This is a genomic window from Paenibacillus soyae (genome assembly GCF_024623455.1).
Lineage (GTDB): Bacteria > Bacillota > Bacilli > Paenibacillales > Paenibacillaceae > Pristimantibacillus > Pristimantibacillus soyae.
In genome coordinates, this window is sequence record NZ_JANIPJ010000007.1 from 1 (window position 1) to 115,343 (window position 115,343).

A 115,343-nucleotide genomic window follows, 5' to 3' on the forward strand; every position below is an offset into this window, starting at 1 on the left:
CCAAAGCATGTCGCGCAAAGGAAATTGTTACGATAACGCGGTAATGGAAAACTTCTTTGGCATTATGAAGTCGGAGTTTCTTTATCTTAATGAGTTTGAAAGTGTAGATCACTTTAAGCAAGAACTAGAACGATACATCGATTACTACAATTACAAACGCATCAAGTCAAAATTAAAAGGCATGAGCCCGGTACAGTACCGAGCTCATGCCCAACAGGTTGCATAAAAATATTTGTCTAACTTTAAGGGGTCACTTCATTCAAGGCTGCCGTTGGTTTTTTCCGTCGTAAGCATCAGTAATTACGGTAAACGTAAGGGTCCTCCGGCTGAGGAATCGGCTCCCAGGAGGTCACTCTAAGCACTGGAATCGTCTGTTTGAACGGCTGGTAAAGCTGCGACGTCAGTACGCCCGACACTTGTACCCAATCATCGTCCGCCAGCTCCGTTCCTTGGGGAAACTCGACAAGCATGCCGAATATCCCGGAATCCGCGACGCAGTGGATGAACCCGAAGCGGAAGACGAAATAATGGGTGTCGTCGACTTGCTCTCCTTTGTAGGCGAAGCCGGTAAAGGTAAGAGTCTTACCCATAAAAGAGCCGGGGAAATTATAGATCACTTCCATGCCCTTCATGTAATTGCTGTCGTCAAGAGTGACGGCGTCAGAACCCGCGAATTCCTGCAGCTCCTTGTTCTTCAGCTTCTCATAGCCTTCCTTGCCATAGAAAACGCTGGAATCCGGCTTCAAAAATTGATGTTCTCCCGGCAACCCGTCAGACATTCCCTCCAGCTCAGCCGGAAAGGAGAAGCCCTTAGCCTTCACGAAGCTTGAATCCAGCGTCTGTACAGGCAAGAAGATGCCGGTGATGATCGGGACGAAAAGAATCAGATAACCGAGGCTTCGTTTCCACCTGGACTTCGGTTCATGCGAGTGCCCGAACTCGTCCTCGTGATCGTGTGCATGATCATGATCATGATCGTCATGCGAGCAGGTTTTTGCGTGATCGCCAGCATTAGCGGTGACTTGCTTGACTTCGGCTTCTTCCTTGCGCTTTTTAGCTTTATCCTTAAGCTGAACGCGGACAAATTCGACGATGCATAGAATCAGCAGGAGGACGATCGCGCTGATGGACAAATAAGCGTATTTGGTATTAATGTATTTGTTCAGCTCGCCCTCTTGGTGAATAATGGCGAACAGAAGCGCAAAGCCGACCAATATGACGAATCGAATCATCCGATCAACCTCCCTACGATCAAGGACCCGGCGAAAGTGCTGGCGCCCACGATGGCGATCAGCACGAAAACGAATTTGGAGCGGAATGTGCCGAGCAGCATGAGCGTGTTTTTGATATCAATCATCGGACCGAAAACCAGGAAAGCGGAAATCGAGCCAAGCGAGAAGGTGCTCCGGAACGAAGAGGCGATAAAAGCATCCGCTTCCGAGCAGAGAGACATGACAAAGGCCAATGTCATCATGACGAGGGAGGCCGTGACCGGATTATTCCCAATATGCAGGAGCGACGAAGTGGGGATGAAGGTTTGCATGCTGGCCGCGATGAACGCGCCGAGTACCAAATATTTGCCCACCGAAAAAAATTCGTCCACCGCATGAGTAAGAACGGAGCCCATCCGAGGGATGAACCGTTTGGATGGCTTGACCGGCGTGACCGAATCGGAGGCGGCAGCGACTTGCCGGACACTCATGTTTTCCCTAAGCGGCAGAACAGGGAAGAAATACGCGACGCTCACCGACGCGATAAGAGCAACTGCAAATGCCAGGCCGGCCCTAATGGCGACAACCCTCCAATCGTTGCCGAAGGCGACGAACGTCGAGAAGAGCACGATCGGATTAACGATCGGCCCTGTCAGCATGAAGGCGATGCCGGCGTTCAGCGGCACGCCCTTGTTCAGCAATCGGCGGGTAATCGGCACAATCCCGCATTCGCAAGAGGGAAACAAAAGACCGACGCTGCACCCGAACAACGAACTCAGAAATCGATTTTTGGGCATGATTCGGGAAATCCATTGCTCCGTTATGAAGGACTGGATGAAGCCAGAGATAATGACCCCGACGAGCACGAAAGGAATGGCTTCCATCAGCATGCTGAGAAAAATCGTATTTAATTGTAGAAAGGTATTCATAAGTTCACCTGCCGCATGAAGAGATAAGGACTTGTCTTCTCAACTATAGCACAGGTTGGGGAACGGCTATACAGCAACAACAAAAAAGAAGCCTCCCGCCAATGGCAAGGAGGCTTCTTTGAACTTCATTACTTAACGGCAGCTTCGTAGCGCTTGCCGACTTCTTCCCAGTTCACAACGTTCCAGAACGCCGCGATGTAGTCAGGGCGTTTGTTCTGGTAGTTCAGGTAGTAAGCATGCTCCCAAACGTCCAGGCCGAGGATCGGCGTTTCGCCTTCCATGATCGGGCTGTCTTGGTTAGGCAGGCTGTATACTTTCAGCTTGCCGCCAGCTACAGCCAGGAACGCCCAGCCGCTGCCGAAACGGGTTGCCGCCGCTTTCGCGAAGTCGGCTTTGAACGCTTCGAAGCCGCCCAGCTCGCTTTCGATCGCCGCTGCAAGTGCGCCGGTAGGAGCGCCGCCTGCGTTCGGGCCGATTGTCTCCCAGAACAGGCTATGGTTAGCATGGCCGCCGCCGTTGTTGCGAACAGCCGTGCGGATCGCTTCAGGCACGCTTGCCAGATCGCCGATCAGTTCCTCAATAGATTTGCTTTGAAGCTCAGGAGCGGACTCAAGAGCCGCGTTCAGGTTCGTCACGTAAGCGTTGTGGTGACGACCATGGTGGATTTCCATTGTCAATGCGTCGATATGAGGTTCAAGCGCATTGTGTGCGTAAGGCAAAGCAGGTAGTTGATGAGCCATTATTCATTACCTCCCGAAATTATGTAGGTTAATCACCAATATTATCCCTTATCAGAACGAATAAATCAACATTGTTGTTGAAAAAGTCGGATTCAAGGAATGGCCCCAATTTCGGAGGCCCCGCACTAATTTGGCACGAAAGGAAGTTTTTTATGCGTAATAGAAAAAGACCGCATAATGATAATAATCGCATATAAAATCATGTAAGCGCTTAAAATAAAGCGTTTTCAGGAGAAAAACGGCGATTTGTCTAAATTTTTAAGGTTTTTTAAAGAAAAAAGAAGGAATAACCAACATTGCGTCGTATTATATACGAGTACGAGACTATGATATGGTAGAAGGTGTTTATTGAATGAACGTACGTTCCTTCCAGTTGTCCGATTACAAACCGCTTACGGAACTGCTAGAGGAAGTTCTGACAACGGAATGCTATGAGCAAACGATGGAAGCATTCGCCAGGCAATTGTCATGGGATAGCGAGCTCGTTCTAGTCGCCGTCAAACAATCAGAAATCGTAGGTATGATCATTGGCACGATCGATAATAACAAAGGTTACTATTATCGGATTGCTGTATCTCCGGAGCACCAGCGCGTAGGCGTGGGCAAGGCGCTCGTGACGGCGCTGCGCCAGCGCTTCGTACAGAGGAACGTTACGAAGATTCTGATAACAGCGGATGAGCATAATGAGCCCGTATTGCCGCTTTATGAATCGATGGGTTTCGCGGCGTCGGACTTTTTCCGTTCCTTTCAGAAGCTGAGCATCGTAACGGGTTAATAGAGAGAATTGGAGCAATTCGTGTTTTTGTTTGGGCATATCTGCATCGCCGTTGCATTTGGCGCTCAGATATGCTTTTCTTATTACTATAAGGAAATCGAGGAGCACGAGCAGCATGGAAACATACGAGCAATGCATCATTAAGAGCTTCAAGCATAATGGGCATCTCCATAGGCTTTGGCAGCAGAATTGGCTTGTTCCGAATCGGCAGCTGAGGCAAGAGCATCAGCAGGAATCGATGATCGTGCTCATCAATCGACAGACGCCGATTCAGGAGTCCGACGGGAAGCAGTGGATCAGCCGCGTACCGGCTGTTTCTTATTTTATCCCAGGGCAATGGTTTAACGTCGTCGCGCTGCTGGAGCCTGCAGGAGTACGGTATTATTGCAATATTGCGTCGCCTCCTTATTTGCAAGGCGGGGTGCTCACGTATATCGATTACGATCTGGACGTCATACGCACGGCGGACGGCAGCCGGTATATCGTGGACCAAGACGAATACGAGCAGCATAAGAAGCTTTACCATTACCCGCATGCCGTGCAGGAGAAGGTGTACGACGGGCTGAACGCGCTGCTGGGAAGGATCGAGCATGGGGGAACCCCGTTCTCGGACGACTCCGCGAACGCGTATTATCAGGGCTGGCTGGAGCATACGGGCGGAGCGGAGGAATGAAGCCTCATTCCTTGCTCCTCGATTGGGTCAAGACGTCGGCGGCGGCGGTCGTCGTCGCTCTGCTGGCTTATCATTTTCTATTCACGGTATCGCCGGTTCAGGGTCATTCGATGGAGCCTACGCTTACGGAGAAGGAATGGGTATTCGTGAACAAAGCGTTATACCATTTATCGCATCCGAGGAACGGAGAAGTCGTTGTCTTGGAAGCCCGGGCGGATGGCGGGGGAACGAAGGAATTATTGGTGAAGCGGATTGTGGGAGCGCCCGGCGATCGTATCGAGATATCAGGCGGAAGATTGTATCGCAACGGCAGGCAAGTGGACGAGCCCTATGTGAGCGGGCAGACCGAGGAATCCAGCTATGGACCGGTTGTCGTGGCGGAAGATAGTTACTTTGTTCTAGGCGATAATCGGAAGATGAATGCAAGCTTGGACAGCCGGACGATCGGGACGGTGCCCGAGAACCGGATAATAGGAAGGGTCGATTGGATCCTATGGCCCCTTCGAAAGGCCGGCGATATATAAGCAATACGCAAAAACGGAGGTGCGGTTAATGAAGGAAGTGATGATCTATACGGACGGGGCCTGCTCCGGCAACCCGGGTCCGGGCGGCTGGGGAGCCGTGTTGTTCTACGGCGGCCATCGGAAGGAAATATCGGGCGGCGAGAAGGCGACGACGAACAACAGGATGGAAATCCAGGCGGTAATCGAGGGTCTAAGCCTTCTCAAAGAGCCCTGTACGGTAAAGGTATACAGCGACTCCGCTTACGTCGTGAATTGCTTCCAGAAGGGATGGATTCACGGCTGGCTGCGTAACGGGTGGAAGAACAGCAAGAAGGATCCCGTCGAGAATCAAGATCTATGGAAGCAGCTGTGGGAGCTCATGAAGCAGCATTCCGTCGAATACGTGAAAGTGAAGGGGCACAGCGACAACGAGTGGAATAACCGCTGCGACGAGCTGGCCCGCGAAGCGATAAGAAGGCTCTAACGATGGATTGGGATAAACTGAAGCAAGAAATGAAGGATGCGGCGTGGGACCTTGGCATCGATGCGATTGGCGTTGCGAGCCCGGATCCGTTCACGACGCTCAAGGAGAGGCTGATCCGGCATCGAGTGCTAGGAAGGGAATCCGGCTTCGAGGAGCCGGACTTGGACAAGCGGACGGACCCGTCGCAGCTGTTCGACCAGCCAAAGAGCATTATCGCGATCGCGGTCGCATATCCATCCAAGCTGAAGGACCCGCCGAAGTCGGAGCCCGGAGCAAGACGAGGCATCATGTCGAGATCGGCTTGGGGCGAGGATTACCATAAAGTGTTGCGGAACCGTCTGGCTAGGCTGGAGGAGTGGTTGAAAGAAAGGGTGCCTAGTTTGCGCGCGGAAAGCATGGTCGACACAGGCGAGCTGTCCGATCGCGCCGTCGCGGAGAGGGCGGGCATCGGCTGGAGCGCAAAAAACTGTTCGATCATTTCGCCGGAGCTCGGGTCTTGGGTTTACCTAGGCGAGATGATCACCAATCTGCCGCTTCCTCCTGACGAGCCGGTTACGGAGGGCTGCGGAACGTGTACGAAGTGCATAGACGCCTGCCCCACGAACGCTCTTGTCGGCCCCGGCGAGCTGGACGCCAAGAAGTGCATTTCGTTTATTACCCAGACGAAGGGCATGGTAGAAGACGAATACATGCGGAAGATCGGCAACCGGCTCTATGGCTGCGATACGTGCCAGATCGTCTGCCCGGAGAACCGGGGCAAAAACTGGACCCGTCATCCGGAGCTGCAGCCGGATAACGAGCTGGCTAAGCCGCTTCTGCTGCCGCTGCTGACGATCGGCAACCGCGAGTTCCAGGAGCGATACGGAGCAACGTCATCGGCATGGCGGGGCAAGAAGCCGATTCAGCGCAACGCGATCATTGCGCTCGGGAACTTCAAGGAGGCTAGCGCCGTACCGGACCTGATCGGGGTGCTGACGAAGGATCCGAGGCCCGTACTGCGCGGGACGGCCGCATGGTCGCTTGGCAGGATCGGAGGGGCGGAAGCGCAGCGGGCCTTGTCGGAAGCAAGAGGCAGCGAGAAGGACGAGGAAGCGCTGGCCGCCATTGGTTTTGCGTTAGACATGATGAAGCATGAGACGAAGGATGAGGGAGCCGCTGATTGACGTCCATAGGGGAAACAACTGCGAGGCCGGTTCGCTGACTGTCATGGCCGCAGATTCGCGCCAATAGAATCATGCGGTATCCAATTGCTCTGTTTTCATTGCGGAAGATGCGCGGACATGCTATGATACAGGGTGCTAAGTGCGTAAAAGATATATTTAATGAGAGGGTCAGGTGACATAGATGGAGTGGTATCATATCGTAATTCCGATCATGACGCTAATCGTCGGGGCAGTCGGCGGCTTTATCGCGGGCGTGTTCTATCTGCGCAAGCAGCTTGAGAAGATGCAGAACGATCCGGAAATGATTCAGAAGATGGCGAAGCAAATGGGCTACAATTTAAATAAACAACAGATGGCGCGCGCCCAAAACATGATGAAAAATCAAAAACTCCCTCGCAAGTAAGCAAAGCTGCGAAGGGGCAGGTTCGGGAAGGAGCGGGTACGAATGGCGGGCAAGAAGGATTACGTCAATTCGAAGGTATCGGGCAACCGCGAGCAAATCGAATATCACGTGAAGGAAATATTGAAGCTGATCGGAGAAGACGTCGAACGCGAGGGCTTGCTGGAGACGCCTGCCCGCGTGACGCGCATGTACGAGGAAATTTTCGCAGGGTACGAGGTGGACCCGAGAGAAGTGTTGGGCGTGACATTCGATGAACAGCACGAAGAGCTAGTCATCGTGCGGGATATCGTCTATTACAGCCAGTGTGAGCATCATATGGCGCCGTTCTTCGGCAAGGCCCATATCGGTTATCTTCCCAGCGGCAAAATTGCGGGATTAAGCAAGCTTGCCCGGCTAGTCGAAGCCGTAACGCGCCGCTTGCAGGTGCAGGAGCGGATTACGTCCCAAATCGCGGACATCCTCGACGAAGAACTGGCTCCTCACGGCGTTATGGTCGTCGTTGAAGGCGAGCATCTATGCATGTGCGCTCGAGGCGTCAAGAAGCCCGGCTCCAAGACGGTTACTTCGGCCGTAAGAGGAGAGTTCCGCACGAGCGCGCCGCTCCGTTCGGAATTTCTGGCGCTGCTTAAACAATAACCGCAATGAAAAAGAGCATGATCTTTATCCTCCTGGGAAGGGGGAACGATCATGCTCTTTTTTGTGCTTGGATCATAGGGGTCATGCTTCGCGTTTCGCTTGAATTTCTCCGTCCACTTGACTGAGGAACAATGCGGTCCTCTGAATGTATTCCCTCGGATGGCTGCGGAACAACAGCTCATGCTGGCCGTTCTCGACAATCCAAGAGCGAGACAGCGCATTATGCTGATTGGCAGCGATCATCTCCGCGACTCCATGCGGCGCTTTCGCGTCCTCCGTGCCGTGAATGACGTAGATCGGCATCTCATAGGAATTCGCGATCACTTCTTCGGCTGGAATCGATCCGAAGCTGCTGCCCGTCCAGAGCGGAATCATCGACTCGATGAGCGGAAGCGAAGGAAACTTCGGCAATGGCACGAATTGATTCAAATTATCGAAGAGTGCTTCGGAGCTTGGGACAAACAGGCTGTCCAAAATCATGGCGTCGATCTCGTCGGTCTGAAGAGCGGCCTGCAAGGCCGTGCCGGCGCCCATCGAGAAGCCCCAGACGACGATATCCTCGGCGCCCCGCGACTTCGCGTAATCAATCGCGGCAAGCAGCTGCTGGGATTCTTCGCGTCCGCCCGTGGCGGGCGCTTTGTATTGTTCGGATGCATAACCGTAATCGAAAAGGAGCACATTGTAATTCAATCCGTGCAGCAGCTTGGTCAGCTCGTACATCGGAACCCAATCCTCTTCCCGGTTCGCTCCGTACCCATGGGAGAACACGACGGTTCTCATCGTATCGGACGCGTATGCGGGAGCGGCGGGCACATACCATCCGCTGACGGTCGTCTCGCCGCTGCGGCTGGCGAATATGACGTCCTCGTATGCGGCGCCGATCGCCTCCTGCGGGTTGGAGGAGAGGGGAGCGACGTATGGATAAGCCAGAAGCCATGCGACATAGCCATGAAAAATAATAACGGCGATCATGCACATAGCGGCGAGCGAGGCGATCAAGGCGAGAAGCAGATGCTTGCGCTTCTTCGGAGGCCTTGCGTTCGGAACATAGATGCCAGGCAGCAAAGCTTGCATGGCAGGATGAGGAGTCATCGTCTCCAGCGTAATGGTTGTCGTCATCGTGTTGTTCATCCTATATCCCTCCTAAGCCCCAAATCAAAATGGAAGCGCTCTCGAGATGCTGTTACTTTAATGGTAGTAGAGACCTACCTGCCTGTCAATTCATGTCGCGGGAATGTTAAGCGCTTGTAATCGTTCTGTAATCTAGCGGGTAAGCTTTACGTTAAGCGAACAGATGAGGTATACTAAATGAGAATGGATTTCAATCAATATGAAAAAGGGTTTCAATCGGTGAAACTCGAATAAGTATATAGAAAGTAAGAGAATAGATGTTGGACGCAGGAGGCGTTAAGCAATGGATGAGGGAAAATCTACGGTACGCGCCGTCGATCGGGCGCTTGATATATTATTATGTTTTACGACCAAGACCGATTGGGCGATGACGGAGATTGCCGAGCATGTCGGCCTACACAAGAGCACGGTGCACCGCATGCTGGCGACGCTCGAGGAGAAGGGCTTCATCGAACGCGACCGTTCGACGGACCGTTATCATCTGGGATTGAAGGTATGGGAGCTGTCCGCCAATCTCTCGAGAACGGACGATCAAGCGACGATCTGGCTGCCGGAGATGGTTCGGCTCCGCGATCTGCTTGGCGAGACGGTCAGTATTTATGTCAGAGACGGCGCGGAGAGGATTCGCATGCAAGCCGTGCAGAGCAATCAGCCCGTTCGCCGGGTCGCGCCGGTCGGCGTCCGGCTACCGCTCTATGCTGGCGCATCGAGCAAGGTGCTGATCGCCTACGCGGACCCTGCCGTACAGGAGAGTATTCTGCAGTCGATCGCTTGGCCGCCAATGGTTGATCTGGATCAATATCGTCTCCAGCTGCAAGAGGTTCTGACGCAGGGCTATGCGACAAGCTTTGAAGAGAGGGAGGAGGGAGCAGCCGCGCTATCTTCTCCGATATTCGACCGGAGCGGGACGCTGGCGGCGGCTCTATCCGTGTCCGGACCGGCCAGCAGGCTGACGATGCAGACGATGCGCGATTACGCGCCCGTCATGATCGAAGCGGCGCGAAGAATGGGTACGATGATCCGATAAGAAGAAAGCGCAAAAAAAGAACCCTCCATAAGCCCGTATCCCGGGAATATGGAGGGTTTCTTGCTGCTTCTTACATATTCGCGATCATTTGGCGAAGCACGGTTTGCAGGATGCCGCCGTTACGGTAGTAGTCCACGTCAACGAGGGAGTCCAGACGAACGATCGCCGGGAATTCGAATGTCGTGCCGTCCGTACGAGTCGCCGTGACGGTAACCGTCTGGCCAGGCTGCACGTCGTTGGAAAGACCGGAAATGTCGAAGGTTTCCGTGCCGGTGATGCCCAGCGTCTTCCAGCTTTGACCTTCTTGGAACTGCAGCGGCAGTACGCCCATGCCAACCAGGTTGGAACGGTGAATACGCTCGAAGCTTTCCGCGATGACGGCTTTAACGCCCAGCAAATAAGTGCCTTTGGCCGCCCAATCGCGAGAGCTTCCTGTGCCGTATTCTTTGCCGGCGATAACAACCAGGTTTTTGCCTTCGGCTTGGTATTTCATCGAAGCGTCGTAGATCGACATCACTTCGCCGGTTGGCAGGTAAGTCGTTACGCCGCCTTCCGTGCCCGGAGCCACTTGGTTGCGGATACGGATGTTCGCGAACGTACCGCGCATCATGACCTCGTGGTTACCGCGGCGGGAACCGTACGAGTTAAAGTCTTTGCGCTCAACGCCGTTCTCGATCAAATATTTGCCGCCCGGGCTGTTAACCGTAATGTTGCCCGCAGGGGAGATATGGTCCGTCGTAACGGAATCGCCCATAAGCGCAAGCACGCTTGCCGCAGGGATGTCCGCGATGTCGGCAACGTCGGAGCCAAGGCTCTCGAAGAACGGAGGGTTCTGGATATAAGTGGATTTTGCATCCCACTCGTAGCTTTCGCCTTCCGGTACGTCGATCGCGTTCCAACGATCGTTCTGCGTGAACACATTTTCGTACTTGGCATTGAACATTTCCGGATTCAGCGACTGAGCAACCGCTTCTTTGATCTCGGCGTTCGTCGGCCAGATGTCTTTCAGGTATACCGGCTGACCGTCTTGGTCATGACCAATCGGATCGTTAGCCAGATCGATGTTGACCGTGCCCGCAAGCGCGTAAGCGACAACGAGCGGAGGAGAAGCCAGGTAGTTCGCCTTCACTTGAGCATGCACGCGGCCTTCGAAGTTACGGTTACCGGACAGAACTGCCGCAACCGTCATATCGTTGTCCGCGATCGCTTTGCTTACTTCATCCGGAAGCGGACCGGAGTTGCCGATACATGTCGCGCAGCCGTAGCCTGCAACGTGGAAGCCGAGCGCTTCGAGCGACTCCAGCAGGTTCGCTTTCTTCAGATACTCGGTAACAACCAGGGAGCCTGGAGTAAGCGAGCTCTTCACGTATGCCGGCTTCGTCAGGCCGCGCTCGACGGCTTTCTTGGCCACGAGGCCAGCGCCCAGCATAACGGATGGGTTGGATGTATTCGTACAGGACGTGATGGCCGCGATAACGACTGCGCCCGTACCCATTTTGGATTGAACGCCTTCCGCATGCTGAACCGGTACGACTTGCTCGATTTTCTCTTCGGACAGGCCATAGCCGCCTTTGTCGATTGGCGTGCGGATGATGCTGTTGAACGATTCTTTCATCGCCGTCAGCTCGACGCGGTCTTGCGGACGTTTCGGTCCGGCAAGGGATGGCACGATTGTGGACAAGTCCAGCTCGATCACGTCGGAGAATACCGGATCCGGCGTCTCGTCGGTGCGGAACATGTCTTGCGCCTTGTAGTAAGCTTCTACGAGCTGAATTTGCTCTTCCTTACGGCCCGTTTGACGCATGAAATCGAGCGTCTCTCTGTCAACCGGGAAGAAGCCGATCGTCGCGCCGTACTCCGGAGCCATGTTGGCAACCGTCGCGCGGTCCGCGAGGCTGATGTTGGACAAGCCGGGACCGAAGAACTCGACGAACTTGCCGACAACGCCTTTCTTACGAAGGATTTGAGTGACGGTCAGGGCAAGGTCAGTCGCCGTGGAGCCTTCCGCCAAGCTTCCAGTCAGCTTGAAGCCGATAACTTCAGGCATAACGAAGTACAGCGGTTGACCCAGCATGCCGGCTTCCGCCTCGATGCCGCCAACGCCCCAGCCGACAACGCCAAGACCGTTGATCATCGTCGTATGGGAGTCGGTACCTACGAGGGAGTCCGGATACACGACCGTCTCGCCGTCCGTCGTTTTGGTAGCGGCAACGGATGCCAGGTACTCGAGGTTAACTTGGTGAACGATACCCGTTCCAGGAGGAACGGCGCGGAAGTTATCGAACGCCGTTTGCGCCCAGCGGAGGAAACGGTAACGTTCTTCGTTGCGCTCGAATTCGACTTTCGTGTTATATTCCAGAGCTTCCGGGCTTCCGAAAGCATCAACCATGACGGAGTGGTCGATAACAAGGTCTACAGGAACGAGAGGGTTGATTTTCTTCGGATCTCCGCCTGCTTTCTTCACGGTATCGCGCATAGCCGCAAGGTCAACAACGACCGGAACGCCCGTAAAGTCTTGAAGGACGATGCGCGCAGGGATGAACGGAATTTCTTTGTCTTCGCGTCCATTGGCCCAGTTAGCCAGCTGCTTCACATGCTCGCCGGTAATGGCGCGGCCGTCGAACTGGCGAACGGCTGCTTCAAGCAGCACTTTGATGGAGAAAGGAAGCTTGGAAATATCTCCAAGGCCTTGCTCTTCGAGTCCGCCAAGGCGGTAGTAGGCATAGGACTTGCCGCCCGATTCCAGCGTTGTGCGAACGGAATACTCATTTTGTTTTGACATCGCTATTCTCCTCTTCAACAGTCATTAGAATTTGTTGTTTCATTAGATGAAACACAATTTCAAAATCCTATACCTCTAGTATAGCTTTAATAAGGGCATTCCGTAAAGACCATTTCTACCCGTTCGGCAGAAAGATGACATGATCGCCGCCAGCGGCCCATATAATGAAGCAGGCTGTCTTTGCCATGATGAAAAACCAACCATAATAGTCCGGATCGGGAGGGAACAAGATGTCCAAAGCAGGTAACCGCTCGCCCGCAAGCGGGCGAGAGAAACGCGGCGATAAGAAAGCAAAGAAGTCCCATTCTGCGCTGTCTTCGTCTTCGGGGCGCCTCAAGAAGACAAGTTCGCCTGCCGATGTCCGTATCGATCATAACCAGGCGGATAACGTCAAGCAGCCCAGACTAAGCTCGCTAATCCAGTCGTCGGAGCCGTCCGGGCCGCGCGCGGCCGGTCAGAGCGGGAACTGGAAAGGATCCGTCCAGGAATACGTGAAGCTTTACAATCAAGCCGAGACCGATCAGCATTCTCGCGTGCTTACCGATTTTCTGGCCGACCCCGTGCATGGAGACCGCCTGAGGCAACGCCTCGAACGGCTGCGCGACCGGGATCTATATAGAGGGGCGATCCCCGCCGGCAGCGAAACGAAAGCCGAATTGGTAAGAGTGAATGAATCCGCAAGCGAAGTGTCCGTCTTGATCAAGCTGCACATCAAAAGAAGGATGGAGCAAGGCGGGCGCTTCTATATCGAAGAGCGATATGAATACGAGCGATTGTGGCTTGCGGTCTCCGGCCAGCGCTGGGACGTGCTGCAGGTTGAACCGGTGATCGCGGAACGCAGGCCTCGCTACGGCGTGTCGGTGCACCAGCTTGCTTCGGAGCCGGACCGGTCGCCGCAGGAAGAGGTCTATGTCATGCCGTCATTGCCTTACTTAAATTATGACCTAATGCCTCCGCTGCAAAACCGCGTGAAAGGCATTCGGTACAGGAGAGATTTGGCTGCGGCCTACGCCGACCGTTGGTGGAACGAAGGCAATCCCGCATACGAGCTATTTGAGGTCAATTGTACGAATTACGTATCCCAATGCATCTTTGCAGGCAATGCTCCTATGAACTATACTGGTAAAAGGGGAAGCGGCTGGTGGTACAAGGGAAGATCGGGCGGCCAGGAATGGTGGAGCTACAGCTGGGCCGTATCGCATGCTCTGACCCAATATTTGGCCGCAGCCCGCAAATCGGGTCTGCATGCCGTAGAGACGCAGACGGCCGATGAGCTGCAGCTTGGCGACGTCATTACATATGATTGGAACGGCGACGGCCGATTCCAGCACAGCACGATCGTCACGGCCTTCGACTCGGCGGGACAGCCGCTCGTCAACGCCAACACTGTTCCTAGCAGGCATCGTTATTGGGATTATCGGGATTCTTACGCTTGGTCCAAAGGAACCCGCTATCGTTTTTTTCATATACCCGATACGCTGTAGATGCATAAAGCCCGGGCTCGGGCAACATGAATGACATCATAATCATACCGGAGGATCAATTATGGGGAGCAAAGTAAGAGTAGGGCTTGTGTACGGAGGTAAATCCGGCGAGCATGAGGTATCGCTGCAGACCGCGTACGCCGTCATGCGGGAATTCGATTATGGCGCCTACGAGATCAAGCCTTTTTATATTACCAAACAGGGCGAATGGAAAAGCGGGGAGCTGCTGCTTGCGCCGCCTGACAGCGTGGAGGCCCTTCGTTTCGGACCCGATTCGGCCGGATCGTCTTCGCTTTCGCTGGCGCCGTTATTCAGCGCCCTAGACGCGGCCGCTTTGGCGCCCGCAAGCCAGACGGGAGAGGCGACGATCAGCGGAGTGCCGGCAGCGGTGACGGAGCAAGCCGCCGAGAACGCCATCGACGTCATGTTCCCGCTGCTGCACGGCACATTCGGCGAGGACGGCACGATCCAGGGCTTGTTCGAGCTGGCGAACATCCCTTACGTGGGAGCTGGCGTTCTGGCATCGGCCGTAGGCATGGACAAGATCATGATGAAGAAGATTTTCGCTCAGGAAGGCTTGCCGCAATGCGTTTTCCGTTATTTTAACCGGACGCAATGGGAGAAAGACGCTTCCTATTTCATCATGGAATGCGAAGTATCGCTCGGCTATCCCTGCTTCATCAAACCCGCGAATCTGGGCTCGAGCGTGGGCGTATCCAAAGCGAAAAACCGCGAGGAGCTCATAGCGGCCGTCGACTACGCGTTCCGCTTCGACCGCAAAGTCATCGTGGAAGAATTCATCGACGCGCGGGAGATTGAAGTCGCCGTGCTCGGCAACGATGAGCCGAAAGCTTCCGTCGTGGGCGAAATCGCGCCTTCTAATGAATTTTACGACTACAAGGCAAAATACATCGACGGCAAATCGACGATGATCATTCCGGCCGATATCCCGGCCGATATTGCGGAAGCCGTCCGCGAGATGGCCGTCCGCGCCTTCCAGGCAATCGACGGTTCAGGTCTGTCCCGGGTCGATTTTTTCCTTCGGAAGCAGGATAACCAAATTATGATTAACGAAGTGAATACACTTCCCGGCTTCACGCCGTTCAGCATGTATCCGCTGCTTTGGCGCGAGACCGGCGTTCCGTACAAGGAATTGCTGGACAGCTTGATCGGTCTTGCCATCGACAGGCATAAGGACAAGCAGCGCATCGATTATACGGGAGAGAGCCTGTAGACAAGATTCGGGATGACAGATTAGATGCGCCGCGCGGCGCTTCCCATTGCGGAAGGGCTGCGCGGCTTATCCTATTAGAGCGTGAAAGGGTGGATATGGAATGGGATTCCAAACGGAATTTAATTCGGTATGCAAGTTTAAATCCGAGCAGGAGCTTTATGAATTGTTGGAATACGGCAAGGGCAAAATGGTGAAGAGCGGCTTCCGCGTGTACCCGACCGGACAGAAGGTTATTGCGTATACGCCGAACAACGAAGCGATCGCCATCGTGCGGATCCTGGCATCCATCGCGGAAATCAACTTCCAAGGAGAAGAAGTGACGCAGGTGGAGATGGAGCTCGTGAGGAAGCTGAACGACGAGGAAGCGAGGGTGCAGACCGCGCTTGCCTACGAAATGTTTTTCGGGGAGAGATCATAATTACATGATTGTCAGATTCGGCTTCGTGGCCATGAGCCTGCTGCTGGAGAACGCGTCCCCGTCCCGAACGATGACGTATGCGAACTTCTCCAAGCTGGACGATCGCGAGGCTGCCATTCGCAAGCTAGAACGAATCGCGGAGGAGAATCTTGTAAGCTCGCTGCGTATTCTGAAGCATGCCAAGGCGCATGACATCCGTATGTACCGGTTTTCGTCCAAGCTGATTCCGCTTGCGACCCACGAAGCGCTTGATGATTGGGACCCGTATGAAAATTTGGCCGGTCCGTTCCGCGACATCGGCGACTTCGTCAAAAGAAACGGGATCCGTACATCGTTCCACCCCGACCACTTCTGCGTGTTCAGCACGCCGCGTCCCGATGTGCTCGAGAAGTCGGCGAAGGATCTGGAGCATCATATCCGGATGCTGGAGATGATGGAGTTGGACGAGACGAGCAAAAACAATATTCATATGGGCGGGGCTTACGGCAACAAAGAAGAGGCGGGGGAAAGGTTCATCGAGCAGTTCGGGGCTCTGCCGGACCGTTTCAAGCACCGCGTGACGCTGGAGAACGACGATAAAACGTTTAACGTCAAAGAAACGTTGGGGGCCGCGGAGCTGGTCGGCGTGCCGATGGTGCTTGATATCCATCACCATGCCGTCAATCCGGGCGATACGGGAGAGGACGAGCTCATCGATGGCTTGTGGCCCCGCATTGCGGAAACGTGGTCCAAGGAACGATCGCGCCTTGGCTTGCAGGAATCGGCGCAGCTTCCGCCGAAGATTCATTCATCGAGCCCGAAGAGCTTGACCGATCCGAGAGGGCACGCGGACAATGTCGAGGCGGAGCCTTTGCTGCGGTTTTTGCGAGGGGCGGCGGCGCATTCCGATTGTCTGGACTGCATGCTCGAAGCCAAAAACAAGGATGCCGCTCTCCTGCAACTAATGGAGGCTATGAAGGAACTCGAATCGCGAGGAGAAGGCGTGAAGGTTATCGACGGCGCAAGCGTCGAGATCGCGCCTTATTGATCTGAAGGAGACGGGATGATCGATTCTTGCTAGGCTCGGCGTCGCTATGGCGAGGTTTGGCAGCATCGTAGGTTTGGGCGGGGGTGATTAATATCGTCCCCGCTTTGCTGCCAGTCGATCGTGTTCCAGCTTGCTTCAGCTTTTTCATTTTATTCTGGCGTATTGTTCGGCATTATATGAAACCGTTTACGATAGTAGGTGCCGATCCGTTATTAGAGACGGGCTGTGCGAGAGGCAGGGTGCGCTTACGTCTGGAACTGGGTGGAACGCGAAGGATGTTTCATTCGTATGGAAGTAGGGTATTTATATTGGTTGATCTTCATTTCATTTATAATCCATCATCTGGATACATAAGGGGTGTGTAATAAAGTGAACGATTCGAATAACGCTTCCGTTATTGGAGGGAAAAGCTTCACGGCGGTCGCGATTAACTGCGCCGCGAAGGCGGGAGAATGGATTACGACGAAACTAGGCAATTACAGCAGCTTGGAGCTTAAGCATTCGGCTCATGATTTGGTGACGGAGGTCGACAAAGGCTCGGAACGGCTCATCCGCAATCTGGTTGCCACTCACTTCCCTGACCATTCCTTCTTGGGCGAAGAGGGTGTCGAGCCCGGACCGGAGGCGTCGGCACAAGCGCTGGAGGAGGCGAAGGATGCCGAGTACTTATGGATCGTTGACCCGATCGACGGAACGACGAATTTCGTGCATAGCTTCCCGTTCTTCTGCGTTTCGATCGCGCTCGCTTATCGAGGCGAAGTGATCGTAGGCGTCGTCTACGATCCGGTTAGGGACGAATTATTCGTCGCGGAGAAGGGGAAAGGCGCGTACGTGCACGGCAAAAGAATGAAGGTCTCGGGAGAGGCAACGCTTAGAGAAAGCTTGATCGCGACGGGGCTTCCTGCAGATCATCACTACGCTCTGCCTCTCAACCTGAAGGGCGTGACCGCGATCGCGCCTCAAGTACGCAATCTTCGCATTGCCGGCTCCGCGGCTCTTCACATGGCCTATGTGGCGGCCGGGCGATTAAGCGGCTTCTGGGAAATCGGGCTGAACAGCTGGGATCTGGCGGCTGGCGCGCTGCTTATTCAAGAATCCGGCGGCGTCGTCACCGATACCAAAGGCGAACCGTATACGCTTGCCGTACGTAACGTGGCCGCAAGCAACGGGCATCTGCACAACGAATTGGTGCAGGCGCTCGAGCATGCGGGAGCGCAAGCCTAATGAGCCGTCCGGTTAAGCTGACGATTGCTTGGCTTCTGCTCGCTGCCGTCGCTTCGGCGTGCAACGATGGCGGGAACGGGAGCGGTTCCGCCGTCTCGTCCAATGCGGCCGCAACGCCGACGCCTAGCGCGCTGGCGAATAACGGCTCAGAGGAGACGCCGAAGCCGAGCGAGGCAGCGGGGCAATCAGCCGGGCCGTATGAAGTGATCGGGACGGAGCTTCGTATCCCTTGGTCTATTGCGTTCAACGGCAGCACGATCTATATGAGCGAGCGAGAAGGAAATATCGTCAAGGTCGAAGGCGGCAAGACGACCCGGGAAGCGGTTCGATTAACGAAAGCCGTTAACCATGAAGGTGAAGGCGGGTTTCTAGGTCTGCTGCTGGCGCCGGACTTCTCCGAATCCGGGCTGGCCTATGCTTATCATACGTACCGGGAGCAAGGGAAGACGCTTAACCGGATCGTTCTGCTGAAAAAAGAAGGAGCCGAATGGGCCGAGCAGCGCGCCGTTTTGGAAGGCATTCCCGGCGACCTCTACCATAACGGCGGACGTCTCGCCTTCGGTCCGGACGGGATGCTGTACGCGACGACGGGAGACGCGGAGGAGCGGGCGCTGTCACAGGACAAGAGCAGTCTAGCCGGCAAAATATTGCGATTGACGACCGATGGCGGCGTTCCATCCGATAACCCCTTTCCGGACTCGTACGTTTATTCCTACGGCCACCGTAATCCGCAAGGGCTCGCTTGGACGAAGGATGGCGTCATGTACAGCACCGAGCATGGACCTTCGGGCAATCCGGGAGGTCATGACGAAGTGAACCGAATCGTGCCGGGCCGTAATTACGGTTGGCCGACGATCATCGGGGACGCGGGTCACGAAGGGATGGAAAAACCGCTTTATCATACCGGAGAGGAAGCGATTGCCCCATCCGGCACGATTACGGACGCACAGGGAAGACTCATCATCGCCGCGCTGCGGGGAGAGGCGATCTATCGCTATACGCCGGAATCAGGCCAGATGGAAGTGCTACATAAGGGCGATGGCCGGATACGGGACGTGCAGCTCCGGGATGGAAGGCTTTATTTCATAACGAACAACACGGACGGACGCGGGACGCCTTCGGAGTCGGATGACCGATTGGTCTCGATGGACTATAATTGACTTCTTTCTTGTAGAATAGCGGCTCAAGGCGCTTAAGGCAGCGCTTTGAGCCGCTATTTATGTTCTGTGCGTGATGGGGGGGAAGAAGAGAGTAATTTTACTACCCGTTGGAAAAGTTATGAATATCAATTCGTGACTTCAAGGGGACTTAGTATGTCTACAACAGCGACAGGAATCCGAACGTTTCCCATGTATTGCATCATAATGCTGGCTTTGGGGCTCATGAATCACGTGATCGTGATTCCGCCGCTACTCCAATCGGCGAAGAGGGACGCTTGGATCAGCGTGATTGCCGTGTTGATTCCATACCTGATCTGGATCGTCATCTTGCGTTATATCATGAAGCAAACAGATCAGAAGCCTATTCTCGAATGGGTTCGTCAGCAACGGTTTGGACGGGCCATCAGCGGAGGGCTCCGCGTCATATTGATCGGATATTTATTTATGATCGGCGTTGTAACGGTTAAGGAAACGATTAACTGGACCCATGGCTCCTACTTGCCTCGGACTCCCGATTTGATTCTCAGTATCACATTAATGCTTCTATGCTTTTGCGCCGCGTGGGCTGGCATGCGCGCGATCGCCATCGTTTCCGGGATTCTTCTGCCCTTTGTCATCCTCTTCGGCGATTTTGTAATGAGCGCAAATCTCCCGCGGAAAAGCTATATTCTGCTGACTCCGATGCTAGAGCACGGATTGAAGCCCGTGCTTGAAGGCTGCCTATATGTCGGCGGAGGGCTTGCGGAGCTGTTTGTCCTTCTATTAGTCCAGCATCATCTGAAGTCAAAGATGAGACTCTGGTCGCTCAGCTTACTGGGCATCTTCCTAGTCATTCTTATTATTGGGCCTGTTATGGGGGCGATTGCGGAGTTCGGGCCGTATGAAGCGGCGGATCTCCGATACCCCGCTTACGAGGAATGGCGGCTAGTCAGGCTTGGCCGGTACATTCAGCATGTCGACTTCTTGTCGATTTACCAATGGCTTTCGGGAGCCTTCGCCCGGATTTCCATATCGCTGCTGCTCATGACCGAGCTCGCGGCTGGCGGGCCGAACGGGAAGCAGGGAACCATCTGGCTCATCTCGTTTAGCATGCTGTTTGTCATCTTAGTGGCGCTTCCGGTCAGCGATATTCAGTTTTTTTCATTTTTGAAGCTGGTATATCTGCCCGCATCGCTGTACACCGCAACAGGTATGCTTGTTGTGTTATTCGTGATGGCTTTGATTCATGCAAAGCGTACGAGGGGGAAGAAGCATGGCGGAGTCCGGCAAAATGAAGCCTGAAGCAGTCCGCGAATTGTTCCGGGGCAATGACGATATTCAGATGAAACGATACGAGCTTGACGGCTCTGGCGGTCAGCAAGCGGTGTATCTGGCCTATTGCGAAGGGATGGTGCATGCGAACCAGATCAATCGTTTTATTCTCCCGGGCTTGAGCGAGCTGCTTCCGATTACCAATGGCGGACTCGAGCTGGACAAGAAGTGGGACTTGCAAAAAATCGAGCAGCTGGAAGAGATCGTTTATTTGTTGTTTTCGGGGCAGCTCATCATCGTCATTGAAGGAGTGGACGCTGCCTTCGCGATGGATATTGCCAGCATCCCTCAGCGCCAGCCGCAGGAGTCCAGCGCGGAGATGTCCATCAAAGGTCCGAGAGACGCCTTCACCGAGGAACTCGCCACGAACGTTGCGTTGGTACGCAAGCGGCTCCGCAGCAATTCGCTGCGTTGCGAACGGTTTGTGATCGGAGAGCGCAGCAAAACGGATGTGGCGCTGCTCTTCATTGAGGATATCGCGAAGCCCGAGATGATTGAAGAAGCAAGAAGGCGTCTGAAAACCATTAAAACAGATGTTCTGCTGGGCGCCAGTCCGCTGGAGGAGCTGTTATCCGACAACAAGTACTCGTTGTTCCCGCTGCTCAGCTACACGACGCGTCCTGACTTCGTAGCGGATTCGTTGATTCGCGGCAGGTTTGCGGTGATCGCCCAAGGAGCGCCGACAGCAGTGCTCGCGCCCGGCAATTTGTTTTATATGCTTCGATCGCCGGAGGATTCCTATTTCTCTTATCTGCCGTCAACGTTCGGACTCTTGTTTCGTTATTTGGGTCTCGTGGCGGCATTGCTCCTGCCCGGATTTTATATAGCGGTAACGTCATACAACGTGGAACAGATTCCGTTTCCGTTGCTTGCCACGATCGGATTATCCCGAATGGGACTCCCGTTTCCGGGACCGCTGGAAGCATTTCTGATGGTTATCATGTTTGAAATATTCCGTGAAGCAGGGGAGCGGCTGCCGAAGGCGGTCGGATCGACCGTCGCCGTCGTCGGCGGGATCGTGGTCGGCGAAGCGGCGATCCGCGCCGGACTCACCTCGACAACGATGATCGTTGTTGCCGCGATGACGGGCGTCGCCAATTTCACGGTGGTCAATCAAACGCTTGTATTTGCGGTGAGCATCAGCCGGCTTTTCATCATGATATGTTCCTCCTTTCTGGGTATGTACGGTTTCATGCTGGGACTGATTGGAACCCTATTGTATCTCGCCACGCTGAAATCGTACGGACTGCCCTACTTAGCGCCGCTGTCGCCGGTTACTTGGCAGGATCTCAAATTCGTGCTTGCCCGGATACCTTGGATAAAGAAAAATAAGCGGCCGAAAATGCTGCAGACGATCGACGATACTCGGCAGGAGGAGGGAGGCTCATGATGCTCCGCTTGGGGAGGACAGCGATTATCGCGGTCATCCTGCCGTTTCTCCTAACCGGCTGTTGGGATCTGAAGGACTTGCAGGAAGTGAACTATGTCAGAGCGCTGGGCTTTGATTTGCAGGGAAAGGAAATAGTCGTCTACGCTCAAATGCTGGATTTCACCGCGATCGCCAAATCGGAAGGAGGAGGCAAGGGGCAGCAGACTCCGGCATGGATCGGCATCGGCCGCGGCGCTACACTTACGGATGCCTTTGCAGATTTGTACCGGACGGGGCAGCTTAAGCTGTTTTACGGCCACGTCAACGCTATTGTTCTCGGCGAGAACCTGCTGGAAAAAAGGGCAAAGTCGAAGGAAGTCTATGAGCTCCTCAGCCGGTATTACGAGATTCGTTACACCCCATGGATATATGGGACCGACCAGCCGATAGATCAGTTGCTTGCCGTGAGCTCGTTGTTCAGCTTCTCTCAGAATGTGACGATCCTGCATCAGCCGCAAGAATCGTACAAGCAAAGATCCTTGATTCATCCGATCACTATGCGGGAGTTCAACACGAATCTGCGGGAGCCGGGAAGAACAACCTTGCTCCCGTCGATCACGATTAACGAGCAAAGCATGAAGCGCGGAGACAAAAACAACAGCATGCTGGAAGTGAACGGAGCCTATATCATCAGTCATGAGCATTTTCGGGGATGGGTGTCAGCCGACAACATAAAAGGTATCTCCTGGGTACAGCCGGAGACAATTCGCGCACCGGTCAACATTCGATCCGAAGGGGAGTTTGAAGCTTCGTTATTCCTGGAACGGCCCAAGATCAAAATCAAGCCCCGGATCGAGAACGGGATGCCGGCCTATACGATGAGCGTTTCGCTTTCCGGGAATATAACGGAGATGATTAAACCGTTGGCGGAATCGGAGATCGTAAGGAAAGCAGAGGAGCAAATTAAGCTTGAAATAGTTGACACTTTCCAAGAAGGACTTAAGCGGAACGCGGACCTGCTCCAGCTGGAGCAGGCCCTGTACCGGCAAAATGTCCGGGAGTGGAAGAAGCTGAGCAGCAACGGTCTCGCGGAAACGAAGGCGGGTTCGCTGAAAGAAGTAGAAGTAAGCGTCAAAATCGCTCGTACAGGCAAAACGAAGATCCGCAAATTAGGAAGTTTGTAAAAGGCCCCTATGGGGCCTTTTTCGGTTATTTTAGAGCTGCCATTGCGACACGGGCAGCTTCAATGGTTTGATCAATATCGGCTTCCGTATGAGCCGTCGTCAGGAACCAAGCTTCATACTTGGACGGCGCCAGATTGATGCCTTGGTCCAGCATCAGCCGGAAAAAGTGGCCGAACCGTTCGCCGTCCGTATCCTGCGCTTCCTCGTAGTTGGTAACGAGATGGTCGCAGAAGTGGGCGGAGAAGGAGCCGCGGATTTTATTAATCGTCAGCGGGATGCCATGCTGACTGGCTGCGTCCGTAAGTCCCGCGGCGAGCTTGCCGGCCAACGCGTCCATCCGGTCGTAGATGCCCGGCTCCCGCAGCACCTCCAGGCAAGCGATGCCCGCGGAGATGGAGGCTGGATTGCCTGCCATCGTACCGGCTTGATACGCAGGTCCGAGCGGTGCGACTTGCTCCATGATTTCGCGCCGGCCTCCGTAAGCGCCGATCGGAAGGCCGCCTCCGATGATTTTGCCAAGCGCCGTAAGATCGGGTTCGATAGCCGCATGGTCGGGGAAGGCGGAGAACGTCTGCGACGAGCCGTAATGGAAGCGGAAGGCGCTGATGACCTCGTCATAGATGACGAGAGCTCCGGCGTCTCTTGTCAGCTTGCACAAGCCCTCCAAGAAGCCTTCATGCGGCATGACCATGCCGAAGTTGCCGACGATCGGCTCGACCATGACCGCCGCCGTATCGCTGCCCCAGCGCTCAAGCGCCTGCTCGAGAGCCGTCAGATCGTTGAACGGAACCGTAATCACCTCATGCGCGATGCTGGTCGGAATGCCCGCGCTGTCCGGTATGCCGAGCGTGGAAGGACCGGAGCCCGCGGCGACGAGGACCAGATCGGAGTGGCCATGGTAGCAGCCCGCGAACTTGATGATTTTATTCCGTTTCGTATACGCCCTCGCCACGCGAATCGTCGTCATGACCGCTTCCGTGCCGGAATTGACGAAGCGAACCTTATCCATCGAAGGGATGGCCTCCTTCAGCATTCGCGCAAGCGTAATTTCCAGCTCGGTCGGCGTGCCGTACAGCGTGCCGTTCGAAGCGGCGCGAACGATCGCTTCCGTAATATGCGGATGGGCATGTCCCGTAATGATGGGGCCGTATGCGGCCAAATAGTCGATGTAACGGTTGTCGTCTACATCCCAGAAATAAGCGCCTTCGGCTCGTTTCATGAAGACGGGCGCTCCGCCGCCCACCGCTTTGTAAGAGCGGGAAGGGCTGTTAACGCCTCCTACGATATGTTCAAGCGCCTGCTTATATAGAGCTTCGGAATTCGGTCGGTTTCTATGAGTCATGGGGATCGGTCCTTTCGTTCCTAAAATAATGGCCGGCGGAGCCGCGCGGCCGGTTAAGGGAGAGTCATGCGCGTAACGCCCCAACAAGAGAAATAGAGCACGCGATGTGCTCTATTTCGTCGTCTGCTTGATGATGGCCGGCAAGCGAGCCGGTTATGGTCGATTAGCGGCTGCTTCCCGTACTGCCGGAAACGCCTCCGCCGGTTGCGGAGCTGCCGCCCTCGTTGCTTCCGTCCTCGGTCCCTGGGGTTGCCGTCGGCTCCGGAATCGTATCGTCCTTCGACAGCACTTCCTGCACGTATCCGAGCAGGGCGTCCTCGTCGCGAATGCCGATAACCGAAGCTCCGCCGATATGTTCCTCGCTTACGAGCTCCATCGGCGGAATTTGAGCCGTGCCGCCGACGTGGCTTTCGACGCCGAGCTGGCCGAGCTTCAGCATATCCGATACGCTGAGGTTCGTCTCGATGTAAGGGGAGACGCTCTCCAAAATCTCCTTCATCCGAATCAGGTTCCACGTCTTCTGGAGCTCGCCCGCGACGGCTTTCAGGAAGTTGCGCTGCCGCTCCGTGCGGGTGTAGTCGCTCATCGCGTCGTGGCGGAACCTCACGTATTGGAGCGCTTTGTCGCCGTCGAGCAGCTGGTAGCCTTTCTCCAGATCGATGTCGTAGCGGTTCTTGTCCGCGTTGTCCGTATAATGCATGTCCTTCTCAACGTCGAACCAAATGCCGCCGAGCTTGTCGATGAGAGCCTTGAACCCTTCGAAATCGGTGTAGACGTAATATTGAATTTCGAGTCCGAGCAGATCGCCCACCGTCTTCATCGCGAGGGAAGGACCTCCGATGGTGATCGCCGAGTTGATTCGCGCGGGACCGTAGCCTTCGATATCCGCGTACGTATCCCTGAGCACCGAGAACAGATGCGCTTTCTTCGTAATCGGATCGAAGGACGCGACGAGAATGGAGTCGGAGCGGGCGATTTCGCCTTCCGCGACATCGCGAGCGTCTCCGCCGAGGAGCATAATGTTGACGCGTTCCGTGCCTTCCCACTTCGGAACCTCGACCGTCTTCTCCGGCTCGATATCTTTGAAGATCGATTCTTCAGGCGCCTTCTGCATGCCTTCGAGCTCGTTCACGACGCCCGCGCCCCAGACGCCGATCGCCGCGATCGTCAACGCAAGGAAGACTAATACGCTAATAAGAATCCATTTCCATTTGGATGATTTTTTTGGGTTTGACCGTGAACGCATGGCGTGAGGTCTCCTTTCAATAAAAACGTTAGATGGTTCGATATCCGATGTATATTTTAAGAAACTGTTTCTATTCCCTGCACAGTTTACGCATCGAGATAACTGATGTATGATTACATATCATAAAATTATAAAGCTCATGCCTAGATAGTTGCAAGTTTTATCATTTTGGGCACAATATAGTCGCTATTTCCCAGGAAATGTCGAAGTGAGAGGAGAGAAGGAGCAACATGCTTGCAATAGACGTAAAGGACCTGCGAAAGGACTTCCGCGTCCAGAAAAACCGGGAGGGCCTGTCCGGGGCGCTGAAGGATTTGTTCAAAAGGGAATATCGGGAGGTCCGGGCGGTAAAGGACATCTCGTTCCAAATTCCGCAAGGCGAAATTTGCGGGTACATAGGCGAGAACGGAGCGGGCAAATCAACGACGATCAAGATGCTGACGGGCATTCTGGTGCCGACAGCAGGGGAATTGAAGGTTAACGGCTTCGTACCGTATCGGGACAGGGAGAAGTTCGTGAACGGCATCGGCGTCGTATTCGGCCAACGTTCGCAGCTGTGGTGGGATATCGGCGTCATCGAGTCGTTCCAGCTGCTGCGCAAAGTGTACAGAGTGCCGGAGGCGGAATTCCGCAAACGACTGGACAATCTGGTGGAGCGCCTGCAGCTTGGCGATTTGCTGAACCGTCCGGTCCGGAAGCTGAGTCTCGGGCAGCGGATGCGCTGCGAGCTGGTCGCTTCGCTGCTCCATAATCCGTCCATCTTGTTTTTGGACGAACCTACGATCGGTCTCGACATCGTCGTGAAGACGGAGATCCGGGACTTCCTGATGCAGATGAACAAGGAAGAAGGAACGACGATCCTGCTGACGACGCATGATCTTCAGGATATCGAGGCGCTTTGCTCGCGGGTAATCATGCTCGACGACGGGCGGGTAATCTACGACGGCGGCTTGGACGAGCTGAAGACGAAGTGGAGCAAAGGCAGGGAAATCCAATTCCAATTCGCGGCTCAGACGCCGATCGGCAAGCTGCAGATGCTGACGGAAGGGCTTGAAGTTAGCTGGACCGTCGAAAACGAGCTGACGGCGAAGCTGTTCGTTCCGCACGAAGTCAGCGTATCGGAGGCGATGGCCCGGGTCGTCGGCGGAGCGGACATTCGCGATATCAAAATATTCGAGACGAACACGGATGAAATCGTCCGAGGCATCTACCAATCGGGCTCGGCCGACGCCGAAGCGGCCAAGAAGGAAGTTGCTTCGTCATGATGAGCGCCTATATCGATTTTATCCGCATTCGATTCCTGATGATGCTCGCTTACCGGGTGAACTATTATAGCGGAATTATCATTTACGCGATCAACATCGGGGCGTACTACTTTCTATGGCAAGCCATTTACGGGGATCAGGAGTCGCTGGCGGGCTTTACCGTGCCGCAGATGACGACGTATATCGCGGTTTCCTGGATGGCGAGAGCGTTCTACTTCAACAATCTGGACCGCGAGATCGCGAACGAAATCCGGGATGGCAGCGTAGCCGTACAGCTGATCCGCCCTTATTCTTATTTGCTCGTGAAAATGATGCAGGGCTTCGGCGAAGGCGCCTTCCGCCTTTTGTTATTCATGGTGCCGGGCCTGCTCATCGTCTGTCTGATCTTTCCGGTGAAGCTGCCGACGGATCCCGCGGTGTGGTTGATTTATCTCGTGATGCTCTTTTTTAGCTTTCTTATCAACTCGCAGATCAATATTTTGACCGGGCTGTTTGCGTTTTTCGTGGAAAACAACGAAGGCATGATGCGGATGAAGCGAGTCATGGTCGATTTGTTCTCCGGCGTCGTCGTGCCGATCGCGTTTTTCCCCGGCTGGCTGTCGGCCATCATGGAGTGGCTGCCGTTCCAGGCGATCACGTATTTGCCGAGCTCCGTCTTCACGGGAAGAACCCCACTCGGCGAAGCGGGAAGCGTGCTCGGACTGCAGGCGATCTGGTTCGGGGCGCTGCTCCTTCCGATCTGGCTGACATGGCGGGCGGCGCGCAAGCGGCTGTTCGTGCAAGGGGGGTAACGCGAGATGAGATACGCGTCTTTATTTTGGGAATATATCAAAAACTATGCGAAGACCCGTCTCACCTACAGGGCGGACTTTTGGATCGAAGTGTTCTCGGATTTGCTGTTCCAGTTCGTGAACCTCATCTTTATATTCATCGTGTTCCAGCATACGCCTTCGCTAGGCGGATGGTCAGAGCTCGAGGTGGTGTTCGTCTACGGCTTCTTCATGATCCCGTACGGCGTCTTCAGCACATTCTTCAGCATCTGGAATTTCAGCGAGCGCTATATCGTCAAAGGGGAGATGGACCGCGTTCTGACGCGCCCGGCGCACAGCTTGTTCCAGGTGCTGTTCGAGAACGTCGATCCGCCGTCTCTGTTCGGCTCGTTCGTTGGCGCGGGCATCATGGCGTATTGCTGGGCGCAGATGGGGCTGCCGTTCCAGCTGACGGACCTGCTGGTTCTTGCTCTGTTCGTCGCGGGGGCAGTACTTATCTATGCGGGACTATATACGGCGCTGAGCGCGATTTCCTTTTACTCCGACGCCCCGACGGGCATCGTGCCGCTTATGTATAACATTCAGAATTACGGCCGGTATCCGGTCAATATTTATAACAAAATTATCCGGTTCATGCTGACCTGGCTGCTTCCTTTCGCCTTCGTCGGCGTCATTCCGGCTTCGTATTTCCTCGAGGAGAAGACGGATGACCTGTCCAAGCTGGCCATGCTTACGCCGGTTATGGGCATCATCGTGTTCGGTCTCGGCCTCGCGTTCTGGAACCATGGCGTGAAGAGGTACAGAGGAGCGGGCTCGTAGTGGGAGCGAAGGCAATCGGTATGGGAAGCAGGCTTCAAGGGAAGGGGAAACACGGCAATGACGGTTGAAATAGGCAAAAAAGCGCCGAAGTTCAAGCTGCCGGCATCGAACGGGGAGACGGTATCGCTGATGGAGCTTCGGGGAAGGAACGTCGTCATCTTCTTTTATCCGAAGGATATGACGGCAACCTGCACGGTGCAGGCCTGCGACATGAGGGACAACTACGCGTTGTTCGCGCAGGAAAACACCGTTGTTCTCGGCATCAGCGGAGACAGCGTGAAGTCGCATCAGAACTTCGTGCAGAAGAAGGAGCTGCCGTATTTGCTTCTGGCCGACGAGGACCACAAAGTATGCAAGCAGTACGGCGTCTGGCAGCTAAAGAAGCTATACGGCCGAGAGTACATGGGCATTGTGCGCTCTACGTTTCTGATCGACGCCAAAGGCAATCTCGTCCGCGAGTGGCGCAAGGTGCGGGTGAAGGGGCATGCCGAGGAAGTGCTGGAAGCGGTGCGGGCATTAAAGAAGTAGGCTAGCCAGCGAAGACGGAATGAGCGGGAAGAAGGGAAGGTCGGGCAGATGCCCGGCCTTTTTTTTAGTATGATTGACCAATTAACATACATTTCGGAAGCCCAGGCATGAATAAACGTAAGAGCGGACTTTTGAGCGCCTTAAGGATGATTTTCACCCTTGCAGCGCTGCTGGGGTTGCTATCCTACCCGTTAAGGCTGGCTAGTTAAATGGTCAGTAGTCGTTTATTTTCGTCTTATCCGATCATAACGAATGACCGTCTTGACATTAATACGATATCGTACTAAACTGGAAATAACTCACATACTACGATTTCGTACTAAAAGGAGCGCCAGCAGCATGCAGCAACTTTACGACCTCTTCCTTAAGACCGGAATGCGCCCGTTCGCTTTTATGTCGGATACGCTGCAGCTTGAGCAGAAGGTGACGCGATCGGATCTGTCGACGCTGCTTATTCTGCTCATCAGGGGAGATCTGACGATGTCGGAGCTTGCGGCCGAGATGGGGGCGCCTCTAAGCACGATGACCAGCATCGCGAAACGGCTGGAACGCAAAGGCTATATCGCCAGGGCTACGTCCGCGGAAGACCAGCGGGTTAAGCTCGTGACACTGACGCAGGAAGGAAGGCGTCTCGCCAAAGAATCGGAGCGATACATGCTGGAGATGCTCGGCCGATTGGAGTCCGCGTTCACCCAGGAGGAGCTGGAGCAATTCACGGCGCTGCTCTTCAAGGCGGCCAGAGTTTTCCATGACGAGGGACCAATGAAGCCCAAAGAGACGAAGACGGTTCCGAAGAAAATCACAATCGAAGAATGACCGGTTCGCGCCGGTTTCATTTTTTGACCATATACTACGAAATCGTACTAAAATTGAAAGTTCAAAAAGACCAGTTTTCAGCACATGAGCTTATGCTTCCGATGCTGCGTTTTTTTCAAAAACGCTGAAGAAGATCGGATGAAGCTAGGAACTGAGGAGCGGAGCGTAGTGGAAGCTACGTGAGCACCTGAAGCGTTTCCGTAGGAAACGCACTTCGAAAGCATACGCTCAGTTTCGGCTGAATTCGATATTCGATGTCGAGTATGCTTCGTGATTTGCTTCGTGATTTGCTTCGTGATCAAAATTGGTCTTTTTGAACAACTTCTAAAAGGAGCGTGCAGGCATGAGAATCATTATTTTTACGGGAAAAGGCGGCGTCGGCAAGACGAGCGTTGCGGCGGCGACGGCGGTGAAGCTGGCGAAGCAAGGAAAGCGGACTCTTATTCTCAGCACCGATGCCGCGCATAGCTTGGCGGATTCTCTCGATAGGCCGATCGGGCCGGATCCGGTTCAGATCGACGACCATTTGTGGGGGCAGGAAGTGAATAGTCTCCGGGAAACGGAGCGCAATTGGGGATCGGTCCAGGGCTGGCTGACGAATTTGCTTCACAAAGCGAATCTGCAAGACATCACAACGGAAGAGATGCTGGTATTCCCCGGCATGGAGGAGCTGTTCAGCTTATTGCAGATCAAGGAGCACGCCCAAAGCGGACAATACGACGTGCTGGTGGTGGACTGCGCCCCGACCGGGGAAACGCTGCGGCTCCTCAGCTATCCGAACGTGCTCAATTGGTGGCTGGAAAAAATATTCCCTGCGGAGCGCAAGCTGATCAAGCTCGTTCGTCCGGTCGCCAAGCTGACAAGCAAAATCGATCTGCCATCAGATGATGTGCTGGATAGTATTGAGCGATTCGCGCGCGCGCTCGAGGAAATGCAGCAAATCGTCCTGAACCCGGAGATTACGACGGTGAGGATCGTGTTGAACCCCGAGAAGATCGTGCTTGCGGAGTCGAAGCGCTCCTTCACGTACTTGAACCTGTTCGGCTTCAACACCGACGCGGTTATCGTGAACAGGGTGCTGCCGGACGCGGCGGGGGACGGTTTTCTCTCGCATTGGCGGGATATTCAGAAAAAGTACGAGGATGAAATTGAGGCGAATTTCCAGCCGCTGCCGATTATGAAGGCGCCGATGATGCAAGAGGAAGTGATCGGCCTGCCCATCCTGGAGCAATTGGCGGATATCGTGTACGGAGCCCTGGACCCCTCGGCTATGCTCTACCAAGGCAGGACGGAAGTAATTCGGGAGGAGAGCGGAGAGCTGCTCCTGGAGCTGCGGATACCTTTTGTAGAGAAGGAAGAGCTGAATTTAACGCAGACAGGCGATGAATTGACGGTGGACGCGGGCGCGTACAAACGGAAGGTTATTCTGCCAAGGACGTTGATGGGACGGCAGGTAGAAGGCGCGAAATACTCGGAGGACCGGCTAATTATTCGTTTCGGCAGACGGGCGGAGACGGAGCGGGAAAGGGGAGAGGGCTAATGAGAGGACCGGCGCGAGGCGTGACAAGGGTGTTGGAGCAACTGGCATGCGCGGAACGGCTGTTCAGCCATATGGAACGGAGGGGGACCGAAACGCATGTCAAAAACGCGGTCAAGGAATGGCTGCTTGCGTCCCGTTCGGTCATCGACAGCGTCATTGACACGTTAGAAGAGGAGCAAGCCGTTCCGACTGTCCGGAAGATTGATATCTTGAAAGGGGAGTGACAAGGATGGTAAGCGGGGTTAAACGCCAAGTCGGGCTGTTCTTAATACTGACAGGGCTGCTTCATAACGTCGTTGGATTGATCCTCTATTGGACGGAGCTTCAAGCGATCGTCACTGAAGGGCTATGGAACACGCTGCAGGAGGGGCAATGGGAGCGGTTGTCGGCGTTTTGGTTCATGATGTTCGGATTCCTATTCATGCTCCTAGGGTATCTGACGGATTGGCTTTTGAAAAAGAAGGGACTCGCGCCTCCGGCCGCTTTTGGCTGGATGCTGCTGGTCTTAAGTCTGGCCGGCGCCGTCATGATGCCTATGTCGGGATTTTGGCTGATCCTTCCGCAAGTGTGGCTATTGTTGCGGAGGTAAGCAAACGGTGAATCGGCTGCTGCCGGACTGACGCGAATGATATCGAGGTGACGTTCAACGAACGGATGATCCTCCTTTCCTGCCGACGGAGAGGGGGATTTTTTGGCGCCCGCGAGAAGGGCTGCAGAGGTATTAAAATCTCGCAAGCGGAGTCATTTCGCCGAGAGCCTGTTCATATACTCTATCAACTAGGAAATCGCAATCATTCCAGGTGATAGAGAAGGGTGGCAAAGACGATGCGGCGAGTGTTGAAGGCGTCAATCTGCGCGGCGGTTGTTTGGTTTGGCATTATGGAATTCGGAGGAGACTGGATGCAGCAAGGGGAAGCGGCCCGGCATGCGGGCGGGACAAGCTATGTGCAGACGGTCTCCCTGGAATATGAGGCGCGTACTCTTCTAAGCGGGGCCGAGGACGCCGAAAGCGATTCGGAGAAAGAGCAAGGGAGCGGGGCGGAGGGAGATTCCGTCAAACCGGCGGCATATCAGCCAGGAGAAGAGAATGCCGGCGATGTTGCGGCGGACTCAAGCCCGGCGGCGCCGGGTGGCGGCGGGCTTCCCGGAGAAGCTGAAGGGGGGACGGCTTCCGCGCTTGATGCCAAGCCGGAAAGCGGCAAGGTGCTGTATTTGACCTTCGACGACGGGCCAAGCCTTCATACGCCGGAGGTGCTCGATATTTTGAAGCGGGAAGGGGTAAACGCCACCTTCTTCGTGCTAGGCGAGCATGTCGAGCAGCATCCCGACATCGCGAGGCGCATCGTGGAAGAGGGGCACGCGATCGGCAACCATACGTACAATCACGAATATGAGAAGCTGTACGGCAGCTTCGGCGAGTTCGCCAGTCAAATCATGAAAACGGACAATGCGATATACGAGGCCGCGGAAGTAAGGACGACGCTAGTGCGGGCACCCGGCGGGACCTATCGCAATTTCGATAAAGGGTATTTCGAAGCGATGGAGTCGGCGGGGTATCGGGTTCACGACTGGAACGTCGACAGCGGCGATTCGAAGCGGCGCGGCGTGCCTGCAGCCGAAATCGTGGCCAATGTGAAAGCTTCGCGGATCGCGGACACGTTGAACGTGCTCCTCCATGACAGCGCGGGACATGAGGAATCGGTTAAGGCGCTGCCGCAGATTATTCAATATTACAAGGCGCTCGGATATTCCTTCGAGGTGCTGGAGGACGGCGTGAAGCCGATGCAATTCCAGCTGGCCGAGCAAATCAAGTGGAAGAGGGGCAAAGTCCCGGCGAGCGAACGGGAGAAGCTGGCCGCGTTCGGCAAGCAGCTCGATGCCGGCGGGGAACGCAGAATAGCCTCTTACCGGGAGCCGGCGCTGATCGTGCACCGCGGCGAAGAAAGCCTCGTTCTGGAGGCGGGAGAGTACAGCCTGATCGAAGGCGCGATCCATGTTCCGCTGCTGAGCTTGACGGAATGGATGGGCGGAGAGGCGGAGCTGGACGAAGCTTCGGGCGTCATCGAAGCGAGCCTCATGGGCAAGCGGATGTTCTGGATGTCGGATACTTGGCCGCCGGCCGAGGGGGAAGATACGCTTCACGTCGATGTGCCGCTGCGCGCCACGCTGAGCGAATTCGGCCTGACGATCGAGGATTACGTCTATACGGACGAACGCCGGGAGGTTTGGATTGCGGAGTAGTAGACGAGGGTGGCAGCAGAGCGGGGGAACGCGCTTGGAGACAGGGCGGCCGCTGACAAGCAGGCTCTAGCAAAACGCGAATCTAGCAGGTCTAAACGCGCGCCAAGGTGGAGACACTGAAAAATAGATAGATTTATTTTTCAGGAGGCGAAGACGGCTATGATCACTCCACATGCATTCGAAAGCAGGGACGAAGAGTCCCGCGAAGAGACGGCGCGTCATTGGGCGGAACCGCCGCAGGTGCTGCTGCACCGGCTGCAGCATAAGGTAGAGAGCGTATTGCTAGGGAAACAGGATTTGATCAAACAGACGCTGACGGCGCTGCTGGCAGGCGGACATGTGCTGCTGGAGGATGTGCCGGGCGTAGGGAAGACGATGCTTGCGGGCGCGTTCGCGAGATCGATAGGAGGAGAATTCAAACGGATTCAGTTCACGTCGGATATGATGCCTGCCGATGTGATCGGAGGCGTCGTGCTGGAGCCGAAAACGAATGAGCTTGTATATCGTCCCGGACCGATCATGGCGAACGTGGTGCTGGCCGACGAGATGAACCGCGCGTCCGCGCGGACGCAATCGTCCCTTCTGGAAGCGATGGAAGAGCGGAGAGTAACCATCGAAGGCAAAACGCGCAGATTGCCCGTGCCGTTCATGCTTATCGCGACCCAGAATCCGCTTAGCTTCGAAGGAACGAGCGGCTTGCCGGAAGCGCAGCTCGACCGGTTCATGATGAGGCTGTCGATTGGCTATCCGGATACCGAGCACGAGAATCGGATGCTGGAGCAATACGCGAACGGCAAAAGAACGGAGCCGGACCGGCTGAGACCGGTGCTCGCCGTGCAGGAATGGCTGCAAATGCAAGCGGAAGCGAGGCAAGGACACATGCATCCTTCGCTGATGCGCTTCATGGTGGCGGTGGCGGACGCGACGAGGCGATCGCAGGAGGTGCTGCTCGGGGCAAGTCCGCGCGCGCTGAGGGATTGGCTGCGGGCGGCGCAAGCGAGCGCTTATATGGAAGGCAGGAGATACGTGATTCCCGACGATCTGCTCGGTACGGCGGAGGCCGTGCTGAGTCACCGGCTGGTGCTGCGTGGCAGCGCGGGCTTCGGCGGGCGAAATGCTTCCGCCCTGGTCAGACAGCTCGTCGCTTCGATTCCGTTGCCGAAGGAAGCGGCGCCGGCGGCTTCGAAAGGAAGATGGAAATGAGCCGGCGCAGACATTACCGGCCGAGATGGGCGGCCTGGGCATGGATCACGGCCGCCTTCGGCTGTTCGCTTGGCGCCGTTATCGCGCGAGGCGGCGCGGTGGAATGGTTTCTGCTCATTCTGCTGGCCGGCATGGCGGGGATCAGCCTGCTGCTGCCGCTTGCCGCTATCCGGGGAATTGCGGTGTCGCGGGCGCTTCCGGAGGCGGATGCGACGGCCGGGGAAGAGCTGGTTATCGGTTTAACTTTAACGCGGCGCTCCAGATTGCCTCTCGCATGGGTAGCCGTGGAGGATACCCTCCGGAACGAGAGCAGCATGCAAGAGAAGGAGATGTCGCTGCGGGCAGTGTTCGCGCCCCTATTCGACCGCGAGATGTCGGCGCGTTTCGACGCGAAGGCGCTGACGAGAGGGGTGCACCGTTTCGGTACGGTGACGGTTTCCTGCGGAGATCCGTTCGGTCTGACATCCATTCGCCGCGACATGGCGCTGGACGACGTGCTGACCGTCGGACCGGCGATCACGGCCGGCGACCGGTCCGATGAGCTGGCGGATGCCTCGTTCTTAGGAGCGCGAACAAGCGAAACGGCTGAACCGGCGCATGCCGGCTTGATCGCCGAGCCGAGCGATCGCAGCGAGGCATGGACGACGCGGAACGCGGGGATCGGTCCGGAGACGAGGCTTTATGCGGAGGGCGATTCGTTCCGGCATCTGGATTTCCGCGCGATGGCGCGCGGCCGGGGCTTGCACACGAAGATTTATCCCGGCGCCGGGCGATTGGAGCTTTATGTCGCCATCGATTCGTACGCGGCCCCTTATGGCGGAGATGATGCTTTGTTCGACGCCTGCATCGGCAGGATGCTGCAAGATGCCGTTCGGGCCTCGTCCGAAAACATATCGGTTACGGTGTTCGCCGAGAAGCGGAGCTTCGGACTGCCCGGATTGGCGGGCAGGGAGCTCATGGCCCGCGTCGGAGAGCTGAAGCTGCTGCTCGCCCGGCTGAAGCCCTCGAACGAGCCTATTGATTGGGAAGGGCTCCAGGCAGCTGGACCTCTATCCTACCAGGGTCAGGGAAGAACGCTTCGCATGTATACGGCGGATTGGCAAAATGCCGGCCGATGGTTCGAGCTCGCCGACCGAGTCGCCCTCCAAGGCTTCCGGCTGGAGCTATGGCTCGTCACAAGCGGAAAGGTATTGACCTTCGCCATGAGAGAGCAGGCCCGTATTCTGGAAGGCAGAGGAATCCGGGCAAGGTGGCTGCCGGGCGGACCGGAGCATGTAGCGAAGAAGGCGGCAGGGGAAGGAGGAAGCGCCTATGCTATGGGATAATGACGAGCAAGGAGGCGGCCATTCCCTTGTGTACCGCTTCGTTACGAGCCTGCTGTTGTTCGGCTTGCTTGCGGAATGGCTGCTTCCATGGGTCAACTCCACGCAATGGGCGGTCATTTATCAGCCGGCTCCCCTGCTCGCGGTTATCGGCTGCATTCTTGTCGCCGGGTTGTTCCGGCTGAACGGCGTGGTTTCCTTCTTCGTTTATACGCTGCTTATCCTCTTCTGTCTGATGTGGCTGTTCAAGGGAGAAGGGCAAAGCGGAGCCGAGTGGCTGCTGTCGTTCCCCGGCTTGCTGGCGGAACAGCTTGCGGACATGGCCGAGGAAGGCGTATGGGCGATGTCCGGCGAGCTGCGGACGCTGCTTCTGTTCATCGGGTGGGCCATGCTCTCTCCGGCGCTGCAAGCGCTCATCTGGCTTCGGCAAGCGGCGCTCGGCATTGCGGGGGTGACGGTGCTTTATTTGGTCGCGCTGCATATATGGCTCGGCATGGATGTGATGGGAGGCGTGATTCGCGCCTCCGCGGAAGGGCTGCTGCTAGCAGCGATCGTCGCGCTGCCCCGCGCCCGGAGGGTCATGGATGCGGGGATCGGCAAGCTTAAGGAAGTGGAAGGAAGCTGGATCGCGGCGTCCATGTTCGTGACGCTGATCGTGGTCGGCTGCGCGCTGCTCGCCGCCGGAGGGAAGGAGAAGGAGCTTGCCCCGGCGGAGTGGACATCATCGTTGACGGAGAAGCTGGAGCAGGGCATCTCGCGTCTGAACGGCGGAGACGCCAGTCTGGCCGCTCTCGGCTCCTTAAGCGCCGAGGGGCTCGGCGGGGGACTGACGGGCTACGGCTTCGATGATACCTCTCTGGGCGGAGCGGTTACGGATCATCCGGTTACGGTGTTCTGGGGGTACTCGCCACTGCGCACGTATTGGCGCGGAGAGTCGAAGACGGTCTACGACGGCCGAGGCTGGAGCAACCCGGACGGCGAATTGACGCTGCGGCAGGTCCGCGAAGCGCCGAACGTAACGGCGGCCGGCGCCGACGGCAGCCTGCAGGGGGCGCTCATTACGCAAACGGTCAAATGGGAGCAGCCGGCGCCGGCGATGCCGATCTTTCTGTCGGGCAAGGAAGGACAGGTACTGGAGCTGATCGGCGCGAACCCGAGACGGACGCTCGGCAGCTATCTGTCGAGCGGCGAATTCGGGTCGCTGTACGCGAAATCGGAGGAAGTGCGGCTGGAGCAGTATACGACGCAGAGCCGGCTTCCGGTTACGGACGAGGCCATCTTGCGTTCGCTCGACGACGGGGAATCGGATGCGGAGGCATCGGTCTTGACCGGCGGAGCCGCGCCGGACGGCGATTGGACGGAGGACGAGCTGGCGCCGTTCCTCGAGCTGCCGGCGTCGCTGCCGGACAGAGTGCGCGCGCTTGCGGCCGAGGTGGCCGGAGGAGGCGTGACGAGCCGTTACGACCGCGTGAAGGCGATCGAGCAATATTTGCGGACCGAATTCGTCTATTCGAAGACGGACAGCCGGACGCCGCCGCAGGGAGCCGACTTCGTCGACCATTTCTTGTTCGAGCAGAAGAGCGGCTACTGCGTGCACTTCTCCACGGCGATGGTCGTTATGCTGAGGGCGGAAGGCATCCCCGCCCGCTGGGTGAAGGGCTTCGCGCCCGGAACGCCGGTCACGGTGGAGAGCGGCCAAGCGGAATCGGCGTATGCCGATGACGAGAACGGGGCGCGCCTGTACGAGGTGAAGAGCTCGGACGCGCATGCTTGGGTCGAGGTCTACTTCCCCGGCGCGGGCTGGGTGCCGTTCGACCCGACGCCGGGCTATGACGGCGTCTCGGCCATGACCGCGGCCGCCGCGTCCGCAGGCGTCGGCGGCGGCGCCGGCACGGCGGCTGCGGCGCAAGGCAGCGCAGCCGTCACGGCCGCAGCGGCCAGCGGCGGGCTCTCGGTGGCCGAGCGGCTGGAAGCGGCGGCGGAGGATGCCGCCGCAGCCGTATCGCGCTTCGCGCGAGAGCTCGCGGGCGGCGCGAAGCTCGCCGCGGAGGCCGCGGCAGCCAAGCCTGCGGCGGCGGCCGCCATAGGCGCCGCGGCGCTGGCGCTGGCCGGCGGCGCGCTGGCCGCGGCGCGGCGCAAGCGGCTGCGCCTCGCGCTCGCACTGCGGCGCTATCGCGCGGCGTGCGCGGAGCTTGCCGCGCGGGAGCCGGCGGAGCCGAGCGCCGAGGGCGGGCTCGGGCCGCGCCGGCCGAGGAGCGCAGCGGCGGCGGACTCCGCCGCCGAGCGGCAGAGGAGCGGGCTGGCCGATGTCGCGGAAGCGCTCATCGCCCTGCTGTGGAGCCGCGGCATGCGAGGCTCGAAGAGCTCGCGCGAGTGGCGGGAGGAGCTGGCGCGGTCGCACGAGATCGTGACGATGCGCGACCTGATCCGCGCGCTGGGCGCGAGAATGGGCAGCGACAAGCGCCAGGAGCTGGAGCGTATCGCGAGATGGCTGGAGGAAGCGAGCTTCGGCGCTCCCGGCGCGCTGGAGAATACGCCGGCTTATGACGAGCTGAAGCGGGTTTGTTCGAAGCTGCTCGCCCGAGAGTCGGCGGTTCGCCCAGGGAAAGCAAAAGCAAGAGAAACGAGCGTGCCCGGCGAGACGCCGTAACGCATATGGAAGAGCTGTTCCCCGCCAAGCCGGCGGGGAACGGCTTTTTGCGCATTGGGGGGATTTTGGTCCAGCAGATGGTCGAAGTCCTGTCAAATAAGTCGGCGTTTGGAAAGCTCGAGGTGGAATAGCGGCATTCATACCGTTATTTCTAAATAACGATAGGTTTTCGTTCGAATAGCGGCATAAACGGCGTTAATTCCTTAGGGATGGAGACTATTGTTCATTAGGAACCCTAATAACGGTATTATGGATGCTATTTCGGCGTCATGTTGGAAATCATATGAAAATAGCAGTAGGATTGCCGTTATTTTATAACGGCTAGCTCGTCAAGGGAATGAAAGAAAGCCCGCGATAGAGTCGCCGCCGGCTGGAACGCGAAGTTGCCGTCAGGCGATTTTGCTCCGCGAATCCTGCGCCGTTATCGCCTTGACGCGCTCAGAGCGCCTTATATATAATTAGTAGATCAATTGAGGGAGGCTCGGTCATGACGAAGCAAAACGAAATTATTGTTGTCCTCGACTTCGGTGGACAATACAACCAGCTGATTGCGCGCCGCATCCGCGATTTGGGCGTGTATAGCGAGCTGCTGCCATTCAACACGCCGGTGGAACGGATCCGCGAACTGCAGCCGAAAGGCATCGTGTTCTCGGGAGGACCGGCTAGCGTATACGAGGAGAATTCCCCGCTTGTCGACCCGGCGGTGTACGACCTGGGCGTTCCGATCTTCGGCATCTGCTACGGCATGCAGATGATGTCCCACCAGCTGAGCGGCAAGGTAGAGCGCGCGGGCAAACGCGAGTACGGCAAAGCGGAAGTGGAATTCACGGAGGGCAGCCATATCGTTCACGGTCTGGAGAGAGTGCAGACGGTATGGATGAGCCACAGCGATCTCGTCATCGAGCCGCCTGCGGGCTTCCGCGTAGACGCGAGCACGGAGCATGCGCCGATCGCGGGCATGAGCCATCCGGAGCGCGGCCTGTACGCGGTGCAATTCCATCCGGAAGTGCGCCACTCCGTATACGGCAACGAGATGATCCGCAACTTCCTGTACAACATCTGCAAATGCGAAGGCAACTGGTCCATGGAGTCGTTCATCGATGACACGGTGCGTGAAATTCGCGAGCAAGTGGGCAACAAAAAAGTGCTTTGCGCCCTGTCCGGCGGCGTGGATTCCTCCGTCGTGGCGATTCTGCTGCACAAGGCGATCGGCGATCAATTGACGTGCATGTTCATCGATCACGGCTTGCTGCGCAAAGGCGAAGCCGAGAGCGTTATGGAAACGTTCGTCGGCAAATTCGATATGAAGGTGCTTAAGATCGACGCCAAGGATCGTTTCCTCGGCAAGCTGAAGGGCGTCGACGATCCGGAGCAGAAACGTAAAATCATCGGCAACGAATTCATCTACGTCTTCCAAGAAGAGTCGGACAAGCTCGACGACTTCGAATTCCTGGCGCAAGGCACGCTGTACACGGACATCGTGGAGAGCGGCACGGCTACGGCGCAGACGATCAAGTCGCATCATAACGTGGGAGGCTTGCCGGAGGACATCAAGTTCAAGCTCGTCGAGCCGCTGAAGGCGCTGTTCAAGGACGAGGTTCGCAAAGTCGGCGAAGAATGCGGTCTGCCTGAGGCGATCGTATGGCGCCAGCCGTTCCCGGGTCCGGGTCTCGCGATCCGCGTGCTGGGCGAGGTAACGGAGGAGAAGCTGCACATCGTGCGCGAATCCGACGCGATCCTGCGCGACGAAATCGGCAAAGCCGGTCTCGACCGCGAGATTTGGCAGTACTTCACGGCGCTGCCGAACATGAAGAGCGTAGGCGTCATGGGCGATGCCCGTACGTATTCCTACACCGTCGGCATCCGCGCGGTCACGTCCATCGACGGCATGACGGCCGACTGGGCGCGCATTCCTTGGGACGTTCTCGAGAAAATTTCGGTTCGTATCGTTAACGAAGTCGACAACGTCAACCGCATCGTGTATGACGTAACATCGAAGCCGCCGGCTACGATCGAGTGGGAATAGAGTTTAAGACCGCTAAAGGATAAACAATCCAAATACTCTCCTTTATTTGCATGATTTCGCGAATAAAGGAGAGTATTTTTTTATTTTGTCGAAGACAGGTGTTTTAATAAATGGTACAATGTGGTCGGTTTATGTAACTGGAAGAAAATGATATTGTTGCAGGTTAAAGCGAGCGCGCGTGCGCGGGAAGGAACCATCCAAATTGAAATTATTTATGATTATTGTTGCAACGTTGCTCATAGGGACAGCATGTACTTCCAAAGAATATAAGGCCCAAATGGCCGCGGGAGAAGAAGCATTGTCTGAGCAGAAGTTTGACGAAGCTGCTAGGGCTTTCACCATAGCCATAGAAGAGGGGGAGCATGATCGGAAAGCTAAGGACCGGCTAGCCGCAACGGAGAAAATGAAGGTAGAGGCAGAGGTTGCGGCAATCCTTGATCAAGGGAAGAAAGCGTACGACGATGGGCGGTATGAGCTTGCCATTTCGACGTTAAGCGCCTTATTGGAAAAGCACGAAGGCAACTTGGAGATCAGACCTTATGTAGTGGATGCCAAGCTTATCTTAGCTCATGCGATATTCGACTTACGATTAGCGGAGGGCAAACAATATGTTGAGAACGGGCAATATAAAGATGCGATCGAAGCTTTTAACGCCGCGCTAAAGCTAAGGCCATACGACAAAGCCGTTAAGGAGTTAAGACAAGGCGCGCAGCAAAAACTAGACGAGCTTACCGGCGATCAATTAAAGCTGCATAATTGTTAGATCGGCTTGAATCAAAGTAATCGTAAACGAGCACGCTCTCTTCTAGCTGGATGGTACGGCGGATAGAAGGGGAGCTTTTTTTGTTGGACGAATTCGCCCCGCCTTGTTAGGATAGGTAGAGCAGATTAAACTTCCGGGAGGATCATCGTTTTGACTCATACGTTATTCCCGCGGCTCAAGGGCAACAGCAGAGGCTGTCTCGCGTTCGAGCCGTTGTTTCTTATTCCTTACAGTATGTTCGCCACCTATGCCACGATCTATATGAGCGAGCTTGGCCTTAGCGAGACGCAGATCGGCTGGGTGACGACCCTTACGCTAGTCGTGCAAGTGTTTTCGTCGTTTTTAAGCGGTTATTTGACCGACCGTATGGGCCGTAAGGCGGCGCTTCTGACCTTCGATTTGCTTAGCTGGTCGGTCGGCACGCTGCTCTGGGCGGTATCGCAAAACTTCTGGTTTTTCGCGGCCGCAGCCATCATTAACGGCTTCCAGCGCGTTCCCCATACGGCCTTCTATTGTCTTCTTGTCGAGGACACGGAGCCGAGGGAGCGAACCTATGTGTTCACCGTGCTGCAGGTGATCGGCGTCATCGGCGGCTTGTTCGCTCCGCTTGGCGGACTTCTCGTCCATCATTACGGCATGGTCACGGGAGTCCGTATCATGTACGTCTTAGCCTTCGTCTTGATGACGGCCCAGTTCCTCGGACGTCATTATACGACTCGAGAGACGGAGATGGGGCTGCGGAAGAAGCGCGAAGCGCGGGAGCTTGGACTTAACGCCAGTCTGAGGGATTATCTTGCGACAATCCGCGCCGTGCTGGCGGATCGGGGGCTGCTCCTTATGTTTGGTGTCTACATCCTGTTCAACTTCCAAATGACGGTGAAAGGCACGTATCTCTCCTTGTTTCTGGCGGATGAGCTCGGTATGGCGGAGGATTGGATTTCGCTGGTGCCGGCCGTTTCTTCGGTCGTGATGCTGCTAGTGTTATGGCAAGTGATACCGCGTATTCCGGAGCGGCTGATGAACCGCACCATGCTGTGGGGGTTCATCTTGTCAGCCGTATCGAACGCGATTCTCGCGCTGACGCCGACGGGCGCCATGGGCTGGATTGTCGCCAGCACGGTACTGGCCGCCGGCGCGACGATGATTACCGCGCCTTACCTGGAATCGGCCGTCGCCAACGCGATAGACGATGAACGGCGCGCGAAGATGTTCGCCGTCTTGTCCGTCCTCGTGCTCCTTGCCGTCTCCCCTTCGGGCATTATCGGCGGCTGGGCCTATTCGGTCGATCCGCAAATCCCGATCTGGCTTGTAACGGCGGCATTTTTGCTGAGCATTCCGCTTCTCTTGGCAGGGGCGCGCAGGAGCAAGGAAGCGAATACGGCGCAATGAAGCTGAAGCCATTGCATCATTTTTTTCAGTGGCCCGTTTTCCAACACGTCCAAGGATGGTAGCTGATAGAGAATTATTTAGTTGGAGTTAGTTCTCTGCTTCCCGCGGTTGGCCGGCGGCTGATCAGACGGCGGCGGTCGCATAAAAACAGGCCCTCAGATCCATTCATGGATCCGAGGGCCTGTCCTTTTATAAAGCATGGCGGAGTATCGCCTTAACCGACATTCACATGATCTTCGCATTCCTGCGAGCAATAGCCTTGATGCTCGGCTTCGCAGTCCGGGCATACGATATGCTGGCGGTGGCAGGTGTCGTCCGCGCAGTTGATATATTTGTCCGCGGGCTGTTCGCAGTGGTAGCACTTGCCGATGACGATATCCTCGTCCGTACGATTGATTTGGACGGAAATCCGCTCGTCGAACACATAGCATTTGCCGTCCCACAATCTTCCTTGCACCTCTTCGTCCTTGCCGTAGGTGACGATGCCGCCTTCCAGCTGATAGACGTCCTTGAAGCCTTCGCTAAGCATGACGCCGGTCAGCTTCTCGCAGCGAATGCCTCCGGTGCAATAGGTAATAATAGGCTTATCCTTAAACTCGGACATATTCTCGCGAAGCCACTCGGGAAATTCTTTGAACGTCTCGAGATCGGGTCTGATCGCGCCACGGAAATGCCCGAGATCGTATTCGTAGTCGCTGCGTCCGTCCAGCACGATCACGTCTTCCCGCTGCAAATATTCATAAAACTCCTTCGGAGACAGACGGGTGCCGCTGAGCGTATTCGGGTCAAGCGGTTTGTCGTAACGCAGCGTCACGAGCTCTTTCTTGTAGCGGACGAAGATTTTTTTGAAGGCGTGACCTTCAGCCTCGTCAATTTTAAACACGATGTCGGAAAATAACGGATTGGCGCGCAGATCGCGCATATATTGCTCCGTTTGTTCGACGGTTCCGGAGATGGTGCCGTTAATGCCTTCGTCCGCGATCAGGATGCGGCCTTTCACGTTCAGCTCCTTGCAGTAGGCCAGGTGCTCGGCGGCGAATTGCTCGGCATCGGGCACGGCAACGAATTTATAATACAATAAGATTTGGTATTTGGTATTGTCGTTCATGGCGTTAATCCTTTCATGTGCGAGGTTAGTCTATCCTTCTATTGTATAGGACGCGGGACAAGGTCTCAACTGAAAAGACTTCCACTAATGGTTCGCATCTTCTCCGCGCGCCGAAGCTTTGGTATACTTTGTACAAAAAAGCGGGAGGAACGTCGATGTTGAAGCCGAATCCGCCGATCGTCCGGGATCAGATTGCGCTGCCGCAAGGCTTCCCTCTTCTCGTCTCGCAGACGGAAGGCGTAAGTCCGCCGTTCCAGCGTCTTCACTGGCACGACGCTCTCGAAATCAATTATATCGTGGACGGAAGCGGCTATATTCTGATCAACGGAAGCAAGCATGAGCTAGTGCGGGGAGATATCGTCCTCATTAACTCCAATGACTTGCATCGCGCCTTCGAAACGGACGGACTGGTGATGGGGATCGTCATGTTCGATCCGGCTTATCTGGCGCTCGAGCAGCGATACGATACGGAGCTGCTCAACCCGTTCAGGGAGACGGGCTTCCGATTCGACAACGTGCTCGACCGGAACAACCCTGAGCTGCCCCGTCTGGCAGCGCTGCTGAAGGAATTAACGAGCGAATTCAGAAGCAAGGAGCCCCATTACGAGGCGGTCGTCCGATCGCAGCTTGTCCGATTTCTCGCCTACGTGAACCGTTATTTCGCGAAACGGATGACGGGCCGGGCCAGCCGAATGCGGGGCATGGAGACAATTCGCCAGGTGCTCCGCGGCATGGAGGAGCAAATCGCTTATCCATGGACGCTGGGAGAGCTTGCGGAGCTGGCGCATCTAAGCCCGTCGCGGTTCAGCGCGTTGTTCGCAGGCATCGTCGGCACGTCGCCAATGGATTATTTGATCCAGCTGAGACTGTCCCGCGCGGTCGATCTGATCGAGTCGACGGAGCTGAAAATGATCGATATCGCGGCGGAATGCGGCTTTCGCAATTTGTCCAATTTCAACCGGCTGTTCAAGGGGCACGTCGGCAAGCTGCCGTCCGAGCTTCGAGCCTAATCCCACAAAAAACAGTAAGATCCTATCAGAACATCGTTCCTTTTGCGTAGAGGGGGGATGTTCTTTTTTATTATAGTGGATGTAGATCAAAATAACTCAGGTGGTCAAGGAGCGTGGGGGATATCATATTTCTCGGGATAGATGCGGGGGGCACGAAGACGCATGCCCTTCTGGTGAACGGGCAAGGGGAAGTGCTTGGCCGCGGGCATAGCGGCAACGGCAACCATCAGACCGCGTTCCAAGCGGCGCGTACGCATATCGAAGAAGCTTGCGACGCGGCTCTCGCGGAGGCGGGCGTCAACAAAGAACAGGTGACCTTCGCTTATTTCGGCCTTGCAGGCGCCGACCGCGAACCGGATTACGCGATTTTGCGGCCGATGATCGCCTCGCTTGGTTATGAACGTTACGCGATCGCCTGCGATACGATGATCGGCATGCGCGCCGGAACCAGCCGGGCGTATGGGGCCGTAATCATTAGCGGAACCGGGTTCAATGCGGCCGCGCGCAACGCGTCGGGCGAGGAGCTTCAGTACGGAGGCTTCGGTTATCTGTTCGGCGACGGTATGGGATCGGGCAGCGATCTTGCGGTGCACGCGTTCCGGACGGCGATCCGCTCCTGGGAAGGACGCGAGCAGCCCTCCGTGCTGCAGTCGACGGTGCCGGCCAAGCTCGGATATCTATCCGTGCAGGCGATGTACGACGACGCGCTGGACAATGGGAAGCGTCCGCCCGCGGAGCTGGCGAAGCTGGTCTTCGAAGCGGCCGCGGCGGGAGATGCGCCCGCGATTCGCATTCTGGAGGAAGCGGGACAAGAGCACGCGAACGCGGTGCTGGCGCTTGTCCGGAGGCTTGGCATGCAGAAGGAGACGTTCGATGTCGTGCTGACGGGCAGCGTCATGATGAGAGGCAGCTCGCCGCATATGGTGGACGCCATCCAAGCCGCCATCGCCGCGGGGGCGCCGAACGCCTCCGTCGTGAAACTGACGGTCGATCCCGTCATCGGAGCGGTCATGAGCGCGATGGATAGCGCCGGGCATGCGATCGACGGCGAGACGGATGCTAGGCTGCGCGGCATTATTTTACCACAATAGAATGAGCCACGATAAAGGTTTTCTCATAAGGAGGGCATACCCATGAACAAAAAAGCGTTAAAAATCGCCGTCATCGGCGGCGGATCGTCCTACACGCCGGAAATCGTGGAGGGCTTCATCAAGAGGTACAACGAGATGCCGATCAAGGAGCTGTGGCTCGTCGATATCGAGCAAGGGCGCCGCAAGCTGGAGATCGTCGGCGAGCTCGCGAAACGCATGGTCGAGCAGTCGGGATTGCCGATCGACGTCCGACTGACGCTGGACCGCCGCGAAGCGATCGCCGGTGCGGATTTCGTTACGACGCAGATGCGCGTCGGTCTGTTGGAAGCGAGGAAGCGTGATGAGCATATTCCGATCAAGCATGGCGTTATCGGCCAAGAGACGACAGGCCCCGGGGGCATGTTCAAGGCGCTGCGCACGGTGCCGGTCATTCTGGATATTTGCAAGGACATCGAGGAGCTGGCTCCGGATGCATGGCTGCTTAATTTCACGAATCCGGCGGGGATCGTTACGGAAGCGGTTCAGAAGCACAGCAAGGTGAAGACGGTCGGATTATGCAACTCCCCGATCAATTTCTACAAATATTTGGCTCGCGAATACGGCGTGACCGAACGTGACGTGCTTCCGGAATTCGTGGGCATCAACCATCTGCACTGGGTCACCGCGGCATACGTGAACGGGGAGGATAAGCTGCCGGAGCTGATCGGCGCCGGCAAGGAGTATACGGCGTCGAACGTGACGGCGCTCGATTGGGACGCGGATTTCCTTCGTTCTCTCGGAGCGATTCCGACGTATTATCTTCGCTACTTCTACATGACCGACAAGATGTACGCGGATATGAAGGAATCGCTGGAGAAGAACGGCACGCGCGCCGACGTAGTCAGCCGCGTGGAAGCGGAGCTATTCGAGCTGTATCAGGACGTGAACCTGAAGGAGAAGCCGAAGCAGCTGGAGCAGCGCGGCGGCGCCTACTATTCGGAAGCGGCCGTTAATTTGATGCATGCGCTCTATACCGACAAAAGCGATATTCAGACGCTGAACGTTCGTAATGAGGGCATCATTCCTTTCCTGCCGGCCGACGCCAGCATCGAAGTGAATTGCGTCGTCACCGCGCAAGGACCGATTCCGATTCCGCCGCGTAACGTGCCGGAGCAGATCAAAGGGCTGCTTCACGCCGTCAAGACGTACGAGTCGCTCACGATCGAGGCGGCCATTACCGGCGATCGGGGCATCGCCCTGCAGGCGCTCGTCCATCATCCGCTCGTGCCGAGCGTCTCCGTGGCGAAGACGCTTCTAGAGGAGATGCTGGAGGCGAACAAGGACTATTTGCCGAAGTTTTTTTAGAGAATAGATGATACGTGATTTAGGCAGCCCTGGACGATAACGAATCGTTCAGGGCTGTTATCGTTGGTCGTAAGCGGCCGAGGTTGACGGGGGAGAGGGGGTTCGCTACGATATAACGATACCCTCCGTCCGCAGCTTGTGATGCCGCACGGCGGAGAAGTATTCTGGAGGAGGTAGGTATGGATTTTATCAAAAAAGAGCTTGTCGAGCTTGGAGTCGATTCGGGAGTAGCCGCGTATCTCGCGGCAATAGCCGTGATCGCGGCTATTGGCTTGCTTTGCGTCGCCGCCAATTGGCTGACCAAGAGAGTCGTATTGGGTGTTGTCACCTCGTTGGTCGAGAAGAGCCGGTTTCAGTGGAACCATTATCTGCTGAAGCGAAGGGTCATCCATAAGCTGTCGCATATCGTGCCAGCCATTATCATCTATTATGGTTCGTTCAGCTTTACGGACTATCAGCCGATCATCGAGAAAGGCGTCATGATCTATATCGTCGTGGTGCTGCTTATTACGGTCGATGCCGTTTTGGATGTCCTTAACGATGTATATACCACGTACGACATAGCGAAGATGAGGCCGATCAGGGGCTACATCCAAGTATTTAAAATCATTTTCTATATGATCGGTATCATTCTAGTCATCTCGAATCTGATCGGGGAGAGTCCGCTCATTCTGCTTAGCGGGATCGGGGCTCTATCGGCGGTCATCATGCTTATCTTCAAGGATTCGATTCTCGGGTTGGTAGCGGGCGTCCAGCTGACGTCCAACGATATGGTGCGAGTCGGGGACTGGATCGAGATGCCGAAGTACGGCGCGAACGGGGATGTCATCGATATCTCTCTCAACACGGTGAAAATCCAAAATTTCGATAAAACGATCACGACCATACCCACCTATGCGCTGATCTCGGATTCCTTCGTCAACTGGAGAGGCATGCAAGCCTCCGGGGGACGGAGAATCAAACGCTCCGTCTACATCGATGCCGGCAGCATCGCGTTCTGCACACCCGAGATGCTGGAACGCTACAAGACCATTCATCTCCTCGAGGAGCACATTCTCGACAAGGAGAGGGAGATCGAGCACTACAACCGCGAGCGTGGGATCGATCGCTCCAATCGGGTGAACGGAAGGGCGCTGACGAACATCGGTGTATTCAGGGCGTACGTCCAGCGCTATCTGGAGGAGCATCCCCGCGTGCATCGAGGCATGACCTGCATCGTCCGCCAGCTGCAGCCCGAGCCATGCGGCATTCCGCTTGAGATCTACGCCTTCTCGAACGATGTGGGCTGGGCCGCCTATGAAGGGATCCAGGCCGACATCTTCGATCATCTGTTCGCGGTGGCTCCGGAATTCGGCCTGCGGCTCTTCCAGAATCCGTCCGGGGCCGACTTGAAAGGCATGATCGGAACGGAGCGGGTTTACGGAAGGGCCGTCGACATGTAAAAAAGAAACCCGCGTTGCATCGGCTGCAACGCGGGTTCTATTTATTGTCATTATCCTATTAGGGATAAGGCATGCTGCTCGGCGCGCAGCAATTGCTCGCGGACCCGAACGACTTCTCCAATGATGATAAGCGCGGGATTGGACAATTTCATGGATACCGCAAGCGTATGAATATCGGCTAAAGTGCCCACGATTACGCGCTGGCTGGCTGTCGTGCCGCGCTCGATCAGAGCAACCGGCGTCGAGGCTGCTTTGCCGTGACGCAGCAGCTCCTCCCGGATGGAAGGCAGCTCGCTGACGCCCATGTAGATCGCCAGCGTATCGACGCCGTGAGCGAGCAAGTCCCAGCGGACATCCTTGCCCGGACCGTGGCAACGGCTGCCGGTCACGCAGGCGAAGGATGCCGCAAGTCCCCGATGGGTTAACGGGATGCCGGAAGAAGAGGCGGCGCCGATCGCGGACGTAATGCCGGGGACGAATTCGTAAGGAATGCCCCATTCCGCCAGCTCGAGCGCTTCCTCCGAGCCTCGGCCGAAGATGAGCGGGTCGCCGCCCTTCAGACGGACGACCTGACAGCCTTCTTGGGCGTAGCGGACCAGCGTCTTCTGAATTTGCTCCTGCGGCATCGTATGCGCGCCAGGAGCCTTGCCGCAGTCGATCAGAATCGCATGGGACGCCCGGTATTCGAGCAGCTCTTTGTTCACGAGTCTATCGTACAGAATGACGTCTGCTTGCTGGATGAGACGCATAGCTTTGACGGTAATCAGCTCGGGATCGCCTGGACCTGCTCCCACGATGTATACCTTCCCAGCATTTCTTTGCCTCATGGCCAATCCCCCCCATCCATGAATAAGAACAACGATTAGATCGTGACGTAGATCGAACCGCTCGCGTGGTCGATTTCGGTTTCGAAGGTATTGATGCAGCCGTCGTCCGGCTCCTGAACGCGTCCCGTCTTCAGGTCGATCTTCCAGTCGTGAAGCGGACAGTGCACGGCGTGGCCGCACACCATCCCTTCCGACAAGACGCCGCCTTTATGCGGGCACTTATTTTCAACGGCAAGCACGCTGCCGTCCGTCATTTTGAATACGGCGATTTCCAGATCGTTATATTTAATAGTGCGGGAGCCTCTAATATCGATTTCGTTCACGTTGGCCACAAACAACTTCGTTGTCATCTGGGTATCCTCCTCAAGCATAGTCTTATTCGCGGTCCGTTACAGCGTCGCGGGTTGCGTGGATTTCAGCGGCTCGAAGTTTTTGCGAAGTTCGTCCTTCTCCACGATTTCCTTCCATGGATCTGTCGTCAAGCTGAGCGTATGCTTGATCCGCTCCATAAGAGCCAGGCGGTCTTCCTGCTTCTCCAGCTTCTGTTTGACGTAGTCGAGGCCTACGCGCTCGATCCAATGCGCCGTACGCTCGTTCCAGCTCGCTTCCTCGCGGTACAGCTGCAGGAAGGCGTGACCCCATTCCATAACCTCGTCTTCCGTCTTCACGACGCCGATGACGTCCGTCGCGCGAACCTTCACGCCGCCGTTGCCGCCGACATGAAGCTCCCAGCCGCCGTCGATGGCGATGACGCCGAAGTCCTTGATCGACGCTTCCGCGCAGTTACGCGGGCATCCGGACACGGCGATCTTCACTTTGGCCGGCGTGTTCAGACGTTCGAACGCTTTCTCCAGCTTGATGCCCATGCCCATCGCATCTTGCGTGCCGAAGCGGCAGAACGTGTTGCCGACGCAAGTCTTAACCGTACGAAGCGTTTTGCCGTATGCGTGACCGGAAGGCATATCCAGATCCTCCCACATTTTTGGCAGGTCTTCCTTCTTCACGCCCAAGAGGTCGAGACGTTGTCCGCCCGTAAATTTCACGAGAGGCACTTCGTATTTCTCGGCGACCTCCGCGATCTTCTTCAGCTCCGAAGGGGAGGTCACGCCGCCGTATATCCGGGGAACGACGGAGAACGTGCCGTCTTTCTGAATGTTGGCATGATAACGTTCGTTCGTGATGCGGGATTCCTTCTCATCGATATATTCGTCCGGGTACAGCATACCCAGGTAGTAGTTCAGGGCCGGTCTGCACTTCGAGCAGCCTTCGGAGTTTTTCCATTCCAGAACGTTAATCACTTCATTAATGTTCGTGAGCTTCATACGCTTGATTTCGGCAACGATCTCGTCTCTGTCCAGGGATGTACAGCCGCAGATGCCTTCTTTGACCGCTTCGCCGGAACCGTCGGAGTAGATGCTCAGCAGGCCTTCGACAAGCGGCTTACAGCCGCCGCAGGAAGCGGACGCCTTGGTGCAGGATTTAATCGCGCTGACGCTATTGCAGCCCTTGCTCAGGATGGCATCCGCTACCGTTGCTTTGGATACGCCGTTACAGCCGCAGATGATCTCGTCGTCCGGCATCGCCTTAAGCCGCGCTTCCGGCGAGGAACCGCCGCCGCCTTGGCTTGGCGAGAAGCCGAGAAGCAGCTCCTTCTCGCGGCCTTCGATCGATTCGCCTTTCTTGATCAGCGAGAACAGCTCCGAGCCTTCGGACGTATCACCGAATAATACGGCTCCGACCAGCTTGCCGTTCTCGATGACCAGCTTCTTGTACGTGCCCGCCAGATCGTCCTGCAGCTTGAGCGAACGAGTTGTAGGGGTCTCCTTGAAGCTTCCGGCGGAGAATACGTCGACGCCGGATACTTTCAGCTTCGTCGAGGTGACGGAGCCGGTATAAGGGTCGGAATTGGCCCCGGCCAGAAGCTTGGCAAGAACGGCGCCTTGGTCGTAGAGCGGAGCAACCAAGCCGTAAGTGATGCCGCGATGCTCGGCGCATTCGCCGACGGCGTAGACGTTCGGCAAGTCGGTGCGGAGGAAATCGTCGACGACAATGCCGCGGTTGACGGTGAGGCCCGACGCTCTAGCCAGCTCGACCTCAGGCCGGATGCCGACGGCCATGACGACCAGGTCCGCGTCTACTTCCGTGCCGTCAGAGAACACAAGGCCGGTTGCGCGTTTTTTGCCTTTGATGTTGACCGTGCTCTTCTGGAGCAGGAACTTCATGCCCTGCGCTTCAAGCTCGCGCTGCAGCATTTTGGATGCCGCCTCGTCCAGCTGTAGATTCATCAGGTACGGGTTAATGTGCACGACGTTCACGTCCATGCCGAGATGGAGCAGTCCGCGCGCGGCCTCGAGTCCGAGCAGACCGCCGCCGATGACGACGGCTTTCTTGTACTGCTTGGAAGCATCGATCATTTTCTCGCAGTCGGCAATATCGCGGAAGCCGATGACGCCTTCTTTGTCGGCTCCCGGCAGCGGTAGGATGAATGCTTTGGAGCCCGTAGCAAAAATCACTTCGTCATAAGCGACTTTATGTCCGTTTTTGCTGTAAACCATTTTTTTGTCCGTGTCGATTTTCGTAACGGGGTCGCCGGTATGAAGCGTGATATTGTTTTCTTGGTACCAGCTCCAGTCGTTGATGACGATCTCCTTCATATCCGCTCCGCCGACAAGGACGGAGGATAACATAATCCGATTATAGTTAGGGTGCGGCTCGCTTCCGAAGATGGTTATCTCATATTTGTCCGGCGCTAGCTTGAGCAGATGTTCGATTGTTCGAACACCGGCCATTCCGTTACCGATAAGAACCAATTTTTTCTTCTGTGCATTCATGATCATTTCTCCCCTCTCACTCTGCCCACCTGATATGAATAGTCTGTTAGGCAAACGTACGACTGCCCGAGAATACGAAAAAGCCCGCTCTCGTACCGTGCGAGCAGATTTCTCCCCCGAATACGAAAGCAGGCTTCTTTGCCTAGTCAACCGAATACGCCATTGTACTGGTGACGCTATTCAATTTTTTTATTACTGCAACTATACATCAGGTTTTTAGTTCATGTCAATATATCTAACATAACAAAAGAGGGATAAACTTTTCTAGTGACACTCCGTCGTTTTTTGTGTTATATATAATCACATATGATTTCGATAAGATGAGGTTTGGACTACCGGCGTGATGAATTGTAACAGGATACAATTAAGTGGAATAGAAGGGGGAGCTTCTACATGCGTTCGTTGTTAGTCATGGAGCTGCTTTCGACAATCGAGAGGGCAGGCGCTGAGGCCATGCCAAACCAAACGACTAATAAACAATCCCCGGTTCTGCTTCTCGAAGATTACGGTTATCGTGTGCTGTACGCGAATAACGGCTTGCAAGCGGAGGAGCTGCTGGTAAGCGCGGATGCGACTATCCTGCACATGTCGCTCGACGGCGTGAAGGTGTGGGGCCCCCGGCTCGGCAAGCTGAGAAGCCTGCCCGTCTTGTGGTGGTGCAGCGAAGCGGCTGCCGCTTCGTCGGCCGAGTTTTGCGAGAGCGATATCCCGGTGGATGGTTTGCTTTCGCCTTCCATGGGAGAATGGGAGCTGCATTGGTCGCTTCATCTGGCGTCCAAGCAGCAGGCCGAGAGACAGCGATGGAAGCTGGAACGCAGACAGCTGGAGGACCGGCTGGAGGAACGCAAATGGATCGATCAGGCCAAGGGCATCCTATGTAAACTTAAGAATATATCGGAAGCGGAGGCTTACGAGGTGCTTCGCAAGCAAGCCATGAATGAAAGAAAAAGAATGGTCGACGTGGCGGCCAATATCGTTAAGGTGCATCAGCTGCTTCAGGACATGAAGTAAACGGGGGCGCCGCGCAATCGAAAGACGCTGAAGGAGGGCCTTGCATGCTCACAAAATGGTTGAAAGAAGTCGGAAGAGGCAAAAGAGGCGCTCGCGATCTGAATTACGAGGAAGCCAAAGACGCGGCGGAGCTTATCTTGGGAGGAAAAGCGACGCCTGCGCAGATCGGAGCCTTTTTTATAGCGGAGCGGATCAAGATGGAGACGGTCGAGGAGCTGGAGGCATTCGTCCATGTATGCAGGGCTTATTCGCACCGGACGACCGTGCACAAGGGCATGGATTGCGCGGGTCCGTACGACGGCCGCAAAAAAAGTTTCTACGCGACCTTTGCGACCGCGTTCGTCCTCGGCGCCGCGGGACTTCCCGTCACGCTGCACGGCACGGGCTCGCTGCCCCCGAAGTGGGGCATTACGCTTCAGGATATTTTGAAGGAAATGGACATCGAGATAGATTCCGTCACCCGTGAGCGCTTTATTGAAACGGCAAGGGAGACGGGCGTGCTGTACGTGTCGGCTGAGGAATGGTGTCCGCCGCTTCGCGAGCTTCGTTCGATCCGGGTCGAGCTCGGCATGCGCACGGTGCTGAATACCGCCGAGAAGCTGATTGATTTCGCGGGCTCTCCGTATTTGTTGTTCGGCGTTTACCATAACACGGTTTTCGAGCGGATGGCGAAGCTTTCGGAGAAGCTGGGCTATGAGCGGTCGCTGATCGTGCAGGGCGTGGAAGGCTCGGAGGATCTGTTCATCGAGCGGCCGACACGCACATACAGCGTCCAGAACGGCGAAGCGGTCCAGCAGATTATCGATCCGGACGCTTACGGACTCGAGACGGCGCTGCCCGAGATCGAATGGACGGCCGCTCTCCAGAAGGAAACGATCGAAGCCGTCCTTCAGGGCGGAGGCCATCTCGCTTTTGCCAACCAGGTGCTTCTGAACGCGGCGGTACGTCTTCATCTGGCGGGCAAAGCGGATTCCGTAGAGCAAGGCGTATACATGAGCAAGGCGCTGCTTGACGAAGGCGAGCCTTGGAAGCTCTATTCGAGATGGAAGAATTCCTTACAGACGATAAAGTCAGTCTGAAAACGTTGCATTTCCGAATAATGGAACGACGAATTATGACGAATATTCGTGAAAATTGTTGACAAAATGTCAGCTTCCTCCTTAAAATTGAGTCAGGAAAACAATAACCGCATAAAACTTTTCGTATAATCCCGGGAATCGGCCCGGGAGTCTCTACTCGGTCACCGTAAATGATCAGGCTACGAAGAGAGGAAAGCACGCGCGCGGCGGCCCCGCGCATGCTGCTTTCCCTTTTTGCAGAGCCTAGTAGAAATGCGTATTCATGCATTCCTTACTAGGCTTCTTTGTTTGTTCCAACACAATTTTGGGAGGGTTTTATCAAAATGAGAAGTTTCTTTCGCTTGAAGGAACTGGGGACAAATGTCAGAACTGAGTTTATGGCCGGACTGACGACGTTTATGACGATGGCTTACATCCTGGCGGTCAATCCGATTATTTTGACGCCGACTGGCCTGGATTGGACAGGCGTGTTCATCGCGACCGCGCTTGCAGCCGGTATTTTCACCATCGCGATGGGCGTCTTCGTTAACTTCCCTGTGGCTCTTGCTCCGGGCATGGGGCTGAACGCTTATTTCGCATCGGTCGTATTGGCGTCCGCCGCGACGGACCAGCCAATCTCGCCTGCGATGGGACTTACGGCCGTGTTTATCTCGGGTATTATATTCATCATTCTGACGGTTACTCAAATCCGTCAAATGCTGATTACAGCCGTTCCGGACAGCCTAAAACACGCGATTACAGTCGGTATCGGCTTGTTCATTGCCATTATCGGCTTGAAGAACAGCGGTTTGATGACCATTGCGGTTTCGAGCTTCTCGGATATTAAAGCGAATCAATTTACACCTGTTACGGGTAACGAAACGGTTATTCAACTTGGTAGCTTCCACAACGAGACGGTTGTGTTCACGATTATAGCGATCGCTTTGATCGCAATTCTGATGGTGCTCCGCGTGCCAGGCGCGATTCTGTTCGGCATTATCGGCACGACGATCATTGCTCTGCTGACCGGTCATGTGAACATCAGCGATGCAATGGAAGGAAAGACTTGGTTCCCTGATTTTGGCAAGCTGAACTTCTGGGATTTTGATTTTGCAGGCGTGTTCGAAGTGGGTTTGATTTCGGTCATCCTCACGTTTACGTTTGTTGAGTTGTTCGATACGTTCGGCACTCTTGTTGGCACGGCGAACCGTGCGGGCATCATGAAGAACCCGGAAGAGGGCAAGAAGCGCATCGGCAAAGCGATGCTCGTTGACGCGGTAGCGGTAGGCGGCGGCGCGATGCTCGGCACAAGTACTGTGACGGCTTACGTAGAGAGCTCCTCGGGTATCGCGCAAGGCGGACGTTCCGGCTTGACGGCGGTGTTCACGGGATTGTTCTTCTTGGCTTCCCTCTTCATCTCGCCGCTTATCGCTTTGGTTCCTGGCTCCGCTACGGCGGCGGCCCTGATCATCGTAGGCGTACTGATGATGCAATCCGTGAAGGAGATCGACTTCTCCGACATGGTGTACGGAATTCCGGCGTTCTTGACGCTTGCTCTGATGCCTTTCACGTACAGCATCGCGAACGGCATTTCGTTCGGTATCGTGTCGTACGTTCTGCTTGCGACAGTAGCCAACGCATCCGGCAAAGGCAAGTACAAGGTGCACTGGCTCATGTGGATTCTGGCCGTGCTGATCGTATTGCGTTACGTCCTCATGGGCGGAGAATAATAGAGGACACAAACAGAAAAAGGAAGGCAGCGCTGGGCCGGCGCTGCCTTCCTTTTTTGGTTCCGGTCGCTTAAGTTAGCTATCCCCTGTTCTCAGTTGAGTGTGCCGATTACGGTATTCCTGTCTCTTAAGTACACTATCCCGTGTACTCAGTTGTGGCTGCCGATGAGGGTGTTTCGGACGTTCAGGTTAGCTATCCCCTGTACTCAGACAGGGCTTCTGGGCACCGCGGTATGACCGAAAACATTAAATAGTACCTTAGGCGTTGAGCTGTTTCATGTGACTCAATTCAAGTTAGTATTCGAAGTTATTGAACTGAGCTGACGGGAGAGCTGGAATAAGCGTTAAAAAACATATTCGGTGGTTATCCGTCTGGGCTTTTCGACAGGCTGACTTACGATATAGGAGCTGTTGTGTGAATCGATCCTGAGCTGATGGGAGAGCTGACCCAAGAGCTGAAAACAGAACGAAGTCTACCAGCCACGGTGTTGAGAAACATGAGCACGAATGCGGAATCGAGGTGAGTTCGATTCTGAGCTGATGGGAGAGCTAACATAAGCGACTCAAGAGTGCCTTATTAGGATCGTTGCGTTACTGACGCCGGGAAGTTACGGTATAATGAGTACGTCAAAATGCGCGGGGAGGGGAGAGCATGTACCGAATTGATATTAATTGCGACATGGGCGAAGGGTTTGGCGCGTACCGGCTTGGTGCGGATGATCAGCTGATGAAGCATATTACCTCCGCGAATATAGCATGCGGGTTTCATGCCGGCGATCCGGGGACGATTCGGAGCACGGTCCGATTGGCATTGGAGCATGGCGTAGCGATTGGCGCGCATCCCGGCTTGCCGGATATGAGCGGTTTCGGCCGGAGACGGATGGACATTTCGCCGCGGGAAGCGTACGAGATGGTTGTCTACCAGGTCGGCGCCGTTATGGCATTCGCGAAATCGGAAGGCGGTACGCTCACGCATGTGAAGCCGCACGGGGCGCTATACAACATGGCGGCTCAGGATGCTTCCTTAGCAGAGGCCATTGCGGAGGCGGTATACAGGGTAGATGGGAATCTCAAGCTTTACGGCTTGTCAGGAAGCGAGTTAGTCCGGGCGGGAGAACGGATCGGGCTGTTCGCGGTGAACGAAGCGTTCGCGGACCGGGCTTACGAAGAGGACGGTTCGTTAACGCCAAGATCGATGGACGGAGCCGTGTTGGATAGTCCGGAAGCTGCCTCCGCGCAGGCCATACTGATGGTCTCGGAAGGCAAGGCGCGCACGCGTTCGGGGACCCTCGTCAACGTCCAGGCAGACAGCATTTGTGTTCACGGGGATACGCACGATGCGCTCGCGCATGTAACACAGCTCAGAAAAGCGTTAAAGGACGCCAATGTGACCGTGCAATCGCCCGGGAAATAATGAGCAGGGAGTGTCTATGTGAAGAAACCTTACAAGATGTCGCCGCTAGGGGATTCTAGTGTGCTAATACAGTTCGGCGACCGTATGGACGAACTTTCGCACCGGCTTGTGATGGAGGCGGTTAGATGGCTGGATGCGGGGCGTTTTCCCGGTTATATCGAATGCGTGCCGGCTTTTGCTTCCGTTGCCGTTCACTATAGTCCAATCCAAGTGCTGCGCAGTTTGGACGGAGAGGAACGAATGCGCGAAACGGTGTACGAGACCGTCTGCTATCGTGTGGAGAAGCTATTGGTACATATTGATGCGGTGACTGAATCCGACTCGGAAATGAAGAACGTACGGACCGTCGCGATTCCGGTATGTTACGGCGGTGAGTACGGTCCGGATTTGGAGGAGGTTGCGGCCATCTGCGGACGTTCGGCGGCGGAGGTAGTCCGTCTTCATAGTGACGCCGACTATTTGGTTTATATGATCGGCTTCGCGCCGGGCTTCCCTTATCTCGGCGGCATGCCGGAGGAAATCGCCGCGCCGCGCCGCGGGACGCCGCGGGCGGTTATACCCGCGGGCAGCGTCGGCATCGCGGGCGGACAGACCGGCGTCTACCCGCTCGCGACTCCCGGCGGCTGGCAGCTGATTGGGCGAACGCCGATCAAGCTGTTCCGGCCGGATGCCGACGCGCCGAGCTTCTTGCAAGCAGGCGACCGGGTCCGTTTCTTTCCGATAACGGAAGAGGAGTTCCTAAGCTGGAAGGACAACGAAAGCGTAGACGGCTTGAGGTAGTCGGGAGGGGGCAAATCGATGGGCATAATCGTTGTGAAACCAGGGGTGCTTGCCACTATTCAGGACTTGGGCCGATATGGTTATCAGAATCAAGGCGTCGTCGTTGGCGGATCCATGGATCAGACGGCGGCGAGAATCGCGAATTGGCTGGTCGGGAACGACGAGTCGGAAGCGCTCCTCGAATTGACGTTGGCGGGCACGGAGCTGCGGATGGAGAGGGAAGCGTGGATTGCCATTGCCGGCGGGGATATGGAACCAATAACCGGACAAGGCGAAAAGGTGCCGCAGTGGAGACCCGTACGGGTAGATGCGGGAACGACGATCCGATTCGGCCGAAGCGTTAATGGTTGCCGCGCGTATGTCGCGCTTGCAGGCGGTATTGATGGCGAGATGAGACTCGGCAGCCGCAGCACCTACCTGCGCGGGGGGATAGGCGGTTACGACGGGCGGGCGCTTCGCGCGGGCGACCGGATCGAAGCGAGGAACGAGCCGGCGAAGTTTGCCGTCTCCCGGCTAGCAGAATCGCAATCGGGAAGCCTGCGGTTTCCGCTATGGCATGCAGGCGGCTTCGCCGTGGCCCATTCGGATGTTGCCGTCATTCGTTGGATGCCGGGGGCGCATTATGACTGGTTATCGGAAGAAGGGCAATCGGCTTTCGGCGATGGCACTTTCAGGATCGGGCGACAGTCGGACCGGATGGGCTATCGACTCGAAGGCGAGGGACGTCTCGGGCAGCATGTCAGGAAGGGCGAGCTGCTGTCCGAACCGGTTACGATCGGCACGATCCAGCTTCCTCCGGACGGGAATCCGATCATTCTGATGGCCGACCGTCAGACGACGGGCGGCTATCCGCGCATCGGACACGTGGCGACGGTCGATCTTCCTGTCTTGGCTCAGCTTAAGCCCGGTGACAGGCTGCAGCTTCAGCGGGTTACCTCTATGGAGGCGGAGAAGCTCTTGATTGAAGCCGAGCGCGAGATGACCATGCTAGGCAAGGCGATCGAACTCAAGCTGAACGGCTGAACCCTCGCGAAAACGAAAACAAAAAAACAAAAGCGCCGGAGTCGAAACGATCGATCGTTTCTCTCCGGCGCTTTGTATCGGACGCTTGCCGCTATTTGAAAAATAAAAAATGAGTCGGCAGCTTACGCATGGAGCCGTCCGATGGCTTGTTGATCAGCTTGCCGTTAAAGACGAGCGTGGAAGAGCCGCCGCCATCGAGATTGTAGCCGTCAATCGCGCCGTATTGCTTGAGCAGCGTCTGCATCTCGGCGAGCGTCGCGCCGGAGCTGCCGGCTTCGTTGTAGCCGTCCGTCACCAGGATCAGGAGCTGATCGTCCTTGTAGTTGGCGATGACGGTGCGCGGCGCGCGCTTCGGACTGGTCTGCCATTTCGCCGGGATAGGCTGGGCGATACCGCCCTTCAAAAGGATCGGAACGAAGGAAGCCCCGAACTTCGGCTTCTTGGCGTCGAGCTGCTCCCGGCTTGCGAATTTGCCGCCGATCAGCTCGTTGTTCTCGTTCAGCCCGACAAAAAACAGATCGGCGTAGGAAGCCTGAAAGCCCGATACATACTCGCCGTTCGCGATCGTGGTGCTGAGCGGGTACCGCTTCCCGCCGCCGTCCGCGAAGCCGCCCGCGTTCACGCCAACCGCCGCCTTATGCGTCTTGACGGCTTGGAGCGTCGTTTGCGCGTCTCCCAGCTCGTCGCCTCCCATGACCATCTTCATCGCGCCGTCCGCTTTTAACTGGATCTTCACGGCGTAGCTTTTGAAATTCTCGTTCTTCAAATAAAAAAGCTGCGCCCTCAGCTTGTCGGAGGAGATGGTCGCCGCGGGTTTGCCAAGCTTGGCCGTAATGCTCGCGTCGTAGATGGCGAGAGGGCGCTTCGCCTGAGCGGCGGCCGTCTTCGCGATATGGTTCATCTCCGCATTCGTCTTCTCGTACAAATCAAGCTGGGCTTTGATCGATTCGCCCGTCAGGACGGCCGTCTCATTCGCTTGATCGAGCCCTGCGGCCGCCTCGTTCCAGCTGCCGCCTTCCGCGGCTTGTCCATCCGATTCCAGCTTCGGCATGACGCCGCTCGACAACTCGACCGTGACGCCGGAGACCATCAGCCAGATCAGAATGCCGGCAAAAGGGGCTAAGGCAAGCAATGCCGTGCGGTTTAACGTTTTAGTGGTTATGATCATTTGAGGACATCCAAGCTTTTTTTCAGTTCGTCCAACTGTTTCTTCACTTCGTTCAACTGCGTGTAGAGCTTGTTGCTATTATCCGTCTTATCGTCCGCGTTGTCCTTGGCGAAGGTCAGCAGCTCGTTCAAGGCGTCGACCTTCTCCTTCAGCTGCGATATCTCGTTCTGATAGCCGCTCTCCATGACCGCGAGACGTTCGTCGTAAGCCTTCTGCATCTCCGCGATTTGCGAAGCGGTCTGACGTTCGATGTCGGCGGTAATATCCCGCTGCATCCGCTCCGTGTAAACCTTGGCGCCATACACGCCTCCGCCGATCAGAAGCAGCCATATTCCTATAAATACGATAAAGGCCGTTTTGCTTCGCTTCTTGCGCGTATTCGCGGCTTGACGGCCGACGGCCGCCGATTCCAGTTGCAATTCGCTCATTGGGGTTCATTCACTCCTCATGCTCGTGACCATGCGCCACGTTAATCGGTTGAACGAACGTTGAAAAGTGCTGTCCTGCTTGCGGCATATCCCGGCTTGTCTTGCTTGCCTTTCTCCTATTAAACGACGGCAATCGCCAAAAAGGTTGCGAATGTCACCCTATTGTAACAAAAGGGAGTCCGAATGTCGCCTTTTCGTCTCGATTGCTTTCCGTCAAAAGATGGAAGTGGGACCTCCGTCGGCTCTGCGGCTTTTGTGAGCGGGAGTTCCGTCATGTATAATGGTGGAAGCGGGTTATTCCAAGCAAGCAGTGGAAAGGAAGGGTTGCCATGGATCAACAAACGAATCGCAAAGCGCTGGCCATGTTCGCGGGAGGCTGCTTCTGGTGCATGGTTACGCCGTTCGAGGAAATGCCGGGCATTCTGTCCGTCGTCTCCGGCTATACCGGCGGCCATACCGAGAATCCCACCTACGAGGAAGTGTGCTCGGACGCTACGGGCCATACGGAAGCGGTGCAGATCGCTTACGACCCGGAGGTGTTCTCCTACGAGCGTCTGCTCGACATCTTCTGGAGACAGATCGACCCGACGGACCCAGGCGGGCAGTTCCACGATAGAGGCTCTTCCTACCGGACGGGCATTTATTATTACACGGAGGAGCAGCGCCAATTGGCGGAAGCCTCCAAGGCCGAGCTGCAGGCGAGCGGGCGTTTCGACAAGCCGATCGTAACGGAGATCGAGCCGGCGGGAGCGTTCTACCCGGCGGAGGACTACCATCAGGATTATCATAAGAAGAACCCGTTCCGTTATAAAATGTACCGTAAAGGCTCGGGACGCGACGCGTTCATCGCGAGCCATTGGAAGATGAAGAAGGACCAGGCCGAGCTCAAGAAGAGATTGACGCCGATTCAATACGAGGTGACTCAGAACAGCGGAACGGAGCGTCCGTTCACGGGAGAATTCTGGGATCACGAGGAAGAAGGCATCTACGTCGATATCGTCTCCGGCGAGCCGCTCTTCAGCTCGAAGGACAAATTCGACGCGGGCTGCGGCTGGCCGAGCTTTACGAAGCCGCTTCAGAAGACGGCCGTTACCGAGCATATGGATACGACCCATAATATGGTGAGAGTCGAAGTGAGAAGCCAAGAAGGAGATTCGCATCTGGGTCATGTGTTCGACGACGGACCGAATCCGACGGGACTGCGCTATTGCATCAACTCCGCTGCCCTGCGCTTCGTTCCGAAGGAGAAGCTGGAGGAAGAAGGCTACGGACAGTACCGGAATTTATTCGAGTAGGGAGAGATAACGGGATGGAAACGTTGGGGAAAACGGGCAGAAATGCCGAAGAAGCGAACCAAATCGGCGTGCTGGACGCGATAAAAGGCAGACGGTCGATTGGCAGAGTGAAGGCCGATGCCGTGGAGCGCGAAGTGATCGAAGCGATTCTCGAGGCGGCCAGCTGGGCGCCAAGCCACCACAATACGCAGCCATGGCGGTTCGTCGTCATGACGGGCGAAGGAAGGGCAAAGCTCGGAGAAGGCTACGCGAAGATCGCGGCGGCGGCATCCCCGGGTCTGTCCGGCGAAGAGCTGGAAGAGAAGCTCCGCAAGGAGAGGGCGAAGGCATACCGCTCGCCGCTGGTTATTACGGCGATCTGCTCGCCGGGGGATGATCCCCGCGCCGTGCGGGAAGAAGAGCTGGCCGCTGCGCAGGCTGCCGTCCAGAATCTGCTGCTGGCCGCGCATGCGTACGGGTTGGGAGCGATTTGGCGGTCGGGCGCGCCGATGTTCGATCCGATCATGAAAGCGAACTTCGAGCTGCGCGAGGACGAAGAGATCGTAGCGTTCCTTTACCTGGGTTATCCGGACATGACGGCTCCTGAGCCTCGGCGCACTCCGGTGCTCGAGAAGACGGTTTGGCTGGATAAGTAAATGCATGAAGGACGGAACGGCTGAGCCCCTGGGCTGGCCGTTCCGTTTTTTTATGTTCGAATCCGAGTTTTTAAGACCGCGTGATACGTGCCGACCCCGGAGGGACGGGAAAGCCGCTTGCGTGTGGCTAGAGAAAACTATAGGTCGGCATACCCATCCCACTCTCGTAAACGGTTAGTAGATTTGGTAGAATGAGACTATATAGATAGACATTCGGAATCTCGTCTATCGAATCGACCAAAAGGAGAGTCATCCCCCGTCATGAAAAAGCTTGTCGCACTATTCGTATCCCTCATTATGGCACTCGGCTTCGCAACGGCGGCCGGCGCGGCGCCCGCAGCCAGTCCGCTCGAAATTTATGTCAACGACAAGCTCGTCGAGTTCAAGGAGGACAAGCCGGTTAAGCAGAACGGCACGACTCTTGTTCCCGTCCGCATGCTTCTCGAGCAGCTCGACTTCGAGGTCACTTGGGATCAAGACACCCAGATGGCTACGGCTATCAGTACAAGCCCGAGAAACAATCTGGTTATTTCTCTCCAGATCGGATCCGACACGGCTTACGTGAACGCCAAGCCGCAGAAATTGCTGCTCGCTCCCCAAAAAATCAATCAACGCACCTATGTGCCGCTCCGCTTCATCGTGGAGCAAAGCGGCTACGAAATCGAATGGAACGAGAAGCTGAATCGCATCTCCATCGATACCATTGTCGAGAGCAAAGGGTATATGTGGAAGGTAGAGAAGGACGGCAACGTCGTTTATCTTCTTGGCTCCATCCACGTCGCGAACGAAGCGATGTATCCGCTGCGCGACGAAATTACGGAAGCGTTCGAAGAAGCGGATTATTTGGCGGTCGAAGTCAACACGTCTGTAGAGCCGGAGGACCTCGGCGCCTACGTCGAAGACCTGGCCACCTATAAGGATGGAACCACGCTTCGCAACCATCTTTCTCCGGAAGTATACGCGGCGCTCGGAGAGCTCCTGACGGAGCTGGAAATTCCGACGAACGCGCTCGACACGTACGAGCCTTGGTACGTATCTATGATCCTGGACAGCTTCGGACGCGAGGATAGCGAATACGAGTCGGAGCTCGGCATCGACCTTCATTTTATGAATGAAGCGACGGACGCCAATGTTCCGATCATGGAGCTGGAGTCTTATCAATCGCAGTTCGAGATGTTCGATAATTTCTCGGACGGGCTGCAGGAGCAGTTCGTGATCGGCTCGCTTTACAGCTTGTACGGGGAAGAAGAGCCTGCGGAAGACTTGTCCGAGATGTGGATCGCGGGCGACGTCGAGGAACTGACGCAGATGGCGGAAGACATGCAAGCGGACTTAGAATATTACAACGCGATGCTGAAGGACCGCAACATTCTGATGGCGGAGAAAGTCAACGGATTCTTGACCGGCTCGAAGCCGGCGACGTTCTTCGTTGTCGTCGGCGCCCTTCATATGGTGGGAGAGCACGGACTCGTTGCCCTGCTTGAAGAAATGGGGTACACGGTAACCCGGTTATAAGGTTTGCAAGGAAAAGGCCGGCGGATGGCGATCCGCCGGCCTTTTCGCGCGCCTGAGGCCGGCTGCGCGGAGGGAGCTAAACAAGCTTTTTGATCGTGAAGTTCTCGTTCAGGACGTACCAGTTCTGAGGGAACGCGACGCCGAGCTTCCAGTAGCTGACGCCGCGAAGCTTGTAGCCCTTCACGATGTCGAACTTGGCTTGCACGCTCCGGGCATCCTCGAACCAGACGATATGCTCCCTGCCCTCCTCGTCATAATAAGTGTAATGAGGCGATTGCCCTTCTTCGTCGTATTGAATCGCGGCGTTATATTGGGCCGCGCGCTCCACGGCCGCCTTCGGACTGACGGTCGGGGCCCATCTTCCGCCCTGCACATACGGAAGCGTCCAGTCATAGCCGTACAGCGGCATGCCCATCATAATTTTTTCGGGCGGGATGACGGTTATGGCATAATTCAGAACCTTGACGACTTCGTTAATCGGAGCGACCGCTCTCGGAGGGCCGCCGGACCATCCCCACTCGTAGGTCATGAGCACGACGAAATCGACGATTCTGCCATGGGCGGCGTAATCATGAGCTTCGTACAGGGTCCCGGTCTGCGTTGCCGAAATTTTGGGGGCCACGGCAGTCGAGACGAGATGTCCGAGCGGACGCAGCGTATCGACAAGACGCTGCAGGAACGAGTTGTACGCCTCGCGGTCGCCCGGCATCAAATATTCGAAGTCGACGTTGAGAGCCAAATATCCTTTTTGCCGCATGACGGATGTAATATTGTTGATCAGGTTAGTCTGAGCGCCTTGATCCGTTAACACCGCATGGCCGATTTCGGAGCTGAACGTCCCGTTCTCGAAGTTCGTAATGACCATCATCGGAGCGGCGCGGTGCTCGTAGGCGGCTGCGATAACTGCCGAGTCGTCGAGAGAAGTCAAATTGCCGTTCGCCTGCACGCGGTAGCTGAACGGGCTGAGATACGTCAAATACGGCCCTACCTCATGGACGAGGTCAACGCCGGCAGGACTGAAATTTTCCGTGTACGCGTTAACCTCGATGACGGGTTTGGGTGCCCTCGGAATCGTCAGCGTCATCCCGGGGTAGATGAGCGCCGGATTGGTCAAATTATTCGCTTCCAGCAGCGCTTGAATGGAGACGCCGTAACGCTGGCCGATCTTCCACAGCGATTCTCCGGCAAGCACGCGGTGCGTCGTTCCGTCCCCCGGCGTCGGGATAATGATCGCCTGGCCGATGACGAGCGGGCTCTGCGCCGTTATCCCGTTGGCGGCATATAGCTGCTCGAGCGTTACGCCGAACTGCTGGGACAGCTCCCAGAGCGAATCCCCTCTTCTGACCGTATGGATTTGCATAGCGGAATCCTCCTTATGAACGTGTAAACCGTACGTTCTTCTATAGGCTCTATATCCATCTATATTCAGAGAGCCCGGCCTATAGTCAAAAACATGGAAAGCGCGTCCATGGGGCAAGCTATTCATGCATTTTGGGAATAGATGACAAGCTAATAAGAGGGTCATGGGATGCTTATGAGGCTAAAAAACGAACTTTCGCAAATGAACCTCTATTAATGTTCGTATTTTGTTGACAGTAGAGAAGGGATTGGATAAACTAGAGTAGGTTTAAGGCGGAAGAATCCGCGTTGAACCTGCAATCTCGTATATATTCGGGAAAGGCCCGAACGTTTCTACCCGGAAACCTTATTTTCTGGACTACGAGCTTGATGAATCGGTTACCGAAGCCCAAATTCGACCCATGGAAATAGGTTGCTCTCACCGGGGCAGCCTTCTGCTGTCTTAAGCGGTCGGCTATGGAAGGATGCCCGATTCATTCGAACCGCAACGTATTGCGCGATTCACTCGAGGTCCTTGGCTCATCGGAAGAGAAATCGGAAGAGAACAGCCGCTGGACCTCTTTTTATTTATTTGCAGATATCCATACATTTTAAATAAGGAAAGAGGTAAGCGAACATGTCTGCTATGGTAGGCGTCATTATGGGCAGCAAGTCGGATTGGGACACGATGAAATTGGCCTGCGACGTATTGGAAGAGCTGAATATCCCATACGAGAAGAAGGTTGTATCGGCGCATCGCACGCCGGATCTGATGTTCGAATACGCGGAGACGGCGGCTGAGCGGGGATTGAAAGTGATCATCGCCGGAGCTGGAGGCGCCGCGCATCTGCCCGGCATGGTCGCAGCGAAGACGGCACTGCCGGTTATCGGCGTTCCCGTCAAATCCTCGAATTTGAACGGGCTGGACTCCTTGCTGTCGATCGTGCAGATGCCGGGCGGCATTCCGGTGGCGACCGTCGCGATCGGCAATGCCGGCGGCACGAATGCCGGCTTGCTCGCCGCCCAGATGATCGGCGCCTTCATTCCGGAGGTGCAGGCGCGCGCCCTTGCCCGTCGCGAGCGGATCAAGCGCGAAGTGATGGAAAGCAGTGAAACGTTATGATCGGCGGCAAGGACGGTAATTCAGCGGCGGTAAAAACGATTCTGCCCGGCTCCACGGTCGGCATTCTCGGAGGCGGGCAGCTTGGACGCATGCTGGCGAACGCCGGAAGCGCGATGGGCTACCGGTTCGTGACGCTGGAGCCGACGCCGGATTCCCCAATGGGGCAGGTGTCGGAGCAGATCGTCGCGGCTTACGACGATCGCGAAGCCGCGAGGCGACTAGCGGAACGCTCGGATGTCATTACATACGAGTTCGAGAACGTGAACGCGGATGTCGCCGCCATGCTGATGGCGGAATCGTATGTGCCGCAAGGCAGCGAGCTGCTCTACACGACGCAGCACCGGCTTCGCGAGAAGCGGGCGATCGAAGCTGCAGGCGTGAAGGTAGCGCCTTATGCGGAGATTCGCAGCGAAGACGAGCTGAGAGAGGCGGTCCGGAAGTTCGGCACGCCTTGCGTGCTGAAGACGGCGACGGGCGGCTACGACGGCAAAGGCCAGTGGGTCATCAAGGGCGAGTCGGAGATCGCGGAAGCCTACGCCGAATTGTCCAAAGCGCGTACGCAACTGGTGCTCGAGCAGTTTATCGATTTTGCGATGGAAATTTCGGTTATTGCGGCCAGGAGCACGACAGGGGAAATAAAAGCGTTCCCTCCTGCGGAAAATATTCACAAGGAAAACATTCTGCACTTGTCGATCGTTCCGGCGAGGACGCAGGAATCGGTGCTTCGCGAAGCGGAGCGGCTAGCGGTGCGCATCGCGGAGGGTCTTGGCGTCGTCGGACTCATCGCGGTCGAGATGTTCGTGACGCGGGACGGCGAGCTGTTCGTGAACGAGCTTGCGCCAAGGCCGCATAACAGCGGGCATTATACGATGGAAGCGTGCCGGACGTCGCAATTCGAGCAGCATATCCGAGCGATATGCGGACTGCCTCTTGGCGACACGTCGCTGATGAGCCCCGTCGTCATGGTGAACGTGCTCGGGCAGCATGTGGAGCCGGTCCTTGCGCGCGCGGCTGCGCCGGATGAGGCGGCCGAAAGACTCGGCGTTGCGCCGAAGCTGCATTTGTACGGAAAGAAAGACGCTGTGTTCAAACGGAAGATGGGCCACGTGAACGTGCTCGCTCCGACTGTAGAAGCGGCGCTTGATTGGATAGACGAAACTAAGATTTGGAAGGTGTGAAGGACATGCTAGAGCGTTACAGCAGACCGGAAATGAGAGCGATCTGGACCGAAGAGAACAAGTTCAAGGCATGGCTGGAGGTTGAGCTTTGCGCATGCGAGGCTTGGGCCGAGCTTGGCGTTATTCCGAAGGAGGATGTAGAAGCGCTTCGCAAAGCAGCGAGCTTCGACATCGACCGCATTTACGAGATCGAGCAAGAGACGCGCCACGACGTGATCGCGTTCACGCGCGCGGTATCGGAGACGGTCGGACCGGAACGCAAATGGGTGCATTACGGCCTCACCTCGACGGACGTCGTCGACACGGCGCTTGGTTACCTGCTTCGCCAAGCGAACGAAATTTTGCTGAAGGACATCGAACGCTTCATCGCGATTCTGCGGGAGAAGGCGATCCAATATAAAGACACTCCGATGATGGGACGCACGCACGGCGTACATGCGGAGCCGACGACGTTCGGCCTCAAGATGGCGTTGTGGTACGAGGAAATGAAGCGTAACCTGGAGCGGTTCCAGCATGCGGCGAACGGCGTGCAGTTCGGCAAAATGTCCGGCGCCGTCGGCACGTACGCGAACATCGACCCGTTCGTCGAGCAATTCGTCTGCGAGAAGCTCGGCATTACGGCCGCGCCGATCTCGACGCAAACGCTGCAGCGCGACCGCCACGCGGAATATATGGCTTCCATCGCGCTCATCGCGACGTCGCTCGATAAGTTCGCCACGGAAATCCGCGGCCTGCAGAAGAGCGAGTTCCGCGAGGTGGAGGAGCCGTTCGCCAAAGGCCAGAAGGGCTCGTCCGCGATGCCTCATAAGCGCAACCCGATCGGCTGCGAGAATATGTCCGGCCTGTCCCGCGTGATCCGCGGCCACATGCTGACGGCTTACGAGAACGTGCCGCTCTGGCATGAGCGCGATATCAGCCATTCCTCGGCCGAACGCGTCATCCTGCCCGACTCGACGATGCTGCTGAACTACATGCTGAACCGTCTCGGCAACATTATTAATAATTTGACCGTCTTCCCGGAAAATATGAAACGCAACATGAGCGCGACATACGGCGTGCCGTTCTCCGGCCGCGTTCTGACGAAGCTGATCGACAAGGGCTTCAGCCGCGAGCAGGCTTACGACACGGTGCAGCCGCGCGCGATGCAGGCTTGGGAGACGCAGCGCCAATTCCGCTCCATCGTGGAAGAGACGCCTGAGATCACATCAGTGCTGTCCCCTGAGGAGATCGAAGATTGCTTTAACCCGGCATGGCACCTCAAGCATGTCGATACGATATTTACTCGCCTTGGCCTGAACTAAGCATCTGCTTTAGAAGAGGAGGATAAGGATTTCATGGGAGCTCAATCGCAATTGAAGGCTATATCCACCGCCGTGGATTTCGTGAAGGCGCCGCTGGTCTACAAAGGCAAAGTGCGCGAGCTGTACGACCTCGGCGAGCATTTCCTCATCGTGGTGACGGATCGGATCTCCGCGTTCGACTACGTATTGGATCCGGCCGTGCCGGACAAAGGAAACGTGCTGAACCGCTTGTCCGCGTTCTGGTTCGAGGTGACGAAGGAGCTGCAAGAGAACCACGTCGTTCATACCGACGTGGAGCTGCTCGGCGATCTCGTGACGGAGCCTGAGCTGCTCCGCAATCGCATCATGGTGACGCGCAAGGCCGAGCGCATCGATATCGAATGCGTCGTCCGCGGCTACATTACGGGCAATGGCTGGCGCCAATACGAGAAAACGCAGGCGATTAACGGCATCCAGCTGCCGGAGGGCCTCCGCAAGAACGAACAGTTCGCGGAGCCGATCTTCACGCCGGCCGCGAAGAACGACGTCGGCCACGATGAAGACATATCGTTCGAGCGCATGAGCGAGCTCGTCGGCGCCGAGCTGGCGGCCGAGCTTCGCGACCGCAGCTTGGAGCTGTACCGCTTCGCGCACGCTTATTGCAAGGAGCGCGGCATCATCCTGGCGGACTGCAAGTTCGAATTCGGCCTCATCGACGGCAAGGTCATCCTGATCGACGAGATTTTCACGCCGGACTCCTCGCGCTTCTGGTCCGAAGGCAATTACGCGTTCGACGTCGAGATCGACAGCATGGACAAGGAGCCGGTGCGCACGTACCTGCTCGGCTCCGACTGGGACCGCGACAGCCGCCCGGATCCGCTGCCCGAGCTGGTCGTCCAAGCGACGACGGCGCGCTACCGCGAGATTTACCGCCGCTTGACGGGCCGCGAGCTGAGCTAGCCCGCCGCCCTGCCGGAATTATTTTCATAAACAAACAACATACAAATTCAAATTCAACCATATATCAGGAGGCTATTATGAAGGCAACCGTCTACGTCACGATCAAGGAAAACGTATTGGATCCGCAAGGTACCGCAGTGCAAGGCGCGCTTCATTCCATGGGATTCGCGGAAGTGGGCAAAGTGCGCATCGGCAAGTACCTCGAAGTCGAGCTCGACACGAACGACCGCGCGGAAGCGGAAGCGCGTCTGAAGGTCATGTGCGAGAAGCTGTTGGCGAACACGGTCGTTGAAGATTACCGCTTTGAGCTGGAGGGATAAGAGATGAAGTTTGCCGTACTCGTATTTCCGGGCTCCAACTGCGACATCGACTGCTACAAAGCGGTAGAGTCCACGATCGGCCAAGAGGTCGACTACGTGTGGCACACCGCGACGGACCTGTCCGCGTACGACGCCATCCTGGTGCCGGGCGGCTTCTCCTATGGCGACTACCTGCGCTGCGGCGCGATCGCCCAATTCGCGAACGTGATGAGCGAAGTGAAAAAAGCGGCCGAGCAAGGCAAGTTCATTCTCGGCATCTGCAACGGCTTCCAGATCCTGACGGAAGCGGGCCTTCTGCCTGGCGCCCTGATTCGCAACACGGAACTGAAGTTCCGCTGCCATGCGCAAGCTCTTGAAGTGGCGAACAACAATACCGCTTTTACGAACCAATACTCGCAAGGCGAGATCATCAATATTCCGATCGCCCACGGCGAAGGCAACTACTTCTGCGACGACGCGACGCTAGCCGAGCTGAAGGCGAACAACCAAATCGTGTTCCGCTACGCGGGCGACACGAATCCGAACGGCTCCGTGGAAAATATCGCGGGCATCAGCAACAAAGCGGGCAACGTGGTCGGCATGATGCCACATCCGGAGCGGGCGGTTAGTCAGCTGCTCGGGTCGGAAGACGGCACACGGATGTTTACATCGATTTTGAATGCATGGAGGGAACAACATGGCGCAGCAGTTAACGGCTAAGGAGCCGACGGCGGAACAAATCGCGGATCAACGCATCTACACGCAATTCGGCGTGACGGACCATGAATACGAACTGATTTGCGGCTTCCTGGGCCGCAAGCCGAACTACACGGAGATCGGCGTGTTCAGCGTCATGTGGTCGGAGCATTGCTCGTACAAAAACTCCAAGCCGATCCTGAAGAAGTTCCCGATCACGGGTCCTCGCGTCCTGATGGGACCGGGCGAAGGCGCGGGCATCGTCGACATCGGCGACAACCAAGCCGTCGTGTTCAAGATCGAATCGCATAACCATCCGTCCGCGGTCGAGCCTTATCAAGGTGCGGCGACCGGCGTGGGCGGCATCATTCGCGATATTTTCTCCATGGGCGCTCGCCCTGTCGCTCTGCTGAACAGCCTTCGCTTCGGCAACCTGAACAACGACCGCGTGAAGTACCTGTTCGAGAACGTCGTCAGCGGCATCGCCGGCTACGGCAACTGCATCGGCATTCCGACGGTTGCGGGCGAAGTCATGTTCGACGAAAGCTACGAAGGCAACCCGCTCGTCAACGCGATGTGCGTAGGCCTCATCGATCACGATAAAATCCAGCGCGGCGTCGCCAAAGGCGTAGGCAACCCGGTCTTCTACGTCGGCCCGGCAACCGGCCGCGACGGCATCCACGGCGCGACCTTCGCTTCCGTTGAATTGTCCGAAGAATCCGAAGAGAAACGCACCGCGGTCCAAGTCGGCGATCCGTTCATGGAGAAGCTGGTTATGGAAGCGACGCTCGAGCTGATCAACTCCGGCATCGTCCTCGGCATTCAGGACATGGGCGCGGCAGGTCTGACTTGCTCCAGCGCCGAGATGGCGTCCAAAGCGGGCAATGGCCTCGAGCTGTACCTCGACGAGGTTCCTCAGCGCGAGACGGGCATGACGCCTTACGAAATGATGCTGTCCGAGTCGCAGGAGCGCATGCTCTTCGTCGTCGAGCCTCAGCATGAGGCGCAGGCGAAAGAAATTTTCGACCGTTGGGGCATCATCTGCGCGAAGGTCGGCAAAGTAACGGACGACGGCCGTCTCCGTCTGTTCCACCAAGGCGAAGAAGTGGCCGACATGCCGGTTAAAGCGCTCGTCGACGAGTGCCCGGTTTACAACAAGCCATCCGCAGAGCCTGCTTATTTCCGCGAGAGCGCTTCGGTCGATACGGCTGCTTTCGAGGAAATTACCGATCTGAACGGCGCGCTGGAGAAGGTGCTCGCTTCCCCTACGGTGGCAAGCAAAGAGTGGGTTTACAACCAATACGACTACATGGTTCGTACGAATACGGCCGTTCAACCGGGCTCCGACGCCGCAGTCGTGACGATCGACGGCACGCGCAAAGCGCTGGCGATGACGACGGACTGTAACGGACGTTACGTATACTTGGATCCTGAGATGGGCGGACGCATCGCGGTAGCGGAAGCGGCGCGCAACATCGTGTGCTCCGGCGCCGAGCCGCTCGCGATCACGGACAACCTGAACTTCGGCAACCCGGAGAAGCCGGAAGTGTTCTGGCAGCTCGAGAAGTCCGCGGACGGCATGTCCGAGGCTTGCGTAAAGCTGGATACGCCGGTTATCGGCGGCAACGTCAGCTTGTACAACGAGAACGCCAAAGGCGCGATCTACCCGACGCCGGTAATCGGCATGGTCGGTCTGGTTCACGACATTGATCATATTACAACGCAAAAATTCAAAGCCGAAGGCGACGTTATTGTGCTAATCGGCGAAACAAAAGCCGAGTTCGGCGGAAGCGAACTGCAATACGTGTTGAACGGCGCTCCATCCGGCCGTCCTCCGGTCATCGATCTCGACGTGGAGAAGAAGGTGCAAGGCGCGGTTCTTGGCGCCATCCAGAAAGGCCTCGTCGCTTCGGCGCATGACCTCTCCGAAGGCGGCATCGCGGCGGCGATCGCGGAATCTTGCATTAGCGGCGGCATCGGCGCAAACGTATCGCTGACTAGCGACCTGCGTCCGGATCACCTGCTGTTCAGCGAATCCCAATCCCGAATTCTGCTGTCGGCGAAGCCGGATCAAGCGGATGCTTTGACGGCTTGGCTGTCGGAGCAAGGCGTCGCTCACGCGACTATCGGTACGGTTACAGGCAGCAATCTGACCATCAACGTTAACGGCAAAGCCGGCATCAACGCGCCGGTACAACAACTGGAGAAGGTTTGGAAGGATGCGATTCCATGTCTCATGAAGTAACGGACCGACCTTTGCTTTGGACAGGCAATCACTATAACGAAGGCATTGGCCGCGACGATATTTTCGATAAGCTGCGGGAGGAGTGCGGGGTGTTCGGCGTGTTCGGACATCCCGACGCTGCGGGCTTGTCGTATTACGGCCTGCATGCGCTGCAGCACCGCGGCGAAGAAAGCTCCGGCATCTGCACGGTCGATTCGCGCGACAACGGCAAATTCGCTTACCACCGCGGTATGGGCCTCGTCAAGGAAGTATTCGACAAGGAGAATTTGGATCGCCTCTCCGGGGACCGCTCCATCGGACACGTGCGTTATTCGACTTCCGGGGCAAGCCACCTTGGCAACGCGCAGCCGCTGATCTTCCGTTATCGCGACGGAGACCTCGCCGTGGCGACGAACGGCAACATCGTGAACGCGCCGGAAATCCGCCGCGAGCTTGAGATGAGCGGCTCCATCTTCCAGACGTCCAGCGACACCGAGGTTATCGCGCATCTGATCGCGCGTTCGCCGAAGGATTTCGTGGCGGCGGCGAAGGAAGCTTTGCAGCGCATCGTCGGTGGCTTCGCGTTCCTCATCATGACGAACGACAAGCTGCTGGTCGCGTCGGATCCGCACGGTCTGCGTCCGCTGGCGATGGGCCGTCTCGGCGACAGCTACGTGTTCGCTTCCGAGACGTGCGCGTTTGAAACGATCGGAGCGGAGTATGTGCGCGACGTTCAGCCGGGCGAGCTGCTTATTCTCGACGAGAACGGCCTGACCGTGGATCGGTACGCCGAGATCGAGCGCCGCGCGACGTGCGCGATGGAGTACATTTACTTCGCGCGTCCGGACAGCGACATTAACGGCATCAACATCCATTCCGCGCGCAAGCGCATGGGCCAACAGCTCGCATCGGAATCGTTCGTGGACGCGGACGTCGTAACGGGCGTGCCGGATTCCAGTATTTCCGCCGCCATCGGCTTCGCGGAGCAGACGGGCATTCCTTACGAGCTTGGCCTCATCAAAAATAAATATACCGGACGCACCTTCATCCAGCCTTCCCAAGAGCTTCGCGAGAAGGGCGTGAAGATGAAGCTGTCCGCCGTCCGCAAAGTGGTGGAGGGCAAACGCGTCGTCATGATCGACGACTCCATTGTCCGGGGCACGACGTCGCGCCGTATCGTCAACCTGCTGCGCGAAGCGGGTGCGACGGAGGTGCACGTGCGCATCACGTCGCCGCCGTTCAAGAATCCTTGCTATTACGGCATCGATACGCCGGACCGCAAGGAGCTGATCGCCTCCTACCGCACGGTGGAGGAGATCCGCAAGGAAATTAACGCGGATTCGCTCGCGTTCCTCACGGACGAAGGCTTCGTCGAATCGGTCGGCGGCAACGACGGCGCGTATAACCGCGGCATGTGTCTCGCCTGCTTCGACAACGACTATCCGACGCCGGTGAACGAAGAGTCGGATAAGAGCTGCAGCTGCTAGGCTGGAGCGAGCGCAGACAATTAACATCCTAGCGTTATGAGCGCCTTCAATGCGCCATAACGCACCATATAGCCTCAACAGATCCAAATAAGGAGTGGACCCATTTGTCAGAAGCGTACAAGAAAGCCGGCGTCGACATTGCCGCGGGCAATGAAGCCGTCGAACGGATGAAGAAGCATGTGAAGAGAACGTACCGTCCGGAGGTGCTGGCGGAGCTGGGCGGCTTCGGCGGCTTGTTCGCCCTGAACAAGGACAAGTACGAGGAGCCGGTGCTCGTGTCGGGAACGGACGGCGTCGGCACGAAGCTGATGCTCGCGTTCGCGATGGACAAGCATGACACGATCGGCATCGACGCGGTGGCGATGTGCGTGAACGACATTATCGTGCAAGGCGCGGAGCCGCTGTTCTTCCTTGATTACCTCGCGACGGGCAAAGTCGTTCCGGAGAAAATCGAGGCGATCGTGAAGGGCATCTCCGAAGGCTGCGTGCAGTCGGGCTGCTCCTTGATCGGCGGCGAAACCGCCGAAATGCCGGGCATGTACTCCGAAGACGAATACGATATCGGCGGATTCACCGTCGGCATCGTCGACAAGAAGAAGATGATCGACGGCTCCACGATTGCCCCGGGCGACGTGGTTCTGGGCTTCGCGTCGAGCGGCATCCACAGCAATGGCTTCTCGCTCGTACGCCGCCTTCTTCTGCAGGAAGCCGGCTATACGCTGGATCAACAACTTGAAGAGCTGGGCGGAGCGAAGCTCGGCGACGTCCTGCTCGAGCCTACGCGTATTTACGTGAAGCAGGCTTTGGGCCTGATCGAGAAGGTCAATGTCAAAGGCATGGCGCACATTACGGGCGGCGGCTTCATCGAGAACATCCCGCGCGTCCTCCCGGACGGCGTGAACGTGGAAATCGATTACGGCTCCTGGCCGATTCTGCCGATCTTCAGCCTCATGCAGCAAAAAGGAAATATTAGCAACCGCGACATGTTCACGACGTTCAACATGGGCATCGGTCTTGTCATCGTGGTACCGGAAGAGCAGGCGGAGCAAGCGATCTCGGCGGCCGCCGAGCTGGGCGAAAAAGCCTATCGCATCGGGCGCGTAACCGAGGGAAGCCGCATCGTGACGTTCCAGGGAGCTGACGTGTAATGGCGGCGCTTCGCATCGCGGTCTTCGCTTCGGGACAAGGCACGAACTTCCAGGCGATAGCGGATGCGGTGCGGGAGGGGAAGCTCGATGTCAGCATCGAGCTTCTTGTCTGTGACAAGCCTTCTGCGCCTGTAATCGAGCGCGCTGTCCATGCGGGCGTAGAGACGTACGTGTTCAAGCCGAAGGACTTTCCATCACGCGAAGCCTATGAAACGGTCATCCTGGAGGAGCTGCGCAAGCGGGAGGTCGATCTAATCGTGCTCGCGGGCTATATGCGCATTCTCACCCCTGCGCTCGTCGAACCGTATGAAGGCCGTATGATCAATATTCATCCGTCGCTCCTCCCGTCGTTCCCCGGCATCAACGCGATCGGACAAGCTTTGGAGCATGGCGTCAAAGTAACCGGCGTCACCGTTCACTACGTGGATGGAGGACTTGACAGCGGACCGATCATCGCGCAGACGGCAGTCGTCATCCGGGAAGAGGATACGGAGGACTCGCTTGCCGCTCGTATCCACGAGGCGGAGCAGGAGCTGTATCCGCGTGTTGTCGGCCAAATTGCTCAAGGGCTGGTTACGGTCGAAGGACGCAAAGTGACCGTTCGCGGCTAACATAGAATATTAGTTTTTTACACCATTTTATGAACAATTAGGAGGAAGCTGAAGTGGCAATTCGCAGAGCGTTGATCAGCGTGTCCGACAAGACGGGCATCGTGGAGTTTTCAAGAGAATTGGCAAGCCAGGGCGTTCAAATCATTTCGACGGGGGGCACGTTCAGCCTCCTGCAGAAGGAAGGCGTGCCGGTCATCGGCATCTCCGACGTGACGGGCTTCCCGGAAATTTTGGACGGCCGCGTCAAGACGCTGCACCCGGCCGTACATAGCGGTCTTCTGGCCGTTCGCGATTACGAAGAGCATCAGAAAGCGATGAAAGAGCTTGGACTGGACTACATCGATCTCGTGATCGTCAACCTGTATCCATTCAAGGAAACGATCGCGAAGCCGGACGTGACGTACGAGGACGCCATCGAGAATATCGATATCGGCGGACCGACGATGCTTCGTTCCGCGGCGAAGAACCATGCTTTCGTCACGGTTGTCGTAGACGCGAACGACTACGCGGCCGTCCTCGAAGAAGTGAAAGCGCAAGGCGACACGACGCTCGAGACGCGCAAACGTCTCGCCGCGAAAGTATTCCGTCACACGTCCTCCTACGACGCGCTCATCTCCGATTACTTGAGCAAGCAAGTCGGCGAGCCGCTGCCTGAATCGTACACCGTTACTTACGAAAAGGTGCAGGAGCTTCGCTATGGAGAGAACCCGCATCAGAAAGCCGCATTCTACCGCAAGCCGCTCGCGGCGTCCGGCAACGTGACGACGGCGGAGCAGCTGCACGGCAAAGAGCTTTCCTACAACAATATCAACGACGCGAACGCGGCGCTCGCCATTCTGAAGGAATTCGACGAGCCGGCCGTTGTCGCGGTCAAGCATATGAACCCTTGCGGAGTGGGCATCGGCGCTACGATCCATGAAGCCTACCAGAAAGCGTACGAAGCCGATCCAACGTCGATTTTCGGCGGCATCGTGGCAGCGAACCGTACGATTGGCGCGGAAACGGCGGAGCTGCTCGGCAGCATTTTCCTGGAGATCATCATCGCTCCCGACTTCACGCCGGAGGCGCTGGACATTCTGACGAAGAAGAAAAACATCCGTCTCATGAAGCTGGGCGAGCTGACTGCCGCGGCAGAACGGAAGCCGGAGTGGGTCGTGACTTCCGTAGACGGAGGCATGCTCGTACAGGAAAGCGACGTTCACAGCATCACCGAAGCCGACCTGAAGGTCGTCACGAACCGCAAGCCGACCGAAGAAGAGCTGAAGCAGCTTCTGTTCGGCTGGAAGGTCGTTAAGCATGTGAAGTCGAACGCGATTTTGCTGGCGAAGGACGACATGACAGTCGGCGTTGGCGCAGGCCAGATGAACCGCGTAGGCGCGGCTCGCATCGCGATTGAGCAAGCAGGCGAGAAAGCGGCGGGCTCCGTGTTGGCTTCCGACGCGTTCTTCCCGATGGGCGACACGGTCGAGCTGGCAGCAAAAGCGGGCATCACGGCCATCATTCAGCCGGGCGGATCGATCAAGGACGAAGAGTCGATCGCGGCCGCGAACGCGAACAACATCGCGATGGTGTTCACAAGCGTACGTCATTTCAAACATTAATCGATAAGCAGGGGGATAAAAAAGATGCGAATTCTGGTTATTGGCGGAGGCGGACGCGAGCACGCGATTTGCTGGGCGCTCAAGAAAAGCGAGAAGGTGAAGGAGCTGTTCTGCGCTCCGGGCAACGCGGGCATCGCTAAGCTCGCGGAATGCGTGCCGATCGCGGTTTCGCAGTTCGACGAGCTGACTCGATTCGCGAAGGAAGCGTCCATCGACCTCGTGTTCGTCGGACCTGACGATCCGCTTGCCGACGGCATCGTGGACGCGTTCGAAGCGGCTGGCATTCCGGCTTTCGGCCCGGACAAGAAAGCGGCGGAAATCGAAGGCAGCAAAATTTTTATGAAAAACCTGCTGAAAAAATACAATATCCCGACGGCGAAATACGAGACGTTCACGGATTACGAGACGGCGCTGGCCTATCTCAAGCAGCAAGCTACTCCAATCGTCATTAAAGCGGACGGACTGGCGGCAGGCAAGGGCGTCACTGTCGCCGCTACGATGGAAGAGGCGGAGAAGGCGCTGCGCGAGGCGATGGTGGACAAAGTGTTCGGAGACGCCGGTAACCAAATCGTCATCGAAGAGTTCCTCGAAGGGCAAGAGATGTCCATCCTTGCTTTCGTTGACGGCGAAACCGTGAAGCCGATGGTACCGGCTCAGGACCATAAGGCCGTGTTCGACGGCGACAAAGGCCCGAATACCGGGGGCATGGGGACATATACGCCGCTTCCGCATATCGACCCAAGCATTATCGAAGACGCGATCGTCAACATCATTAACCCGACGGCGAAAGCGATGGTCAGCGAAGGCCGCCCATTCCGCGGCGTCCTGTTCGCCGGACTCATGATCACGAAGGACGGTCCGAAGACGATCGAATTCAACGCTCGCATGGGCGATCCGGAGACGCAAGTCGTGCTGCCAAGGCTGAAGACCGACCTCGTCGACATCGTTCTGGCCGCGATGAACGGCCGTCTCGGCGAGCTGAACATCGAATGGAGCGAAGAAGCCGCAGTCTGCGTCGTAGCCGCGTCCGAAGGCTACCCGGTTTCCTATCCGAAGGGCCGCGTCATCACGGGCATCGCCGACGCCGAAGCGCAAGGCGCGCTCGTGTTCCACGCCGGAACGGCGATGAAGGACGGCGAGCTCGTGACGAGCGGCGGACGAGTGCTCGGAATTGTGGGCCGAGGCCGCGACATCGCGGAAGCGCGGGCAAGAGCATACGAAGCCGTCAGCGTCATTCATTTCGAAGGCAAGCAGAATCGGACGGATATTGCCGCGAAGGCGCTTCGTTAATCCTCCTTCAATAACATGGAGCATGCCGGATTCCACATCGTCATGCTCTAATGGAAGCCAGTTTCGAAAGCCTGTTTCTTGCAAGGACTCGTCCTTGCCGGAAAACTGGCTTTTTTTGTTACAATAATTGGTAAAATGGGTGTTTGTACGGGCTTTATAAGTCCCTCGGTACACTATCCCATTGGCTCAGTCCTTGGTGTTTTTGCTGAGACGGTCAGTTGATCCTGGGGACAACGATAAAGACAGTTGCTGCTAACCAGCTTAACAATTGATCCTCATACTGAGTCGAGGGATAGCGAGCCCGGTTGGGCCGAGGATATACCAGCTGAGTGGAGGGGATAGCGAGCCCGGTTGGGTCGAAGGTATACCAGCTGAGTGGAGGGAATAGCGAGCCCGGTTGGGTCGAAGGTATACCAGCTGAGTGTAGGGGATAGCGAGCCCGGTTGGGCCGAGGATATACCAGCTGAGTGGAGGGGATAGCGAGCCCGGTTGGGTCGAAGGTATACCAGCTGAGCGTAGGGGATAGCGAGCCCGGTTGAGCGGAGGATATACCAGCTGAGTGTAGGGGATAGCGAGCCCGGTTGGGTCGAACATGTACTTCCTAAGTGAAAGGATAGTAAGCCTTCAGTAGGAACAGGTCAATCCCCTCCTCCCTGAAGCATCAGCGCCGAAAACTGTCGCATCGTCTCGAATGGTGTTACTAATTTGTAACTCTCTTAACCTCCAAATCCACTATGATAGATTCATCAGCGGAAATAGAAGGTGGAAGGCATGGAGAGAAGAAAAAGAGGTCGTCGTCGCAGGTTGGTTGCATTTGTCGTTTTGTCGGTGGTTATGGTGTGGATGGCCGGCTGCGCGGTCGGACAATCGTATGGATTGTCATCGCTGATGTCTATGAAACAGGAAGAGAAGCATGCGGAAGAGATGCTGGGAACCGGCATGCCGGGGGATGAAGGAAGCACCGACGAATCGGAGGCGGCAGGGGATGATTCCCATGCGGAGCCGCCGGGCATTGTTATCGATGCAGGCGGCGTAACGGAGGGAGATACAGCGGTTTTCGTGCCCGGAGAGGATGAGCTTGATCCGAATCATGGCATACTGACTCCCGGATCCGACTCGGACGGAGGAGGAAACGCGACGGAAGCGGCTCATGGCGATGGACAACCGGAATCAGCGGTCGACAGCGATGATGCACTCAACGACGGCTCCGAATATGACAGCGCTCCCATTGTCGGCGAGTCCGATACGGAGGAGACATCAGAGTCCGCTGAAGAGGAGAAGGCTATGCCCGAGGACGAACGCAAACTAGCCGCGCTGACGTTCGACGACGGCCCCGATCCGAAGTATACGACGGCGATATTGGATATTTTGAAGGAAAAAGGCGTGAAAGCGACGTTTTTTGTCGTCGGGACGCAGGTGGAGAAATACCCCGAAATTCTGCAGAGAATCGAAGAAGAAGGTCATGCCGTAGGCAATCATTCCTATTCGCATAAGGATCTTAGCAAGCTTGCCAAACCGGGAATTCAGCAGCAAGTCGATCGTACCGACGAAGCGATCGAGGCGGAGCTCGGCTACGTGCCCGAGCTGTTCCGCGCCCCATACGGAGCGGTGTCCGATACGCTGGAGGCTGTGCTAGAGAACGAGAATCGCAGGCTGGTCGGCTGGACCGTCGACACTCGCGATTGGGCAGGGACGCCGATTACCGACATGCGGGAAATGATTCGTAAGGAAACGGGAGCGAATGGTATAATATTAATGCATTCATTCGGAGGGAAGCATATCCGCAATACGGTGGAGATGCTTCCGGACGTTATAGATGATCTGCATAACCTTGGATTTACGCTGGTTACGGTCGATCAAATACCGGAATAAGCAACTGACAGCCGGAAGGAGTCAAGATGAAGAGCAGCGGCTTGGCATGGAATAACATAATGATCACAAGGGGCAAGGGTCGACGATCCGCGCTCCTCTTCGCTTTGTTCGCCGCGCTGGTGCTCGCGACGGGCTGCAGATATACGGCGGCTCCCGCCGACCTGCTGCAGAAGCCGGCTATCGCGAAGGATAAGGAACAGCTGGCGGAAGCCATAGGGAAGCAGCTCCCGAGGTTCAGCGTTCTCATGCTTCCCCACCGCGACGATTACAAGGAAGCGATCCGGCGGATCGACCTAACCGGTGACGGCATTGAGGAAGCGGTGGTTACGTATTATAACGAATTCAGCACGCCGGAAATTATGGTGCTGAGACAAACGGAGTTCGGCTGGCGTCAGTTCGTGCTCGTCGAGCAGCCGCTCGCTAGAGATATCGGTTGGCTCCGAATCGTCGATCTAGACGTGGACGGCGTGTACGAGCTCATCGTTGGCTGGATCGGCGCGTTCGACAGCCCGAATATGCTCGAGCTATATTCGTTCCAAGGGAAGGCCGTCCGCAACGAGAACGGGCTGCTCACGATGAAAGCCATTCATTCTCTGCCCTACCGGCTTGCGGATACAAGGGATCTGGACGGAGACGGCAAACCGGAGCTGGCGGTGCTCGACGCACTGGGCACGAGCGGGGAGCTCGAGGTTCCATCCTACTATCTGAGCTTATACGATTGGGAGAAGGGGGCGCTGGCGAAGGTAGGACTTGCTTCCTTGCCGCAGGGCGTTAGCCTTTTCGAAAGAATGCTGACGGGGACTATAGCGGAGTCGAAGCATGGGATCTTGCTCGAAGGCGGCACGGGGGCGCACAGCATGCTTACCTATATGTACGCTTGGGATAACAAGGAGCTGAAGCTCGTCTATCCGGACTCTTCCCGCGGGGAAGAAGGTTTTAACGGAACGGGCGTGCAAAGCGGCGATATGAACGGCGACGGGATTATCGAGCTCCACCGGACGCGATTAGCTCCGGGATATGAAAGCTTGTCGTATGCCGACGCTTTATGGATCAACGAGTGGGTCCAGTGGGACGGTAAATCCGGTTATGAGTCCGTGCTGGAGCAGTACCGGGACTATACGTATGGCGTTCGGCTTACGATTCCCGAGGAGTGGCAAGGGCGTTACACGATGAAGAAGCCGCCTTCGTCCTCCTACGGGCTCGTCACCTTCAGCTATTGGAACGAGAAGTATCATCGGATAGCGGAGCTGGCGACGATCTATGTTGTTCCGCTGAAGCAGTGGGGGAACGTCGAGTCGGCTTGGAAGGACGAGAATAGGTCCTACCAGCTGCTGTACGAGGACAGCGGGAACGCTTATCTGGTTTCTTTTGTCCAAGAGGAGCCCTCGAATCTGACGAATGGCGAGCTGCAGGAGTGGCGGGATATGCGAAGCATTGAAAAACAGTGGAAGTCCTATATGACGATAGAGCGTGAAGGCTGAGAGGAACGGGGGTGAACGAATGCGCATTTTGTTATTGGAGGACGAAGAGTCCATCCGCGGCTTCGTCCGCATTAATCTGAAGAGGAACGGGATGGAAGTGCTCGAGGCGGAGCGGGGCGAAGACGCGATCGCCTGCGCGGAGGCCGAAGGGCCGATCGACATCGCGTTGCTTGACGTCATGCTGCCGACAATCGACGGCTTCGAGGTATGCGCGAAGCTCAGGGAGAGCTACCCCAGAATGGGGATCATCATGCTTACCGCCAAATCGCAGGAAGAAGACAAAATCCGGGGACTGGAGCTAGGCGCCGACGATTATGTGCAGAAGCCGTTCAGCCCGGGCGAGCTGATCGCGCGAATCAAGTCGCTGTATCGGCGCATGAACGCGGAAGCCCAGCCTTCCCCGCCGCAGGGCTTGCCCAGCGCAGCCGCGGCACCGGCTGGAGCGGGCGACGGGGCGGCATCCTCTTCCTCTCCGGCGGAGCTTGAGCTCGTCCGCGACCCGTTCCGCTTATCCATCATGGAGCGCAAGCTGTGGAAGCGGGACGTCGAAATCATCCTAACGCCTACGGAATGGACGCTGGTGCGTCTCCTCATGGAGCATGAAGGCGAAAGCGTAAGCCGCGACCGAATATTAACGGAGGTATGGGGGCGCTATTACGTGGGAGATTTAAAGGTCGTGGACGTGAACATCCGCCGTATCCGGCAGAAAATCGAAACGAATCCGTCCGATCCTTCCATTATCGAGACGGTATGGGGGCACGGCTATCGCTGGAAACGGAGCGTGCCGCAATGAGAAGCGTTCAGACGAGGATGGTATGGAGCTACCTGCTTCTGATCGTGCTGGTCGTCGGCGTGCTGGGAGCGGCATTCGCCGCGCTCATGTGGAATTATTATTACGGCAGCGCGCAGAGCTCGGTCAAGCAGCGCGTCGAATCGGCGATGGCGCTCCATTCGCGGTCCCTGGCCTCGCTTACGCTGCAGGATCAGGCCGACTACCTGCTGCAGTATATGGCGGAAGGCGGACCGACCCGCGTCCAGCTCTTGAACAGCGCCGGCGAAGTGCGTATCGACTCGGACGGGTTCGCGCCGAGGATCAAGTACGAAACGGAGGACGTCAGGACGGCCATGACGGGGGAGACGGGCAGCTGGAAAGGCGTCGATCCGTTCTACGGAGAACGGGTCATCAGCGTAACGGCTCCGCTATGGAACGAGGCGAGAGTCGTATCGATGGTCCGTTACACGGCTTCCCTGCAGCAAGTGGACGACATGGTGGCGCGGCTGATCCGCATGGCCACTTACGCGGGATTAGCGGTTATTTTGCTGTTTCTGGGCTTAAGCCTCTTCCTGGCCCAGCGGATCGTAATGCCGATCCGGGAGCTGACGAGGGCGGCGCGCTACATGGCGGAAGGCGACTGGTCCAGGAAGGCGGCGAAACGAAGCAACGACGAAATCGGCCAGCTGGCCGAAACGTTCAACGCGGTGATGGGCGAGCTCAATAAGCGGGAGAAGCTGAAAAACGATTTTATTTCCTCCATCTCGCACGAGCTTCGCACGCCGCTTACATCGATCAAAGGCTGGAGCGAGACATTGCGGGAGAGCGAGCCTGGCGAGGACGACGAAGAGGTTAAGCTGGGGCTGTCCATTATTAGCAAAGAAACGGACAGGCTGGCAGGCTTGGTCGAGGACCTGCTCGATTTCTCCAAGCTGTCCGCGAGAACGATGGTCCTGCAGAAGGAGACGCTTGATCTGAATAGCCCGGTCCGGGAAACCGTCAGCCAGCTCGCGGTCCGCGAGGAAGGGACGAAGGTGAAGCTGAGCGCCGAATACGGCGACGGCCCGATCCTCATAAGCGGGGATGCGAACCGGCTGAAGCAGGTTGTCATCAACGTTATCGACAACGCCTACAAATTCACCCCTGGCGGAGGGTGCGTGACGGTGCGGACGGAAGCCGGACCACGATACGGCGTGATCTCGATATCGGATACGGGAAGCGGCATTGCTCCCGAGGATTTGCCGCACGTGCAAGAGAAGTTCTACAAAGCGAGCAACAGCCATGGCGGGTCCGGTCTAGGACTGGCGATCTGCAAGGAAATTATCGAGCTGCACGGGGGGATGCTGTCGATCGACAGCGAGAGGGGAACCGGCACGATCGTGCGGATCGAGCTGCCCCTTATTCCAGATGCATAGAGTAGGAAAAAACGGCAAGCCGCTATTCCTTGTAGAATAGCAGCTTGCGATTCGCGTATACGTAGATGACGGCGATCAATGCGCCCGCCCCTAACAGGGCGGACAGCCAGTGCTCTCTTAGCCATGCGATCCATTCCGGCATTTGCGGCACACCTCCGAGTTATGGGGACCTCATGGTGGAGGTCCTTTTTTGCTTCATCGAATAATTGATTCATGTATCCATATGTTGCCCGAATCGCTGTTCCGTATGTACAAAAATGAAACGATTGACAGCTGTAGATTAGGGTGATACCATATCCATTAATAATTCATAGTATACGGGTAGGAATTATGTGTTTTATTATTATCGGATAGGGGAGATAGATATGGAAAAACAGCTCATCCTTAAGCATGACGGCCTGGAACTGACGGCTACTCTTCATTATCCTGCTTATGAGGAGTCTAACAGCCGGAATTCGGATAAAAAGCAGGCCATCATCATCTGCCACGGCTTCATCGGAAGCCGCGTCGGCGTCGATCGTCTATTCGTGAAAGCGGCGAGGGCGCTGGCCTCCCAGGGCTCGTTCGTGCTTCGTTTCGACTATGGCGGCTGCGGGGAGAGCGGAGGTGATTACGGCGCGCTCGGCTTCGACTCGATGGTGAATCAGACAAGAACGGCGATCGATTACGTGGCGGGCATGGATTGCGTCGATCCCCGCCGGATCGTGCTTCTCGGTCACAGCCTCGGCGGAGCCGTCTCTATCATGACCGCGGTTAAGGATCGTAGGGTGAAGAGACTCGTGCTGTGGTCACCCGTCGCCTATCCATTCAACGACATCGTTCGGATCGTGGGCAGGGAGAGCTATGACGAAGCCGTCTCGAAGGGCGGCACCGATCATGCGGGTTATACGCTGCAGCCTGTTTTCTTCGAATCGCTCATGCAGCATCAGCCGTTCCAATCCGCGCCTCAATTCGGCGGCGACGTTCTGCTTGTCCACGGTACAAGCGACGAGCTTATTCCGGTCGATTACAGCTTCTTGTATCAGAAAGTGTTCTGGACGCGCGGCGAAGGCATATGCGACAAGGAAATCATTTTCCAAGCGGGGCACACCTACAGCCGAAGACAACATCAGGAGGAGGCGATCCGGCTGACGGCGGATTGGCTCTCCGGCTTGGACCGGCGGCAGCAGGAGTGGCAGCATTGGTCGATTTAGGAGGGGGAAGGGGGGCCGTTTATTTCGGTACAGACAAGACTGGTCATCTATGTTTAAATAGGGAGTAACAGGAACGAATAACAAAACTAGCAGAAGGCGGGTTGCACATGTCCTTTGGATGGCGTTCACAGGCTGCCGCATGGCTGGCTGCTTCCTTTCTACTCCTTTCCGCGTGCAGCGGAGACAAAGCCGTTACCGTCCCCCCCTCCGAAATAAACGAAACCGCGACGCCGGAGGCTTCTCCGACTCCGTCGCCTGAGCCGACGCCTCCGCCTTATACGGCGCCGCTCACCGGCATTGGGCGGGAGAACGAAGCCGCGAACCGGCCGATCGCGGTTATGGTGAACAATTTCTCCGCGGCCCGGCCCCAATCCGGGCTGACGAACGCGGACGTCGTCTGGGAAGTGCTCGCCGAAGGCGGCATCACCCGGTTGGTAGCCGTATTCCAGAGCACGGACGCCTTGGCCGATACGATCGGTCCCATCCGGAGCAATCGGGCTTACTTGATCGATATCGCGGACAGCTACGGCGCCGTAATGGTTCATGCCGGCGGCAGTCCGGAAGCGTATTCGATTCTGAAGAAGCAAGGCAAACCATACTTGGACGAGATTACGAACGCGGGCTCGTATTATTGGAGAAGCAAGGAGCGGAAGGCGCCGCATAACCTGTACTCCAATCTCGAGAAGATGCGCGAAGGCGCGGACAAGAAAGGGTATGACAAGGACAAGCAGTCGCCGACGTATCCGTTCTCCGAGGCAGGGGCAGCGGGAGCAGCGGCGGAAAAAGCCACGGACATCGCCATCACCTTCCTTATGCAAGACTACGAGGTCACTTATACCTATGACGAAGCGGCAGGACTTTACAAGCGCTCGATCAACGGAGAGCCTCATATCGATCTGAACAATAACCAGCAGCTGGCCGCGGCCAATGTGATTGTTTTCGAAGCCGGCCACAAAACGCTCGATAACGTAGGGCGGCTGGCCGTCGACCTGGAGTCCGGCGGTTCGGGCTACTTGTTCCAGGGAGGCAAAAAAGAAGACATCGAATGGCTTAGAAGCGAGGACGGCATGGTCCGCTTCACGAAGGACGGGCAGGAGGTTTCCTTCCTGCCGGGCAAGACGTACATTCATGTCGTGCCGAATCGGCCGGCGCTGGCCGAGCATGTGTCATGGAATGAAAGTCAACCGGCTTCGTAATAGGAATTGGAAATTAGGTCACAATAAGGACGGTCGCGGGCGGGACTTGCTTCGCGGACGTTCGGAATACAGCTAAGGAAAGAAGCTGCTCCGATCGGGGCGGCTTCTTTTGTCGAGGCTGAGAAATATGAAAAAAATATGTTAATTTTTCATTAATGTTTACACTGCGTTAACAAATGGGGTGTAAACTGATTCAGGTATGTCAGAAACAAGCTCACATTAATTAGTCGATAAGGGGATTGACATGTTTAAGAAAAAAGACATTTTCTTCAAAACGCTCGAGGAAATGGCGGACACGCTCGTCGAAGCAATGGAGTATTTCGCAAAAGGCGTAAACGATCTTTCGGATGTGAACGCGTTCGCGAAACATATGAAGGAACTGGAAAGCCAATGCGACCAGTACACGCATACAATCCTGAAGGAACTGAACAAAACGTTCATCACGCCGATCGAGCGGGAAGACATCATGGCGCTTACGACATCTCTTGACGACGTCCTGGACGGCGTTGAGGCATGCGCATCCCGATTCGAAATGTACCATATTCGCGAGAAGGACGAATACATAACGCTCTTCGCCGATATTCTGGTCCGTTCCGCGCAACAGATCAAAAACGCGATCTATTTGCTTACGCAGAAGAAGCTGCTGGCGATCCGCGAGCACTGCATCGCGCTTAACGAGCTGGAGAACCAAGGGGACGACATTCTCCGCGTTTCCATTACGACGCTGTTCGCGAACGTGAAGGATCCAATCGAGCTGATCAAGCGCAAAGAAATTTACGAGAGACTTGAACAAACGACCGACTATTGCGAGGATGTCGCCAATACACTGGAATCGATCATCATGCGCAACAGCTAATCCTTCCTAGAGAGTAGAGGTCGTTAACATGGAAATATATGTACTGTGGATCGTCGTTTTTCTCGCACTTTCATTCGACTTCATTAACGGATTTCACGATACGGCTAACGCGATCGCGACTTCCGTATCCACTCGGGCGTTAAAGCCGAGAGTGGCGATATTGCTTGCGGCGGTCATGAACTTCGTCGGCGCGATCACGTTCACGGGCGTCGCGAAGATGATCGGCAGCGGTATCGCGGATCCGGGCGATCTGGAATTCGGCATTGAAATCGTGATGGCGGCGCTGCTCGCCGCGATTGCATGGAATTTGCTGACATGGTGGTTCGGCATCCCGTCGTCTTCCTCGCATGCGTTAATCGGAGCCCTGGCGGGGGCTGTTATCGCCGGTGCAGGCATTGATAAGATCAACGCATCGGGTTTCACTGATATTTTGAAGGCGCTCCTATTATCGCCGCTTATCGCGTTTTCGATCGGCTTTATCCTCATGTGGATTTTGAAGCGGGTCTTCGCGAAAGCCAGCCCGCATCAAGTGAATAAGGGCTTCCGTTTCGGGCAAGTCATTACCGCCATGTTCCAATCGTTCTCCCACGGTACGAACGACGCTCAGAAGGCTATGGGCATCATCGTGTTCGCTCTAGTCGCGGCAGGCGTGCAGGACACGACGGACGTGCCGTTATGGGTTAAAATTTCTGCGGCTACGGCCATGGCGCTGGGCACCTCGGTCGGCGGCTGGAAGATCATTAAAACAATGGGCACGAAAATATTCAAGATCGAACCGATCAACGGCTTCGCGGCAGACCTGGGTTCCGCGGCCGTCATCCTGTCGGCAACGATGATCCATCTGCCCGTCAGCACGACGCATGTGATTACGTCGTCTATCTTGGGCGTGGGCAGCGCCAAGCGGTTCTCCGCCGTGAAGTGGGGGGTCGCAGGCCGGATTGTCATCGCTTGGGTCATCACCATTCCGATTACGGCTTTGCTCGCCATGATCTTCTTCTGGATCATTAAAGCGTTGTTCTTGTAATCGAAAGAAAGACAAGAGAAGGACAGCTTCACTCCCTCCCGGCGCGGAGGGGAAGCTGTCCTTCTTCTGTCTTGCGGGGTTAACGTTTGCGCTTCGAGCCCCGGCGTCTTCCTCCCGCGTTCTTTGGCCTGCCGCTGCCCGTGCCCGTTCTGCGGCGCTTCCTGCGCGAGGCCGGTTTCCGTTCGACGTTGTTCTCGTCGTCCTGGGCGATCGACTTTTTGCCGAACGATCCGAAGAGCACCTTGACCATCGGAGCCATCTGGGAGATGCTGCCGACAACCTTCTGCACCTTCGTCACGGTCGATAGAATGCCGTCGATGCCGCCCATCCGATCGACGAAGCCTTTGATTTCGTTCAGGTTCGCCATGCTCGTGAGATTGCTGAGCGAAAAGCCTTTTTTCGCCGGCGTTTCGGGGAGCTGCGGAGGCACGATGGCAGGCAGCATGCTCGGGGAGGCTGGGGTCTGCGAAATGTGCACGTTCGGCGGATTCTGGCCGTACATGCCATCCGGTCCCGTGTATGGACGGCTTAGCTGATAGGGAACTTGCCCGTGGGCGTGGTTCGGATGCCTTCCAGCGCCCCCATGGTTGCCGACGCCGGGGTATTGATGATGATTCAATCGGATCACAACCCTTTTTTTTATTAGTCTATGGGTTAGGCGAAGGCGCGGATTGGACGAATGTCCCGATTCGGCAACAAAAATATAGATGAATGTCCCGTCATGCAGGATACCCGCCTTGCCTGCAAATTCAAAATTCTTACATTCTGTAATGCGTGAAATCGGTAACGTTTGAAAAAAAACGATTAAACCTTTACAATGATAGCAACAGTACTCATAGGAGTGAATGCGAATGCAGCTGAAGAAGCTGAACGATAAAGCAATCGATCAATTATTCGAAGCGATACTAACCTTGAAATCCGTGGAGGAATGCTACGTCTTCTTCGACGATTTGTGCACGGTGAACGAAATTCAGTCCTTATCCCAGCGCCTCGAAGTGGCGCGCATGCTGGGCAAAGGCAGTACATACAATCAAATCGAAGCGGAGACCGGAGCAAGCACGGCAACGATCTCCCGCGTGAAACGTTGTCTCAATTACGGCAACGACGGCTACAAAATGGCGTTAGAACGAATCGGCCGCTAGGAGAGCAAGCGATGAAACAAGGCGTATTGGTTATCAGTCACGGGTCCCGGGATTCGAAATGGGTCGAGCTCGTGGACGCCTCCGTCCGCCAAGCGGCGGAGCATATGGCGATTCCCGTCGTGTCCGCTTTTCTGGAAATCGTGGACGGCCGGCTGATCCAAGACGGCATCGCAGAATTAGAGAAGATGGGAGTAACGGACCTATTCGTGCTGCCCCTCTTCGTATCGTCCGGCAGCACCCATGTCGATGAAATCGGGCAAGCGTTCGGGTTTCCCCCACTGACCGACTTCGAAGGAGACTTGGGTGTGTTTCGCGTGAAAGCAAACGTGACCTACGGGGCGCCGATCGACGACGATCCCGAAATCGCGGAGGTTCTCTACGAGAATATCCGCGAGCTGTCCCTCGATCCGGAACGGGAGACCTTGCTGCTTGTTGGACACGGCAGCAAGCTGCCGGTCTTCCACGAGCGCTGGCAGACGGGTCTGTCGGGTCTATGCGCGCGGCTTCGCGAGCTGGGCGGCTTCGCGCATGCGGACTACGCGATGCTGCTTCCGGATCAAGCGGCGGATAAGCTGCGTGAGTTGGAGAATTCGCGAATCGGCAACGAGGTAATCGTGGTGCCGGTGTTTTTGAGTCCGGGCTATTTCACAAGCCATGTCATTCCGAGCCGACTGGAAGGCTTGAGCTACCGTTACAACGGGCGCGCCATGCTGCCTCATTCCGCGATCGAACGGTGGATCGCCCGCCGCATTCAGGAATGGCTTGCTGGTGACGGCAAGGGCTAGTGTTTCATAAGAAGGAGCGAGAATACCCATGAAACGCGCAAGATTGATCTATAATCCTACCTCGGGCAGAGAAGAGATGAAGCGGCGTCTTCCCGATATTCTGCAGCGCCTGGACCAAGGCGGAATCGAAACGACCTGCCACGCGACGATCGGCGAAGGGGATGCCACGCTTGCCGCGGCGGATGCGGCGGACCGCGATTACGATATGATCATTGCAGCGGGCGGAGACGGCACGCTGTACGAAGTCATTAACGGCCTCGCGAACAAGCCGAATCGCCCGCCGCTTGGCATCCTGCCCGTTGGCACGACCAACGATTTCGCGCGCGCGACCGGCATACCGAAGCATTGGGAATATGCGTGCGATCTTATCATTAATCAATATACAAGGCCCGTGGATGTCGGCGTGGCGAACGAGAAGTATTTCATCAACATCGCGGGGGGCGGCTCGTTGACGGAGCTGACCTATGACGTGCCGAGCAAGCTGAAGACGATGGTCGGTCAGCTGGCTTATTATATGAAGGGGCTCGAGAAGATGACCCGCCTTAGGCCGACGGAGCTTAAATTCGTGGCGGACGGCGTGGGAGAGTTCCATGACGAATTTATGATGTTCCTTATTTGCAACAGCAACTCCGTCGGCGGCTTCGAACGGCTCGCGCCGGAATCGAAGCTGGACGACGGCCTTCTTGATGTGCTGCTGATCCGCAAGATGAATCTGGCGGAATTTATCCGTCTCGTAACGCTTGCGCTTCGCGGCGAGCATCTGAGCGATCCGCACGTGGTCCACTTCCGGACGAACAATCTCAAGGTGACGACGCCGGATTACGTGCAGTTGAACCTGGACGGCGAATACGGCGGCGTCTTGCCGGGTAACTTCTCCGTGCTGCCGTCCCATCTACGCATCTTCGCGGACGAGACGGGCGTGTCGACTTATCAGTGATGCGGCAACAAATACATGCAGGAAGAGCGGATAAGAATGAGTAGAAGACAAAGCAAGGGCGCGGGCGGAAGCGGGAAGCCGATGAAGCAGGGCAAACCCGCGGTTCAGGCTGCCAAACCGCCTAAGCAGGCGAGATCGGCTAGACCGGCGAAGTCGGACAGCGACGCGCCGTTCCAGAAAAACGAAGAAGTGACGGTCGAGTTCGTCGGCCTGACGCATGACGGTGAAGGGGTAGGCCGCGCTGGCGGCTATACCCTTTTTGTTCAAGGCGGGCTTCCCGGCGAAACCGCCCGCGCGCGCGTCATGAAGCTGAAGAAGCAGTACGGCTACGCGCGCCTCGAGGAGCTGGTGAAGACGAGCCCCGACCGGCAGAATCCGCCTTGCGATATTTTCAAGGAATGCGGCGGCTGTCAGCTCCAGCATATGGATTATGCGGCGCAGCTCGCATGGAAGCGCCAATCCGTCGTCGACAATTTGAAGCGGATCGGGAAGCTGCAGGTTGCCGGAGAAGATGGAGAAGAGGGGATCGTCGTCCACCCGACGGTCGGCATGGACAACCCTTGGCGCTACCGGAACAAGGCGGCCGTTCCCGTCGGAGCGGCGGATGACGGCCAGCTGATCGCGGGCTTCTATGCCCGGGGGACCCATCGCATTATCGACATGGACGACTGCCTCATTCAGCATGACCGCAACGACGAAGTCGTTCGGGTCGTGAAGAAGGTGGCGCACGAGCTTCGTATTCAACCGTATAACGAGGAGACAGGTCAGGGCGTGCTGCGGCATGTCATGGCCCGTACCGGCGTCGTGTCGGGCGAGGTGATGGTCGTGCTCGTCACGAACACGCAGCGCATGCCGCGTCAGCCGGAGTGGATCGAGCATCTGCGCAAGCAGATCCCGGGACTGAAGAGCATCGTCCAGAACGTTAACGATAGGACAACGAATGCCATATTCGGCGATGAAACCCGCGTGCTGTGGGGCAGCGAAGTGATCTACGACGAGCTTGACGGCATCCGCTTCGCGATCTCCGCTCGTTCCTTCTATCAGGTCAATCCGGCGCAGACGGTATCGCTCTACCGCAAAGCGGTTGAATACGCGGCGCTCACCGGCAAGGAGCGGGTCATCGACGCCTACTGCGGCATCGGCACGATCTCGTTGTTCCTAGCCCGGCAAGCCGGCCACGTCTACGGCGTCGAAATCGTGCCCGAAGCGATCGCCGACGCGCGCCGCAACGCGGAGCTGAACGGCATCGAGAACGCCTCCTTCGAGGCCGGCCCGGCCGAGGTCGTCATGCCCCGCTGGCGCAAGGAAGGCATCGAAGCCGATGTCATCGTCGTCGACCCGCCTCGCAAAGGCTGCGACCCGGCGCTGCTGGACACGATCCTCGCGCTGCAGCCCGAACGCGTCGTCTACGTAAGCTGCAACCCGTCTACCCTGGCCCGCGATCTCCGCGTGCTGGAGGATGGGGGGTACAGGACCGTCGAGGTGACGCCGGTGGATATGTTCCCGCATACGGTGCACGTGGAGTGTACCGTGTTACTTAAATGGGCGGGGGAATGATTTTTTCCCCGCTTAAACAACACAGGTTTCTACTGAAAGACACGGAACTGAGCTTCCGTGTCTTTTTTGTGTTTGGATAACAGGTCAATCACGAATAAAGCGGCTTGGTTCTATTTGGATTAATTAGTGTCATCGGAGGACATCTAACCGAGAAGGATGCGCTAACGTTACAAAAAAGTGCTTATATGACTTTAAAGTGCGTACTTCTCAAAGGTATTCCGCTCATGCAGAATAAGGGCATAACAAATCCCTTACGAGTAGGAGCTGATTATGATGAACGAAACATTAATGCAAGAGGAACCCAAAGTAGCGCTTGTTATTGGGGCGAACGGCGTTATAGGCCGCAATCTTATCAATCATTTGTTGACTCTTCCGGATTGGGAAGTGATCGGGGTGTCTCGGAGAGGGGGAGAGGCCAAGGAACGGCTTCGTTACATCGCGGTCGACTTGCTAAACACTGAAAGCGCGATGCGTGAGCTCTCCGTGCTGCCGGAGGTGACCCATCTTTTCTATGCGGCATACCAAGAGCGCCCGTCATGGGCGGAGCTTGTGGGGCCAAACTTGGCTATGTTAGTCAACAGCGTGAAGGCGGTCGAACAGGGTTCGCCGCAGCTAAGGCATATTAGTTTAATGCAAGGTTATAAGGTATACGGTGCTCACCTGGGTCCGTTCAAAACCCCTGCCAAAGAAACGGACCCCGACCATATGCCGCCCGAGTTTAATGTGGAGCAGCAGCGATTCATAGAGAAACAGCAGAAAGGCAAGGCGTGGACCTGGTCCGCCATTCGGCCTTCGGTGGTTGCGGGGTTCGCTCTGGGCAATCCAATGAATCTGGCTATGGTCATCGCCGTATATGCTTCCATCTCGAAAGAACTGGGCATACCGCTGCGTTTCCCTGGCAAACCGGGGGCTTATAACACTCTGATGGAAATGACGGACGCAGATCTTCTTGCCAAGGCAACCGTGTGGGCGGCAACCGATCCGAAGTGCGCGAATCAAGCCTTCAATATTAATAACGGCGATTTGTTTCGCTGGAACGAGATGTGGCCGCTGATCGCCCGGTATTTCGAAATGGACACCGCTCCTCCCCTCACCATGCCGCTTCACGTTGTTATGGCGGATAAGGAGGACCTGTGGAACAATATGGTCCAGAAACACCAGTTGGCTCCGCATTCCTATCAGGAGGTTTCATCTTGGGCTTTTGGCGATTTTGTTTTCTCCTGGGACTATGATTTTTTTGCAGACGGAACCAAAGCGCGTCGTTTTGGCTTCCATGAATATGTGGATACGGAGAAAATGTTCCTAAACATCTTTGACGATTTCCGTCGTCGCCGAATCATTCCGTAATAGGTATGGCTGGCGGTGCTCCGGCCTGGATCACCGCCTTTCCTTGATATTTCCTCGCGATATGCGAATCTCCCCACCTGCACATCATGTGTAGAAGCTCCTTGAGACTCCAGCCGTACGCAGTCAGCTCGTATTCGACTTTTGGCGGCACCTCATTGTAAATGGTGCGCTGAACAATGCCCTCTTCCTCAAGCTCGCGCAAATGCTGGGTGAGCATTTTTTGTGTAATGGTAGGAATTAATTGCATAAGCTCGGTGTTCCTTTTTTTACCGAAGGTCAGATGAAATATGATAACGGGCTTCCACTTTCCGCCTATTACCTCAAGAGTTCCTTCCACTGCCGAATGGTAAATCTTTACCGGTTGCTCCAAACATGCACACCACCTTTTTTTGGGAGGTAATCGCTAAATCCAATATAGCATAACGGGATTTTTTATGTCTTGGTTCAGATTCATTTAAGAATGAGGCTCTATGATTGAACTATGACAGGAAGCGATTATGCGGCCTGATAACAAAGCTGCAATAACGAGGAGTGTTCAATCATGAAATCAAAAAAGTTCAATCGGATTAGCGCCATTACGATGGCCTTATTGCTTAGCGTAGCAGCCGGGGGATGCTCGACGGAGACCAACGGCAACAGCGGGAATTCGGCAACGACACAATCTGCAATCACAACTGCGCCGACCGGCACAGCGGAGCCGACAAACGAGACGTCAGCAGTTGAAACCGATGCTGAAGTTGAAGCTGGAGCCGAAGCGGCGGTTCAAACCGCATCTGACCTATTCACCGACAGGGATCTGGCTCAGACGGCGGACCTTGCGGCCGCAACATCCCTAACGCTAGAAAGCGGCAAGGATGTGACACTGACGAATGAAGGAGTCTACGTACTAAGCGGCGAGGCGGAAAATACGACGGTGGTGGTTGAAGCGGCCGAGGATGCCAAGGTTCAAATCGTTCTGGACGGCGTCCGTATAACAAATGAAGACGCGCCGGCCATCTATGTGAAAGCCGGAGATAAAGCGTTCGTGACAACGACGGACAGCGAGAGCTATATGGAGGTTTCGGGAACCTATACGGCAGATGGAGAAACGAATTTGGACGCGGTTATTTTCTCCAGATCGGATATCACCCTGAATGGAACCGGGGCTTTGGAAATTGCCGCTCCAACAGGCAACGGCATTTCTTCCAAGGATGACGTCAAAATTACCGGAGGCGAATATACGATTCAATCCTCCGCAGATGGACTTGAGGCTAATGACGCCATTCTGATCCATGATGGGTCGATCACAATCGATTCAGGCAAGGATGCCCTGCACAGCGAAAACGACGAGGATGCTTCCCTTGGGCAAATCATTATCGAAGGTGGTGCTTTAACGCTCTCCGCCGCCGATGATGGGATTCGCGCCAACAGTCTTGTTCAAATTGACGGCGGCACCGTGAACATTGAGAACTCAGAAGAAGGCATCGAAGCCAACTATATTAGAGTAAATAATGGTCAGATTACGTTGTACGCGAAGAATGACGGCATGAATGCCGCTCAGAAAATCGATTCCGAAGTGGCAATAGAAGTAAATGGCGGCACGCTTGATCTAAGCATTGGCAGCGGCGATACGGACGCCTTCGATTCGAACGGCAATATCTACATCAATGGAGGAACCATAAATGTAGATGCGTCTTCCGCCTTCGACTTTGACGGTACGGGTCAATTAAACGGCGGCAACGTGACGGTCAATGGACAAACCGTCACGGAGATGACCGCATCGCGCGGCGGGGGCAGAGGAGGCCGCCGATAAGGTAAGAGCCGAATAGGAGCAAGGCCACAAAAGGTTCCCTTAAACGTCATCGTTTGGGGGAACCTTTTGTGTCTGCTAAATACTTTAAAACTTAAAATAAATAGTATAGTTTGTACAATGAAAACGCTTCGAATATTGATTATAATGGTCAGATGCTTCGAAGAAGGCGATTGATTTAAGGGGGAAAAGCATGGATTTGATAATGAACCGGAGTCTACTGAGCGAAGGCGCGTGTTTTCTAAAGGAAGAAGAAGCTTTTAGCGGCGTTCACAAAATAGCCGATAAGGTGATGCGGGATATCGAATTGGTTTTTGGCGTTCGGCCGACCTCGACGGAGGCGATCGATCGCTTATCCTCCTGCGCGGTCATTTATGGGACGATCGACCGGAGTCCCGTGCTTGATCATTTGTCCGAATCTGGCATCATCGATCTAAACGCCGTCAGAGGAAAAAGCGAGGTTTATTTGTTCCAGGTCATCGATGCGCCTTGGGACGGGGGGGACAAAGCGCTGGTCATTGCCGGGAGCGATAAAAGAGGAACGATCTACGGCCTGTTCCATCTATCGGAGGTGCTGGGGGTATCGCCGCTTGTCGACTGGAACGATGTACGTCCGCAGCCGAAGGAGGAAGTTCGATTAGAGGACGGCCGCAAGTATATTTCCAAGGAGCCTTCGGTCCGGTATCGAGGCTTCTTCATCAACGATGAGTGGCCGGCGTTCGGAACTTGGTGCAATAAGCGGTTTGGCGGATTTAATGCGGAGGCTTACGATCATGTATTCGAATTGCTGCTTCGGCTCAAAGGCAATTACTTATGGCCGGCCATGTGGTCGGCTCGTTTCTACGACGATGGGCCAGGGCTTGCGAACGCCGAGCTGGCGGATGAGTATGGCGTCGTGATCGGCGCGTCCCACCACGAACCCTGCCTCCGTCAGGGCGAGGAGTACAAGTACCTGAGAGGGAAGGACTCCATCTATGGCGATGCATGGAATTTCCGAACCAACGAAGAGGGAATTACTCGATTCTGGGCGGACGGACTGAAGCGAAGCGGGAGGTTCGAGAACGTCATTACGGTCGGGATGCGCGGCGAGGCCGACACTTCGATTATGGGAAAAGAGGCTACGCTGGCGGACAACATCGGCCTGCTGCGCGACGTTCTCAAGACGCAAAACCGTCTCATGAAGGAGCATGTAAATCCGAAGCTGGAGCAGGTGCCTCGAATGCTGGCGCTGTACAAAGAGGTGGAGCCCTTCTTCTACGGAGACAAGCACACGCCAGGCTTGATCGGCTCGGAGGAGCTGGAGAATGTCATCCTCATGCTGTGCGATGATAACTTCGGCAATTTGCGGACGCTGCCAACCGAGGAGATGCGCTCGCATAACGGCGGCTATGGGATGTATTATCATTTCGACTATCACGGCGGACCGATTTCTTATGAGTGGATCAACAGCTCCTATTTGCCGAAAGTTTGGGAGCAGATGAGCATGGCCTATGATTTTGGCATCCGCGACTTGTGGGTGGTCAATGTCGGCGATGTCTGCACGCAGGAGTTCCCTTTGGCGTATTTTCTGGATCTTGCCTATGATTTCGAGCAATGGGGAACAAGCGCCATCAATAAGACGGATGCGTATACGCGTCGATGGGTGGAACAGCAATTTGGCGGGGTATGCGCAGAACCGGATCTTAAGAAGATCCATCAACTGCTAGACGGGTACACCAAAATCGCGCATAACCGCAGACCGGAAGCCATGAATGCGGAGGTCTATCATCCGGTACATTACCAGGAGACCGACCGGCTTCTGGCCGAGATCGAGCAGCTGATGGATACAGCCGATGAGCTGTACAAGAAAATAGACTCCGAGGCGTTCCCGGGCTTCTTCTCCTTGGTCTATTATCCGGCGATGGGAAATCTGAATTTGCAGAAGCTGCAGCTGCTGGCCGGCAAAAACCGCTATGCGGCGAAGCTGAATCTGATGGAAGCGAACGGGCTGACCGAGCGGATGAAGACATGCATGCGGCGGGATCAAGAGCTGGTGGATGAATATCACGCCATAGCGGGCGGGAAGTGGTACGGAATGGGGTTGTCGGAGCATATCGGCTTCACGCGCTGGAACGAGGACGAGTGCAGATATCCGATTCTCATGCAGGTCATGCCTGCAAGGAAACCAAGATTACTCGTATCGATCGACGGTACGGGACAGCGTTCGGAGGGCAGCGCTTGGCATGTCAACAGGCTGGGGCTGCTGGATTTCAAGCAGCCTGACGTGGAAGAAGCTTCCTTCACGATAAGCAGTCTCAGCGATCTGGACGCTCCGTATAAGATTACATGCGAAGCGCCGTGGTTATCCTGTTCCAGCCATGAAGGAAGACTGGACGGCACTCGCCATGCAGCGGATCGGATTCGGGTTCGGATTGACCGCGGCCAGATGAATGGCGAGACTGACGCTCAGATCGTCGTGCAGCTGCCGACTGGCGCATGCACGATCATCGTCGACGCCAAGCAGCCTGAAACGGGCGGATTCCCGGAGAACACCTATGTAGACACTCGCGGTTATATTTCCATGGAAGCCGAGCGTTTCTCTGCGAAAAAGGATGCTGGTCAAGCCGGATTCCAGCGCATCGCCGGATATGGGAAGACCCTGTCCGCGATGAAGGTGTTCCCGACGACAAGCTATTTTACTGCGGGTCAAAACGCGCCTTATTTGGAGTATCAATTTGTGTTCCATCAAGCCGGAAGCTATGAAGCGGAATTGTATATGGAGCCCTCCAATCCGGTAACGAAGGACAATACGTTGCATTACGGCATTCAAGTCAATGACGGGGCGATCGACGTCCTTAATGTAATACCGGCCGGAATGAAGGTCGGTGAGAGCTCGGACGCGGAATGGTCTGCCGGCGTGCTGGACAACATACGCCGCCACAGCAGCGAGGTCGTTTGCAAGGCCGGACTCAACAGCCTAAGAATCTACGCGGTAAGTCCCGGATTTGTCCTCGAGAAGCTGGTCATCTACCCGGCTGGCAAGAAACCGGCAGAAAGCTACTTGGGACCGCCGGAGACCTATTATGTCGGAAGAAAGAATGAAGCGGCGTTAAACTAGCCCGCCACTCAAATCGATGCAGTGAGGTACGGCCACTCCGGCAATAGGAGCAGGTTGTACCTTTTTTTTGTTCCGATGAAGCTCGGATAAGTGAATTAGGGACTAAACTCCTTCCCTAAAATATACGAAAAGCCATGCTCCAATTGCAGCTGATACTTGACCGTGTACCCTAGCGCCGTCAGCTGTGCCACTACTTCCTGAAAGTCTGCTTGCGCGGCGGGATCCGTTGCCGGTCCGGCAGTCGTATAATTGAGAACGATGCGTGCGGTTGTGTTCATCCCTGTCACCTCCTCAAAGTAGTCTTTAAAACTATTACATGCAGCAAAGGTTTAATAGGGAAGGGACAAACCGAACAGAATATTCGTGTATTTTGACACACTGCCTAGAGAGAGAAGTTTAATCTGTAGGGGTAAGGACTTTAATTTATTCAATGTTTTGTATACGCTTACATACTATAATCTTCCTTGGAAAGGAGGATAGTCGGAGATTGTAAGTAGGATTCACGGCAAGTATGCAAGTTCCATTACGATTAGGAGGTAGATGATGATGAAGAAGAAAATGCTGACGGTATTACTCACAGTCGCCATGAGCTTTAGTTTGTTTGCGGTGACCGCAAGCGCGAACACGTATTGGCAGAATTGGACCGATGGCGGCGGGACGGTGAACGCGACAAACGGTTCAGGCGGCAATTACAGCGTGACATGGTCGAATACGGGCAACTTTGTTGTCGGCAAGGGCTGGGCTACCGGCTCGGCATCGAGAACCATTAATTACAATGCCGGGATCTGGCAGCCTTCCGGCAATGCGTACTTGACGCTCTATGGATGGACAAGAAACTCGCTTATCGAATATTACGTCGTGGACAGCTGGGGTACTTACAGACCGACCGGAACACATAAAGGCACGGTGACCAGCGACGGAGGCACTTATGATATCTATACGACCATGCGCTACAACGCGCCTTCCATTGACGGCACGCAGACGTTCCAGCAGTTCTGGAGCGTCAGGCAGTCGAAGAGACCGACCGGCAGCAATGTCGCGATTACGTTCGGCAATCACGTGAACGCTTGGAAGAGCAAAGGCATGAACCTGGGCAGCAGCTGGTCCTACCAGGTGCTCGCGACAGAAGGCTATCAAAGCAGCGGAAGTTCTAATGTAACCGTGTGGTAATCCATTTCTGATGGTTCGAAGGGCTGCCGGTCTTGCGACCGGCAGCCTTCACTACATTTTTTCATTCGTTCAAAGGAGACCTTCTATGAGGAAGCTGCCTATTTTTCTTATCGCGGCCATCATCGCCGTAGTCGGAGCCTGTTCGCAGGAGAAGCCCGAGCAACGCGAAGCGAAGCCGGCGGCCGCAGTGAATGAGGAGTTCGTGCTGGTCAAGGGCGGAGACTTCATCAGCGACAAGTCCAACTACTATGGAGAAAGCAAGGTTATTCCCGACTTTTATATCGGTAAATTCGAGGTTACCCAACAAGAATGGACGGAGGTCATGGGCAGCAATCCTTCCGGTTTCAAGGGAAATGACTTGCCGGTGGAGATGGTCAGCTGGTACGACGCCGTGGAATATTGTAATCAGAGAAGCTTAAAAGAAGGTTTACAGCCTTATTACGATATAAACAAACAAAAAACGGATCCCCAAAATAAAAGCGAATACGATCCCTTGAAGTGGACCGTCACGACGAATGAGGGGGCGAACGGCTACCGGTTGCCGACGGAGGCGGAATGGGAGTACGCCGCAAGCGGCGGACAGTCGAGCAAGAGTTACGCTTACAGCGGCAGCGATGAAGCGGACGAGGCGGCCTGGTATTGGCGAAACGCCGGCAACGAATACCTGTCGGGAGATTGGAGCTGGGCCAGCATCGAAAACAATCGAAACACGACCAAGCCGGTAGGCTCCAAGCTGCCGAACGAGCTTGGACTTTACGACATGTCGGGCAATGTCCGGGAATGGTGCTGGAACTGGTATGCGGAGGGAGACTTGGAGGGCGCCGCCGAAGGCTCCTTCCGGGTGGTGAAGGGCGGCGGCTGGATCGGCGACGTCAGCAACAACGAAATTTCGTTCCGGGGCAAGTTCGAGGCAAGCGGCTTCGGCCCCGATCAGGGCTTTCGCGTGGTTCGCAGCGTGGAGGATTAGGGCGTACTTGTTTTTCAAAATAAATAGTCATCGCACCAAAGCCTTAGAGCCCGTGCTCTAAGGCTTCTTCTACTTATGCTGCGGGACATGCTACCCGTCCGCCCGCTCTATCCGGATCCCATTCATGCCGTGCCCCTGTCTGGACTTGGGCTTCACGTTCGTTCCGATTACCCCCGCAATAATGAGAGCGGAGCCGATAAGGTGGTAGATGGTTACGGTCTCGCCAAGCATAAGGGCTCCGGCCGCGATGGAGATGACGGTGGTCAGATTGGAGAAGACGCTCACCCTGGAGGCCTCAAGCTTGGACAGCGCGTAGCTGGATGTGAAGGATGTAACGAGCGATGCCAGAATACCGAGATAAAGCATGGACCAGACAAAATCCGCATTCGCCAGCGGTGTGAAAAGTTGATCCAATGTCCCCTGAGCCGCATGACCAGTAAGCGATGCCAGCCAGAAGGCGACGCACCCGATCGCCATCATGGCGCTGGTTAATTCGTGCGGAGTGAACGTGCGAAGCAGGAAGCGCGACAGCACGACATAACCGGCAGATGCGAGACATGACAGGAGAAGCAGCGATATTCCCGCCGCATTCGAAAGATCGATGCCGGCGCCCTGCATGCCGAAGATCAAGACCACGCCGCTTACCGACAGCAGGATGGAGAGCTTCTGCCAAAGCGTCGTGGATTCCTTCAGGAAAATCGCCGCAAGCACAGCGGTAAGGATGGGCGTCGTCGCGAACAGGATGCCGCCTTCGGCAGACGAGGCGTACTTCAAGCCGAACGTCTGGAACACAAAGAAGCCAAGCGGATACAATAAGGCGAGCAGGAGCAGTCTCGGCCAAGGCTTGCCTCGTAGCGAAATACGAAATACGCCCGTGGCCACCAGGACGACGATTCCCGCGAACGAAAACGTAAACCGAATAGCCAGCGTGTCGATGGGATTGGCGTAGGCGAGCGCGACCTTCGTGAACATAAACGATAAACCGATGATGGACGCATAGACCAGAACGGCTATATAGGCATAGACGCGGTCCCGTTGAAGCTTGGATGGCATAGATGGATTCCTCCTAAATTAAATCTTATGGAAATCGTAAGCCATCCCTTTCTTCGCGACAATGCGGGATAAGCGTAACTGTACCGATACAGTTCGGGAGAGAGGTTATAGTACGAAGGCGTTATTTGCGCTATAGTGGGAGCTATAGAGGTTGGAAGACGGGAGCGGATAGACCATGAGGAAGTATTCGGAGATTGCAGCGGATATCGAGCGGAAACGGGCAGCTGGGGATCTGCGTCCAGGACAAAAGCTGCCTTCCGTCCGCGAGGCCGCGGAGACGTACGGCTGCAGCATCAGCACGGTCATGCGGGCTTATGCGGAGCTCGAGAAACGCCATGCGATCTACTCCATCCCGCAGAGCGGCTACTATATGGTGGGGGAGGAAGAAGAGGATACGGTCGCGGATGACGGGAGCATCGACTTTGCATCATCCTCTCCCGATCTGAACGTGTTCCCTTACCGCGACTTCCAGCATTGCTTGAACAAGGCGATCGACACCTACAAATATCAATTGTTCACCTATGGGGATCCGAGGGGGCTTGGCGCTTTGCGCGAAACGCTCGTGAACCATCTCGCCGATGATCAGGTGTTCGTCAAAGCCAAGCAAATCGCGGTGACGTCGGGCATCCAGCAGGCGCTTCATACGCTTGCGAAGATGCCGTATCCGAACGGCAGGCCGGCCATCTTGGTCGAGCAGCCGAGCTATAATCTGTTTTTGCGTTTTCTGGAGGCGGAAGGACTTCCGGCGAGGAGCATTGCCCGTACCGCGACGAAAATCGACCTGTTGCAGCTGGAGGAGCTCTTCCGCGGCGGGGAGATCAAGTGCTTCTACACGATGTCGAGGCATCATAATCCGCTCGGCACCTCCTTTGGCGTTCGGGAGAAGAAGGCGATCGCACGACTGGCCGCCAAGTATGATGTGTATGTGTTGGAAGACGATTATATGGGCGATCTGGGAGACCGACAAGGCTTCGATCCCATCTTTGCGTACGATCGAAGCGGGCATGTCGTGTATTTGAAGAGCTTCTCGAAAATGATTTTCCCGGGTTTGCGGATCGGCGCCGTTGTACTGCCCGAATCGCTTGAAGGCAGCTTTCACGCGTACAATCAGCTGAACGGAGCTGCCCTGCTGTCGCAGGCGGCGCTCGATATTTACATCAAGAACGGGATGTACGAGAGACACCGGGACAAGATTTATCGGCAATATGAAGCAAGAATAGAAACTCTGCACGAGGCGCTGAAAAAGCATAACGATGCGGGACTGCTCAAGGTGGCGGATGTCCGGTCGGGCCTCTACACGACGTTTAGCATGCCGCATACGGTTAATCTCGAGCGTGTGGTGGAGCGGCTCAAGCGACGGGGTGTGCTCGTGGCAAGCGGGAAAGCCTTCTACTTGTCCGACTATCTCGCGCGGGAGAAGTTTTTGAGAATCAGCATCTCCCGCGCCCGTCCGGAGCGCATTCATGAGGGGGTACAAGCGATACTCGAGGAAGTGAAGCGGGGCATCCATGCTTAGATTGAAAAAAACGATCGCATTCCGATTGGCTCGGCGATGCGATCGTTTTCTTGTATGGTCTTATTCCTGGGTTTCCTGGGCGGCCAGCTCCTCAACCTCGGCAGCAGTCAGCACGCCTTCGTAGACGCGCAGCTCATCGAGCATGCCTTTGAACGGCGTATCCCAATAGTTAACGCCTAGACTGAAGGTGCCGTTACTGGTCGTGAACAGATCCGGGAAGTCCGTTCCGGAGTATTTCTCTTCGCCGTTCACGTAGAGCTTCAGCTCGCCGTTATGGACGGTGAGAGCTACATGCGTCCATGTATCAATTGAAGTTGCGACTGCGGTACGAGCATTGTACCAATTGCCCCCATTGTTAGACCATAGCGTGAGATCAACGGGGACTTCTTCGTTGCCCCTCGGCAGCAAGCTGATCCAATTCGCATCGGTTCGTGCTCCGAAGAAGGCGGTCGTGTGTCTGTTCAGCTCACTAGGCTTCATCCACAAGGAGATGGAATAATCTCTTGTCTTAATCAGGCCGCTCGGAAGCACGACGCCGGAAGCGCCGTCGAATATGGCGGCTTGACCTTGAACGCCATTCTCGGCGTCAGCGTAAGTCATTTGACCTTTGTTCGCCTCGTTAATCGTGCCTCCGACTATCGTCCCCGCACCAAACCTTTCAGTTGTATCCTCAAGATTGCCCTCAAAAGAATATTGCGCCGTCAGCTGAGCGGTCGTATCCTCTTCGCCTGGAACAAGCTCGCCGGCAAGCTTTCTTACAACCGGCGCGGAGATCGGCACATTGTATATCCGCAATTCGTCGATCTTGCCGTTGAACGGCGTATCCCAGTAGTTGACGCCAAGACCGAATGTGCCGTTTTCGTTCGTGAACACATTCGGGAAGTTCGCTCCCGCATATTTCTGAACGCCGTCCACGTATACAAGGACTTGGCCTTGATCGACCGTAAAGGCGATATGATGCCATTCCTTCGCCCGGTGGCGAAGACCTGTCGTGGCGTCATACCAGGTGCCGCTGCCCGACCACAGCATCGTATTGTTATCCCATGACTGCGGCACGAGGCTTATCCAGCTATTGTTCGTCTGGGCTCCGAAGAAGGCGGTCGTAAATTGCGTGTATTGCTCGGGATTCAGCCACATGGCCACCGAGTAGCGGTTGCTCGCAATCAGTCCGTTTGGCAGCTTGACGCCCGAGCTGCCGTCGAATACCGCCGATTGGCCGACGACGCCGCTTGCGTACGTAATCGTGCCGCCTTCGTTATTAATAAGGTTGCCGGTTACCGTTCCGTCGCCGAACTTGTTTTGCGAGTCTTTCAGATTATTTTCGAACGAGTACTTCGCGACAAGACCAACAGCAGGGTCGATTGGCACTACTACAAGGTTGAACGTTTTGGTTGCTGCTGAGCTGCCTTTCTTGATCGTCGCCGTCAACGTTGCCGTCCGATCATCTTCACCAACCGCAGGCGGATGGATCTCGCCGGAACTGGAAATAACGCTGGCATCCGAAGTCGTCCATTGGATCGTCGTTCCGCGCATTCCGGTCGCCGGCAGCGTCAGATCCGACATGACCTTGGTTGTATCGCCGAGCGTAAGCGCTTCTTGCACCTTCGTTACGATCTCGTTGTCCGATAGCTCCTTCTGCTGAATGCCCCATATCGTTTCGCCAGCTTCCGAGATCGCCGTGAACGTCATCGTATCGCGCTGCTGGGCCGCATCCCACATCTTGACGAAGACGCCTTCATAGTCCACGCCGTCGATCGTAATGGCCGCCTGGTAATCATTCGAGAGCGACCAGGAGCCCGTCTCGCTACCCGTAATATCGCCGTTGTTCGACAGGCGGATGGAGACGGAATTCGTGATCGCGCCGGAGTACGCCAGGCCGTGATTCACAAATTTGTAGTCGCCGTCGATCTCGTTTTTGTTCACTTCCTTGATCGTCTCTCCGCCGTAGCGAAGCGGCGCCGTCACCGGCCAGCCATCCTTGTTCATGAACATCTGATGGACGCGAAGCTCATGGGCCTCGCCTTGCTGCGGGAAGCGCGCATGGAAGAACAAGAAGTGCTTGTCGCTAGCTTCGTCGTAATAAACCGAGTTATGACCCGGGGAGACATAACCATATCCGATGCCGGAGCCGGGCTCGCCGATCTCGCGCTGGAACAGGAAGTTGCCGATCAGCTTGTTGCCGTAATCCGTATTCTCGGCACCTGGAGGAAGAACGGCATCCTTGCCTTCCGTATCGAGATATGGGCCATCCGGGCTGGTGGCTCTGAACTGTCTCATGTTGTAGCCGCCATTAGCAGCCAGGCCGCCATATGTCACGTTCAGGAAGTAATAGCCCGTTTCCTTGTCGTATACAATGAACGGGCCTTCGCCGGATTTGAAATAGCCGCCGGCGATCTTCGTACCGAAGTAACGGTCGATCATGCGGCCGTCTTCCGTCGTGCCGTCTTCGCCCGGATATTTCGGCTGGCCGGTCGCCGGATCCAGCTCCAGGACGAATATGCCGCCGGACCAAGAGCCGTACGTCATCCACAGCTTGCCGTCCTTATCCTCGAACAGCGTCGCGTCGATCGCGTTCGGATACAGGTTGTTGTTATACGAGCCGTTTGCGTTGAACCATTGCGCATTCGATTCTGCCAGCGCACCGTCATCAATAAGCGGCTTAATATTCGTGTTCTCCCACTGTTTGTTGATGACGCTGTTCGTGTCGTAAGCCTCGTTCAGCGTAAAGCCGGAATATATGATGGTATCTACGTATTCATAAGGCCCTTCAATCGATTGCGACACCGCATAGCCGATCGCGGAACGCATGTAAGTGGAGGAAGCGCTGTAGTAGATCATGTAGGCGCCTTTGGTGCTGTCACCGTTGTCGTAGTCCTTGTTCCAGTATACATCCGGCGCCCAGACGGAGAAGCCGCCTTTGCTGTCGGAATCATTTTCGCCCGCCCAGTCGAACGAGCCGGCCAGATTCTCAGACAAATTGCCATACAGTACGTTGCCTGGCGTCGTGTAGCCGTTCGTGAAGCGCGTCCATTCGGTCAGGTTGGTCGATTTGGCCGCATCGATATGCGAACCGAATACATAATACGTCGAGCCGTCCTTGATGACGGATGGATCGTGAACCGACACGTTCGTATAGGTTGGAGGCGTCTTACCGCCCGAAGGAGGCGTTGTGACGACTACCGGCGGGGCCGGTTTGTCTTCGCGAACCAGCTTGCTGTCGTTTGTGCGAATCGTACCTTTGCCGCTCACGGAGATCGGCTCATCGACCTCAATGACGACTTCGTCAATAACGGCCTCTTCTTCAACGACGAGGGAAGCCTTCTGCTCAAGCAGCAGCTTCTTGATCTGACCGCTGAGGAGCTTAAGCTCCGGCGCCGTCAAAGCTTTTACGTCCACTTGGTCGAAGCTGCCGACAAGCTGAATCGTCGCCTGGCTTCCAAGCGCTTCGTCCACGACGACTTGCTTGAAGCCAGGACCGTTATCCGATGGTTCCTCCTCGAGCTTTACCCCGGACAGGACAAACACCTGCTCGACATTCGTAGACCCTGAGGTAACCAAACGGATCTTGCCGTCCTTCTTGTTCACGATAATTTGTTTAATGGTCGAATCGCCAAGATGAATCGAGTTTTCGCCGCCGCCCGAAGCGATCACTTCTCCGAGCACGGTCACGCCTTCGAGCGTCACATCTCCTTCGGCAATCCCAGGCGCAAGGTACAGGTTACCTTCGATCGTGACATTCTTCAGCGTCGTATCCGCGTGGTTAACGACTATGTTGTCGGCAATCTCCAAATCGGAATAGATGCCGGATTCATTCAGGATGGTGCCGGCGATATTGTTCAGCATCACGAGCGCTTCGGCTCTAGTGACCGCCTTATTCGCCTTAAACGTGCCGTCGGGATAACCGCTGATGTAACCGTCATACACGAGCGTTAGCACGGCGGATTTGCTCCAAGCCGGCAGCTCGTTCAGATCCTTGAGGGAGCTTGCCGATCCTTCATTCGCCTTCAGCGCGAATGCTTGCGACAGCATGACCGAAGCCTCTTGACGCGTAACCGCTTGAGACGGGCGGATCGTGCCATCCTCATAACCCTTCAAGTAGCCGGCAGCAACCGCTTTCATGATGTCGCTATAAAAAGGATCCTGCTTCGGCAGATCGGTGAAGCTGCCCTGCGCTTGATCGACGAACCGGAAGACGCGGTTCAGCAACGTCACGAATTCCGCTCTTGTCATCGGTTGATTCGGCTTGAAGAGCCCGTTGCCATAGCCTTGAATCAAACCCTGCTCATGCCAAGTCTCGAACGCCTGCTGGGCCCAGTGGCCTTGAATATCCGTGCTTATTGAGGCACCGGCGTCGTTACTGCCAGCGGCAAAGCCCGTCCCCGGTACCAGCATGGTTAGAATGAGACCGCCGGCCGCATATTTTTTTATCTTATGCTTCATTTCTCTTACATCCTCCTCAAAAGTTGCTTCATGTCCATGGACATGATCTTAAACCGTTGTCTCTTCACCTCCGAACTAATATTTCGCTGGACAAACCATCTTTCATAAAAGTATGAATTAATAAACATTCATATTGACGTCCATAGTTTAACGCTTACATTGGTAAAACGTCAATATTTACTTTTACATTAATTTTAAAACTTTTATTTCGTGTTTTTGTTAACTAATGATATGAGACTGCTGGGGGTTGGTCAGGAAAATAGGATGGTAGTGGTGGAAGAGCTCCGCGAAGTATACTTTATATTTTTATTAACTTTAAATCGTGAGTTTGATGGGGATGGGCCATGAGGAGGAGGCTGTGTCCATATTTAGACTCTCTAAACATCCCTGCTGAGGAAGGATTTCCCAAGTCGTAGGTCGAATCTACTACTTTAGGGATAGGTTTTGCAGGGAGGGGAAGGACACAAATGAAGGAACAGTTAATCCGATTTATGCGAATTATTAATCTGGTTCAATCGAGGCCGGGCATTCTGGCCAAGGAACTCGCGCAGCGCTGCGAGACGACGGAACGAACGATTTATCGGGATCTTGAAGCGCTCAGCGCGATGAACATCCCGATTTCGAATATGGGGCATGGCAAAGGCTACTCGTTTATTAGCAATTTCTCCATGTACCCGCTGGATTGGACCGAGCAGGAGGCGCTTGCGTTCTCGCTATTGCCTTCCATGCTCGAACCGGTATCGAGCTTAATTCCGGCAGGCTTTGATTCCGCATACGAGAAGGTTATGGGCACGCATAACCGCGAGAAGAAGCAACGCACGGACATCGTGCAGCATGTCGCGGATATTATTCAGCTCGGCACGCCCGCTTACCGGGAGGAAGGCCAAAGCTTCTTGTTCGACATTATCCAAGCCGCCTTGTCGGGGCAGACCATACATACCGTCTATTACTCGCAATATCGCGACGCGGAGACGGAACGGCTCATCGATCCTTATTACCTGGTACCGAGGGACTATCGTTTCTATGTCATCGGCTTTTGCCATAAAGCGCAGGACATCCGTACGTTCCGGATCAGCCGGTTCAAGCAGGTCGAAGTGCTGGACCGGACGTTCGACAAGGGCGATTTTAACCTGAAGCAGTATATGAAAAATACTTGGTCCATCGAACGCGGCAATGAATCGATCCGGTTCAAGGTTCTATTCCGCGGCGATGCTGTCCGGTATGTGAAAGAAGAAGAGATGTTCCTGAAGCCCCGCATGACCCAGCGGAAGGATGGCAGTCTTCTGTTCGAGGTGACAGTGAACCACGACCGCGAGCTGCTCAATTGGCTCAGCCAATACGGCCCGGACGCGGAAATTATCGAGCCGAAGCATTACCGCGACGTCATGCGGGAGCGGCTGGAGCGGTGGAAGCGGGTTTATGAGACGTGATTCAGATTGCGGAGTTGAGCTGGAGAGCGGCTAGCTTGCCGAACGGATTATTGATTTCTCGGCCTGTGGAATAGACAAGACGGGGCTCGCCAGTCCATTCGAGAGCGGCGTTGTTTTCTTCTAATTGAAGTCGTCCGAACATGGACTTGAACAGCCCTCCTAATCGAACATGATGTTTCAAGCATATCATGGGCGATTGACGGGAGGTTGTCATGGAACGGGTGTTCGGAGTAAACAAAATATTACTTTTTAGGATCTAAAAATAGACTATGGTATAATTCAAGTACTCACGAGATCATGAACATATCTTCTTAGAAGATGATTTCAAAGGAGGTTAGTCACAGTGTCGAAGCCGGATGAAAAGCTGAGGCATACCTATAAAGATTGGTTAACCTGGGACGGGGCATGGGAATTAATAAACGGTAAGGCTTACAACATGACTCCGGCACCGAATGCGCTCCATCAATTCATCGTCGGAGAGCTGCATTTCGCGCTGCGCACCTACTTTCAGAATAGAAACTGTTATGTGTTCACTGCCCCGTTTGACGTGTTTTTCAGCGAAAGTGAACAATATGATTCCCCTGACCACATTACGCAGCCGGATCTTTCCGTAGTATGCGACAAAAACAAAATTTCCAAAAACGGCTGTCATGGCGCGCCGGCGATGATTATAGAAGTGCTGTCACCCTCGACGGCGTTAAAAGACTTCAATGAAAAATTCAACCTCTACCAGAGATATGGCGTTCAGGAATATTGGATTGTGGATCCCGGCAACAGAACGATACATGTGTACGCCTTGCAGGACGGCGTCTATCAAGTGCGAGAGCTGTATGTAGAGCAGGATACCGTGCGCTCCATCGTGTTTAATGACTTTCAAGTCTCGATGAGCCAATTGTTTAGTTTGGAAGCGTAACATCGATGTGAATTAGTAAAATACCAACAGCCCCCTCCGCAATCCCAATTGCAGAGGGGGCCTTTCTTTACAGGCAGATGAAAATAGCTTAGCTCATGCTCCTCCTACCTACTCATCCACCGCCCCAATATCTGTCCCCGACGGCGTACCCGCCCCAATTAAATCACTGCCGGACGCCAGCTTCAGGAAGTTCCCGAGGTTCGGCGAGCCGTCCGCGTTGCGGGTGAGCGAAGGCGTCAGGCTGACGAAGTCGGCATCGGAGGCCAATAGGCCGCCAGCATTCGTGCTATTGTTGTTCTTCCACCAGACGTTGCTGCCGCTTACGTCGGTGCCGCTTGTTTTGTCGCTGGAGCTGCCTTGGTAGGACAGGTTGTTCTTGAACTGATGGGTTCCCGAGTCAAAGGCGAAGTTGCTTTGCCCGTTGTCGAAGGAGGTATTGTTCGTCATCTCGATCGAGCCGGGATTGCTGTTGAACGTGAAGCCGTGCTTTTTGTTCTGGTAGGCGTAGGAGTTCCGCACGATATGGTTGACCGCGATTTTTTCGCCGCCCAGCTTGAAGCCGTTGCCGTCGCTGTTGCTGGTCGTGCTGCCGGAGGAGGTCTGGCCGTTGTGATGGGCGATGCTGTTCAGGATGGTGACGGGACCGATCGCCCCGGTATCCGACTTGGTATACAGATCCCAGCCGTCGTCGGTGTTGTAAGCGGCGATGCACCCGTCGAAGACGTTGCCGTCTCCGGTGGTCAGCTTGGCCGCGAAGCCGTCGGCGTCTTCGCCGTTGTCGGGGTCGAAGTTATCATGCGAGTAAGTATTCACGACGGCATTGTGTGCCGGCCATTCGCTCTTTGCGGCCGTGGACGCGTATCTGCCTAGCTGCACGCCGGTATCCCGGTTGTGATGGACATCGAGATTTTCCAGCCGGTTATAGCTGCCGGCAACGAAGATGCCGTTATCTGCGGCGCCTTTGATCTCAAGGCCTTTGATGACCCAGTAGTTACCGTTCACTTGAATGCCGCGCGCGTTCTGGGAAACGTCGGACGCGTTATACGGCTGGGAGGAGAAGTCGAGAATCGGCTTTTCGGAGCCGTAAGCCTGAAGCGTCTTCTTCGCGCTGCTCGTTCCGCTGTTCGCGCGGTCGATCGTCACTTGGCTGGCATACGAATACGTGCCTCCGCGCATGTAGATCGTGCCGCCGGGCGCGACTCTCGCAATAGCGGATGAGAGCGTGGTCGGGCTGCTCAGCGTGCCGGCATTGCTATCCGACCCGTTCGGAGCGACATAGATGGCGCCCGTAACAGGAGGCGGCGGAGTTGGCGTCGGCGAGACGGTTGGTTCCGCTGTCGGTGTCGGAGCCGGCGTTGTTGTAGGCGTCGGCGTTGGAGTTGGAGCTACCGTAGGTACAGGAGTTGGCGTCGGCGAAGGCGATGGGGATCCCGACAGGTCCTCCACGCTGATGTCATCGAATTTGGAGACGGTTTTGAAGGCGACCAAGCCGATCCCGCCGGATGACAGGCTGGAATCGTTGGCTGTCAGCTCCAGCTGGCCGTTCACGTACATGCTAAGCGCCGAACCGTTCAGCTCCAGCTTGACGGTGTACCAGGTGCCGGAAGACAACGCATAGCTCTTGGTGGCAAGCGTCGTGCTCGAGCCTCCCACCTTCTTGCGGATTTCCAGCTTGCCGCCGCTGCTGTTGTAGAGGGAAGCGGCGTAATAGTTGTTGCCGTCCTGGTAACGACCCGCGACGTACGTGCGGTTGGAGCCGTTCCAGTTGTCCACCTTCACTTTGGCCTGGACGCTGTAGTCCGTCCAAGACTGGCTGCCCGCGGAAGAGCGGCCTTCGCTCGTGCTGGATTGATAATAGACGGGGGAGCCGCTGTCCGTGACGACGGACCAATTGCCGTACTGCGTGGTCCATCCGTCGGCCGCGCCGTCATTGAACGTATCCGAGAATATGCCGGCGGCGGAAACTTGCTGAAAGACAAGCAGACCGGCGATAGCGGAGACGGCGGCGGTAGTGGCAAGCGCTTTCAATTTCGATCGGGATGACATAAACGAAATTCCTCCTTTTCCATTCTAGAAAAATATGAAGTTAGCGATAATACGAAGTGGCTTCCTCCTTTCAGCATATAGTGGTCCCGCACTCCTAGGTATAGCCGATCCGGGAGAGGTGCGGCAATAATCATCGCGTTGTGAGTTGGCGGAGCGCGGTTGCTGCGAAGCTTCGGCGAACGCGGATAATCATTTCGTGAGATGATAATCAATTCGTAACACCGGTGCGGAGCCTGCGAAAGCCCGCTCTTTTCTTTCAAAAAAAATGCTAGACTTCCGGTTTGAACGGTTTGAACGCCGCTAGGGCGGGCTATCCTGAGTAATACAAATCCAATACCAGGAACAAGGAAGGGTGGCATACATGGTTGCGATACATGCGGTTCATCGCCGTCTGGCGGAGCTGGCTATGAAGGCGAAGATGACGGGCGGAAGCTACGAGAGATTGTCCCTCATGGAGAGGCAGGAGCTGGTTCATTGCCTGTCGGTCAATTTGGAGCTCGTGCGCAAGCTGGATTCGCTCAAATCCCTTGCATTCCTAGCCTACGAGCAGGGGGACATGGTGTGGCACAACGAGATCTGCGAGAAGCTGGACGAGCTTGAAGCGGGATTAATGTAAGAGAATATTGCGATGTTTGCTACCAAACCGTTTCCTTCTTCGTAAAATTTGTTATGATAAGGGTGCTGGAATATTTTTGGCATGACTTTATCCATACTTAACAATCGAAGGAGAGAATGAGATGTCATTTTTTAACCGTATGATGGCTAGTGTGGGCATCGGAGCCGCGAAGGTAGACACGCTGCTCGAGAAAACGAACTATTATCCCGGCGAGGAAATCCGCGGAGTCGTCCGAATTCAAGGCGGAGCCGTTAACCAACGAATCGAAGGCATCGATCTATCCGTCATGACGTACTACATCAAAGAAGTGAACGATTCCAAGGTGCAGGAGAACGTGGAGCTGGGCAGAGTCCGGGTATCGCCGCCTCTCGACGTGCTTCCGAACGAGCGCAAAGAAATCGGCTTCGCTTTCCAGCTGGCGACGAATACGCCGCTTTCGATCGGCAGAACGCCGGTATGGATCAAGACGACCGCCGATATCCGCTCCGCGATGGACCCGACGGATAACGACCGTATCGAGGTTATGCCGACTTACGCTCAGAACACCGTGCTGCAAGCGATCGAAGCGATCGGCTTCCGCATGAAGACAGCCGAGACTGTATACGCGCCAAGACTCGGCGGCTCCTACTCGCCGTTCGTGCAGGAGTTCGAATTCATTCCTTACTCCGGTCCATATCGCGGCCGTCTCGACGAGCTGGAGCTGGTATTCCTGCGCAATCACGGCGCAAGCCTCGAGCTGCTGCTTCAGATCGACCGCAAGGCGACAAGCCTGTTCGGCATGTTCGCCGAGGCGATGGACATGGACGAATCGTTCGTCCGGGTAACCATCTCCGGGGACGACGTACAGCGCGGGCCTCAGCACGTAGCGTCGGTTCTAGACCAAATTATTGCCAGATACGCTCATTAATCAAATTCGATTTCAATTAGAAAATAAGAACTGCCCGAGCAGCTTATGCATGCTGCGCGGGCAGTTCTTTCTTATTATAAGCCACGACT

At 55.9% G+C, this 115,343-nt stretch carries 101 protein-coding genes, 2 pseudogenes and 2 riboswitches (1 of these 105 running past the window's edge); of the genes and pseudogenes, 80 read left to right on the forward strand and 23 right to left on the reverse strand.

Going from position 1 to position 115,343, the window contains the following annotated elements:
- A partial coding sequence (locus NQZ67_RS11240) for an IS3 family transposase (protein ID WP_257445490.1) occupies positions 1-226 on the forward strand: 226 nt, incomplete at its 5' end.
- A 67-nt stretch (positions 227-293) separates the two neighbouring features.
- Here NQZ67_RS11240 and NQZ67_RS11245 read toward each other — a convergent pair.
- From NQZ67_RS11245 to NQZ67_RS11255, 3 genes are all read right to left on the reverse strand, one after another.
- On the reverse strand, positions 294-1,232 hold the full coding sequence (locus NQZ67_RS11245; RefSeq protein WP_257445492.1) for a TIGR03943 family putative permease subunit: 939 nt from the start codon (positions 1,230-1,232) through the stop codon (positions 294-296).
- On the reverse strand, positions 1,229-2,140 hold the full coding sequence (locus NQZ67_RS11250) for a permease (RefSeq protein WP_257445494.1): 912 nt from the start codon (positions 2,138-2,140) through the stop codon (positions 1,229-1,231). Before NQZ67_RS11250 ends, NQZ67_RS11245 begins: the two co-directional genes overlap by 4 nt.
- Positions 2,141-2,268: 128 nt before the next feature.
- Entirely contained in the window at positions 2,269-2,880 is a 612-nt protein-coding gene (locus NQZ67_RS11255; protein ID WP_257445495.1) for a superoxide dismutase, read from the reverse strand.
- A 352-nt stretch (positions 2,881-3,232) separates the two neighbouring features.
- On the opposite strand from NQZ67_RS11255, the gene NQZ67_RS11260 reads away from it, so the two are divergent.
- The 7 genes from NQZ67_RS11260 to folE all read left to right on the forward strand — a co-directional run bounded on the left by NQZ67_RS11260 (position 3,233) and on the right by folE (position 7,517).
- Complete coding sequence (locus NQZ67_RS11260) at positions 3,233-3,655, forward strand: GNAT family N-acetyltransferase (protein WP_257445496.1); 423 nt, start codon at positions 3,233-3,235, stop codon at positions 3,653-3,655.
- A 115-nt stretch (positions 3,656-3,770) separates the two neighbouring features.
- On the forward strand, positions 3,771-4,328 hold the full coding sequence (locus NQZ67_RS11265; protein ID WP_257445498.1) for a DUF402 domain-containing protein: 558 nt from the start codon (positions 3,771-3,773) through the stop codon (positions 4,326-4,328).
- Entirely contained in the window at positions 4,325-4,852 is a 528-nt protein-coding gene (gene lepB, locus NQZ67_RS11270) for a signal peptidase I (protein ID WP_257445499.1), read from the forward strand. Before NQZ67_RS11265 ends, lepB begins: the two co-directional genes overlap by 4 nt.
- A gap of 28 nt (positions 4,853-4,880) precedes the next feature.
- The gene (gene rnhA, locus NQZ67_RS11275; protein WP_257445500.1) at positions 4,881-5,315 is read left to right on the forward strand and encodes a ribonuclease HI; all 435 of its coding nucleotides are present in this window, start codon (positions 4,881-4,883) and stop codon (positions 5,313-5,315) included.
- A gap of 2 nt (positions 5,316-5,317) precedes the next feature.
- Positions 5,318-6,478, forward strand: a complete 1,161-nt coding sequence (gene queG, locus NQZ67_RS11280; protein WP_257445502.1) for a tRNA epoxyqueuosine(34) reductase QueG — start codon at positions 5,318-5,320, stop codon at positions 6,476-6,478.
- A gap of 181 nt (positions 6,479-6,659) precedes the next feature.
- The gene (locus tag NQZ67_RS11285; protein WP_257445503.1) at positions 6,660-6,881 is read left to right on the forward strand and encodes a YneF family protein; all 222 of its coding nucleotides are present in this window, start codon (positions 6,660-6,662) and stop codon (positions 6,879-6,881) included.
- A gap of 42 nt (positions 6,882-6,923) precedes the next feature.
- Positions 6,924-7,517, forward strand: a complete 594-nt coding sequence (folE, locus tag NQZ67_RS11290; protein WP_257445504.1) for a GTP cyclohydrolase I FolE — start codon at positions 6,924-6,926, stop codon at positions 7,515-7,517.
- 81 nt (positions 7,518-7,598) lie between these two features.
- On the opposite strand, the gene NQZ67_RS11295 is transcribed toward folE, so the two are convergent.
- Positions 7,599-8,648 (reverse strand): alpha/beta hydrolase, encoded by a 1,050-nt coding sequence (locus tag NQZ67_RS11295; RefSeq protein WP_257445505.1) that lies wholly within the window; start codon positions 8,646-8,648, stop codon positions 7,599-7,601.
- Between the two features lie 283 nt (positions 8,649-8,931).
- On the opposite strand from NQZ67_RS11295, the gene NQZ67_RS11300 reads away from it, so the two are divergent.
- Positions 8,932-9,675 carry an IclR family transcriptional regulator gene (locus NQZ67_RS11300; protein ID WP_257445506.1) on the forward strand — a complete coding sequence of 248 codons (744 nt, stop codon included), beginning with the start codon at positions 8,932-8,934 and terminating at the stop codon, positions 9,673-9,675.
- A gap of 70 nt (positions 9,676-9,745) precedes the next feature.
- Here the strand turns inward: NQZ67_RS11300 and acnA are convergent, their stop codons facing one another.
- Positions 9,746-12,457, reverse strand: coding sequence for an aconitate hydratase AcnA (gene acnA / locus NQZ67_RS11305; RefSeq protein WP_257445507.1), 2,712 nt, complete (start codon positions 12,455-12,457; stop codon positions 9,746-9,748).
- Positions 12,458-12,687: 230 nt separating this feature from the next.
- Here acnA and NQZ67_RS11310 point away from each other — a divergent pair, with 230 nt between their 5' ends.
- From NQZ67_RS11310 to NQZ67_RS11350, 9 genes are all read left to right on the forward strand, one after another.
- Positions 12,688-13,941, forward strand: coding sequence for an amidase domain-containing protein (locus NQZ67_RS11310; RefSeq protein ID WP_257445508.1), 1,254 nt, complete (start codon positions 12,688-12,690; stop codon positions 13,939-13,941).
- Positions 13,942-14,002: 61 nt separating this feature from the next.
- The gene (locus tag NQZ67_RS11315; protein WP_257445509.1) at positions 14,003-15,175 is read left to right on the forward strand and encodes a D-alanine--D-alanine ligase; all 1,173 of its coding nucleotides are present in this window, start codon (positions 14,003-14,005) and stop codon (positions 15,173-15,175) included.
- Between the two features lie 100 nt (positions 15,176-15,275).
- Positions 15,276-15,593 carry a hypothetical protein gene (locus tag NQZ67_RS11320; protein ID WP_257445511.1) on the forward strand — a complete coding sequence of 106 codons (318 nt, stop codon included), beginning with the start codon at positions 15,276-15,278 and terminating at the stop codon, positions 15,591-15,593.
- A gap of 4 nt (positions 15,594-15,597) precedes the next feature.
- Positions 15,598-16,620 carry a UV DNA damage repair endonuclease UvsE gene (uvsE, locus tag NQZ67_RS11325; protein WP_257445513.1) on the forward strand — a complete coding sequence of 341 codons (1,023 nt, stop codon included), beginning with the start codon at positions 15,598-15,600 and terminating at the stop codon, positions 16,618-16,620.
- Between the two features lie 369 nt (positions 16,621-16,989).
- Positions 16,990-17,844 carry an inositol monophosphatase family protein gene (locus tag NQZ67_RS11330; protein ID WP_257445515.1) on the forward strand — a complete coding sequence of 285 codons (855 nt, stop codon included), beginning with the start codon at positions 16,990-16,992 and terminating at the stop codon, positions 17,842-17,844.
- Positions 17,844-19,004, forward strand: a complete 1,161-nt coding sequence (locus NQZ67_RS11335) for a PQQ-dependent sugar dehydrogenase (protein WP_257445517.1) — start codon at positions 17,844-17,846, stop codon at positions 19,002-19,004. The genes NQZ67_RS11330 and NQZ67_RS11335 overlap by 1 nt, the downstream gene beginning before the upstream one ends.
- 153 nt (positions 19,005-19,157) lie before the next feature.
- Positions 19,158-20,285: a GerAB/ArcD/ProY family transporter gene (locus NQZ67_RS11340; protein WP_257445519.1), complete on the forward strand. Its 1,128-nt coding sequence runs from the start codon at positions 19,158-19,160 to the stop codon at positions 20,283-20,285.
- Positions 20,257-21,705, forward strand: coding sequence for a spore germination protein (locus tag NQZ67_RS11345; protein WP_257445521.1), 1,449 nt, complete (start codon positions 20,257-20,259; stop codon positions 21,703-21,705). The genes NQZ67_RS11340 and NQZ67_RS11345 overlap by 29 nt, the downstream gene beginning before the upstream one ends.
- Positions 21,702-22,868, forward strand: coding sequence for a Ger(x)C family spore germination protein (locus NQZ67_RS11350; RefSeq protein ID WP_257445522.1), 1,167 nt, complete (start codon positions 21,702-21,704; stop codon positions 22,866-22,868). Before NQZ67_RS11345 ends, NQZ67_RS11350 begins: the two co-directional genes overlap by 4 nt.
- A gap of 25 nt (positions 22,869-22,893) precedes the next feature.
- On the opposite strand, the gene NQZ67_RS11355 is transcribed toward NQZ67_RS11350, so the two are convergent.
- Together NQZ67_RS11355 and NQZ67_RS11360 are read right to left on the reverse strand one after the other, a co-directional pair.
- Complete coding sequence (locus tag NQZ67_RS11355) at positions 22,894-24,210, reverse strand: glutamate-1-semialdehyde 2,1-aminomutase (protein WP_257445523.1); 1,317 nt, start codon at positions 24,208-24,210, stop codon at positions 22,894-22,896.
- Between the two features lie 163 nt (positions 24,211-24,373).
- On the reverse strand, positions 24,374-25,456 hold the full coding sequence (locus NQZ67_RS11360; protein WP_257445524.1) for an LCP family protein: 1,083 nt from the start codon (positions 25,454-25,456) through the stop codon (positions 24,374-24,376).
- Between the two features lie 230 nt (positions 25,457-25,686).
- Between NQZ67_RS11360 and NQZ67_RS11365 the strand changes: the two genes are divergently transcribed.
- The 15 genes from NQZ67_RS11365 (at position 25,687) to NQZ67_RS11435 (ending at position 42,788) form a co-directional block, all read left to right on the forward strand.
- Entirely contained in the window at positions 25,687-26,721 is a 1,035-nt protein-coding gene (locus NQZ67_RS11365) for an ABC transporter ATP-binding protein (RefSeq protein ID WP_257445525.1), read from the forward strand.
- Complete coding sequence (locus NQZ67_RS11370; protein WP_257445526.1) at positions 26,718-27,512, forward strand: ABC transporter permease; 795 nt, start codon at positions 26,718-26,720, stop codon at positions 27,510-27,512. Before NQZ67_RS11365 ends, NQZ67_RS11370 begins: the two co-directional genes overlap by 4 nt.
- A 6-nt stretch (positions 27,513-27,518) precedes the next feature.
- Positions 27,519-28,310: an ABC transporter permease gene (locus NQZ67_RS11375; RefSeq protein WP_257445527.1), complete on the forward strand. Its 792-nt coding sequence runs from the start codon at positions 27,519-27,521 to the stop codon at positions 28,308-28,310.
- 57 nt (positions 28,311-28,367) lie between these two features.
- On the forward strand, positions 28,368-28,838 hold the full coding sequence (gene bcp, locus NQZ67_RS11380; protein WP_257445528.1) for a thioredoxin-dependent thiol peroxidase: 471 nt from the start codon (positions 28,368-28,370) through the stop codon (positions 28,836-28,838).
- Positions 28,839-29,177: 339 nt separating this feature from the next.
- Positions 29,178-29,654, forward strand: a complete 477-nt coding sequence (locus tag NQZ67_RS11385) for a MarR family winged helix-turn-helix transcriptional regulator (protein ID WP_257445530.1) — start codon at positions 29,178-29,180, stop codon at positions 29,652-29,654.
- Positions 29,655-29,997: 343 nt separating this feature from the next.
- A complete protein-coding gene (locus NQZ67_RS11390) occupies positions 29,998-31,194 on the forward strand; it encodes an ArsA family ATPase (RefSeq protein WP_257445532.1) in 1,197 nt (398 codons plus the stop codon).
- The gene (locus NQZ67_RS11395; protein WP_257445534.1) at positions 31,194-31,418 is read left to right on the forward strand and encodes a hypothetical protein; all 225 of its coding nucleotides are present in this window, start codon (positions 31,194-31,196) and stop codon (positions 31,416-31,418) included. The genes NQZ67_RS11390 and NQZ67_RS11395 overlap by 1 nt, the downstream gene beginning before the upstream one ends.
- A 5-nt stretch (positions 31,419-31,423) precedes the next feature.
- Positions 31,424-31,783, forward strand: coding sequence for a DUF6463 family protein (locus NQZ67_RS11400; RefSeq protein WP_257445536.1), 360 nt, complete (start codon positions 31,424-31,426; stop codon positions 31,781-31,783).
- Positions 31,784-32,007: 224 nt separating this feature from the next.
- Positions 32,008-33,435 carry a polysaccharide deacetylase family protein gene (locus NQZ67_RS11405; protein WP_257445538.1) on the forward strand — a complete coding sequence of 476 codons (1,428 nt, stop codon included), beginning with the start codon at positions 32,008-32,010 and terminating at the stop codon, positions 33,433-33,435.
- Positions 33,436-33,594: 159 nt separating this feature from the next.
- Positions 33,595-34,638 carry an AAA family ATPase gene (locus NQZ67_RS11410; RefSeq protein WP_257445540.1) on the forward strand — a complete coding sequence of 348 codons (1,044 nt, stop codon included), beginning with the start codon at positions 33,595-33,597 and terminating at the stop codon, positions 34,636-34,638.
- Positions 34,635-35,963 (forward strand): DUF58 domain-containing protein, encoded by a 1,329-nt coding sequence (locus tag NQZ67_RS11415; protein ID WP_257445541.1) that lies wholly within the window; start codon positions 34,635-34,637, stop codon positions 35,961-35,963. The genes NQZ67_RS11410 and NQZ67_RS11415 overlap by 4 nt, the downstream gene beginning before the upstream one ends.
- On the forward strand, positions 35,950-38,610 hold the full coding sequence (locus NQZ67_RS11420) for a transglutaminase-like domain-containing protein (protein ID WP_257445542.1): 2,661 nt from the start codon (positions 35,950-35,952) through the stop codon (positions 38,608-38,610). The genes NQZ67_RS11415 and NQZ67_RS11420 overlap by 14 nt, the downstream gene beginning before the upstream one ends.
- A 487-nt stretch (positions 38,611-39,097) precedes the next feature.
- Positions 39,098-40,636, forward strand: coding sequence for a glutamine-hydrolyzing GMP synthase (gene guaA, locus NQZ67_RS11425; RefSeq protein ID WP_257445543.1), 1,539 nt, complete (start codon positions 39,098-39,100; stop codon positions 40,634-40,636).
- Positions 40,637-40,838: 202 nt separating this feature from the next.
- Positions 40,839-41,399: a tetratricopeptide repeat protein gene (locus tag NQZ67_RS11430; RefSeq protein ID WP_257445544.1), complete on the forward strand. Its 561-nt coding sequence runs from the start codon at positions 40,839-40,841 to the stop codon at positions 41,397-41,399.
- Between the two features lie 150 nt (positions 41,400-41,549).
- Positions 41,550-42,788 (forward strand): MFS transporter, encoded by a 1,239-nt coding sequence (locus NQZ67_RS11435; RefSeq protein WP_257445545.1) that lies wholly within the window; start codon positions 41,550-41,552, stop codon positions 42,786-42,788.
- 214 nt (positions 42,789-43,002) lie between these two features.
- Here the strand turns inward: NQZ67_RS11435 and trhO are convergent, their stop codons facing one another.
- On the reverse strand, positions 43,003-43,896 hold the full coding sequence (trhO, locus tag NQZ67_RS11440; RefSeq protein ID WP_257445546.1) for an oxygen-dependent tRNA uridine(34) hydroxylase TrhO: 894 nt from the start codon (positions 43,894-43,896) through the stop codon (positions 43,003-43,005).
- A 155-nt stretch (positions 43,897-44,051) separates the two neighbouring features.
- Here trhO and NQZ67_RS11445 point away from each other — a divergent pair, with 155 nt between their 5' ends.
- The 4 genes from NQZ67_RS11445 (at position 44,052) to NQZ67_RS11460 (ending at position 48,783) form a co-directional block, all read left to right on the forward strand.
- Entirely contained in the window at positions 44,052-44,906 is an 855-nt protein-coding gene (locus NQZ67_RS11445; RefSeq protein WP_257445547.1) for a helix-turn-helix transcriptional regulator, read from the forward strand.
- Between the two features lie 113 nt (positions 44,907-45,019).
- Positions 45,020-45,997: an N-acetylglucosamine kinase gene (locus NQZ67_RS11450; protein ID WP_257445549.1), complete on the forward strand. Its 978-nt coding sequence runs from the start codon at positions 45,020-45,022 to the stop codon at positions 45,995-45,997.
- Positions 45,998-46,039: 42 nt separating this feature from the next.
- Entirely contained in the window at positions 46,040-47,341 is a 1,302-nt protein-coding gene (locus NQZ67_RS11455; protein ID WP_257445551.1) for a 6-phospho-beta-glucosidase, read from the forward strand.
- Positions 47,342-47,520: 179 nt separating this feature from the next.
- Positions 47,521-48,783 (forward strand): mechanosensitive ion channel family protein, encoded by a 1,263-nt coding sequence (locus NQZ67_RS11460; RefSeq protein ID WP_257445554.1) that lies wholly within the window; start codon positions 47,521-47,523, stop codon positions 48,781-48,783.
- Between the two features lie 50 nt (positions 48,784-48,833).
- On the opposite strand, the gene cobA is transcribed toward NQZ67_RS11460, so the two are convergent.
- The 3 genes from cobA to nirB are packed head-to-tail and all read right to left on the reverse strand — an operon-like array spanning position 48,834 to position 52,441.
- Complete coding sequence (cobA, locus tag NQZ67_RS11465) at positions 48,834-49,610, reverse strand: uroporphyrinogen-III C-methyltransferase (RefSeq protein ID WP_257445556.1); 777 nt, start codon at positions 49,608-49,610, stop codon at positions 48,834-48,836.
- A gap of 35 nt (positions 49,611-49,645) precedes the next feature.
- Entirely contained in the window at positions 49,646-49,960 is a 315-nt protein-coding gene (nirD, locus tag NQZ67_RS11470) for a nitrite reductase small subunit NirD (RefSeq protein ID WP_257445558.1), read from the reverse strand.
- A gap of 39 nt (positions 49,961-49,999) precedes the next feature.
- Positions 50,000-52,441, reverse strand: a complete 2,442-nt coding sequence (nirB, locus tag NQZ67_RS11475) for a nitrite reductase large subunit NirB (protein WP_257445560.1) — start codon at positions 52,439-52,441, stop codon at positions 50,000-50,002.
- A 393-nt stretch (positions 52,442-52,834) separates the two neighbouring features.
- On the opposite strand from nirB, the gene NQZ67_RS11480 reads away from it, so the two are divergent.
- From NQZ67_RS11480 to NQZ67_RS11505, 6 genes are all read left to right on the forward strand, one after another.
- Positions 52,835-53,452 (forward strand): ANTAR domain-containing response regulator, encoded by a 618-nt coding sequence (locus NQZ67_RS11480; RefSeq protein ID WP_257445562.1) that lies wholly within the window; start codon positions 52,835-52,837, stop codon positions 53,450-53,452.
- A gap of 44 nt (positions 53,453-53,496) precedes the next feature.
- Entirely contained in the window at positions 53,497-54,531 is a 1,035-nt protein-coding gene (locus NQZ67_RS11485; RefSeq protein WP_257445564.1) for an anthranilate phosphoribosyltransferase, read from the forward strand.
- Positions 54,532-54,632: 101 nt separating this feature from the next.
- Positions 54,633-54,733, forward strand: a riboswitch (purine riboswitch).
- A gap of 121 nt (positions 54,734-54,854) precedes the next feature.
- Positions 54,855-56,240 carry an NCS2 family permease gene (locus NQZ67_RS11490; RefSeq protein WP_257445566.1) on the forward strand — a complete coding sequence of 462 codons (1,386 nt, stop codon included), beginning with the start codon at positions 54,855-54,857 and terminating at the stop codon, positions 56,238-56,240.
- Positions 56,241-56,892: 652 nt separating this feature from the next.
- A complete protein-coding gene (locus NQZ67_RS11495; RefSeq protein WP_257445568.1) occupies positions 56,893-57,654 on the forward strand; it encodes a LamB/YcsF family protein in 762 nt (253 codons plus the stop codon).
- A gap of 36 nt (positions 57,655-57,690) precedes the next feature.
- On the forward strand, positions 57,691-58,434 hold the full coding sequence (pxpB, locus tag NQZ67_RS11500) for a 5-oxoprolinase subunit PxpB (RefSeq protein WP_306812826.1): 744 nt from the start codon (positions 57,691-57,693) through the stop codon (positions 58,432-58,434).
- Between the two features lie 18 nt (positions 58,435-58,452).
- On the forward strand, positions 58,453-59,457 hold the full coding sequence (locus tag NQZ67_RS11505) for a 5-oxoprolinase subunit C family protein (RefSeq protein ID WP_257445570.1): 1,005 nt from the start codon (positions 58,453-58,455) through the stop codon (positions 59,455-59,457).
- 91 nt (positions 59,458-59,548) lie between these two features.
- Here NQZ67_RS11505 and NQZ67_RS11510 read toward each other — a convergent pair whose 3' ends face one another.
- Both NQZ67_RS11510 and NQZ67_RS11515 read right to left on the reverse strand, forming a co-directional pair.
- A complete protein-coding gene (locus NQZ67_RS11510) occupies positions 59,549-60,625 on the reverse strand; it encodes a phosphodiester glycosidase family protein (protein WP_257445571.1) in 1,077 nt (358 codons plus the stop codon).
- The gene (locus NQZ67_RS11515; protein ID WP_257445572.1) at positions 60,622-61,053 is read right to left on the reverse strand and encodes a hypothetical protein; all 432 of its coding nucleotides are present in this window, start codon (positions 61,051-61,053) and stop codon (positions 60,622-60,624) included. Before NQZ67_RS11515 ends, NQZ67_RS11510 begins: the two co-directional genes overlap by 4 nt.
- Before the next feature lie 329 nt (positions 61,054-61,382).
- On the opposite strand from NQZ67_RS11515, the gene msrA reads away from it, so the two are divergent.
- From msrA to NQZ67_RS11530, 3 genes are all read left to right on the forward strand, one after another.
- Positions 61,383-62,348, forward strand: coding sequence for a peptide-methionine (S)-S-oxide reductase MsrA (msrA, locus tag NQZ67_RS11520; protein ID WP_257445574.1), 966 nt, complete (start codon positions 61,383-61,385; stop codon positions 62,346-62,348).
- A gap of 14 nt (positions 62,349-62,362) precedes the next feature.
- Positions 62,363-62,983: a nitroreductase family protein gene (locus NQZ67_RS11525; RefSeq protein WP_257445575.1), complete on the forward strand. Its 621-nt coding sequence runs from the start codon at positions 62,363-62,365 to the stop codon at positions 62,981-62,983.
- A 261-nt stretch (positions 62,984-63,244) separates the two neighbouring features.
- Positions 63,245-64,498 (forward strand): TraB/GumN family protein, encoded by a 1,254-nt coding sequence (locus tag NQZ67_RS11530; RefSeq protein ID WP_257445576.1) that lies wholly within the window; start codon positions 63,245-63,247, stop codon positions 64,496-64,498.
- Positions 64,499-64,574: 76 nt separating this feature from the next.
- Here NQZ67_RS11530 and NQZ67_RS11535 read toward each other — a convergent pair whose 3' ends face one another.
- Positions 64,575-65,858, reverse strand: a complete 1,284-nt coding sequence (locus NQZ67_RS11535; protein WP_257445577.1) for a LysM peptidoglycan-binding domain-containing protein — start codon at positions 65,856-65,858, stop codon at positions 64,575-64,577.
- A 281-nt stretch (positions 65,859-66,139) separates the two neighbouring features.
- Positions 66,140-66,238, forward strand: a riboswitch (purine riboswitch).
- A gap of 235 nt (positions 66,239-66,473) precedes the next feature.
- Here NQZ67_RS11535 and purE point away from each other — a divergent pair.
- The 20 genes from purE to NQZ67_RS11635 all read left to right on the forward strand — a co-directional run bounded on the left by purE (position 66,474) and on the right by NQZ67_RS11635 (position 89,542).
- Positions 66,474-66,959 (forward strand): 5-(carboxyamino)imidazole ribonucleotide mutase, encoded by a 486-nt coding sequence (purE, locus tag NQZ67_RS11540; RefSeq protein WP_257445580.1) that lies wholly within the window; start codon positions 66,474-66,476, stop codon positions 66,957-66,959.
- Positions 66,956-68,137, forward strand: a complete 1,182-nt coding sequence (gene purK / locus NQZ67_RS11545; protein WP_257445582.1) for a 5-(carboxyamino)imidazole ribonucleotide synthase — start codon at positions 66,956-66,958, stop codon at positions 68,135-68,137. The genes purE and purK overlap by 4 nt, the downstream gene beginning before the upstream one ends.
- 5 nt (positions 68,138-68,142) lie before the next feature.
- Positions 68,143-69,438 carry an adenylosuccinate lyase gene (purB, locus tag NQZ67_RS11550; protein WP_257445584.1) on the forward strand — a complete coding sequence of 432 codons (1,296 nt, stop codon included), beginning with the start codon at positions 68,143-68,145 and terminating at the stop codon, positions 69,436-69,438.
- Between the two features lie 33 nt (positions 69,439-69,471).
- Positions 69,472-70,377 (forward strand): phosphoribosylaminoimidazolesuccinocarboxamide synthase, encoded by a 906-nt coding sequence (locus tag NQZ67_RS11555; protein WP_257445586.1) that lies wholly within the window; start codon positions 69,472-69,474, stop codon positions 70,375-70,377.
- A 74-nt stretch (positions 70,378-70,451) separates the two neighbouring features.
- Complete coding sequence (purS, locus tag NQZ67_RS11560; RefSeq protein WP_179215887.1) at positions 70,452-70,697, forward strand: phosphoribosylformylglycinamidine synthase subunit PurS; 246 nt, start codon at positions 70,452-70,454, stop codon at positions 70,695-70,697.
- Positions 70,698-70,700: 3 nt separating this feature from the next.
- Positions 70,701-71,396: a phosphoribosylformylglycinamidine synthase subunit PurQ gene (purQ, locus tag NQZ67_RS11565; RefSeq protein ID WP_257445588.1), complete on the forward strand. Its 696-nt coding sequence runs from the start codon at positions 70,701-70,703 to the stop codon at positions 71,394-71,396.
- Positions 71,374-73,617, forward strand: coding sequence for a phosphoribosylformylglycinamidine synthase subunit PurL (gene purL / locus NQZ67_RS11570; RefSeq protein ID WP_257445590.1), 2,244 nt, complete (start codon positions 71,374-71,376; stop codon positions 73,615-73,617). Before purQ ends, purL begins: the two co-directional genes overlap by 23 nt.
- Positions 73,602-75,083, forward strand: coding sequence for an amidophosphoribosyltransferase (gene purF / locus NQZ67_RS11575; protein ID WP_257445592.1), 1,482 nt, complete (start codon positions 73,602-73,604; stop codon positions 75,081-75,083). Before purL ends, purF begins: the two co-directional genes overlap by 16 nt.
- 104 nt (positions 75,084-75,187) lie before the next feature.
- On the forward strand, positions 75,188-76,231 hold the full coding sequence (purM, locus tag NQZ67_RS11580) for a phosphoribosylformylglycinamidine cyclo-ligase (protein ID WP_257445593.1): 1,044 nt from the start codon (positions 75,188-75,190) through the stop codon (positions 76,229-76,231).
- Entirely contained in the window at positions 76,231-76,842 is a 612-nt protein-coding gene (gene purN, locus NQZ67_RS11585; protein ID WP_257445595.1) for a phosphoribosylglycinamide formyltransferase, read from the forward strand. The genes purM and purN overlap by 1 nt, the downstream gene beginning before the upstream one ends.
- Positions 76,843-76,895: 53 nt before the next feature.
- Positions 76,896-78,443, forward strand: coding sequence for a bifunctional phosphoribosylaminoimidazolecarboxamide formyltransferase/IMP cyclohydrolase (gene purH, locus NQZ67_RS11590; protein WP_257445597.1), 1,548 nt, complete (start codon positions 76,896-76,898; stop codon positions 78,441-78,443).
- A 24-nt stretch (positions 78,444-78,467) separates the two neighbouring features.
- Positions 78,468-79,733, forward strand: coding sequence for a phosphoribosylamine--glycine ligase (purD, locus tag NQZ67_RS11595; RefSeq protein WP_257445599.1), 1,266 nt, complete (start codon positions 78,468-78,470; stop codon positions 79,731-79,733).
- A 771-nt stretch (positions 79,734-80,504) separates the two neighbouring features.
- A complete protein-coding gene (locus NQZ67_RS11600) occupies positions 80,505-81,605 on the forward strand; it encodes a polysaccharide deacetylase family protein (protein ID WP_257445601.1) in 1,101 nt (366 codons plus the stop codon).
- A 26-nt stretch (positions 81,606-81,631) separates the two neighbouring features.
- On the forward strand, positions 81,632-83,086 hold the full coding sequence (locus NQZ67_RS11605; protein ID WP_257445602.1) for a hypothetical protein: 1,455 nt from the start codon (positions 81,632-81,634) through the stop codon (positions 83,084-83,086).
- A gap of 19 nt (positions 83,087-83,105) precedes the next feature.
- On the forward strand, positions 83,106-83,879 hold the full coding sequence (locus NQZ67_RS11610) for a response regulator transcription factor (RefSeq protein WP_257445604.1): 774 nt from the start codon (positions 83,106-83,108) through the stop codon (positions 83,877-83,879).
- On the forward strand, positions 83,876-85,273 hold the full coding sequence (locus NQZ67_RS11615) for a HAMP domain-containing sensor histidine kinase (protein WP_257445605.1): 1,398 nt from the start codon (positions 83,876-83,878) through the stop codon (positions 85,271-85,273). Before NQZ67_RS11610 ends, NQZ67_RS11615 begins: the two co-directional genes overlap by 4 nt.
- A gap of 365 nt (positions 85,274-85,638) precedes the next feature.
- Positions 85,639-86,466 carry an alpha/beta hydrolase gene (locus NQZ67_RS11620; protein ID WP_257445607.1) on the forward strand — a complete coding sequence of 276 codons (828 nt, stop codon included), beginning with the start codon at positions 85,639-85,641 and terminating at the stop codon, positions 86,464-86,466.
- Positions 86,467-86,573: 107 nt separating this feature from the next.
- Positions 86,574-87,662: a DUF3048 domain-containing protein gene (locus NQZ67_RS11625; protein ID WP_257445609.1), complete on the forward strand. Its 1,089-nt coding sequence runs from the start codon at positions 86,574-86,576 to the stop codon at positions 87,660-87,662.
- Positions 87,663-87,906: 244 nt separating this feature from the next.
- Positions 87,907-88,518: a DUF47 domain-containing protein gene (locus NQZ67_RS11630; protein ID WP_257445611.1), complete on the forward strand. Its 612-nt coding sequence runs from the start codon at positions 87,907-87,909 to the stop codon at positions 88,516-88,518.
- A 28-nt stretch (positions 88,519-88,546) separates the two neighbouring features.
- Positions 88,547-89,542 carry an inorganic phosphate transporter gene (locus tag NQZ67_RS11635; protein ID WP_257445614.1) on the forward strand — a complete coding sequence of 332 codons (996 nt, stop codon included), beginning with the start codon at positions 88,547-88,549 and terminating at the stop codon, positions 89,540-89,542.
- Positions 89,543-89,621: 79 nt separating this feature from the next.
- Here NQZ67_RS11635 and NQZ67_RS11640 read toward each other — a convergent pair whose 3' ends face one another.
- Entirely contained in the window at positions 89,622-90,161 is a 540-nt protein-coding gene (locus NQZ67_RS11640; RefSeq protein WP_257445616.1) for a tyrosine protein kinase, read from the reverse strand.
- Positions 90,162-90,393: 232 nt separating this feature from the next.
- Between NQZ67_RS11640 and NQZ67_RS11645 the strand changes: the two genes are divergently transcribed.
- From NQZ67_RS11645 to NQZ67_RS11665, 5 genes are all read left to right on the forward strand, one after another.
- Complete coding sequence (locus NQZ67_RS11645; protein WP_257445618.1) at positions 90,394-90,684, forward strand: YerC/YecD family TrpR-related protein; 291 nt, start codon at positions 90,394-90,396, stop codon at positions 90,682-90,684.
- Positions 90,685-90,695: 11 nt separating this feature from the next.
- Positions 90,696-91,469, forward strand: a complete 774-nt coding sequence (locus NQZ67_RS11650; protein WP_257445620.1) for a sirohydrochlorin chelatase — start codon at positions 90,696-90,698, stop codon at positions 91,467-91,469.
- A 28-nt stretch (positions 91,470-91,497) separates the two neighbouring features.
- Positions 91,498-92,406, forward strand: coding sequence for a diacylglycerol kinase (locus tag NQZ67_RS11655; protein WP_257445622.1), 909 nt, complete (start codon positions 91,498-91,500; stop codon positions 92,404-92,406).
- Positions 92,407-92,442: 36 nt separating this feature from the next.
- Positions 92,443-93,963: a 23S rRNA (uracil(1939)-C(5))-methyltransferase RlmD gene (rlmD, locus tag NQZ67_RS11660; protein ID WP_257445624.1), complete on the forward strand. Its 1,521-nt coding sequence runs from the start codon at positions 92,443-92,445 to the stop codon at positions 93,961-93,963.
- Positions 93,964-94,236: 273 nt separating this feature from the next.
- On the forward strand, positions 94,237-95,310 hold the full coding sequence (locus NQZ67_RS11665; RefSeq protein WP_257445923.1) for an SDR family oxidoreductase: 1,074 nt from the start codon (positions 94,237-94,239) through the stop codon (positions 95,308-95,310).
- Here the strand turns inward: NQZ67_RS11665 and NQZ67_RS11670 are convergent.
- A complete protein-coding gene (locus NQZ67_RS11670) occupies positions 95,300-95,680 on the reverse strand; it encodes a winged helix-turn-helix transcriptional regulator (RefSeq protein ID WP_257445626.1) in 381 nt (126 codons plus the stop codon). The two genes, NQZ67_RS11665 and NQZ67_RS11670, sit on opposite strands and share 11 nt — an antisense overlap.
- A 171-nt stretch (positions 95,681-95,851) precedes the next feature.
- On the opposite strand from NQZ67_RS11670, the gene NQZ67_RS11675 reads away from it, so the two are divergent.
- Together NQZ67_RS11675 and NQZ67_RS11680 are read left to right on the forward strand one after the other, a co-directional pair.
- Positions 95,852-97,102: a carbohydrate-binding domain-containing protein gene (locus NQZ67_RS11675; protein WP_257445628.1), complete on the forward strand. Its 1,251-nt coding sequence runs from the start codon at positions 95,852-95,854 to the stop codon at positions 97,100-97,102.
- Between the two features lie 190 nt (positions 97,103-97,292).
- Positions 97,293-100,196: a glycosyl hydrolase 115 family protein gene (locus tag NQZ67_RS11680; protein WP_257445630.1), complete on the forward strand. Its 2,904-nt coding sequence runs from the start codon at positions 97,293-97,295 to the stop codon at positions 100,194-100,196.
- Between the two features lie 95 nt (positions 100,197-100,291).
- Here NQZ67_RS11680 and NQZ67_RS11685 read toward each other — a convergent pair whose 3' ends face one another.
- Positions 100,292-100,474: a hypothetical protein gene (locus NQZ67_RS11685; RefSeq protein ID WP_257445632.1), complete on the reverse strand. Its 183-nt coding sequence runs from the start codon at positions 100,472-100,474 to the stop codon at positions 100,292-100,294.
- A gap of 262 nt (positions 100,475-100,736) precedes the next feature.
- Between NQZ67_RS11685 and xynA the strand changes: the two genes are divergently transcribed.
- Entirely contained in the window at positions 100,737-101,366 is a 630-nt protein-coding gene (gene xynA / locus NQZ67_RS11690) for an endo-1,4-beta-xylanase XynA (protein ID WP_257445634.1), read from the forward strand.
- Between the two features lie 85 nt (positions 101,367-101,451).
- Positions 101,452-102,333, forward strand: coding sequence for a formylglycine-generating enzyme family protein (locus tag NQZ67_RS11695; protein ID WP_257445636.1), 882 nt, complete (start codon positions 101,452-101,454; stop codon positions 102,331-102,333).
- Positions 102,334-102,423: 90 nt separating this feature from the next.
- On the opposite strand, the gene NQZ67_RS11700 is transcribed toward NQZ67_RS11695, so the two are convergent.
- A complete protein-coding gene (locus NQZ67_RS11700) occupies positions 102,424-103,386 on the reverse strand; it encodes a DMT family transporter (RefSeq protein WP_257445638.1) in 963 nt (320 codons plus the stop codon).
- 175 nt (positions 103,387-103,561) lie between these two features.
- Between NQZ67_RS11700 and NQZ67_RS11705 the strand changes: the two genes are divergently transcribed.
- A complete protein-coding gene (locus NQZ67_RS11705) occupies positions 103,562-104,902 on the forward strand; it encodes an aminotransferase-like domain-containing protein (RefSeq protein ID WP_257445639.1) in 1,341 nt (446 codons plus the stop codon).
- Between the two features lie 60 nt (positions 104,903-104,962).
- Here the strand turns inward: NQZ67_RS11705 and NQZ67_RS30340 are convergent, their stop codons facing one another.
- Positions 104,963-109,342: a LamG-like jellyroll fold domain-containing protein gene (locus tag NQZ67_RS30340; RefSeq protein WP_306812820.1), complete on the reverse strand. Its 4,380-nt coding sequence runs from the start codon at positions 109,340-109,342 to the stop codon at positions 104,963-104,965.
- A gap of 467 nt (positions 109,343-109,809) precedes the next feature.
- On the opposite strand from NQZ67_RS30340, the gene NQZ67_RS11725 reads away from it, so the two are divergent.
- Positions 109,810-110,772: a helix-turn-helix transcriptional regulator gene (locus tag NQZ67_RS11725; RefSeq protein ID WP_257445641.1), complete on the forward strand. Its 963-nt coding sequence runs from the start codon at positions 109,810-109,812 to the stop codon at positions 110,770-110,772.
- A gap of 1 nt (position 110,773) precedes the next feature.
- On the opposite strand, the gene NQZ67_RS11730 is transcribed toward NQZ67_RS11725, so the two are convergent.
- Positions 110,774-110,914: a hypothetical protein gene (locus NQZ67_RS11730; protein WP_257445643.1), complete on the reverse strand. Its 141-nt coding sequence runs from the start codon at positions 110,912-110,914 to the stop codon at positions 110,774-110,776.
- A gap of 201 nt (positions 110,915-111,115) precedes the next feature.
- On the opposite strand from NQZ67_RS11730, the gene NQZ67_RS11735 reads away from it, so the two are divergent.
- A complete protein-coding gene (locus NQZ67_RS11735; protein ID WP_257445645.1) occupies positions 111,116-111,685 on the forward strand; it encodes a Uma2 family endonuclease in 570 nt (189 codons plus the stop codon).
- A gap of 108 nt (positions 111,686-111,793) precedes the next feature.
- Here NQZ67_RS11735 and NQZ67_RS11740 read toward each other — a convergent pair.
- Both NQZ67_RS11740 and NQZ67_RS30615 read right to left on the reverse strand, forming a co-directional pair.
- Positions 111,794-113,114: pseudogene (locus tag NQZ67_RS11740) on the reverse strand (right-handed parallel beta-helix repeat-containing protein).
- Between the two features lie 71 nt (positions 113,115-113,185).
- Positions 113,186-113,731: pseudogene (locus NQZ67_RS30615) on the reverse strand (LamG-like jellyroll fold domain-containing protein); the annotation flags it as partial.
- Positions 113,732-114,092: 361 nt separating this feature from the next.
- Here NQZ67_RS30615 and NQZ67_RS11745 point away from each other — a divergent pair.
- Together NQZ67_RS11745 and NQZ67_RS11750 are read left to right on the forward strand one after the other, a co-directional pair.
- Positions 114,093-114,347 carry a DUF7667 family protein gene (locus NQZ67_RS11745; RefSeq protein WP_257445649.1) on the forward strand — a complete coding sequence of 85 codons (255 nt, stop codon included), beginning with the start codon at positions 114,093-114,095 and terminating at the stop codon, positions 114,345-114,347.
- Positions 114,348-114,468: 121 nt separating this feature from the next.
- Positions 114,469-115,254, forward strand: coding sequence for a sporulation protein (locus NQZ67_RS11750; RefSeq protein ID WP_257445651.1), 786 nt, complete (start codon positions 114,469-114,471; stop codon positions 115,252-115,254).
- 43 nt (positions 115,255-115,297) lie between these two features.
- On the opposite strand, the gene NQZ67_RS11755 is transcribed toward NQZ67_RS11750, so the two are convergent.
- A protein-coding gene (locus NQZ67_RS11755; protein ID WP_257445652.1) for a histidine kinase N-terminal 7TM domain-containing diguanylate cyclase crosses the window boundary here: on the reverse strand, positions 115,298-115,343 show its 3' end. The gene runs 1,529 nt beyond the window's last position; 46 of the gene's 1,575 nt are visible here — the last part of the coding sequence; its start codon lies beyond the right edge, outside the window; the stop codon is at positions 115,298-115,300.

Coding starts and splice junctions, on each gene's coding strand:
- NQZ67_RS11245 (WP_257445492.1), bottom strand. CDS start 1,232: ATGATTCGATTCGTCATATTGGTCGGCTTTGCGCTTCTGTTCGCCATT.
- NQZ67_RS11250 (WP_257445494.1), bottom strand. CDS start 2,140: ATGAATACCTTTCTACAATTAAATACGATTTTTCTCAGCATGCTGATG.
- NQZ67_RS11255 (WP_257445495.1), bottom strand. CDS start 2,880: ATGGCTCATCAACTACCTGCTTTGCCTTACGCACACAATGCGCTTGAA.
- NQZ67_RS11260 (WP_257445496.1), top strand. CDS start 3,233: ATGAACGTACGTTCCTTCCAGTTGTCCGATTACAAACCGCTTACGGAA.
- NQZ67_RS11265 (WP_257445498.1), top strand. CDS start 3,771: ATGGAAACATACGAGCAATGCATCATTAAGAGCTTCAAGCATAATGGG.
- lepB (WP_257445499.1), top strand. CDS start 4,325: ATGAAGCCTCATTCCTTGCTCCTCGATTGGGTCAAGACGTCGGCGGCG.
- rnhA (WP_257445500.1), top strand. CDS start 4,881: ATGAAGGAAGTGATGATCTATACGGACGGGGCCTGCTCCGGCAACCCG.
- queG (WP_257445502.1), top strand. CDS start 5,318: ATGGATTGGGATAAACTGAAGCAAGAAATGAAGGATGCGGCGTGGGAC.
- NQZ67_RS11285 (WP_257445503.1), top strand. CDS start 6,660: ATGGAGTGGTATCATATCGTAATTCCGATCATGACGCTAATCGTCGGG.
- folE (WP_257445504.1), top strand. CDS start 6,924: ATGGCGGGCAAGAAGGATTACGTCAATTCGAAGGTATCGGGCAACCGC.
- NQZ67_RS11295 (WP_257445505.1), bottom strand. CDS start 8,648: ATGAACAACACGATGACGACAACCATTACGCTGGAGACGATGACTCCT.
- NQZ67_RS11300 (WP_257445506.1), top strand. CDS start 8,932: ATGGATGAGGGAAAATCTACGGTACGCGCCGTCGATCGGGCGCTTGAT.
- acnA (WP_257445507.1), bottom strand. CDS start 12,457: ATGTCAAAACAAAATGAGTATTCCGTTCGCACAACGCTGGAATCGGGC.
- NQZ67_RS11310 (WP_257445508.1), top strand. CDS start 12,688: ATGTCCAAAGCAGGTAACCGCTCGCCCGCAAGCGGGCGAGAGAAACGC.
- NQZ67_RS11315 (WP_257445509.1), top strand. CDS start 14,003: ATGGGGAGCAAAGTAAGAGTAGGGCTTGTGTACGGAGGTAAATCCGGC.
- NQZ67_RS11320 (WP_257445511.1), top strand. CDS start 15,276: ATGGGATTCCAAACGGAATTTAATTCGGTATGCAAGTTTAAATCCGAG.
- uvsE (WP_257445513.1), top strand. CDS start 15,598: ATGATTGTCAGATTCGGCTTCGTGGCCATGAGCCTGCTGCTGGAGAAC.
- NQZ67_RS11335 (WP_257445517.1), top strand. CDS start 17,844: ATGAGCCGTCCGGTTAAGCTGACGATTGCTTGGCTTCTGCTCGCTGCC.
- NQZ67_RS11340 (WP_257445519.1), top strand. CDS start 19,158: ATGTCTACAACAGCGACAGGAATCCGAACGTTTCCCATGTATTGCATC.
- NQZ67_RS11345 (WP_257445521.1), top strand. CDS start 20,257: ATGGCGGAGTCCGGCAAAATGAAGCCTGAAGCAGTCCGCGAATTGTTC.
- NQZ67_RS11350 (WP_257445522.1), top strand. CDS start 21,702: ATGATGCTCCGCTTGGGGAGGACAGCGATTATCGCGGTCATCCTGCCG.
- NQZ67_RS11355 (WP_257445523.1), bottom strand. CDS start 24,210: ATGACTCATAGAAACCGACCGAATTCCGAAGCTCTATATAAGCAGGCG.
- NQZ67_RS11360 (WP_257445524.1), bottom strand. CDS start 25,456: ATGCGTTCACGGTCAAACCCAAAAAAATCATCCAAATGGAAATGGATT.
- NQZ67_RS11365 (WP_257445525.1), top strand. CDS start 25,687: ATGCTTGCAATAGACGTAAAGGACCTGCGAAAGGACTTCCGCGTCCAG.
- NQZ67_RS11370 (WP_257445526.1), top strand. CDS start 26,718: ATGATGAGCGCCTATATCGATTTTATCCGCATTCGATTCCTGATGATG.
- NQZ67_RS11375 (WP_257445527.1), top strand. CDS start 27,519: ATGAGATACGCGTCTTTATTTTGGGAATATATCAAAAACTATGCGAAG.
- bcp (WP_257445528.1), top strand. CDS start 28,368: ATGACGGTTGAAATAGGCAAAAAAGCGCCGAAGTTCAAGCTGCCGGCA.
- NQZ67_RS11385 (WP_257445530.1), top strand. CDS start 29,178: ATGCAGCAACTTTACGACCTCTTCCTTAAGACCGGAATGCGCCCGTTC.
- NQZ67_RS11390 (WP_257445532.1), top strand. CDS start 29,998: ATGAGAATCATTATTTTTACGGGAAAAGGCGGCGTCGGCAAGACGAGC.
- NQZ67_RS11395 (WP_257445534.1), top strand. CDS start 31,194: ATGAGAGGACCGGCGCGAGGCGTGACAAGGGTGTTGGAGCAACTGGCA.
- NQZ67_RS11400 (WP_257445536.1), top strand. CDS start 31,424: ATGGTAAGCGGGGTTAAACGCCAAGTCGGGCTGTTCTTAATACTGACA.
- NQZ67_RS11410 (WP_257445540.1), top strand. CDS start 33,595: ATGATCACTCCACATGCATTCGAAAGCAGGGACGAAGAGTCCCGCGAA.
- NQZ67_RS11415 (WP_257445541.1), top strand. CDS start 34,635: ATGAGCCGGCGCAGACATTACCGGCCGAGATGGGCGGCCTGGGCATGG.
- NQZ67_RS11420 (WP_257445542.1), top strand. CDS start 35,950: ATGCTATGGGATAATGACGAGCAAGGAGGCGGCCATTCCCTTGTGTAC.
- guaA (WP_257445543.1), top strand. CDS start 39,098: ATGACGAAGCAAAACGAAATTATTGTTGTCCTCGACTTCGGTGGACAA.
- trhO (WP_257445546.1), bottom strand. CDS start 43,896: ATGAACGACAATACCAAATACCAAATCTTATTGTATTATAAATTCGTT.
- NQZ67_RS11445 (WP_257445547.1), top strand. CDS start 44,052: ATGTTGAAGCCGAATCCGCCGATCGTCCGGGATCAGATTGCGCTGCCG.
- NQZ67_RS11455 (WP_257445551.1), top strand. CDS start 46,040: ATGAACAAAAAAGCGTTAAAAATCGCCGTCATCGGCGGCGGATCGTCC.
- NQZ67_RS11460 (WP_257445554.1), top strand. CDS start 47,521: ATGGATTTTATCAAAAAAGAGCTTGTCGAGCTTGGAGTCGATTCGGGA.
- cobA (WP_257445556.1), bottom strand. CDS start 49,610: ATGAGGCAAAGAAATGCTGGGAAGGTATACATCGTGGGAGCAGGTCCA.
- nirD (WP_257445558.1), bottom strand. CDS start 49,960: ATGACAACGAAGTTGTTTGTGGCCAACGTGAACGAAATCGATATTAGA.
- nirB (WP_257445560.1), bottom strand. CDS start 52,441: ATGAATGCACAGAAGAAAAAATTGGTTCTTATCGGTAACGGAATGGCC.
- NQZ67_RS11480 (WP_257445562.1), top strand. CDS start 52,835: ATGCGTTCGTTGTTAGTCATGGAGCTGCTTTCGACAATCGAGAGGGCA.
- NQZ67_RS11485 (WP_257445564.1), top strand. CDS start 53,497: ATGCTCACAAAATGGTTGAAAGAAGTCGGAAGAGGCAAAAGAGGCGCT.
- NQZ67_RS11490 (WP_257445566.1), top strand. CDS start 54,855: ATGAGAAGTTTCTTTCGCTTGAAGGAACTGGGGACAAATGTCAGAACT.
- NQZ67_RS11495 (WP_257445568.1), top strand. CDS start 56,893: ATGTACCGAATTGATATTAATTGCGACATGGGCGAAGGGTTTGGCGCG.
- pxpB (WP_306812826.1), top strand. CDS start 57,691: ATGTCGCCGCTAGGGGATTCTAGTGTGCTAATACAGTTCGGCGACCGT.
- NQZ67_RS11505 (WP_257445570.1), top strand. CDS start 58,453: ATGGGCATAATCGTTGTGAAACCAGGGGTGCTTGCCACTATTCAGGAC.
- NQZ67_RS11510 (WP_257445571.1), bottom strand. CDS start 60,625: ATGATCATAACCACTAAAACGTTAAACCGCACGGCATTGCTTGCCTTA.
- NQZ67_RS11515 (WP_257445572.1), bottom strand. CDS start 61,053: ATGAGCGAATTGCAACTGGAATCGGCGGCCGTCGGCCGTCAAGCCGCG.
- msrA (WP_257445574.1), top strand. CDS start 61,383: ATGGATCAACAAACGAATCGCAAAGCGCTGGCCATGTTCGCGGGAGGC.
- NQZ67_RS11525 (WP_257445575.1), top strand. CDS start 62,363: ATGGAAACGTTGGGGAAAACGGGCAGAAATGCCGAAGAAGCGAACCAA.
- NQZ67_RS11530 (WP_257445576.1), top strand. CDS start 63,245: ATGAAAAAGCTTGTCGCACTATTCGTATCCCTCATTATGGCACTCGGC.
- NQZ67_RS11535 (WP_257445577.1), bottom strand. CDS start 65,858: ATGCAAATCCATACGGTCAGAAGAGGGGATTCGCTCTGGGAGCTGTCC.
- purE (WP_257445580.1), top strand. CDS start 66,474: ATGTCTGCTATGGTAGGCGTCATTATGGGCAGCAAGTCGGATTGGGAC.
- purK (WP_257445582.1), top strand. CDS start 66,956: ATGATCGGCGGCAAGGACGGTAATTCAGCGGCGGTAAAAACGATTCTG.
- purB (WP_257445584.1), top strand. CDS start 68,143: ATGCTAGAGCGTTACAGCAGACCGGAAATGAGAGCGATCTGGACCGAA.
- NQZ67_RS11555 (WP_257445586.1), top strand. CDS start 69,472: ATGGGAGCTCAATCGCAATTGAAGGCTATATCCACCGCCGTGGATTTC.
- purQ (WP_257445588.1), top strand. CDS start 70,701: ATGAAGTTTGCCGTACTCGTATTTCCGGGCTCCAACTGCGACATCGAC.
- purL (WP_257445590.1), top strand. CDS start 71,374: ATGGCGCAGCAGTTAACGGCTAAGGAGCCGACGGCGGAACAAATCGCG.
- purF (WP_257445592.1), top strand. CDS start 73,602: ATGTCTCATGAAGTAACGGACCGACCTTTGCTTTGGACAGGCAATCAC.
- purN (WP_257445595.1), top strand. CDS start 76,231: ATGGCGGCGCTTCGCATCGCGGTCTTCGCTTCGGGACAAGGCACGAAC.
- purD (WP_257445599.1), top strand. CDS start 78,468: ATGCGAATTCTGGTTATTGGCGGAGGCGGACGCGAGCACGCGATTTGC.
- NQZ67_RS11600 (WP_257445601.1), top strand. CDS start 80,505: ATGGAGAGAAGAAAAAGAGGTCGTCGTCGCAGGTTGGTTGCATTTGTC.
- NQZ67_RS11605 (WP_257445602.1), top strand. CDS start 81,632: ATGAAGAGCAGCGGCTTGGCATGGAATAACATAATGATCACAAGGGGC.
- NQZ67_RS11610 (WP_257445604.1), top strand. CDS start 83,106: ATGCGCATTTTGTTATTGGAGGACGAAGAGTCCATCCGCGGCTTCGTC.
- NQZ67_RS11615 (WP_257445605.1), top strand. CDS start 83,876: ATGAGAAGCGTTCAGACGAGGATGGTATGGAGCTACCTGCTTCTGATC.
- NQZ67_RS11620 (WP_257445607.1), top strand. CDS start 85,639: ATGGAAAAACAGCTCATCCTTAAGCATGACGGCCTGGAACTGACGGCT.
- NQZ67_RS11625 (WP_257445609.1), top strand. CDS start 86,574: ATGTCCTTTGGATGGCGTTCACAGGCTGCCGCATGGCTGGCTGCTTCC.
- NQZ67_RS11630 (WP_257445611.1), top strand. CDS start 87,907: ATGTTTAAGAAAAAAGACATTTTCTTCAAAACGCTCGAGGAAATGGCG.
- NQZ67_RS11635 (WP_257445614.1), top strand. CDS start 88,547: ATGGAAATATATGTACTGTGGATCGTCGTTTTTCTCGCACTTTCATTC.
- NQZ67_RS11645 (WP_257445618.1), top strand. CDS start 90,394: ATGCAGCTGAAGAAGCTGAACGATAAAGCAATCGATCAATTATTCGAA.
- NQZ67_RS11650 (WP_257445620.1), top strand. CDS start 90,696: ATGAAACAAGGCGTATTGGTTATCAGTCACGGGTCCCGGGATTCGAAA.
- NQZ67_RS11655 (WP_257445622.1), top strand. CDS start 91,498: ATGAAACGCGCAAGATTGATCTATAATCCTACCTCGGGCAGAGAAGAG.
- rlmD (WP_257445624.1), top strand. CDS start 92,443: ATGAGTAGAAGACAAAGCAAGGGCGCGGGCGGAAGCGGGAAGCCGATG.
- NQZ67_RS11665 (WP_257445923.1), top strand. CDS start 94,237: ATGAACGAAACATTAATGCAAGAGGAACCCAAAGTAGCGCTTGTTATT.
- NQZ67_RS11675 (WP_257445628.1), top strand. CDS start 95,852: ATGAAATCAAAAAAGTTCAATCGGATTAGCGCCATTACGATGGCCTTA.
- NQZ67_RS11680 (WP_257445630.1), top strand. CDS start 97,293: ATGGATTTGATAATGAACCGGAGTCTACTGAGCGAAGGCGCGTGTTTT.
- NQZ67_RS11685 (WP_257445632.1), bottom strand. CDS start 100,474: ATGAACACAACCGCACGCATCGTTCTCAATTATACGACTGCCGGACCG.
- xynA (WP_257445634.1), top strand. CDS start 100,737: ATGATGATGAAGAAGAAAATGCTGACGGTATTACTCACAGTCGCCATG.
- NQZ67_RS11695 (WP_257445636.1), top strand. CDS start 101,452: ATGAGGAAGCTGCCTATTTTTCTTATCGCGGCCATCATCGCCGTAGTC.
- NQZ67_RS11700 (WP_257445638.1), bottom strand. CDS start 103,386: ATGCCATCCAAGCTTCAACGGGACCGCGTCTATGCCTATATAGCCGTT.
- NQZ67_RS11705 (WP_257445639.1), top strand. CDS start 103,562: ATGAGGAAGTATTCGGAGATTGCAGCGGATATCGAGCGGAAACGGGCA.
- NQZ67_RS30340 (WP_306812820.1), bottom strand. CDS start 109,342: ATGAAGCATAAGATAAAAAAATATGCGGCCGGCGGTCTCATTCTAACC.
- NQZ67_RS11725 (WP_257445641.1), top strand. CDS start 109,810: ATGAAGGAACAGTTAATCCGATTTATGCGAATTATTAATCTGGTTCAA.
- NQZ67_RS11730 (WP_257445643.1), bottom strand. CDS start 110,914: ATGTTCGGACGACTTCAATTAGAAGAAAACAACGCCGCTCTCGAATGG.
- NQZ67_RS11745 (WP_257445649.1), top strand. CDS start 114,093: ATGGTTGCGATACATGCGGTTCATCGCCGTCTGGCGGAGCTGGCTATG.
- NQZ67_RS11750 (WP_257445651.1), top strand. CDS start 114,469: ATGTCATTTTTTAACCGTATGATGGCTAGTGTGGGCATCGGAGCCGCG.